The following is a 115,343-nucleotide window of genomic DNA, read 5'->3' as shown; positions in this document are numbered from 1 at the left end:
TTCACCTCATCCGGTTCCAGGGCGAACACCTCGGCATCGGACAAGTGCCCGATATAATGACTGGTCAGAGGAACAACAGCACCCAGAGGCGAAGAATTGCCTTCCTGTCCGCCATTCAGTATATAGTGCAGGGCTTGCCAGGACTTATCAATATCCAGCTTAGGCCCAATTTCGTGCAGGCTCACTTCTTCCGCACGGATCGACTGAAGTAATTCAGCAGGTACCGCCAGATAATTGCCGATCATCCCCATGAGATTGTCTCCTTCTTTCTTATGCCCTTGAAGCTATTCTACTACAATGGAAGGAAACAACCAAATGATGGATGAACTTTGCTAGATTTGAGCTTTTTTAAGCACTGCCCGGAAGCAGCTCAGGCCGCCCCACTGATCTGTCCGCACCGCATCTGCCGGAAGATTGAAGTCCGTCTCGCCCCAATACTGGAATCCGGCCTGCAGCAGAATCTCGTTCATCCGTGGCAGGTTGACAGTCGGATGGTCAAAGGTCAGCACCAGCAGACCTTCTCCGTTAAGCGTTCTATGGAATTCGCGGACTGCCAGCACCGCCTCCTGAACAGACAGATGCTCCAGCACCGAGATACAAAAAACTGTATCAAAGCTCTCATCCTCATAAGGCAGTGAGGTCAGATCAGCCTGGGCGAGATGCAGCCTGTTCACAGGTCCGGCCTCCACCTGGCGGGCTGCAGTTGCTCCGGCATCCTCGGTGATATTCTCCATTATCGCTTTATGCGACAGAATCCGGGCATCCTTATCGCAGGCATACACCTCAGCGCTATGCTCGGCAAGATAGAATTTGAGCGGGTGAGAGATTCCGCAGGCTGCGTCCAGTACCACATCATGCGGTGAGATGAAATGCGTACACCATTCGTATTCATACGGGCGGCTCCACCAGGCTTCCGGCAAATCATAAACCAGCTTGTCACGGCGTGCATCGGTATTCACAAAAAAACGGGAGACGTAAGGATGTGTCGGCATGGCCAGGACTCCTTTACTCGTGGGGATTTCGGTAGTGAGAGTATATTCACGAATCCCGGTTTCATGCTATAACCTCGCAGCAGCCTGACATGGGGATTATTTCGTAAGCTTCATAAAGTAGATTCCTATACCCAGATTATAAATGGCATGGGCAATAATCGATGAAATCAACGAATCCGTAAAATAGAACAATAAAGCAAATATCAGGCCATTAATGAATACTAATGCGTAAGCCAAATGTACCCCTTTATACTGTGGGATATGAATAACCCAAAATAAAAAAGTACTTATGACAATCACAACTCCATCAAGGAAAGAGCCATAACCTGTAAACAGTCCAATTAATACGCCCCTGAAGAAAAATTCTTCTACAATTCCTCCGCCCAGTGAGCTGACGGCAATGCCGCTTGGAGTTCTCATGATATTACGTATAATCTCCGTACCTTCCGACTGAGGAAGCACCGTTTTAGTTGTTATGATAAGACCGACTGAGATAAGCACTACAATCGTACCCACGAACAGACCCAGCAACGTAACTTCAAGAAAAGACATCCCACTGGGAACAAACAAGGACTGGATATAGGGAATGATTTCACCCCACCGGAAAATTGCAATGAGTGCTGCGCCTAAAACCAGAAATGGCACTAAACCTAACCCAATCTGGATCAGCCATTTATTATGTTGCCGAGTACTTAATTCACTCAATTTCTATTCCCCCCTTCCTTCAAACTGGTTGTTATAAAAGACATGAACCGCTTCAGCAAAAAATTCAGCCATATCATCAGGCAACAAAGCTCTTAAAATGTCCGATGGTTTGTTGGAGCCCCGATCTGAATGAAAAAGCTCGTTCATAGATACCGGAACAAGGGCTAATACTTCCTGTAACTCCCGCTGTACTTCTTGACTATCAGGACGCAGTCCGCTGTCAATGGATGTCTGAAAAAGAGACAATAACCTCCGGTTTAACCGATCGAATGCTATCTGTTGCTGTTTATTTTTGGGCATGATTTTATCTACCGTGGTTGCAGGGAAGTATTGTTGTAAAATCGTTCTTTGATCTTCTTCTAACCGGATCGCATTCATGAGCAACATCAGATCTTCATTGCTCAAATCGCCCGTTTCATTCATTACCTTCTTGATTCGGGCTATCATGTCCAAGGATTCGTTTATTATTTTTCGCTTATCAAGAAGCACAGCCTCCTGCATTTCCACCATTTCTCCAAAAGAATACACGGTCTCTTCAAGCATTTGTTTGATTTCGGTTAGCGGCCAGCCCATACTCTTAAGCAACTGTATGTTATAGAATTTCTTGAGATCATCTCTAGCATAAATTTTCTGATTGGCATCGTTTTTCTTTCCGGGAACAAGAAGCCCGATTTTCTCATAATGTCTTAGTGTCCTTATCGTCGTATTAACAGCGCTGGCGAATTTGCCCACCGTGAGCTCCATATAATCCCCCCATGTATTACCGTTTTAGATTTATAAGTACCGTGTTTTTTTATTATAAACTGTGACGTAACGTCCTACTCAATCCCTAATATTCAGGGTGGAAGGCTTCGCAAGCAAAACAGGCGCTATCCGTTAACGGACAGCACCTGCTCGGCGTAATCTATAGGACTTGTATCTATAAAATCTACTTATACATAATAGCTAAGCAGCTTCGCATCGACGCCGTGCCTGGCGATCAATCCGTCCAGCATCTTGGACCAGTCATGGTCTGAGGTGCAGCGTTCCGGCTGGGCTTCGAACCAGGCAACCGACCGCTTCACGCCTTCCGCGAACGGCAGGGTGGCCTGGAAGTCAGGCACCAGACGTTTGATCTTGCTGTTGTCGAATACACTGCTGACTGCCTGATCCCCGACCAGTCCGTCCGCCGTTCCCGCTGGAGTATTCGCAGCAATGAAGTCCGTAGACATGTGTACAACCTTCGGCTCACGGCCGGCTGCCTCCCCGATGGCGGCATAGATCTGATTCCAGTTCAGCACCTCATCCGAGGTAATATGAACCGCTTCTCCAATCGCTTCCTGGAGTCCCAGCAAACCAACGAAGCCTTTGGCAAAATCCGTATTATGGGTCAATGTCCATAGAGAGGTGCCATCGCCATGAATAACGAGCGGCTGTCCCTTGCGGATGCGTTCCACCAAGGACCATGGATGGCTCCAGCTGGTCAGCGCCGCCGGAATGGCTGTATCTCCGTAAGTATGCGAGGGACGGACAATCGTCACCGGGAAGCCGCTGCTCTGGTACGCTTCCATAAGCAGTTCCTCGGAAGCAATCTTGTCCCGGGAATACTGCCAGTAGGGATTCACCAGCGGAGTCTCTTCGGTAATCAGATAATTACGCTGGGGCTTCTGGTAAGCGGAAGCCGAGCTAATATAGATATACTGCCGCGTCTTGCCAGTGAACAGGTCAATATCTGTCTGCACATGCTCTGGCGTGAAGGCAATCCAGTCGACTACAACATCGAAGTCATACCCCTTCAGCGCTTCGGATGCCTGCTCCTTGTCACGGATATCACCGTGTATCACCTGTGCACCCTGCGGCACGAAGCTGCTGCGTTCTCCACGGTTGAACAGATACAGTTCTATTCCCCGTTCCACTGCCAGCCGGGAAACCGCCTGACTAATAAGCCCCGTTCCTCCGATAAATAGAACCTTCATCTGTATCCTCCCTCTCTCTTAACCGATAATTTCATCAATTCGTGTCAGTATATCCTCATTCAGCTCAATGCCGGAAGCCTTTACATTCTCCTCCACCTGCTCAGGGCGGCTCGCGCCCACCAAGGCACTGGATACATTAGACTGGCGCAGAATCCAGGCCAGTGCCAGGTTGCCTACAGAGATATCCAGTTCAGCGGCAACCTTGCCCAGCTCCTGAACCTTCGTAATCTTCTCCTCCGTAATTCCTTTACGCATCCAGTCGAGCCGGGCAGCCCGGCTGTCTGCCGGAATATCGGAGACCGAGCTGTATTTGCCGGTCAGCAGACCTTGAGCGAGCGGGGAGAATACGACTTGTCCGATTCCCTTGCGCAGCCCAAGCGGGATAATCTCCTTCTCGATATAACGTTCAAACATATTATAGACCGGCTGATTGACCACGATATGATCCAGCAGATACCGGTCGGCAACCGCAAAAGCTTCGGTCATCTGCGCCGCTGTCCATTCACTGACTCCCACATACATCACCTTGCCCTGACGGACCAGATCATCCAGTGCCCGCAGCGTCTCTTCGATCGGGGTCTCCGGATCATACCGGTGACAGTAGAGCAGATCCACATATTCAGCGCCCAGCCGCTTCAGGCTGGCATGGCATTGCTCGGTAATATGCTTACGGGACAGGCCCCGGTCATTGGGCCCGTCACCCATTACCCCGAATACCTTGGTCGCCAGGACATAGGATTCGCGCGGATAGCTGCTTAGGGTGGCTCCCAGCACCTTTTCCGCCGCCCCCTTCTCATAGACATTCGCGGTATCAAAAAAATTAATGCCCAGGGAGTAAGCGGTTTCAATGGCCTTAACGGCATTGTCCTGCTCTACATAACCTCCGTAGGTCAACCAGCTTCCCAGGCTGATCTCACTGACCTTAAGTCCGGTCCCACCTAATCTGCGGTATTTCATTAATCCCTTGCTCCTCTCTGAATCCGGCGGGTCCCGCCAACCGGTTGCTATATGCACCTATTCATTCTAGAACAATTTGGTAGAAATAGAAAGCGGAGCGGACGGCTCTACCGTTCCGCTCCACTTCTGCAGATAGATTCCAGATGAACATTCAGCACACGGATCACACGTTGTTTATTCATCCGGTCAGGCTCAAGCATGGCATGAAGAGCCAGGCCATCAATCAGGGCATATAGCCGCTCGGCTTCATCGCCCTTGTCCAGCCCCGGCTTGAAGAGCGCATGATGATCCAGATAGTCAATAATTTGGACAATCAGCGGATAGATCGCATCATTAAGCTCAGTAGCTCTCTCCCCGCCAGTCTTGAGATGGAAGGTAAATGCGAACCATACCTCCATCTCAGCCATGCTGCTGTCGTCCGTAGGAAGCAGCTCGAGCAGCACCTGCAAGATCTGCTCCCGTGGAGGAAGCTCCGACTGCATAATGTACACAATTCTCGCTGTTACGCGCTCCTTCACCAGATTCATAGCAAACTCCAGCAATTCCTGCTGGGTAGAGAAATAATGGCGCAGCGCACCCAAGGATACACCCGCCTCGGCAGCAATATTACGCACTGTAGCCCCTTTGATTCCCTGCCGGATAATGACCCGCCAGGTGGCTTCGGCAATATTCGATTTTCGTTCGGAATGATCTACAATTTTTGGCATGACCATATTGTAGCATACCGGAATTGATAAGCACAATTTAAATAATACGGTTGTATTATTTAAAATCCGCTGATATACTTCGACTAAGCTATACTTACTATCAACTATAACAAGGGGTGCGATATGAATCTGGTTGCATGGGCGATTGTTACCTGTGAGGTATTGTTCTGGGTGGTTATTCTTGCAGGCTTTACAGCGCGTTATATCTTCAAGCGGCCAACACTGGGGCTGATTTTGCTGGCGATGACTCCGGTCCTCGATATCCTTCTGTTGATGATCTCCGGCGTGGATTTGGCACAAGGTGCTACCGCTACGACAGCACATGCGCTTGCAGCTGTGTATATCTCCGTGTCCATTGTATTCGGTAAAAGCATGATCGCCTGGGCCGACGAACGCTTTCGCTACTATGTTACCAAGCAAGGAGCGAAGCCGGCCAAGCGTTACGGCATGGACCATGCCAAGCATTATTTTCAGGGCTGGGTGAAGCATTTGCTCTCTTTTGTGCTCGCTGCCGGTATTCTCTATGGTCTCATAATGTGGATTGACGACGCCGCCCGTACGGAAGCCCTGTTAAGTATCCTGACCGTATGGTCCGTGGTGGTCGGTATTGACCTGATCATCACTGTTACTTATTTCATCTGGCCCCGACAGGCCAAGCGTTCAAACTAAGCCGGCTAGACGCCGGCTCTTATATTTTTCACCGTCCGCTGTTCCAGTGAGAAATCCTTGTATATTCTATCCCCGCCATCGCCGGTAGGGGCTTGCGCTAACAATCCGACCTTGACCGTATCTCCCACCGGAAGGGTAAAGAAACGCATCATATCAAACTGTACGCCATCCGTCGAATAATGAAAAGCAAAAGCATTCCCGGACCTTGCGGCCTGCAGCCATACCTCATTGCCCTCAATATTGCAGCCATTCGCGTCATCCGAGGTCTGGTTCGTAACTACGCTGACCACCGCATGGGTATCGAAATCTGTCAGCTCAAAGCAGGCCTTCGCCCAGACCGACAGATCCTGCATCATCATAATGGAAGAAGAATCGTACGTGTCCCGGAAGTCATGACTCACCTTCACCCGCAGCACGAAATCCCCGGATACTTCAGTATAGAAGAACGGCGCATTAGTCAGATTCTCAGGCGTCAGCCCTTCTTCCGCAACTGCCCCGTTATTGCAGAAAAAATCGCTTTTTGCAGGCGCACTCATAATCACTGTATCTTCCTCAAACCGGATCGTCCCTTCATTCATCCACTGGTATGCTGCGAAATTAGTCTTGGTCATTTGGTAGTCCTCCTATTTTTGGATCTTTCCAATTTATTGTAAACGCATTCTTATACTATAGCAAAATGGCAAACCTGCCGGAAACCATATTTTAACAGACTCCAGAAAATGAGGTTGACTTAAACCATGGTTTAAGTCGTATCCTATAACTGTCGACACCTAAATAATCACTTGGAGGTCTCCAGATGAACTATTATTCCATTGGCGAAGCTTGAGGTGGCACCGCCGGCCGTAAATACAGATCTCGGCGGAACAGGGCTGCATGTACATGGCGAGCCGTTAGCTGCGTTCACGGACGGGATTTTCCAGGGACTCGCTGAGGGACTCCAAGAGATCGGATACGGCACTTCTGTGGACCGTCTGCGCATGTCACGGGACCAGATTGACGAATATGCAGCCCAAATGTATGAGGCGACGAAGAGCTTTATCGAATAAAAAAAGAATCGCACCAAAGAGACCATCTTAGGGTAGACGGTCTCTCTGTGTGCGTATACGTTATTTAGGGAAAGCCTGCTTACATCAGCTTCTTAATCTTTTCCACCGGTAACTCCAACGCTTTGGATACCTCTTCCGGGGTAAATCCGTGAAGCAGTAATTTACGGATAATCTCCGCCTGGCCTTGTTCTATTCCTTGCTCTATTCCTTGTTCTATTCCTTGTTCTATCCCTTTTTCTATTCCTTCAGCTATACCCTCTTCATATCCCCAACGCTTCCAGGCTGGCATGAGTTCCATAATCGCTTCACCCTCCTCCGGGTATTGTATCATTAATTCTTTTATGATCTCTTCATCCTGGGCCCGGTCCGGCTTGAAATATAAATCTGCCACTGACATCACAAGCGCCAGCCGACCTTGATCAAGTCGTGTCTTCAGCTTCATGAACATGCGCAGGAACTCCCGGCGCACTTCTCTTGCTTCTCTTGTAGTATACCCCATCTTGGCTAGTAACGCAGCAGCCACTGCATTGTCCGAATCAATAAATCTTCGCCAGTTCTGCTTACGCAATTCCACCTTTAGAAACTGGAAGCGCAAAATCTGGTGCTCAGGAATAACCATCTCCAAGGTGTCCTGCTCTTCTCTGATCTCATCTGAAGTGAAGATGGCAATCGGAATAATCAGCTTATGCTCTTTGCGGTAGCGCTCAAACAGACGGCTGAAATAGATAAACATCCGTTCATGAAACCGGTTATCCCGATACGACTGCGGCTCTAGATGAATTAGAATATAACCGTCCAGTCCTTTGTAGCGGATTTCCAGCAGCAGATCCAGCTCCCGCGCTTCCTCGCCAACAATATCAACCAGCAATTCCTGCATCAGAAACCGGGTTTCACTATAGTCCAGCATTGCATCAAGCTCAGGAAAAAACAACTCAATAAATTCCTGAAAGAACGTCTCTAGCAGCTTCTTAAAAGCCTCATCATGCGGTATGGGTATTTTAGTCGCCTCCTGTTATGTACAGCTTGTTTGTTGTGAGTATATTCCAATTAAATGGAATTCGGTATAATAAAACGCACATGCGTTCTTGTTTCGTCCGTTAAAAAAAGAGCAGCCCGATTAAATGGCTGCCCTTGTCTGATCAGAAGCATTAGCTTTATCTATCTAACCTACTCCTTATCCGCTTCAACAAGCTTATCCATGAGCCGGATGATCATCACTACAGCTTCAGCACGGGAAGCAGATTCCTTCGGTTTAAAGGCGCCGTTGCCTTTCCCAGAGACAATTCCCGCATTAGCGAAGGCATTAATTGGCTCTGCCGCCCAGCTTCCCGGGAGGTCAGAGAATAGTGCCGCCGTGCCGGGAACATAGCTCGTAAGACGCGCCAGCATAGTCACAGCTTCCGCACGGGTGATCTCCTGCTTAGGGTGGAAGGAACCATCGGCGTAGCCCTGAATGACTCCATGCTCTTGAAGCGCCGCAAGTGCCTTCGAAGCCCAATGCCCCTGCGTATCGGAGAATCCGTTCCCCTGTGAGCCGGTTAAGCCAAAGGCTTTTGTGAGCATTACAGCAAACTCAGCGCGTGTTACTTTGGCTTCAGGATGGAACGAACCATCTGCATAACCCGTTATCATCCCCATGCGGGCTGCGCGTTCAATGAACGAGGCACTCCACAGCGTGGAAGGCACATCCTTGAATGAAACAATAGCCGCTGTCTGGCCTTTTGCAACTATAGATTTAAGCGTATCTAAGTCCAATCCATCTTTAAGCACAGGCCTCGTTACGGTTGGCTTCATAGGACCGGCAGTTATAGCTGGTGTCGGTTTCGCTGTCGGTGTTGCTGTTGGTGACGATGTTGATGCTGGCGTTGCTGGCGTTGTTACCGCCGGCTTTGGTGTTGGCGTTGCTGCCGGTGTTACTCCCGTTTGTGGCGTTGGTGTTGGTGTTGCTGTCGGCGTTGGCGTTACCACCGGTGCCTTTCCTCCCTCAACCACGATGGGAATCGCAACGGTTAAGCCGCCGAAGGAAGCTGTAATCGTTACTCCATCCCCCGCTGCAACACCCGTAATGATCCCCTTGTCCGATACCGAGGCGACCCCAGGATCTGAGGTCGTCCAATGGACCTGATCTGTAACCACTGTACTTACTCCATTGTCATATACCGCTGTAATCACGGAAGCCGCTTGTTTGTTCACCTGCAAGGTGTGTGTACCAGGATCGGCGGCCAGCTTCAGTAGCTTAGGCAGCGTACCTTCTGTCTGAACAGTTACCGATAACTTCACCGGCGGCAGGTTGCCGTAATTCGCCTGGATGGTCGCCTCGCCCACTTCAACGGCATGAATGATGCCCTGGGCGTCTACTGTAGCTGACTGTTCATTAGAAGATGTCCATATGGCTTGGTTCGTGACATCGGCCGTGGAGTTATCGCTATAGGTAGCTGTAAGCACCGTTGCGTGCTTATCACCAACATTCAGCTTCAATTCGGCCGGGGCTACGGCCACGGAGGTTAGCGTCCGCTCATCTTTTTTCACAATCGTATAGTTGTCAATTAATTCTGCGCTTTGCGTAGTGCGGGCTTGGATTACGATCTTGTCATGGCTCACCTGAATGGCAGAATAGACCGGAACATCCTCGTCAAACATGAAATCCAGATACTCGTATTTGCTTCCATCGTAGAACTTCCAGCCAGACGCTCCGCCGTCCAGATAGACCGTTCCTTGCTCTCCGCTTGGCAGTGGCTTGCCTTTGCTCATCGGATAGGTCCGAGCATATACATGGTCATGGCCTTCCAGCACCAGATCGACCTTCAATTCTTCGAGAATAGGGGCAAAATAAGTCTGCGTGTATTCAATCAGATCGCCGCGTCCATCTTCGGTATGATAGGCAGGTTTGTGGAACATGACAACTTTCCATTTTTTGTTGCTGGTTAGTAGATCCTCCCGCAGCCACTCCGCTTGCTTGCCCATCGTGACTTCGTCTGCTTCTGAGTTCAGTACAATGAAATGCACCTCTCCTGAATCGAACGAATAGGCATACTCCTTCTGGAGCTCAGGTCCGTTAACAGGAAGCCCCAAGGCTTTGGCGAAAATGTACTTCCCTCCCCCTTTTACATCATGATTCCCCATGGCATACGCGGAAGGAACAGAGGAGGAATAGATCGACGAGGCTTGCCAGAACTGGCTCCATTCATTCAAAACCGCCCCGTCATCGACCATATCACCGCCATGCATAACGAACTGGGTACCCGGATAATTGGTGAACGCATTCTTGATCAATTGCTGATAGGTCTCCAGCCCATTGTCCCCTTTGGTATGCGAATCGGTTACAAATACAAAGGAAACAGGCTTGTCCGGCGCAGCCTCCACCGTCTTATAATTGTTCCAATCGCTCCAATGGCCATCGTAGCCAACTCTGTAATGATAGCCCGTACCCGGCTCAAGACCCGTGACTAATGCGTTATGAAACTTGATTTCGCCCATAGGTCCGCCTGCAACCTCAGGAATGACCTCCACCTCGGAGAGCGCACGCTGCATGGCTGCTTTTGCCGGAGCATTCGCCAGGTCACTATCCACCCAATCACTATCTTTCATATACTGGATGTAAGCTTCTTGAACGGTTGGCGCGCTCTGCCACCCTACACTCAGCATCGTCTTCATATCTTCGGTAACAAAGGTCTGCACATATTGCGGATCTTCCCCGCCAAATGGAGCTACAACATTCATACTGATACTCTCGCTTGTCCCGCCATCCTTGACAGCCTGCACGCTCCAGGTGCCAATGGCAAGGTTCGTCAGGGACGTATGGATCTCTCCCAAGGCATTGGTCAAGCCTATTCCTGTGCTAAGATCACTCTGCTCCACATCTGTGGATGAGATGTAACCCGCCTTGCTGCCATCCGGCAAATACACCTTGATGAATCCGGAGGCACTGCCTGCTGTGGCGAACATCCGCGCGTTTTTCTCAACATTAAGGAGCACTGCGGACGCTGAATCGGCTTTGGCATATACTTTGGACCCATCGGCGGTTACATGCACATAAGTCTGAGGACCGCTGGTATCGGTAAAATCAATCCCGGCTCCTTCCACCGGCGCTCCTGCGCGAGAGGTAACCGTGATGATATTCTGCGTGTTCAGGGCTGATCCCTTGATGCTGATCTTGTAAGGAAACCCGATCTTATAAGGAAGAGGGGAGGCTAAGGAAGGAACTGGCATTCCGCTTCCATACCCGAAACTGCCCTCCACCATGGTCATCTGCTTAGCTGTCTCTCCGCGCTCCATTTTCGCAGACCGGTTCACTTCAAAATCAATACTTGCCAGCGCATCCGCCTGATCCCCTTGCAGTCCCTCGGCACTGACTTCAACATAGCCGCCTGTATTATCGAGGGTCGTCTGCACATGGCTGAGGCCGGAGCGTGCAGTAATCACATTTGCCTGCAATGTCTCTGGATCGAACTTGATTCTGGCATGAAAGCTCTTGGCTTCGCCTACGTCCGTCGCCTTCAGCTTCAGCCGGTAGGTCTCATTACTAACAGCCTCCTCCGGGGCTTCCAAGATAAATCTGGCCCCATGCTCAATCTGAAAAGCATATTCGGCCGCTGCTGGATTGCCGGCCCTATCCTTCACTTCTGCGAGCACCTGATGATAACCTCCGGCCAGCGGAAGCTCCGGGTGATAGGTAATCTGCTGAAGATTCAGATCATAGGCATACGTTGACGATGCCACAGCCTGACCATCCACCGTTAACCGGATGGAATCCGGATCAATGCCCGACTTGGCATCCTTCGCTGATAGAATAAGATCAGAGACAGGAGCGCTCAAGGTTTGATTAGGAGCCGGTGCCGCCGGAGTTAACACAGGCACATCCATATCTTCATTAATGGGCTCATCATAGATCAGCCTGACGTCATCAATCCAAATGGAGCCTTTATTCTTTTTGCTCATTTGTCGTTCTTTCATCTGGAAGTAGAAGGCCAGGGTACCCGGCATGGTCAGGTCTGAACCTATATCCGCCTCAACATACTTCCACCCGCTCCAGTCTATCCCGGTCTCTTCACTCCTGATTTCATACGTTTTGGATTTGCCGGTGGAAGAAACGTAGAACTTGGAGGTAAGACCATGACCTTCCTGATTGGCATATACCCACATCCCGATTCTTTTAGGGGTTCGGTTAGTCAGCGCTAGCTGAGTTGCTGGCCCAACGGCAACCTGAGAGGGGTTATCGGTTATGCCAATGAAATCATAATCAATCCGCAAGGACTTCGCTCCGCTATGTACGTATTTCGGGTTCGACTCCAGCGCCAGACTGCCGCTATGAATGCGGGCACTATCAAAGGTTAAGTCCGCTAAGCTCACCTGTTCAAAATCCTCAACCTTCACGACCCCGCTGGTCTCCGCTGCCTCCCCAAAGGCAGTCGGTAACGGAGATAGAGCTGGGGTAAGGGTGGGAAGCAGAACCGTCATAGCCAAGATTCCGCTCCATACTTTCTTTACAAATGGATAATTACTCACGAACTTTCACGCTCCTTGTTGTCTGTTCTAGTAGTCAGCATAACGGCGTAATATGTTCGTAGAATCATCACAATGTAAGCATATTAAATTTTATTGTATTAGACAGCAACAGCAATCGCCTTCAGGGCCGGGGAGATCCATAGCTCGGCCCCCGTTGCCTGCTGAACCTCTTCTACAGTCAGACCCGGTGCGATTTCCATCAGCATCAGCCCTTGGTCCGGGATCACCTCAATGACCGCCATTTCAGTGACAATCGTATTTACGACATGCACCGCTGTCAGGGGCAGCTTGCAGGCTTTGACTATTTTCGGCTGCCCGTCCTTGCTTACATGATCCATAGCGATAATGACCCGCTTGGCCCCAACTACCAGATCCATAGCGCCGCCCATGCCCGGCACCTTTTTCCCCGGAATCATCCAGCTTGCCAGATTGCCCTGCTCATCGACTTCAAGCGCACCCAGCACGGTAATATCCACATGCCCTCCACGGATGATTGAGAAGGAGACCGCGCTGTCAAAATAGCAGGCGCCGGCCATCGTGGTCACGAAGCTGCCGCCAGAATCGATACAGTCGATGTTTTCCTCAGACTTCGCCGCCTTGGGGCCTACCCCGAGAATTCCGTTCTCCGCCTGTAGCATAATCTGGACATGATCAGGAATATAGTCTACTGCCAGGGTCGGCATCCCGATCCCCAGATTCACTACATCACCGTCTTTGAACTCCTGGGCGATTCTTCTCACAATAAATTCCCGGTTATTCATGCGTATTCCCCACCTTTACAATAGCATCAATCAAAATTCCAGGGACGTTGACATGATTGGGATCAATCTCCCCGAGCTTAACATAAGTATCTACCTCAGCTACTACATAATCCGCCGCCATCGCCATCACGAAATTGAAGTTCCGGGAAGAGCCGTCAATCACAAGATTCCCCGCCTCGTCCGCCTTATGGGCCCGGATCAGTGCCACATTTGCATGGAGAGGCAGCTCTAGCAGATACTCCCTCCCGTCGATATCAAGCTTTCTTTTGCCTTCCTCGACAATCGTTCCTACTCCTACAGGAGTTAACACACCGCCCAGCCCCGCTCCTCCGGCCCGGATTTTCTCAGCTAACGTGCCCTGCGGAAAAAGATTCACCTCGGCTTCCTTAGTCATTAGCAGTCTTCCGGTCTCTGGATTGGAGCCGATGTAGGAGGCATAGATGCGCTTGACCCGGCCGCTTTTAACCAGCTTATAGATCGATAATTCCGGGGTGCCGGTATCATTGGAAATTAGCGAGAGCTGACTGGCTGACTGCGTCTCGACAAGCGCACGCACCAGCTCTTCGGGGTGGCCTCCAGCCAGAAAACCGCCAACCATCACGGTATCTCCATCCTTCACCCTCTTCACGGCGTCTTCGGCGGAGATTAATTTGTTTATCATAGATTTCAGGCTCCTTGTTCATTATTTGGAGACAAGCTGGTTATTGGAGATAATCATGAATGACTTTCCCATAAGGCAGCGTTAGATCGGCAATAAAATGCTTTCCCCCGTGATACGTCTTCACCGGTAAATCGGCCACAGGGGCACTCACATGAGGAATCAGGCTTAAGCGGGCCGGCCCGGTCCAAGCGCCCTTTACGTGAACATCTTCAAGAGTGTAGGCAACCAGCTGCGCAATCTTAGGGGTCCCATCCACATCGGGAATCAGCTTCAGATTCACTTGGGTTTTGGCGATAGCTCTAGCAGTGTCCTCTGTATCCAGCAGGTTATGCTTATAAGGCATCGTTCCCACGGCCACCAGGACATCGTTATAGTGCAGCGTGCCGGTCAGCGTCTCTGTGCCTGCAACGGTCAGGCGGGGAGAGGCCCACTTTTTGGGGAACCCCCAGATTTCCCGTCCTCCCAGAATGGCAGGCGCATTATCCAGATACATCTGGGCTACAAAATTGCAGGGCTCCCCCTGAAAGGTACACGGAATCACGATCCCGCTCTCCTCATAGCTTCCCAGGCCCGACGAATCAGGCATCTTGATCCATTCATAAGACACGGTGTTACTGCCATCCGGCTGCAAGGGTTCCGGGACCGCCTGTCTGATCGCCGCAGGGTCGGATTCATAAGTGATGACCATAAATTCACGGTCAATGAAGCGGTAGGGCGGACGCCCGTAACCCGGACTAGCCGCAGGCATGGATTGCAGCGATAGCACCTCTTTTGCATTCATAATGATCTTAAACTCCCTTTCTGTCAGAATTGTGTTAATAACGTGCGTTCTCAACCAGCATGGCAATGCCCATCCCCGTTCCGATGCACAAGCTGGCTATACCGTAATGTTTAGAGCTTCGGACCATTTCATGGACCAGCGTAACGAGTACCCTGGCTCCGCTGGCCCCGACAGGATGTCCAATCGCTATCGCGCCGCCGTTAACATTCACCTTCTCCGGGTTAATCTCAAGCTCATGCAATACCGCGATGGCCTGTGCCGCAAAGGCTTCATTAATCTCGAACAAATCGATGGCCTCAAGAGGAATGTTCTGGTTCTTAAGCAGCGACTTAATGGCCCTTACCGGACCCATCCCCATATACGCAGGGTCTACGCCCACCAGTGAATACCCCCTAATATAAGCTAAAGGCTCTACCTCATGCTCCTTGCATTTGTCTTCCGACATGACCAGCACAGCAGCCGCTCCATCATTGATCCCCGAGGCATTCCCAGCAGTAACCGACCCGTTTTCCTTAAAAGCTGGCTTTAGATGAGCAAGCTTTTCTATGCTGACCTCTCCTCTTACATGCTCGTCCTCCGAGAACCATACGCTTTCCTTTCTAGTGGTGGTCATCACGGGCACAATCTGCTCGGCAAAAACCTGGTTCCGTTTAGCTTCGGCGGCCTTGATCTGGCTGTCATAAGCAAATTCATCTTGCTCCAATCGTGAAATATGATATTTCTCAGCAATGTTCTCGGCAGTAATACCCATATGATATTTATTGATCGGACAGGTCAGGCCGTCAGACACCACGGTATCTACCAGCTCGCTGTTCCCAAGTTTATAGCCGTTTCTTGCATTTCTCAGGACATAAGGGGCATTCGACATACTCTCCATCCCTCCGGCCATGAGGATACTCCCTTGTTCAGCCCGAATAGAGTTGTAAGCTAAAGCGACGGCATGAAGCCCAGAACCGCAAACGGTGTTAATAGTTGTTGCAGGGACTTCAATCGGGAAACCGGCTTGCAGCGCCGCCTGTCTGGCAGGATTCTGGCCCTCTCCCGCCTGAAGGACATTGCCCAGATAGATCTGCTCCACTAACGCAGGTTCTACATGGCTTTGCTGAAGGCAGGCCGTCATCACATTTGCTCCTAATTCTGTAGCACTAAGTGTCGAAAGTCCGTTGTTAAACGAACCAACTGCAGTCCGTAAGGGACTTACCAATGCAACTCTGTTCACAAAATTTCACATTCCTTTCTGATGGTATTGGACTTACATGCGGGTATTTATCACGATGTATGAGAGAGTATGCATTACGGCTTAGATCGGCTTAATCAGTTTGATTAGCTTGATCGACTCAGCCGCCTTGATCGCCTTCCTCCATCTGATTATTTGGTATTTATTTACATATTTAGTGTAAGTCTAAACGCAGGTTTCCTCAACGCTCAAAATTATACATAATTTTACATATGGATACCTCTAGGCCCTTGTACACTCCCCCAACGAAGTCATACTATCATTTCCTTTGATATTCTGGTTATTAATGGTTATTTCAGAAAAACGCATGAAAACATACCAAAAGAGTTCACATCCTTTGTAGCGGATTTCCAGCAGCAGATCCAGCTCCCGCGCTTCCTCGCCAACAATGTCCACGAGTAATTCCTGCATCAGAAACCGGGTCTCACTGTAGTCCAGCATGGAATCCAGCTCAGGAAAAACAACTCAATAAATTCCTGAAAGAACGTCTCCAGCAGCTTCTTAAAAGCCTCATCATGCGGTAAGGGTATTTTAGTCGCCTCCTGTTATATCCTGCTTGTCTCTTGTGAGTTTATTCCATTTTAGTGGAATTCGACATAACAAAAGGTACATACGTTCTTGTTTTATCTTCTCTGCAATGAGTTCAATCTAGACAGCAAAATCTCACATTCCCTTCTTATGGTATTGGATTTACGGCAAAACGCCTCCGCCAGTTTCACTGGTCATGGAGGCGTTATGTACAGTTCTATGTAACACTTCGGGTTATACCTACTATATAGCGAAACAATATTAACAATGCAGGAATGCTGTTCCAGAGCTATGGAAGAACACTCACAGATTATTGCGCAGTGTTAGCTACCTGCCCGTCCATCAGTATGATTATCCTGGCATTCCCTGCTTCATCATACAATGTCGAAAGCATCTGTATGTCCCTGAGCGCATCTCCGGTGAGCGAGTTCCATTCCTTAACTGCCCTTTCATACAACTGTCCTGATTCGGAGTTGTAGTAATAATCCATATATTTGTCATTCTCTATGGCAGCTTTCGTTCCATACAGCTCTTTAATCCTTGTCTTACTCATCCCTAATTCTGCTCCCCTAGCGGTCCGGTAGACCCCCTGCGGTTCTCCCGCCATCGCCATGGAGACGACCTTATTATCTCGATAGATTACACTCACTCCGAATTCATAAGAATACGAATTAGGCAGGCCTACCGTACCCTTCCCCAGCACCTTCTCTGCGGCCTTGCGGCTCATACCATAGCTAACCCTTTCCTTGCTATTATCTGCCTTGAAGATGGCCATGTCCTGTTTGGAGAATGTATCCGGCTCCATACTAACGGCTTCATTATTACCGCAGCCAGGCAGTGCAAACAGCAGAAGAATGACTGTCCAGACTGTATAAACTCTTTTGAAATTCAATATTTTTCCTCCTAAGGTTAATATCAAATAACACTACCACAAAATTCTTTATCAGGCTATACAACCATCCCTTAAACTCGAATATAGGCTGTCCAGACTTCAGAATGCATAAAGAAACCGTTCTTTATAAAATGGATGACGATGACTGGTATCTCCATTTTACCAATAGAACGATTTCTTCATGTGTTTCAAGAGTATCTATTCATAGTTAAGTGGACGAACTGACCTGTGGATAACCTACTTCAGTAGCATCAACGCTCAGAACACCCGCTTCTTATCCTTCTCCTCGATCAAAATCTGCACCGATTCCTTGAACCGGATCGCATGAATGATCTCCCGCTCGCGCAGGAACTTGAGGCTGTCCTGCAGATCCACATCGTCGGTCATGTCAATCAGCCACTGGTATGTAGCCCGGGCCTTCTCCTCTGCGGCGATGTCCTCATACAGGTCAGCGATCGGATCGCCTTTGGCCGCAATGTAGGCGGCTGTGAACGGAACACCGGCAGAGTTGTTGTAGAACAGCGCATGATCCCGCTGCGCATAGTTCGGGCCTAAGCCTGCGGCTTCCAGCTCCTGCACCGAGGCATCCTTGGTCAGCTTGTAGATCATTGTGGCAATCATTTCCAAATGGGCAAATTCCTCGGTGGAAATATCCGTTAGTACCCCAATTACCTTATCGGGTATAGCATACCGCTGGTTCATATAGCGCAGCGCCGCAGCCAGCTCGCCGTCCGCACCGCCGTATTGCTCCATCAGATACCGGGCCATCCGCACATCACATTTGCCGACACGCACCGGGTATTGCAGCTTTTTCTCATAGATCCACATTCGTGAACTTCCCCCTCCTTAAGGCTATTTCATTTCCGGCTTCATGTCTTAGACTTGCCAAGGCCAGGGACTCTCGATCCATTGCCATGGAGCCTTAGAATAGGCACGGCCGAAATTCTGCAGAGGTCCGTATAGCTCCTGGAACTGGTTCGCCAGCTTGGTGCGCTCATAGGTCAGCTGATTGAACTGCTCAATCGCCTTCACATCCTCCGGATGAGTATCCAGGAACAGATTCAGCTCGACGAGTGCAAAATCAAGGACCTGCAGCTGCTCCAGCATCTCGTAATAACGGGGCTCACAAGGATTAGCTTCCATAGCCTACTTCCCTCCTTTGAACTTGGACTCATAAGGGCTGTATAGCGATGGCCATAACGTTCCATGCTTAAGCGCCTCCGGCAGGGAGAACTGCGGCAGATTCGGGGGCTGAAACGTGACGAATTGATTCGGCGGCACAACATACGTCTTGAACGGCACCGGCGGACAAGGATCAAACGGTCCCCTGTACGGTGTCCATACACGATCCTGGGAGTTCAATGATCATTCCTCCTCTTAATTGTTGAGAGCATACCTTCATGCTTCCAGATCTTTGACAGTTACCTTCGTAACTAACTTATGACCGCTCCTGAAGGGAAAAGAACCCCTGCGCAAAAAAACAAGGTACATCAGCAGCCCTGTCATGGCTGCTTGATGTACCCTGTTGTAAAGGTAGCCGCTATTCCGGCGGCTCTTCAGCATACTCTCTCTTCCTCCGCGTCCTCTGTATCCTCTTCGGCTGCAGGCGGAGCTTTCCACTGGGTATTAACTTACCTCATTTAAAGCGCATCACATCACGGGTAAGAACACATCTCTCCTGCCTGCTCCTTATCAAGTACCAGCCGACGATAAAATTGACCTGATTGTGGTTCTGGACACACTCTTTCTCAGGGGATATTGTTGATGTTGTTTCAATATCTCTTGCATGGAGGAGTGTACGCAATGATTAGACAAGCAACCGCCGATGATTGGAAGGAAATATCCTCTTTACTTGACCTGTTGGGATATCCTAATACCGGCTCTTTTATTAAAGGCAATATAGAAAAGTTAATCGCTCATCCTGACGAAGAGCTAATGGTATATGAAGATGAGGGACGAGTTGTAGCTTGCATTTCGTTGCATTATATTCCCCAGCTAGCTCTTCCAGGGGACATTGCTTGCATTAGTTATCTTGTTGTTGATTCAACAACAAGAAGTACAGGCATTGGACGTGAAGTTGAAGAATACGCAAGCCAGGCAGCTAAAAAGAGAAACTGCGACAGAATCCAGGTACATTGCCATTCCCGGAGGGTTGACGCACATCGGTTCTATAATCGGCAAGGTTTCTCAGAGTCTCCAAAATACTTCACAAAGATGTTATAACAAAAGAGCGCGGAATAACTCCGCTTACTCTTTATCTTCTTCCCAACCTTCCGCATCCTCTTCAGGCTCTGGAGAAGGCTCGCGGTGGATGTTGATCCGGGTGATCCGCAGCCGGGTGGACTCCTCCACCTCGAAGGTGACATCGCCAACTACAACTTTCTTGCCCTTGGACGGATTGCCCTCCAGCTCCTTGAACAGCCAGCCGCCGATGGAATCCACCTCGTCATCCTCAATTACAACGCCCGTGAGATCGTTGACGTCTTCAATCAGCATCCGGCCCTCCACGGAGATGTAATCCCCGTTACGCTCCACGCTGGGACGTTCATCCTCGAACTCGTCATGCAGATCGCCGACGATCTCCTCCAGGATCTCTTCAGCGGTCAGCAGCCCCGCAGTTCCGCCGTACTCGTCGACTACCAGCGTCAACTGGGCCTTGTTCTTCTGCATCAGTCGCAGCGCATGGCTAATCTCCATCGATTCCGGTACATTCAGAATCGGCCGGACCAGGGAAGCCAGATCATTTTGCTGCTCAGGTGGGGCGAACAGCAGATCCGTGATATGGATGAAGCCGATAATCCGGTCCTTATCTTCTAAGGCCACCGGATAACGCGAATGCTTCGTTTCCGTAATGATCCGCATGTTCTCCTCCAGCGGAAGATTGCTGTATAGTACATCCATATCGGTACGCGGCAGCATCACCTCACGGGCAAGCAGGTCCGAGAATTCGAAGATGTTGTCCATCAGCTTCATTTCATCCTGATCGATCACCCCGCTCTTCGCGCTCTGATTCATCAGAATGCGGATTTCCTCCTCTGAATGGGCAGCCTCAGCTTCACTGGCCGGCTCTACGCCGAACAGTCTCAGCAGAGCGTTCGCTGACGCATTCAGCACCCAAATGAAGGGCAGAAACAGATTATAGAAGAACATCAGCGGAGCGGACAACAGCAGTGCCGAGCCTTCTGTTTTTTGGATAGCCAGCGATTTCGGTGCCAGTTCCCCCAGCACAATATGTAAGAAGGTAATAATGGAGAAGCCGACGATCACAGATACCGTAGAGATTAACGTTTGGTCAGTAACACCGATCTGGTACATCAGAGGCTCCACCAGGAGTTCCGAGATCGCCGGTTCCCCGACCCAGCCGAGTCCAAGAGAAGCAAGTGTAATCCCGAACTGGGTGGCTGAGAGATACGAATCCAGCCGCTTGTTGACCTTCAGCGCATATCCGGCCATTTTGTTGCCTTCGCTGACCAGCTGGGTCAGACGGGATTGTCTGACCTTGACCAGTGAGAATTCCGCCGCAACGAAGATACCATTTAATAATACGAGCACCAGAACGAGCAAAAGATTAAGCACTAATCTTCCTATGTCAAATTCCGTATGCACTATAATAACGCCCCATTTCTACAAGGTGATCGCTTTTCTGGTTTTGAAATCGACCCCGGGATAATACATATCGGCCACGAGCAGGTTAGGCCCGCAGCAGCCTGCGGCATCGCAGTAACAATTCACTTGCTGATTCAAGGGATGCTTAGTCTGCCACTCGGTGAAAATATCATCCAGCTTCGCGCTGCTGATATTGCCAAACGCGGATATATCGGCAAAGTCCGTTACAAAGACGTCGCCCGTGAACAGGTTCACATTAACCCGGTTTCTTCCGTCCGGATCATTACGCAGCGTTACATTCTTCTCGCTGCGCAGTCTGCTCAGCAGCTGCTGGTCTTCCTCCAGGAAGCTGCAGGCGAAGAACGGCAGCGTGCCGAACAGCATCCACATCTCCGGGTCACGATGATCCAGGAGGGAATGAATCGCAGTATTCATCTCCCGGAGCGACAGCACAGGCAGCTTCGAAGCGAAGCTGGAGGCGTACATCGGGTGTACCTCATGACGTCTTGCCCCCATGTCCCCAATCAGCCGGTGAATCTCGGGAAGCTTGGTGTGTGTACGGTAGTTGATCATCGACTCGGCAGAGATCAGCATTCCATCGCTGCTCAGCTGGCGGGAATTCTCCAGCATCGTGTCATACAGCCGATAGGCGGCCTCCTTCGAGACCGGGTGACCGCTGTTCGCGAAGCCCACCTCGTGGAAGTCATCGCCGTTCACATAGTTGAACGAGATATGCATAACGTCCAGGTAAGGGAGCAGCTGCTCATAACGGGAATATGGCATGGTCAGGTTCGAGTTGATCTGTGAACGGATACCCCGCTCCCGTGCATATTTCAGCAGCGGTACGATAGTATTCTCCACCGTTCCTGCACGGAACATCGGCTCCCCGCCCGTAATGCTGATGGTCTGCAGGTGCTCTACCTCCTCCAGACGCTTCAGCATCTGGGTCAAAGGCAGCAGCTCTCCCTCTTTCATCGTGAGACTATCGCCGACGGCGCAATGCTCGCAGCGCATATTGCACAGATTCGTGACCGTCATCTCTACACTGGTCAGTACATGCTGCCCGTATTCGCGGAGTGAAGTAATCGGGTCCCACGGATCATACTCCGGCGACAGCTCTTTTACAGGGATTATAGATGATGGCTCTAATATACTCATTTCTTAAGGCTCCTTTAATGCTTATTCCTTATTATTAACCCAAAACAAAAGAAAAAGAACGATAACTTAAGCTATATCATACCACGACTACTCAAAAAAACAGCAAGGCGGAGAATACAGCTCCGCAATTCCTGCAGATACCCTATTCTCTCCTCGCTGCGCAGAACACCTATCCGGTACTTTTCACTACAGGTTCTCCCCCGTCCGTCACATCCACAATGACTACAGAGAGGGCTTTGCTGAGATCACGTTCATAGGGGGTAACCGTTTCGCCTTCGGGTCCGTTCAGCACCCGGACAACAGGCCGATGCGGCGTGCTGGGATCAATCTTGACCACCACACCGCTCTCGCCGGAGCTGAGCTTCACCGTAAGTCCCAGCGGATAGATGGCCACACGGTCTCTGAATAACTCCAGCTGCTTTTGTTCGTACAGGGTTCCAGAGCCGACATACAGCGCTTCTACCGCCTGATGGGGCAGCATGGCTTTTTTGTAGATCCGGTTGGAGGTCATCGCATCATAGGAATCTGCTACGCCCAGCCATTTCGCATATTCATGGATCTGCGGACCCGTCAGGCCGCGCGGATAGCCGGAACCATCAATCCGTTCATGATGCTGCAGAGCACAGTGAGCCGCCAGCAGAGGAATATTCGGCTCTTCCTTGAGAATGCGGTATCCAATCTCGGTATGCGCCTGCATATGGCGGAATTCCTCCTCGCTGAGCATACCGGGCTTTTGTACAATTTTGACAGGAATCTGCGTCTTGCCGATATCATGCAGCAGCGCCCCAAGCCCGATGACCCGCAGCTCTTCTTTGCTGTAGCCATGGGCAATGCCGAGCACCAGCGTATACAGGCATACGTTCAGGGAATGGACGTACAGGTAATTATCAGCCGTGTGCATGTCAAGCAGCATGATCATCGGGTCCTCTTGCAGGGACATGTCGTCGAGGATGGAATCCATCACCTTGGAGAATTTCTTGTCCAGATGATAAAAGCCTTTGGTAATCCCCGAGGCGCCAGACATCTGCTGGAACTGGTTACGGATCACCTTGAGCGCCTGATTACGCGTCTCATCCTGCAGCATTCCGGGAATCACAATATCCTCCGTGAGTGAATCCTCAATATAGATATAGCCGATATCGATTCTGGCGAGCCGCTTGATCAAGGGATCGGTAAGCTCCACTCCGTCCGCGAGCAGAACCAGCCCTTCATCATTATATATTTTTTTACCCAGCTTCATTCCCGCCTGAAGCCGATTGACGGATACTAGACGCACCTTGGCTCACTCCTGCCTTTAACGGTAAAATTGCTTATCTGTGATGCCAGGCTGAGAATCAACGCATAATAAACAGCCAGAAGGCGGCTGCAAGTATGAAGCGGTAGATGGCAAAATGCGTCGGTCTGATCTTCTGGATCATTCTCATGAACAGAACCACCACCACATAGGCCACGATGAAGGAAATGATGAAGCCGATGACAAAATACCCGATGGTCTCACTCGTGAAATTCTTGTACGAATCCAATAGCTCATACCCCGAGGCCGCGCACATAATCGGAATCGCGATGAGGAAGGAGAAGTCGGCTGAAGCCTTGTAGCTCACCCCGCTCAGCATCCCCCCGGAAATTGTTGAGCCGGAGCGGGAGAACCCGGGCCAGAGGACGGAAATAATCTGGAACAGTCCGATCGAAAGTGCCTGCCCGTAAGACAGATCATCCAGGTCATGCGCCGTCACGCGGATCTTGCGTTTGTTGACCCATTCGGCAATGATCATCAGAATACCGCCTGCTACCAGTGCCCAGAGGACGGTGGATGCCCCGAAGAGGCTTTTGATAAAGTCCCTTGCAAAAAAAGCTACAGCGAGCGCAGGCACAATGCCCAGCAGCACATGAATCAGGTTCAGGCGGGCTGCCGGCATTACGCCCCCTCTGTCTCTGCGGCCGAAGCCGAGCAGATTCACAATCCGCTGACGGTAAACCAGCGCAATGGCCAGTATGGCCCCCAGCTGAATCACAATCTCATAAGTCTTCATAATCGAATCCTGCTCATTGAAGCCCAGAAGCTTAGTCGTTAAAATCATGTGTCCCGTCGAAGAAACCGGAATGAACTCCGTAATTCCTTCCACAATTGCCAGAATAATGGCTGTAATTGTATCCATATTACTCCTCCTGATCTAGTCAATGAAACCTGGTAATGCGTTAACTATCAATTTGATTAAACATGGTATGGATCATCAGGTGGATTGCCTCTCCCAGCGAACCGCTTCACACTCATCCAGACTCCCCGGCCGCTGCAGCTCCATCCGCAGCAGATCGCGCAGGAAATGAGGAAGCATAAATACCGCCTCCCGGCCGTTGGCTATACTCTCATAGCCTGTACGGAACGTAAACATATCCAGCGTGCCGACACTATATACCTTGGTATCCTCCAGCTGCTCCCCGCCGGCAAAAATCGCAATACCGTTATCATAAGGCATGACCCTAGGATCGTACAAGATTTTTAATCCGTCCACGGCCAAGGTGCCCAGTACTTCTCCCCGGAAGCCGTATCCATAGATGACCTTATTGCGGAACTCTGCCATCAGACTCTGTTCCAGTGCAGTGCGGATATCCTTGCCTGTCAGCTGTACAATACAGGGATTAATCGGAGAAGGACATAAGGCATGCAGCATGCCCGCGGTGATGTTGCCCTCCGGCAGCGGGCCAAGCAGCTGGCCTGTATTAACAAGCGAGATGGGGCTGCCTGTGAACTGGCGGACCGCCTGTGCCAGCAGGTTGCCAAAAGGAGATTCCCCCTGCAGGTCCAGCGAAAGCATGCGGTCGCTGATGGCAACCGTCTCCTCCAGGGCTTCACGCCCGCGCAGCAGATGGATCGCCGCCGCCGGAGCGACAAGCTCCTCCGTCAAGGCAGGATCGACTGCCGTGCAGACTCCTTCGGCCAGGTGAAACGATCCGCCTGGCTGCTCCCGCTCGAAGACCACCCGTCCGGCGTACCGGCCGAATTTGCCGGCGCCGCATACGGCTGTCCCGTTAATCATCTGCGGCTGCTCCAGCATATGGTGGGTGTGCCCGCCCAGAATGGCATGCACGCCTTCCAGCTTCTCTGCCAGCCTCTGGTCTGCGGGCAGCCCCAGGTGTGACAGAATGATCACGATATCCACCTGCGGGGCAAGCAGCTGAACCTGCTCGCGCAGTGCCTCTTCCGGGTCCAGCACATCCCAGCCGAGCAAGGAATAGAAGGAGGTGAACGCCGCCGTCGCACCAGTTATTCCAATCTTGATCCCGTCTTTCTCCAGAACCGCGCGGCGCTGCATCCAGTGCGGCGGCTCACCGGTGGCGGACTCCAGGAAATTGCAGCATACTACAGGACACTGGATGCCTGTGAATATGGCTGAGAGCATCTCCTTGGAGAAGGTGAGGCCTTCGTTATTACCGATGGTGACTGCATCGTATCCGGTCAAATTCATAATATCGATGTTGGCCTGTCCCATCGTGCCTTCCGTCTCTACGGCAGCGCGGTCCATATGATCTCCGATATCAAGCAGCAGCACCGGCTCCTCGCCCGCCGCTGCCTTCATCGCGGATATCACTGCCGCGAGCGGACTCATCATTTCAAAGTGGCTATGTATATCATTGGTATGAATAATGGTTAATCTTTGCGGCCCAGGCTTCATAAGCTGGCTTCCCTCCCACTTGTACAGCCGTTTATAAAGTAAGCGGCAGGCTTGTTCTGTTCTAGAGTTAGCATAACATTTTCAGACTCAATATGGTATATTGTAATCATTATAAGCTGTCCTAAGCTTAAGTCCAGAAAGGGTGAAGAACACATGCATATCTCTATCCGGCTGTTCGCCGGTCTGGCCGAAATTATCGGTTCCTCCACTCTGGTCTTCCACGCCCATGAGTCCCCTGTAACAGCTGGCCGGCTGAAGGAACTCCTCTCCGCCTCCTATCCCGATGCTGCGCCGCAGATCGGTGTATCCCTGGTAGCCGTTGATCAGGAATATGCGCCTGATGATACAGATATTACCGAAGGCTCAGAGGTAGCCTTCATTCCGCCCGTGTCCGGCGGTTAACCGGACCGTTCCCCTTCCGCGAATATGCACAGGAACACAACAGGTTAGGACCAGCGGGTTGCACAATCTGCAAGCTACAATCAGTACTCTTACACCATTGAATATTGCGGACTTTGTTGCTATGCTGTAAAAAATTGCTATAGTAAGGTGGCCTATTCATTGAGAGTACACGTGATGGATCTTAAACCGGGTGATCATCTGCAGATGGATACCTTCAGCTCTCGCGGGCTGCATGTACTCCCTAAGGGATCACGGCTGCAAATGGAGGAAATCGCCAAGCTGATACAGCACGGCGTTGATTATGTAGATATTGACACGGTACAGGAAGAACCCGCCCCTTCCAGCCGGACCTCAATTATCCAGGCCGCAACCAACAGCTTCGATACCATGATTGACGGCTTTGAGTCTCTATATATGGAAGCGCTCAGCAAAGGCAGCTTCAATCAGTCTGTAGTGGATGATATTCTTCAGCCGACCTTATCCTCGCTAGACAAACACAAGGATGTAGTAACCCTCCTGCTGTTGCTGGACCGGGAGGATAATTATACCTATAACCATTCCCTTCAGGTTGGCATGCTCTCGTATTATCTGGCTACGTGGCTTGGCTATTCTAAGTCAGAGTGTTACGAGATCGGCCGTGCGGGATACCTGATTGATATCGGCAAATGCCGCATCTCCCCCGCCATTCTGAACAAACCCGGCAAATTAACGCCTGATGAATACGAAGAGATCAAATTACATACGGTTTACGGTTACGAAATCATACAGAATTCCATGAACGATCCTTTCACAGCTCTGGTTGCCTTGCAGCATCATGAACGCGAGGACGGCTCCGGTTATCCCAAGCAGCTGACTAAGACAGACATTCACCCTTACGCCCAGATTGCAGCCGTTGCGGATATTTACAGCGCTATGACCACTCACCGGGTCTATCAGTCCAAGCAGGAGCTAATTTCCGTTTTGCGTGAGATCAACTCCCTTAGCTTCGGTAAGCTGAACGGCAAACCGGTTCAGGCCTTCATCAATCATCTGATGCCTAACTTCATCGGGAAGCGCGTCCTGCTGAACACCGGTGATATGGGTGTCATCGTGATGAACAACCCGCTGGATGTCTTCCGTCCGCTTGTGCAGAGCGAAGGCAGGTTCCTTGACCTGTCACGCGAACGCACAATTGCCGTCGTTGAGATTTACATGGAGTAGCGAGACTTCCTCTACGCAGGATAAATCCTTACATTTCACATAAATCAAGCAGCACCCCTGCGTTGGCGCAGAAGTGCTGCTTGAAGTTGAAGAACAACTGAAGCCTCCCCCGGCCGGGGGAGGCTATCATTTTATCGGATTAGTGTGAGCAGCAGCTCGCCGCTAGGCACTTCTGTCCCTGTGCTCTTAAGCACATCGAGGTATTGTGCCGAGTTGGTCACAATCACTGGTGTTGCAGTTACAAATCCGGCAGCACGGATGGCTTCAAGGTCAAATTCAAGCAATAGCTGACCCTTGACCACCTTGTCGCCTTCCTTCACTTTTTTGGTAAAATGCTGCCCCTTAAGCTTCACGGTATTAACACCGACATGAATCAGCAGCTCCGCACCGCTATCCGAAGTGATGCCGATGGCATGTCCTGTCGGGAATACAGTAGTTACGGTACCGTTCACAGGGCTGGTCAAGATGCCTGAAGAGGGCTCAATGACTATCCCCTTGCCCATGGCGCCGGAAGCAAAAGCTTCGTCAGGCAGGGTGTTGAGCGGCTGCAGCGTACCGGAGAGCGGGCTTACAACCAGTTCTTTATCAATCAGCGTCGGTGTAGTTATACCCGAGGTTCCGCCTGGATTAACCGATGCCGCAGCAACTGTCTCAGGCTCCTTATAGCCAAGTACTAACACCAGTACAGTGGACAGTACAAATGCTACCAGTATACCAATGACTACCCAGACAAATCCGGTGCCGAAATACGTCGGCAGGGCCAGCAGACCCGGCAGCGAGAAGGACAATGCTCTTGCGCCGCCTGTTGCAATAATTGCACCGCCGATAGCGCCGGAGATACAAGCGTAGATGAACGGTTTTTTGAGCTTCAGAGTGACTCCATAAATCGTGGGTTCAGTAATTCCGAAGACTGCTGATAGTGTAGAAGAACCGGCAAGCGCCTTAAGCTGCGGGTTCCGCGATTTCAGGAATACACCGAATACAGCCCCGGCCTGCGACAGAACGGCCGCACTGAGAATAGGCAGCATGGTATCCTGACCCAATGTAGCAATATTGCTGAGCATGATCGGGACGAAGCCCCAATGTACACCAAAGATTACGAATACTTGCCAGAACGCCCCGGCTATGGCTCCGGCCACAAGCGGACTTAGATTGTAGAGCCAAGTATAGCCGGAAGCGAGTCCGTCACTGATCAGCGAGCCTACCGGTCCGAAGGCCAGGAACGTAAGCGGAATAACAATGAGCAGCGCGAACATGGGAACAAGAATATTCCGCACCGACTCATGAATGAAGGAACGGAACCACCGTTCTACATACGACTGCACCCATACCGCCAGAATAATCGGGATCACGCTGGAGGAATAGTTGATGAGTACGATCTTGATCCCCAGGAAGTGCAGCGGGTCTGGTGAGCCTACGGCCGCAATGACTGCGGGATAGATCAAGGCTCCGGCTATGGCAATCGACACGAACTGATTCGCCTTGAATTTGCGCGCTGCTGTAACCGCCAGGAAGACAGGCAGGAAATAGAATACGCTGTCGGCCGCCGCATTAAGGATCATGTAAGTGCCGCTGGTGGCGCTAATCCACTCCAGGGACAGAATCAGAGCCAGCAAGCCTTTGAGGATCCCTGCCCCGGCCAGTGCACCCAGAATCGGCGAGAAAATGCTCGAAATGATGTCCACCGCTTTGCCCAGAACTCCGGTGCTTTCCGAGCTCTCGTCGCTGCCGATTTTCTCCGCATCCTGAAGCGAGGTTTCCTTCATAATCTGCTCGAAGACCTGGCTGACATTGTTGCCGATGACCACCTGGAACTGTCCGCTGTTCTCCACTACTGTAATGACTCCCGGCGTTTTCTCCAGCGCTGCTTTATTGGCTTTGCTGTTATCCTTCAGCTTGAATCTTAAGCGTGTGGCACAATGAAAGACGGAATTCACATTCCCTTCTCCGCCAACGAGTGTGATGATTTTTTTGGATAAGTCTTTATCGCTCATTTGAGTTTGCTCCTTTGAAAGTTCTGTATTTAAGCATCGTTGCAGAGACGAGTTGTGCCAGCTTTTCTATCTTTCCCCTCTGCAAACAAGAAAAACCTGAACTCAAGGCAAAAGAGGCGTCATTACACGCTTTTTTTGCCATCAGTTCAGGTTTTGCCTGCATGACCAGTTACACCCTGAAAGATGATATGAAAATATGAAATGTTGTAGTCCTGCGTATGTTATCTGTTATGTGTTACTCCAGATTATTGCGTTCTGTTACACGCTGAATGTGAATCGTCAGATAGACATATTCATCCTTACTGAGGCTCTGACCATGCGATTTCTCCAGATATTCATTGATCTTGCCTACACATTCGAAAGCCTTGACATAGGTAATTCTCACCTGGTTGTACAGGAACTCTTCCCCGCTATTATTGGTCTCCTTCTTCAGCACACGCATGGAAAAATACTGCAGATGGGTCAGGAACCGCGAGTAGTTAAGTGAGGTCTCGTCCAGCACCACCTTATAATGATAAGTAACGATATTCAGAATATTCTGAACGATCTCTGTCATCTTGATCGTCGATCTAACCTCCGTGCCATCCATTCTGGCATTGACCAGATGCAAGGCAATGAAGCCGGCTTCGTCCTCACCCAGCGAGAGGCCGGTGGTCTGTTCGATCATCTTCAAGGCATCCAGCCCGATCCCGAATTCCTTCTGGTAAAAGCGCTTGATCTCAAACAGCATCGCATTCTTCAGCTGAATCCCCTTCTCAAAACGCTCCAGCGCGAAATGGATATGATCCGTCAGCGTCAGATAGAGATTATCGTTCAGCTCCGTGTGCAGCACTCCACTCGCGTAGGTGACAATGCCGCTGGCCAGCTCCAGGTGAGCTACCGGAATATCATTCAGCAGTTCAGTCAGCCGGGCAGTGAATTCATTCTCATTCAGCAGAAAAATCTTATCCACCTTGGCAGGATCAACATAATCCCCCGCTACCTTATTGAAGGAAATCCCTCTGCCCATCACAATAACCTCCTTGCCCTTCTGGTTCTTGGTCAGGAGCACATTATTGTTCAGCACCTTCTCGATAATCATCTCTATTTCACCTCCTGCCGCATAGTTTGTACAAAAAAAGCCTAAGTTGATCCCAATATCATTCATAAAATGATACTCGCATCAGCTTAGGCATTGCCCGCGTTACCGGTCACAATCCTGTATTACTGCTATTGTAGCATAAATAAAAGCGATTTCAAGAACTTTATTTATAAAGATCTAAATATTCATATTAGGCTTGATTCGGTTTGAAACCGGATCTTGAGGGCCACGCTAATAGCAGACAGTAATACAAGGAGGAGATATGATGCTTGCGGTTCACCAGCGCCTTGCCGAGCTATATACCCTGAGTCTGAAGCGCCCGCTGGCTCCGGCGGAACAAGACGAGCTTCAGCACTGCCTGCATGTTAACACCGTCTACTGCTGGGAAATGGCGCGCCTCCATGTCGAAGCCCTGCTGGCAGCAGATACTTATGATACCCAGTGGCAACAAGAGATCAGCGCGCAGCTGCTGGAGGTCCGGGTAAGCGGGAAGCCGGGGAAACGGTCTTGATGGAAAGGGAGCTCAGCGCACCACCTATACTTTCCAGCACATAAAAACAGCAGCCCATCCCCCATATCGGGGCCAGGCTGCTGCATGTGCTTCTACATGTGCTTCTACAAGAAGCGGAACTGCGCTTCAATTAATCCGTTATAAATACCGTCATGCTTGGTCAGCTCGGCATGATTGCCTTCTTCCTTAATCTCGCCGTGATCCAGGACCACAATCTTATCGGCATGCCGGATGGTCGAGAGGCGATGAGCGACGATGAAGGAGGTCCGTCCCTGAAGCAGCAGCTTCAGCGCTTCCTGAATCTTGATCTCCGTCTCCGTATCGATACTGGCTGTCGCCTCATCCAGAATCAGAATACGCGGATCGGCCAGCAGCGCCCGGGCGAAGGACAGCAGCTGGCGCTGGCCCATGGACAGTGCACTTCCCCGCTCCTCTACCTCGGTATCATAACCCCCGGGCAGCTTGGTGATGAAATCATGAGCATCTACGGCCTTGGCGACCTCTTCGATCTCTTCGTCCGTGGCATCCAGCCGCCCGAAGCGGATGTTGTCGCGGATCGTTCCCGAGAAGATGAAGGTATCCTGCAAGACAATCCCGATCTGTTCGCGCAGACTCTGGAGCTTCACCTCGCGGATATCCTGTCCATCAATGGTAATGCCGCCGCTCTTGATATCATAGAACCGGCCAATCAGGTTGATGATTGTGCTTTTGCCGGAGCCGGTATGCCCTACGAGAGCAATCGATTGGCCTGCTTTGACATCCAGATTAATGCCTTTGAGTGCCGCACGGCCCTTCTCATATTCAAACACAACATTATTAAAGTGAATATCCCCTTGGATCTTGGGCAGCGTTGTCGCTCCTGGCTTATCCTGAACGGCAGGCTGCTCATCGAGATACTCGAAGATCCGCTCTGAGGAAGCCATCGCAACAAGCAGCTGATTGTACATCTGTCCCAGCCGGTTGATCGGGTCCCAGAAGTTGCTGACATAACTGCTGAAGGCCACCAGGAGACCGACCGTAAGCTCACCGGACTGGATCAGATAAGCCCCGAGCCAGAAGAGGACCATCGTCCCGAAGCCGCCGGTGATTTCAATGATCGGACCGAACGCCTGGTTCATCGCTGAAGCCTTGTTCCACGATTTGCGGCTGTCCATATTCATGGCATCGAAATAATACATGTTCTCTTCTTCCTGGGTGTAGGCCTGAGTAACGCGAATCCCCTGAATCGACTCATTCAGATGCGAGTTGATCCGAGAGTTCTTCATACGCACATCCTGCCAGGCGATGCGGATTCTCTGCCGCAGCTTGGTGGAGATCAGGAACATGATCGGTACGGTAACCATCACCGCCAGCCCCAGCTTCCAGTTGATCAGCAGCAGAATAATCATAATGCCCAGCAGCTGCACACAGTCAATCATTAGATTGACGACCCCGTTGGTGAACAAATCCTGCAGCGAGTTGATATCATTGGTCACCCGGACCAGGACGGATCCGGCCGGACGTTTATCGAAGAAGTTGAAGGACAGCTTCTGGATATGCCGGAACAGGTCCGATCGCAGGTCATAAATCACCCGCTGGCCGATCACATTCGTATATTTGATCCGGTATACGCCGGCAATCCATTGAATCAGATACAGAATGATTACACTAGCCGTTAACGTGTATAGCAGCGTCAAGCTGGTGTTTCCGTCTTTTGGAGCAATTGCTTTATCAATCGCCATACTGGTCAGGAACGGAACCGTCAGCTTGGTAATCGTACCCAGAATCATCATGATCGAGACCAGCGGCAGCATTTGCTTCGCATATGGCTTCATATAGCTGAATAAGCGGGTGAACTGCTTCCAGTCAAAAGCCTTGTCGATCACATCATCGTCTTTATAGATAAAGCGTTCTTCCAGCGTCTGTTCTTCTACCTTACTGTTATCCGTATCTTTTACACCGTCAGTGGTCTGCTTGGAGGTCTCAAGGTTCATGCCGGATCACCTGCCTCTCGCTTCTTATCCCTGGCTAAGTAATCGGCGTACTGAATCCGGTACACATCCTGGTATGGCCCTGGGACCGCAATCAATTCCTGATGGGTGCCCTGCTGTACCATTCTCCCTTCATTCATGACAATGATCTGATCGGCATGGCGCAGGGAGGAGATGCGGTGGGCAATAATCAAGGTGGTCCGTCCGCGCATAACCTCCTGGAAGCCGGCCTGAATCTCGTGCTCCGTCTCCATATCCACTGCACTGGTCGCATCATCCAGAATGAGAATCCGCGGATTCTTGAGCAGTGCGCGGGCGATGGCAATCCGCTGCTTTTGGCCGCCCGAGAGACCCATTCCCCGCTCCCCGACTACCGTATCGTAGCCTTCCGGCATCTCCATAATGAAGTCATGCGCCTTCGCCAGCTCAGCGGCACGGATGATCTCATCCATGCTGACATTCTTCAGTCCATAAGAGATATTATTGCGGATCGATGAGGAGAACAGGAATGTCTCCTGGAACACCGTCGATATTTGCGAACGCAGACTGCGGACCTGGAACTCGCGGATATCCACGCCATCGAGCTTGATACTGCCCTGATTCACATCATAGGCACGCATCATCAGTTGGGTAATCGTGGATTTACCGGACCCCGTTCCGCCAAGGAAGCCAATGACCGCACCAGGCTCGGCATGGAAATGAATATCCTTGACTGCTGGCATTTTGTTGCCGTAAGCGAAGGTGACATGATCGAACTCTACCTCACCCTTTACTTCTGCCGATACAAGCTCGCGGGCATTCTCTATATCCCGGACATCGATTGTCTGATTCAGCACTTCCAGCACACGTTCACCGGAGGCTTTCGACTGGGTATAGTTATTGATGTGGAACCCTAGTCCCCAGACAGGGCCAATGATGTACCAGATCAGGCTGAAGAACGCAACCAGCTCACCCAGCGACATCTGCTTATTGATAACCAGAGTACCGCCGACACCCAGCAGGATGGCGACACTGACCGAAGCCAGCAGCTCCATGAACGGGAAGAATTTACTCCACAGCTCGGCTGCAAAAATCTGATTATCTTTATAACGTTCATTACGGTGTGAGAACTTCTCAACTTCGTAAGCCTCTCTGGCAAACGATTTGACCGTTCTTACCCCGGTGACATTCTCCTGTACAGCCGTTGTCAGGGAACTTAACGCCAGGCGCATCTCCTGAAAGGCCGGATGAATCTTGGATTCAAACTTAAGCGCGACGACCGCCAGAAACGGCATAGTGATCAGAGTAACTAGCGTCAGCTGCCAATTGATGGTGAACATCATAATGGAGCCGAACAGAACCATGAAGAACACATTCAACAATTGGGCAAATCCGAAGCCGATGAACATGCGGATCGCTTCCAAATCCCCGGTCAGCCGGGACATCAGGTCACCTGTCTTCGCCGTATCATAATACCGGAAGGACAGAAATTGCAGCTTCTCATAGCAGGCATTACGCAGCCGGTAAGCCAGGAAATTCCCCAGCCGTCCGCCGAAAAATCCATGGGCAAACTGCAGGCACGCCTTGACAATAATGACAGCAAGCACACTGAGAGCGAGTACGGGCACCTCAGTAAACTTTAGGGGAACAATAACATCATCGATCAATCTCCTTAACAAATTGGGGGTAATAAGCCCCACTGCAGTTGCGGCCGCCAAACATACAATCGACAGAATCAGATAGTGTAGCTTCTCCCGATAAAAGCCCCGCAGTTGCCTGAGAACATCCATATCTCTCCTCCTTAAAGCTTTACGAAGTAAAGCTGGCTCCGTAAGCATAAACTTAGCTTTACGAAGTAACCTTCCTCGTAAGCATAAACTTAGCTTTACGAAGTAACCTTCCTCGTAAGCAAGAACTTGGTCTCTAAATATCGCACCGCAAGCTAGCTTTTTTAGCGCTTCCAATTTAGTGACTTTAAGCAGTTTATCATCCCTAATTTAATGCGGCAAAGGGGAGAAACCACCGTTTTCCCTCTTTTTTCGGAATAAACCGGGCTTAAGCAGGGGCTAAAGGACGCCCGTCGTTTTAAATGCTGCTATTTCCTCGCAAATACTGCTCAATTAAGAAATAGCAAGATTCAACTGTCTGAATTAGCTTTACAGCAATCTAATAATAGGGATTTTATGTATTTTTGTTGCGAAATGGCTTCTGAAGAGGACTGAGATTTCGCTAATCGAGAAAATCAGCAGTATTTACTTAGCAATCGGACTCAGATTCCTTTATTTCACAGACCGGCCCTGTTTTAACATCTCGAAAGACAATATAAGGGAAACTCAGTCCGTTTCAGCACCAATATGAGCTTTTTTGAAGATATAAGAGCTTCTCAGTCCACCTCATCCCTACTACAGAAAAAAACTCAAGCAGTCCTAATAGAACACAAAAATGCCCACAGAGCTTTGACCAACCTGCATCAAAGTTCTGTGGACACTCAGTACATATATCTTTGAATATTGGAGGAAGCTCCTGGTTACCCGATACTGCCTTCCATTTCAAACTTGATCAATCTGTTCATCTCGACCGCATATTCCATCGGCAGTTCTTTGGTGAACGGCTCGATGAAGCCCATGATAATCATCTGCGTGGCATCGGCTTCGGAGAGGCCGCGGCTCATGAGGTAGAATAGCTGCTCCTCAGACACCTTGGAGACCGTCGCTTCATGCTCAAGCACAATATTATCGTTCATGATCTCATTGTAAGGAATCGTATCCGAGGTGGACTCGTTATCCAGAATGAGCGTATCGCATTTGATATTGGATTTCGCGCCTTCTGCCTTGCGGCCGAAGGAAGCGAGTCCACGGTAAGTGACCTTGCCGCCGTGCTTACTGATCGACTTGGATACGATGGTTGAGGTAGTATCCGGTGCTAAGTGGATCATTTTGGCGCCTGCATCCTGATGCTGATTCTTGCCCGCTACCGCGATGGACAATACAGAGCCCTTGGCTCCACGGCCTTTAAGAACAACCGCTGGATATTTCATTGTCAGCTTGGAGCCAATGTTGCCGTCTACCCATTCCATGGTAGCATTCTCTTCGGCAACCGCACGTTTGGTAACCAGGTTATAGATGTTCGGTGCCCAGTTCTGAATTGTTGTATAACGGACACGGGCATTCTTCATGCAGAGAATCTCAACCACTGCACTATGCAGAGAGTTCGTGCTGTAGATCGGTGCAGTACAGCCTTCAACGTAATGCACGAAGCTGTCTTCGTCTGCCAGGATCAGAGTACGCTCGAATTGTCCCATATTCTCGGAGTTGATGCGGAAGTAGGCCTGCAAAGGAACTTCACACTTCACACCCTTAGGAACATAGATGAAGCTGCCCCCGGACCATACGGCACTGTTAAGTGCGGCGAACTTGTTGTCAGCAGGAGGAATGATCGTACCGAAGAACTTCTTGAACAGCTCCGGATGATCACGAAGCGCAGAATCTGTATCCGTGAAGATTACACCCTGATCTTCAAGGTTCTGCTGCATGCTGTGATAGACGACCTCGGATTCGTACTGTGCAGAGACACCGGCAAGGAACTTCTGCTCCGCTTCCGGAATCCCCAGCTTGTCGAAGGTCTCTTTGATCTCAGAAGGAACTTCCTCCCAAGTCTTGCCCTGCTTCTCTGAAGGTCTAACATAATATTGGATATCCTCGAAATCCAGATCATCCAGATTCCCGCCCCACTGCGGCATTGGCATCTTGCGGAACTGCTCCAGGGATTTCAGCCGGAATTCCAGCATCCATTCCGGTTCGTTTTTGATAGCGGAGATTTCCCGGACGATTTCTTCCGTGAGTCCTTTACCAGACTGAAATATCGACTTGTGCTCGTCACGGAATCCGTACTGGTATTCCTCCATATCAGGCGCTTTCTTAGCCATGGTGTCAGCCTCCTTGTGTAATGTTATTGATAAGCTTCTTACGTTTCTATGCCTTTGCGAAGCGCGTTCCAGGCCAGAGTGGCACATTTGATCCGCGCAGGAAATTTATTAACACCGGAGAGGGCCTCAATATCTTCGTAGTCTCCAAAATCGGCTGCCTCACCCTTCATTAGAGAGGAGAAGCTGTCGGCCATCTCAATCGCATGCGCTACTGTCTGGCCTTTGACCGCTTCCGTCATCATCGAAGCCGACGACATGCTGATCGAACAGCCTTCGCCGCTGAAACGGGCGTCTTGGACAACGCCATCCTCCACCTTAAGCTGAAGTGTAATACGGTCGCCGCAGGTAGGGTTATTGAGTTCGATCTTAAGTGCGTCGTCTTCAAATGAGCCGCGATTCCGGGGATTTTTGTAATGATCCATAATTACGCGTCTATATAAGTCATCCAAGTTCATAGCTGAAGTACTCCTTTGCCTTGATTAAGGCTTGAACCAGCGAATCTACATCCTGCTCTGTATTATACAGGTAGAAGCTTGCCCTTGCGGTGGAGCTGACCTCCAGCCAGCGCATGAGCGGCTGACAGCAATGATGCCCCGCGCGGACAGCCACGCCTTCCGCATCCAGCACGGTGGCTACATCATGCGGATGGACATCACCCAGGTTGAAGGTGACTACCCCCACCTGACGGTTACGGGGACCGTAGATCGTCAGATCGCTGATCTCCGACAGGCGCTGCTCCGCATAAGCAGCCAGCTGCATTTCGTGGCGGTGGATCTCATCCATCCCGACCTCCTGGAGGAAATCAATCGCTGCCCCTAATCCGACGGCACCCGCAATAATCGGTGTTCCACCTTCGAACTTCCACGGCAGCTCCTTCCAGGTAGACTCATACAGCCCGACATCATCGATCATCTCGCCGCCGAATTCGACCGGATCCATAGCTTCCAGCAGCGCCTTCTTGCCATAGAGAGCACCGATACCCGTAGGCGCAAGCATCTTGTGCCCGGACAAGGCGTAGAAATCACAATCCAGGTCCTGCACATCCACCTTCATATGAGGTGTGCTCTGTGCCCCGTCCACAACGATTACTGCACCGTTCCGGTGGGCAATCGCTGCAAGCTCTTTGATAGGATGGGTAACCCCCATGACATTGGATACATACGCTATGGCTACGATCTTCGTCTGAGCAGTAATCGTCTGCTCAGCATCCTCCAGCGTAATCGTCCCGTCCTTCTGCAGCGGAAGGAATTTCAGGGTGGCCCCGGTGTTCTTGGCCAGTTGCTGCCAGGGAATGAAATTGCTGTGATGCTCCATCTGGGTAATCACAATCTCATCCCCTTCCTTCAGGACGGAAGGACCGTAAGAGGAAGCTACAATGTTAAGCGCGGTCGTTGTCCCGCGTGTGAAGATGATTTCCTTCACGCTGCGGGCATTAATGAAGTTCTTGAGCTTCTCACGGGCGCCTTCATACGCATCGGTTGCCCGGCTCCCCAGGGTATGCACCCCGCGGTGTACGTTGGCATTATCCCATTCGTAGTAAGACTTGAGCGCCTCAATGACCTGGCGCGGCTTCTGTGAAGTGGCTGCACTGTCCAGGTAGACCAGAGGATGGCCGTTAATCTCTTGGTTCAGGATGGGAAACTGCTCCCGGATCTGACTGCTAATCATTGGCCTAACTTCCTTTCCACAAGAGATTGGAGCTGATTGCGCAGTCCCTCCAGTGGAATTTGCGACACAACAGGTGCAAGGAAGCCGTATATGATCAGTGTTTCTGCATCATGACGCGATAATCCCCGGGACATCAGGTAATAGACTTGCTCGTAATTGACCTGTCCTACAGAAGCGGCATGGCCTGCGGTAACATCATCTTCATCTATAAGCAAAATTGGGTTGGCGTCTCCGCGCGCTTTAGGGCTTAGCATCAGAACCTTCTCTGTCTGCTGTCCGTCAGCTCTGGTTGCGCCCTTCTCAATCTTCGTAATTCCGTTAATGATCGAGGTTGCTGAATCCCGCATAACAGCACGGGTAATCATATCACTCGGTGTATTCCGTCCGAAATGCTGCGCCTGTGTAGTGTAGCTCAGCTTCTGCGAGCCGGAGCCTACAGCAATTACCTTTGCATCTGAGCTTGAACCGTTGCCTTTAAGCACCGATTTGGTATCACTGGCTGTATCGCCATAGTTCATCTCACCGATGATCCATTCGATCGAACCGTCATTCTCCACAACGGCACGGCGGTAAGTAATATCTGTAGTATCCTGGCCGAGCTGATGCACCGTAGCGTATCTCACTGTAGCGCCAGCACCGACGAAGACTTCAACCGCTCCGTTATGCAGACCCGCTTCGGACTTATCCGATACATAGTTATCTACGTAAGTCACGGAACTATTCGAATCGGCTACAATCAGAATATGCGGTACAAAGGCAGCTTCAGCGTCATCCGTGAGCAGCACCGCCTGCAGCGGAGTCTCGAGGATGACATTCTTCGGAACGTAGAGGAATACCCCGCCGTTCCATAGTGCTGCATGCAATGCGGCGATGGAGTGCTCTTCAGGCAATACTGCCTTATGCAGATAACGCTGAACAAGGTCTCCATGCTCTCTGACTGCAGTCTGCAAATCGGTGAAAATAACCCCTTGCGCAGCCAGCTCCGGGGCTAGGCGGGCATATACAGCCCCTGAATTCCGTTGAATAATCAGGCTGCCTTCTTCTTGTCCTTCAATTAGCCCGGCAATAGAGGCTGGTGCCTCTTGAAGTGCCGCCAGCGACTGGCTTGGCTTGTATGCCCCATAGTTGTTGATATTCCAGCGGTCAATCCGCGTCTTCTCCAGCTTCGGCAGCTCAAGCTCAGCGGCAAGCTCCAGAGCCTTCAAGCGGCCGTCCTTCAGCCAGCCCGGTTCACCGCTGCTCTGCGACTGTGCGCTGAGCTGCTGGGCGTCCACGGGAAGAATGGTTTGCGTCGTCATAAGTGGTTTCCTCCTTCCAGCGTTTCTAAGCTTCTTGTCCTACAGTTTCGTCTTCGATGCCGAGCTCTTCCTTGATCCATTCATAACCTTCTGCTTCCAGTCTCTGTGCCAGCTCAGGACCGCCGGATTTGACAATCCGTCCCTGCATCATGACATGCACATAGTCAGGCTTGATGTAATTAAGCAAACGCTGATAGTGGGTAATAACCAGGAATGCGCGTTCCGGACTGCGCATAGAGTTCACACCGTCAGCAACTATTTTGAGTGCATCTATATCCAGGCCGGAGTCAATTTCGTCAAGGATGACGATCTTGGGGTCCAGCATCATCATCTGCAGAATCTCGTTACGCTTCTTCTCCCCGCCGGAGAAGCCCTCGTTCAGGTAACGGTGCAGGAACTCAGGATTCATATCCAGCTCCTTCATCTTGGTTTCCATCAGCCGGATGAAACGGATTAGAGAGATCTCACTGCCCTCTTCACGGCGGGAGTTAATCGCACTGCGCAGGAAGTCGGAGTTGGTCACTCCGCTGATTTCACTCGGATATTGCATCCCGAGGAACAATCCGGCACGGGCACGTTCGTCCACTGCCATCTCCAGGAGGTCTTCCCCTTCAAGTACAGCGGTGCCTTCTGTGACTTCATACTTAGGGTGTCCCATCAGCGCCGAAGCCAGCGTACTTTTACCCGTACCGTTCGGTCCCATCACGGCGTGAATTTCTCCGCCCTTCATCTGAAGATTGATTCCCTTCAGAATTTCTTTTCCTTCAATCGTCGCTTTCAGTCCCTCAATGACAAATTCTGCTGCCATAATAATTATTCCCTCCATTGATCGATTTGCGAAATCAGAAAGTTGTATTGTCACAGGTTAACCCTGATTACAAGCATTTAGATTTTTTATCACATTGTAATTATTATAAAGTGAATCAGGATGATTATCAATGATTCTCACTAATTTTATTACAAAGGTCCGGTTTTTACAAATGAATTCAGCTCTATTCTTACTTCTGGAGGCAAAGCTCTGGATTCTGGGCCGCTTTTGTCCCCGCCCAGTTCCAGCACAGTAACGATCCGCTCCAGCGGGTGAAGTCCAAGTGCCTTACACCGTTCCCGTTCATACACCCATTCCGGAATGTGGCGGCGTACCCGCCACGCTTCAGATTTGGCCAGAAGCTGAAAATTCTGAACGAGACAGCAGACTGCGGCATAATCCTCCTGCTGCTTATGAGGATCGGCTTCTTCTGTGGCTACAACCAGCAGCAACGGCATCAGGGCTTGCTCCTCTGCAGAGCTGAGTTGACGGGCAACCTCGCCGCCGGTTACGTAGACGAACCTCCACGGTTCCCTCAGGCCGTCATTCGGTGCCCAGACCGCTTCGTTCAGCAGCTTCTGTACGCTTTGTGGAGCAGGCAGAGTGGAATCTGCAAGCAAGCTGCCCTCCTCACCAATGATAGTCCAGCTTCGCTCAGCCGGCGTTCTTTTCCGCCCCTTCGGTGCCTTGTCAAAATAGCCGATTTCCAGAATTCCGGCAAACCGTTCTCCCTCACGCAAACCAATTTTTTTATATAAAGACTCGCTGAGAATTATGGGATCTGTGTACCACAGCATACCAAGTCCCTGCTCCCAGCCCAGCAGCTGAACGTTCTGCATGATGCTGCAGACCGCGGCATAATTCACATCCCGCTGCTGCTGCGTTTCAGCGGCTTCAGCAATGAAGAGGATGTGGGCCGGCGTATTCATTATTTGCTTCTTCAGAAGAACGGTCATTTTGGAAGGAAGGAGCTTGGCAAGAGTGCTTCCCTTAACCTTCGCGATCATACATTCTGCCAGTTCATCCCGGGACTCGGGGGTTCCGGCATAAAGACAGCGCCAGTGAGGTGTTCCCTCGGCCTCGTATAGACCGGCGGCTTCATTCAGCACAGATACAATAGTTTCCTGCTCAACTGGCATATCGCTGAATCTCCTAATCGTCCGCCGTTCTCTTATGGTTCCGGATACATTCTTCACTCTCATTCCTCCCCAAATATAGCTTTGGCATAAAAATAATTTACCAGTAAACTATATTTTCAAATATGGGGAATGTCAATCCATTATTTTAAACGATAAATCCGTTAAATAATTAGTTTACTAGTGAATAATAATGAACTAGAATGGATTTAGTAAATACAAGTTACAAGAAGGAGTGGCCTGGCCCCATGTATCCAGCCGAAGGACTTAAGCGCCTGCTGTATGACCGTTTTATCCATTTATCCCATTTATCAGAGGAATATATTGCCGCTGAAGAAAATACTTTGGCTGAACTCCTGCAGGAGCACGGGATTACGTTCTCATCAACCAGTCTAACCAGCATTCATGTCCTCGATTGTATCGGCAATAACGAACCGATTAACAGCACTGCAATCGCGGACAAAATGAAGCTGTCCAAGGCGAGCATCACCAAAATCAGCACCAAGCTCCTGCAGGATGGCTGCATCAAGCGAAGCCGGATGAACGACAACAAGAAAGAGGTATACTTCAGCCTTTCCCCTAAAGGCAGACAGCTCTTTGACATCCACGCCAAGATGCATGAGCACCTTGAACAGAAATTTCTCGAGAGCATGAACTCCTTCACCGAGCCGGAGCTGCAGGCTTCCCTGAAATTCGTCCAAACAATAATTGATCATAGTCCAAAATAACCACACTATCAAAAAAATAAAGCCTCCCGCGGGAGGCTTGCCTTCGTCTTCTTCATTCTGGACGCCTGCCTGGCAATCAGCCCAGGAAAGCGCGCAGCATCCACTGGTTCTTCTCCAGATCCGTGCGGATCTTGATGAACAGGTCTGCTGTCGGCTGGTCGCTGATTTCTTCTGCCAGCTCAATGCCTTCTGTCAGTTCTTCAGCCACTGTAGCGAAATCTTCGATCAGCGCCTGAACCATACCGCGGGCATCTTCTTTGCCTGTGGCTTCCTGAATGGTAGCCAGTTCCAGATATTCTTTCATAGTTGCTGCAGGGCTGCCTTTGATGCTCAGCAGGCGCTCAGCCACCTCATCCATTTTGAGTGTAATATCATCGTACAGCTCTTCGAACTTCACATGCAAGGCGAAGAACTGCTCACCCTTCACATACCAGTGATAGTTATGAACTTTCACATACAATACGTTCAAGTTGGCAACCTGACGGTTCAGTACCTGTTCCAATGAAGCAGTGTTCACTTTATTTGATGCTTTAGCCATGAGATGATCCCTTCCTTATCCACTTTAATTTAGCCGGCTGCTTGTCCATTATCCGGCCTTGCAGTTGTCTATTCTTCATTTACCCTTCTGCCTGGAGGGCGAAACAAGCTTGAACCCGGACATGCCCTCATCCCCGCCGCCAGATGCAAGCTTCTGTCCTACCCCGTAGGATGAACCAAGCAGTCGCTGGTTATGCTAAATAATACGGTTCAAAGACAGAATAAAGTCAGCCAAAGGACTGGGAAGTCCCTTGGCTGACTGCACATCGCTATGCGCCTTACATCATTAGCAGCAAGGCCTCTGCACCGGACATGCCTGGAACAATTCCCAGCTTCTCTGCTTCTATGGTTACAGACTCCAGCGGCGCGGCCAACAGCTGAGGAAGCGTGCGCACCCCGACAGCCCTTGCCGCAATAATCTGCCGGTCGCTCAGCACCTCGTTCAGCAGTCCTATATCCAGCGCCCCGCACATGATATATCCTTTGTCTGTACTGATGCTGAGCAGCGTAGTTTTGGGCAGCTTCACCTCAACACCTACCAGGACATGGTTGCCCACCATCATAGGCTCTAACGTTACCATTTGCAGCACCTCCTTCTTTTCACATTCACGTTGTAGGTTATGCTTCCGGCTCAGAGCGCGTGTGGACGATGGTCCTAGTTCATAGAGAAATTGAAGGGCCGGAAGTCCTTATTTCTATGCAAGAGGGTATATAATTTCCGCTTATTTAGTGGTATAGTTTATATACTAATTTAAATTAAAGAAATCGTGACTAACGATTACGCTGGGGGATTAATGGATAAGAAACTACAACACACCGACGGCAATTATCTATTCAATGTCGACATCCTGATTAATGCCCGTACGAACCCGCTTGCGCTGCAGTTCCTGCTTGAAATGTTGAATGCCAGCGACAAAGTCACGGATTTCAACATCAACTCCGGGCTGGAGCTTGGAAGAGCCATTGATCATCTGTTGAAGTCTGCAAAAATGGCTCTGAAGAATGACGCCTTCACACCTGCTCCGGTGAAATTGCCGGAGAAGCCGGCAGACCCTCCGGCAGACAAGCCTGCGGAGAAGCCAGCAGCCAAGAAGCCGGCGGCAGCACCGGTAGAAACTCCTGCTGATGTATTCGGCAAAATCAGGCAGTACATTCAGAATAACCAGCTGGTCCGGCTGCGTGCGAACCGGCACGGCAAGCAGGTGTCCATGCCTTGCCGTATTCTGAACTTTGACGAAACGGCGAATTCGCTGAGTGTATACCATGTGGACGAGAAGCAGGTCTACACCTTCAAGCTTAATGAAATCGATGAATTCCTGTAAGACAAAGAAGCACCTGCTCCAGGTTCCCTGGGGCGGGTGCTTCTTTGTCTTACAGTTATTGTCGAATACAATGCTCCAGCTGTACTTCACTTCTTGCGCGAGAAGGCCTCCAAGGCCAAGCAGAGCCAGCCCGCAATGAAGCATACGCCTCCCAGCGGAGTAATCGCTCCGAGAACTTTGATACCGGAAATACTTAGGATGTACAGGCTGCCCGAGAACAGGATCACCCCGGCAACCATCAGCCGCCCTGCCCAGCGCAGACGGACACTTTCGCCCCATTGCCCTGCGGTAAGCCCGATAAGTATCAAGGCCAGCGCATGGAACATATGATACTGGACACCCGTCTCGTACACCTGCAGATAGTGCTCACTGATTTTTGGCTTCAGGATATGCGATCCAAACGCGCCGATGGCAACAGACAGCATACCCAGCAAGGCTCCCCAGCCTATCAATCTTCGTTGCATGGATACACAACTCCTTCCCTGAGTTGAACTCCTCCTATCTTAACGTATCTGCTCCGCCTTTTGCCAGCCGCATCATTCAGAGCATATATGCCCTGAAGACTTGCATTTAGAGCGGTGTTATGATGAAGTGGTAGTAATAACCTATTATATCCCAAGGAGTGCAGCCCATGGATTATCATTCACCTCCCGAACAAGACACGAATCCGGATTATGTATACCAGGAGAACAAACGCGACTTTAAGCACTCCGGTCCCGGTATCGCTTCGTTCGTAATTGCTCTGCTCACACTGGTCTGCTATGCCATTACCTTAGTGTATGTAGGAGCGCAAGCGTCTTCTCTGATGAATGAGCATAATAAACTGATTGCCGATTCGGCAGAAACGATCATGTATCTGGGTCTGACCATGCTGATCCTTGTCGCAGTGAATATCATCGGGGCGGTTACCGGAATTATCGGTCTGACTCTGCGCAGACGGCGCAAGGTATTTGCTGTCATCGGCACCATCATCAATGCGGGCTTCCTGCTCCTGTTCATGCTTCTGCTATCCGTCGTTCTGGTGAATGCAGGAGCGTCCTAATAACCGTTCTACAGCAAACACAGCATATCCCCTCGAACCGGGACATGCTGTGTTTTGTTGTGAAGCCATATAGCAGTGCTGGACACTTAGATCTCGAACTCTTCGCTTGAGTCGGACAGTCCGCCATTCTGCACTCCAGAGCTGTTGGCTACGGCAAGCACGTATACCTTATATTTGGTGCCTTTCACTATTGGATTACCGTTAATGTCTTTCGCTGCAGCCGCTATCGAGAGATTGCTTCCGTTAGGGACTGCTGATCTATAGTATGAGGATTGCACGCCAAGGGCTTCTGTACTGCCGAAGCTCTGCTTGGAAGGGACGGCGAATACCCGGTATTCGGAGATATTCGACTCACGGGAGGATTTGGTGAAGTTAACCACAACTTTGCCGTTATCCATGCCGTAGGTCACATTCGTCACGGAGGTGACAGGTAGCTTAGCCGATAAGCTAATAGCTGCCGTTCCCTCCGACAATACGTTAGCTCCCTGGTAGCTGCCGTTTCTGACAGTCAAGACATATACTCTGTAGCTGATTTCCGGCTTGATGGCCGTGCCGCGGACGTCTTTGGCTGAGGCATCAAGCACCTGATTGGTGCTGTCCCCGGATGTACCTGCGGTAGTATAATTCCCCGCATTGTTCGCATCCGACAAGCTGAAGCTGTTGTAGTAGTTCGTTGGCACCACCAGAATCCGGTAATGGCTGATGTAGGATTCATCTCCGGCATGATTGAACGATACTCTCAGATCACGGCCGTCTCCATAATCGTTCACATCACTCACACTTAGATTCGATATGGCACTGAGGCCGGAGGTATTCACCAGCGTAATCGCCGGAGAAGCAGCAGATAGCACATTCGAGCCCGAATTGTTCCAGTTACCTGCCGCGAGCACATACACTTTGTAGCTGGTTCCATTCCTGATCAGGGATCCGCGCACATCTCTGCTGGAGGAGCTCAGAATCTGTTCGGTATACGTTCCTGATGTGTTTACCGCCGTATAATTGGCACTGGATACGTTATTTGCATCATTTAAGCTGAAGCTGCTGTAATAGTTCACAGGCACAACCAGAATGCGGTACTGACTGATATTGGTCTCGTCTGAAGCATGGTTAAAGGTAACCTTCAAATCCCGCCCGTCATTATAATCGTTCACATCGGTCACATTCAGGTTGGATACCCCTGCATTGGCGAGTGTAAAGGCCGTCGAAGCAGGTGACAGCACATTATTCGCTGCATTGCTGCTGTCAACCGCCAGTACATATATCCGGTAGCTGACACCCGTCTTGATCAGCGCTCCATCTGTATCTCTGGAGCCTGAGGTGAGGTTCATACTGATATTGTTGCCCGTCTTGTTGAGCTGCGTGTAATTGCTGCTGGAGACCGCATTAGCTCTGCCCAGATCAAACACCTGGGTATTCGACGCTTTGACTACGAAGATCCGGTAAGAGCTTATCTTGCTCTCATCGGCCAGCTTATTGAAGCTGACGGAGAGATCGCGGCCGTCCCCGTAATCACTGGTATCTGTTGCCTGGACGGTGCCCAGTGCCGGAACTGCCTTGTTCTGCAATGTAATAACGGCAGATGCACTGGAGAGGGCACTGGTATTATTGCCTTTGCCGACTGTTACTACATATACGCTATATCCCTGATTATTCTTAATCAGGTCACCATCGATCGTTCTGGCGGCAGCGTTCAGCTTCACAACAGGATTGGCTCCTGTTACCAGAGCAACGGAGTAGTTATTGGAACCTACTGCCAGTGCAGACGACAGGTTCAGTGAAGTACCAGTCTTGGCGACAAGCACGCGGTATTGATCCACCAGCGATTCGTCGGCCGCACGGTTGAAGCTGACCTGCAGATCCCGGCCGTCTCCATAATCGCCGATATCCTGGGCGGTTACCCCCGATACCGGAGCCGCATTCCCGCCTACCGGAACCGGAGTGGTGATCGTTACAATCTGCGCAGCCGGATTCCAGCCGACCTCGCGGCCGAGCGCTTCACTGACGAACCGGGTAGGCACCATTGTGCGGCCCTTCAGATTCTGGCCCGGCACATCCAGGCTGACTGCCTTATTGTTGATAGTTGCGATCTTGGAGCCAATCTTCAGTACAATCGTTGTATCATTCTGGGAAGCAGTTACTGTCTGTGTCTTCTGATTCCACTTGATGTCGGCATTGAAGGCTTCAAAGATAGCCCGCAGCGGTACCATGGTCCGTCCGTTCACCATTACCGGCGGCTGATCGGTGGACAAGGTCACTCCATCAATAATAACTCTGATGGGTTTGGCTGCTGCCTGGGCAGGGGCCTGAAACAACATCGGGAACACCAATAATCCTGCTACAATCGAAATCCATAACTTTTTCACAAGCTCACCCTCCCGGATAGGAAACATCTCTCATTTTTCTATCTCTTTGACGCAAGCTGGGCAGAAAAAGTTTCTCTCAAATCCGGTTACAAAAAAATAACTTTTGGAGCCGGTTCCAAAGACAGCAAAAAGACTGCAACAGGAGGGTACCTATGAGGTATTCCGCCATTGCAGTCCTGGTTCCGGGTACTCTGCCGAATCAGTCCGCTTTGGTCAGACTGGACAATACCCGCTGAATCACGACAGGATCTTTTCCGACTATTTTTTCCACATAAGTAAATACTACAGGTTCATCCATCTCAAGCCCTTCCGGCGCCTCCTCTGTACCTGCACCGAGTTCAAAGGCCGTCGGCCCTTCTTCTGTCACAATCTCCACGGAATGGGTATCTATCTGCCCGACATAAGTGCCTGAGCCTTGAATCTTCTCTGACTCTGCGGCTGCGGAAGGACTAGACTTAAGCACCGGACTGGCGAGAGGTACCGCCGCCGTCTGTACAGGGATGACCGAAGAGCCTGCTGAGGACGATTCTCCGGGGGCTTCCGCCGGGCTGTTCCCGCCACAAGCCGTCAAGGTGAGCATCAATGCAGCGATTGCTGTCATAGCGGGTAGCGTACGCTCTAGTCTCATGATGTATGCCTCCTCTGCTTAGTTGTGTGCTGCTTACCTTACCTAAAGATTACCCAGCAAGCCGGGTAGTGTAAACTTGCCGTTACGGGCTGGGCATCAGCCGTACGCACAGAAGCGCCGGACTAATACAATAGATGAAGAGCCTTATTCAGCATTTGAAGGAGTGGTATCCTTGAGAATCGATATCGGCTGCGGCCCCGGCAAAGAGTCCGGGTATCTGGGAATCGACCGCACACAGTACCCCGGGGTGGATATCGTCTGCGATATTTGCGAAGGAATCCCCCTGCCCGACAATACGGCCGAATTCGTAATGGCCAGCCGGGTCATGCCTTATGTGAACGATCTGTTTACAGCGATGTCAGAGATTTATAGAATAAGCACGCACCAAGCGGTTGTGTGTATTCTCTCACCCTATGCCCATAGCTTCCCGCATGCCTCCAATCCTATGTTTAAGCAAAAGTTCGATGAGTATACCCCCCGTTATTTCACCGGAAGTTTCTTCCAGCCCCATCAGAGCCCGCTGTGCCCGGAGATCCCGGATTATCCTGTGCCGCTGCCGCCGTTTGACTTCAGACTGCTGCGGATGGAGCTGTTCTATCAATATCCTTATGACGACAATCTGTATGATACGGAGGAGCTGGAGGTGCTGAAGACGCTGCAGTCCAATGTCATTCACGAAATTATGTACCACTTCGCCGTCATTAAGCGGGAGATTACCGATGAGGAACTGGAGGCGATGAGCCGGAAGGTACTGCCTGAACCACAGTCGCTGCTAGAACGCCGGCTTCGGCTGCAGAACAGGAAATATATGTTGTAAACTTTTGGGATGGACATACAAGATTGCTCAAAACTGGACATAGGCTAATACAACACAAGCAAGATCGCATATCGGCTTCCCGCAGGAGCCGGTCTGCTTTTTTTTTGAAAATAGAAGAATTTATTTGTTTCACATGATAACTTATCCTTCTATTTCTCGCTGAAACGGTACCGTCCTTTACAAGGACGGCAAAGCCGTTTCCACTTGCTGTCTGAGCTTCTATTCAAAAGGAGGTGAAAATTATTCCTCTAGTCGTTCGGTCTACGGTTAACGCAACTGGCGCCATCACTTTTACAGGCAACACACTTGGACTTAGCCGCTCTGATGTTGTCGGTGTACCGGGTACACAGGACAGTATCGGAGGCTTCTCTACGATCAATACTGCTTCTGTATTCGGCACTTACCCTGCCGGCACTACCAGTTTATATCAGAGCAACAGTTCAGCAGCAGTTCTAGTACTCCCTGCCGGAAGCACGGTTCTGTATGCCGAGCTGATCTGGGGCGGTTCCTATGTTAACGGCAACGTCAATCTCACTACGGCAATCAACAACCCTGTATCCTTTACTACACCGCTCGGGAACACGGTCAGCGTCACCCCCGATTCAGCCACAGCCAATTCGGTGGATCTGGGTGGCGGGGCACTCGCGTATGTCCGTTCCGCCAATGTCACCAGCACCATTCAAGCCTCCGGTGCCGGAACCTATGTCACTGGCGGTGTAGTCGGGACTATTGTTATTCCTGGTGATTCCACTGCCAACCATGCGGGCTGGACACTTGCCGTCATCTACCAGAATCCGTCGCTGCCCTTCCGCAACATGTCTCTGCGTGCAGGTGCGGTCCTTGTCCAAGCCTCCTCGGCGCCGGTGGTCACCACCATTACCGGCTTCGCCACACCAGTCACCGGTGCGCTGGGCGGACGTATCCAGTTCAGCGCCCAGGAAGGAGATGCCAACCGATCAGGCGACCAGGCGCTTTTCGGCCCTACCTCCGCCACCCAGGTCGCCCTGTCCGGGCCTAATAACTTTGCCAATAACTTCTTCGCCTCGCAGATTAACAATGATACCGGCAATCTGAATACGACCGGCACGTTCGGCACCCGCAACCAGACTAACGGCAGTCCGGGCTCCAACATTGTCGGGGGGCGGCAGGGCTGGGATATCACGAATGTGGATGTATCCGCGCGTCTGGTCAATAACCAGTCCTCCGCACTCCTGACCTTGACTACTTCAGGCGATGCTTATGTCGTTAACGCCAACGGGCTGCAAATTGACATCAATGCTCCCAAGATCTCCTTGGCCAAAAGCGCAAATGTCGCCGGTACCATCGTTGGCGATCTGGTCACCTACACCGTAACGGTCAACAATACCGGTACGGCAAGTGCAGCCAGTGTTGTATTGTCAGATACTTTACCGGCAGGTCTTACTTTTGTCGCAGGAAGCGTGGTGGTTGCCGGTGTTTCCAGGCCGACTTATGATATAACCTCCGGCATCCCGCTGGGATCACTGGCCCTTGGCACTTCTATAACGGTTACCTATCAAGCCAGGGTGACTTCCTTGCCGAATCCGCAGTTCGTCCCCAACACAGCCACCGCCGCCTTCACCTTCCAGAGTGTGGCCGGAGGCCCGATTGTGAGCGGAGTTATTCCATCCAATACACAATCGCTGCCGGTATATTCTCCGGTTCTCGGCATTGTCAAAAGCGCCAATACTTCCAACGCAACCGTCGGAGACCAGATTCTCTACACCCTGCAAATCTCCAATACCGGCAATATCGGCGCCACGACTACGCTCACAGATAACATTCCTGCCGGCAGCTCCTATATTCCGGGAAGCTTCACGGTAAACGGTACGCCCGTGGCGGGTAATCCTGCCGCCGGGATCGCCATCGGCACCATCGCAGCAGGAGGAAGCTCGACCGTCCAGTTCCGCGTGCTGGTGAACAGCCTGCCCTCTCCTCCGCAGCTCGTTGACCAGGCTACAGCCGCCTATACCTTCCTGGTTCCGGACGGGCGGACCGTGAACGGTACGGCAGCCTCCAATACGCTCACCATACCGGTTCGACTGCCGAATGTCGCACTTGTCAAAAGCGCCAGCTTCCCGGATGTCGCCGTAGGCGATACCCTGCAATATACGTCTGTGGTTACTAATAACGGAATTGTCGCCATCACGAATGTTGTGCTCTCTGATCCGATACCTGCAGGCAGCACTCTAGTGCCTGGAAGTGTGGTGGTGGCGGGAACCGCGCGGCCAGCCGCTGATCCGGCTTCGGGGATATCTGTCGGCACCATTGCGCCAGGGACCAGCGTAACAGTAACCTTCCAGGTGAGTGTCAACTCTGTGCCGGGAAGCGGCCAGCTCGCTAACCAGTCATCGGCCTCTTACAGCTCGGGGTCCTTCAACGCCATCACACAGTCCAACACAACCTTGACTCCCGTATACCAGCCCGTGATCGGTATTACCAAAAGCGCAAGCCCCGGCAGCGCCACGGTTGGGGGAAATGTGCTGTATACCCTGCAAGTCCAAAATACCGGCAATCTCGCAGCAACGGTAACCTTAACTGACACGATTCCTGCCGGGTCTGCCTTCGTCGCCGGAAGCGTCACAGTGAACGGCGTGGTCCGTCCATCAGATTCTCCCGTAAGCGGAATTCCGCTCGGGTCCGTAGCACCGGGAGCCGGCTTGACCGTAACCTTCCTCACCACTGTTCAATCCCTGCCGTCTCCGGCAACCTTGACGGACCAGGGCAGCAGCAGTTACACCTATCAGTTGCCCAGCGGACGCTCTCTGTCCGGCGGAAGTGTATCTAATACAGTGACTATTCCAGTCTCTGCCCCGAACATCACGATTCTCAAAAATGCCAATCTCACCTCTGTGGCTGTAGGCGAATATCTTACTTACACCGTCTCCGTATCCAACCCCAGCGGTGTAGCTGTTAACAATGTAGTGCTATCTGATCCGGCTCCGGCAGGCAGTGCCTTTGTAGCGGGGACTGTCACGGTGAACGGGACGGCCGTACCCTCTGCCAATCCAAATGCCGGGATTGCTCTCGGTACACTTGCTGCGGGCGCAACAAGCATCGTTGTCTTCCAGGTTAATGCGACCTCTATTCCAAGCCCGCCACAACTGAGCAACCGGGCCAGCGCCTCATTTACGGCCGGCTCATTCAGCGGAACGGCCCTATCCAATACAGTGTCTACCCCGGTCTTCATTCCAGTCATTGGACTTGTCAAAAGCGTAGGCCCTGCGCAGGCCTCTGTAGGCAGTCTGCTCTCCTTCTCCATCCTGGCCAGCAACACCGGCAATATCGCGGCCATGCTGAATCTGACTGATGCCCTGCCGCCGCAGACGGTATTCGAGACCAACAGCGTAAGTATAGGCGGGACGCCGCTGCCTGGGTATAGCCCATTAACGGGCATTCCGGTGGGGCCGCTTGCTCCCGGAGACAGCGTCGTAGTCAGCTTCCTTGTTACGGTTACTGCGCTCCCCCCGAACCAGCAGCTGCCCAATACCGCAGCGGCCTCCTACACGTTCACCCTGCCGGATGGGCGTCAGCTTGGCAGTAACACCGTGTCGAACACCCTTACCGTACCCGTCTCGGCACCAAATGTCAGTGTGGTCAAAAGCGTCAATGCCATTGATGCCGTCACCGGTGATATCCTCACCTTCACCTCCGTGCTGACGAATACCAGTATTGCCTCTGTCAGCAACATCATTCTCAGCGATCCCTTGCCAGAGAATGCAGCGTTCCTTCCCGGAACCGTAATTGTCGGCGGCGTCTCCCAGCCGTTGGCAGTTCCGTCCGCCGGCATCCCAATCGGCAGCCTGGGGCCTGGAGCCTCCGTTGCCGTCACATTCGAGGTGAGAATAACCATGCCGATTCCTTTACAGGTCAATAACCAGTCGACCGTCAGCTTCACCTCCGGGGTCTTCTCCGGCTCTTCATCGTCCAATGTTACCACCACACCGGTCACACAGCCGCAGATCTCGCTTGTCAAAAGCGCCAGTGACCTGAACGCCACAGTTGGCGATACGGTCATTTATACCGTTGTGGTCAGCAATACCGGTAACCTGGCCGCCAATGTTACCTTAACCGACAATATCCCGGCTGGTACTACCTTTGACCCTAACAGCGTCATTGTCGGCGGTTTTCCTCAGCCGGGGGCTGCACCGGATACCGGAATTACTGTCGGAACTGTCGCTCCCGGGGCAAGTGTACCGGTCAGCTTCACGGTCTTCATCGTGTCCCTGCCGTCCCCGCAGCAGCTGGTCAATCAGGCAGCTTCTACCTATACCTTCACACCGCCTGACGGCCGGCTGCTCAGCGGCAGCGCCGTCTCCAATACTGTAACCATCGCCGTCTCTGCCCCCAACCTGTCGGTGGTCAAGAGCACCGCTTCCACTTCAGTAGCAATCGGTGACACCATTGCCTATTCCGTCGATATCACGAATAACGGGGCAGACCCGGTAAACAATGTGATCCTCAGCGATCCAACACCGGATGGAGCCACTTTTGTGCCCGGCAGCGTGTCCGTGAACGGGGTTCCTTTCCCTAATGCCCATCCGGCATCAGGGATTCCAGTCAGTACGCTTGCCTCTGGTGCCTCAGCCGTTGTCTCTTACAGTGTCACCGTCGCCTCCGTACCCGCAGATGCCTCCATTGATAATGAGGCGAGTGTCACTTATACCTCAGGTGTCTTCGCCGGCTCAACCTTCTCCAACCCTGTGGCGGTCCCCGTCTTCCAGCCGGAGATCGCAGCAGCCAAAGCTGCAAATACCACCAATGCCACAGTCGGGGATACCGTGACCTACACCATCAACATCAGCAATACGGGCAACTATGGAGCCAGCCTGACGGTCACGGACAATATTCCGGCCGGTACTACCTTTGTGACCAACAGCGTTCTGATTAACGGCCAGCCTCTGCCGCAGGCCGATCCTTCCACCGGAATCGCCGCAGGTACCATCGCTCCGGGAGCGACTGTAGCTGTCACATTCTCGGTGGTCATCACTTCATTGCCATCGCCGCAGGTTCTGGTCAACCAGGGAACCGTGGCTTCCAGCTTCACCTTGCCGGACGGAAGAACCCTGGGAGGCTCTTCCCTCACGAATACCGTGACCCTGCCGGTCTCGAACCCGAACCTGGCTGTCGTCAAAACTACGGCAACCACCGCAACCAATATCGGAGACACCATCACGTATTCCGTAACCTTAACCAACAACGGTATTGCGACAGTCAATAATGTGGTATTCACGGATGCTCTGCCTGCCGGGACCGCCTTCGTTCCGGGCAGCGTGCTCGTGGATGGCGTGGCACGCCCTGCGGCTTCACCGGCTACGGGGGTGACCATAGGCAGTATCGCTCCCGGGGCTTCCGTCACAGTGGCCTTCAACGTGACGGTTACAGCACTGCCTCCTTCCGGGTTACTGAACAATCAGTCCTCAGCCAGCTTCACTTCCGGCGCCCTGTCCAGTGCGGCCTTCTCCAATATTGTGACCACTCCGGTATTCCAGCCGATCATCGCTGCAGCCAAGAGCTCCAGCGCTCAAAATGCAACGGTAGGCGACACCATTGTGTATACCGTCAATGTAAGCAATTCAGGCAACTATGCGGCCTCAGCCACGCTGACCGATACGATTCCGGCAGGTACAACTCTGGTTCCGAACAGTGTGCTGATTAACGGCTTTCCTTCTCCGGGTGCTGATCCTGCTACCGGAATCACCCTGGGCAGTATTGCAGCCGGCGCAGCGCTGACCGTAGTGTTCTCCGTAGTGATCGACACGCTGCCGGCCAGCCAGCAGCTTAGCAATCAGGCCATCCTCGCCTTCAACTATACGCTGCCGGATGGACGCGTCTTCAACCAGTCCGCCAGCTCGAACATCAATCTGATTCCGGTATCATCGCCGGATGTTCTTGTAGCCAAGAGCACTACTGTAATTGATGCAGTCCCGGGGGATACCGTTCCGTACAGTATTGCAGTCACCAATAACGGCATTGCACCGGTTAATAATGCCGTGCTGAGTGATCCCATTCCGGCCGGCTCTTCCTTTGTGGCCGGCAGCGTAGTCGTGGACGGCACTCCGCTGCCGGGGGGCAATCCGGCAAACGGGATTTCGCTCGGAACCATAGCTCCGGGAGCTACCGTTCTGGTTACCTTCAACATCCTGGTCAATACACTGCCCAATCCGGCCACACTAAGCAATCTGGCTTCCGTCAGTTTCACCTCCGGCGCATTCTCAGGTGCCTCTTATTCCAATACGCTGGTCACTCCGGTATTCCAGCCGGTTATCGGCATTCTGAAGGCTGCCGATACCACGAATGCGACGGTGGGAGATACCGTCACCTATTCACTCAGCGTCACCAATACAGGCAATCTTGCGGCTGTCGTCACCTTAACAGACTCCATCCCTGCAGGAGCTGTATTCATTCCGAACAGCGTACTGGTTAACGGCCAGCCCGTTCCCGGCGCTGATCCGACTACCGGAATCAACCTGGGTACAGTTCCAGCGGGCGCTACTGTTACCATGCTCGTCACCCTGCAGGTTACGCTGGCTTCCCTGCCTTCACCGCAGCAGCTGGTGAACCAGGCCGCCGCAGCCTTCACCTTCACGCCACCGGATGGCCGCTCGCTCTCCGGATCTGCCGTATCGAATACGCTGGTCATCCCCGTCTCTTCACCGGACGTAACCGCAGTTAAGAGCACTCCGGCTGTCGATGCGGTTGTCGGTGATATCATCACTTATACGATTGCCGTCACCAACAACGGCATTGTTCCCGTCAACAACGTGGTCCTCGTTGACCCGATCCCGGCCGGCAGCCAGTTCGTTGCAGGCAGCGTAACTGTAGACGGCACTCCGCGTCCCGGAGCAAATCCGGGCACCGGTATCCTGATCGGAACGATCGCACCGGGAGCAACCTCAACGGTAACCTTCCAGGTTCAGGTCATCGTCATATGACAGACGGCTCAGGGCTTCAGCCTGTCGTAAGTAATCAGTCCATGGTTCTATACAGCTCGGCAGAGGGCACGGACTCGGTTACCTATTCCAATACCGTCAATACGCTTGTCGTGGGTCCGGTATTATCGCTGCAAAAGCAAGCAGACCGTCAGATCGCCTCCCTGGGGGAGACACTCGTCTATACAGTGACCGCCAGGAACAGCGGCAATACCGGGGCGGTTGTCACCATCACGGATGTGCTTCCCCCGGGTGTCTCGTTCGTTGCCAATAGTGTGCTTAGAGACGGTGTCCCCCTTCCGGGGATCACTCCGTCTTCCGGCATTCCCCTTGGCATTCTCGCCCCCCATTCGGGGGTCAGCATCGCCTTCCAGGTCATTGTCATCTCGCTTCCGCCTTCACTCGCGCTGCATAACAGAGCGGTTGGCACGTATTCCTTCAATACACCTGAAGGCAGAGCGGTGAACGGGGAGATCCGCTCCAACCCTGTTAGTGTCTCCCTGCTGTCCTACCAGTTGTCTTCCCTGCTCTCAGCCAGCACCCCCACGACCTTCATTGGGGATGTCGTCACCTACACCCTTCAGCTCAGGAATGAAGGCACCCTGCCGCTGACCACAGTCATTGCTATGCTTCCCGTTCCGGAAGGCACCTCCTTCCTTCCCGGAAGTGTTATCGCTGGCGGGATTTATCAGCCTGAGGCCGACCCGGCTTCAGGCATCGGACTGGGTTCGCTCCCTGCAGGAGCAGCCTCCGAGGTCTCCTACCGTGTCCGGGTGACCTTGAATCCTCCAGGATCAGCGATTCTTGCGAACGCGCAGATCTCTTATCAGGCTAATGACAACCGAACCTCCACCACAAGCAATACGGTTCAGATTACGGTCATCCAGCCCGGATTATCGGTAAGGCTGAAGGTTGATCTCTACAGCGCAGCGCCCGGTGACAACTTACGGTACGAGTTCATTGTGAATAACAGCGGCAATCTGGCTGTGAACGCGCTGCTCACGGACGCCGTTCCGCCAGACGTACTGTTTGTCTGGGACAGCGTCCGTGTGGACGGGATTCCCCAGAAGGGCCTCCGCCCCGGGGACAGAATCCCGCTGGGCACTTTACGGGCAGGCGCTGTTGCTGTGGTTGATTTTCTCGTATCCATTCCGGGTGCCACCGATATCCGCCAGACTCCGGCTATTCAGAATCAGGGAGTGGTCCAGTATACATTCTCCCTGCCGGACGGGCGCAATGTCGGGCAGGTCTCCCGCTCAAATGCGGTGACCACGTTGCTGTTCACGCCCATCATTTCTATTCAGATTCAGGGTGAGCCGCCCGTTATTGAGCCTGGAGGCATCGCTGAATTCAACATTCAAGTGTCCAACAGCGGGAATTATCCGGCTGAAGTCTCAGTGATCCGGATTGTACCGCAGGGTACCGTCATTGATCCTGATATCGTTACGATAAGCGCCACTGTAATACCCGGTACACCGTACAGCGGAACAGTTGCTCTGGGAACGCTGCAAGCCGGGCAGACGGTCACACTCACTTATTTTGTCAAAATAAATACGGATTATATGGGCAAGGATCTTCAAGGCTCTGCGGCTGCCCTGTATGTGTTCACCATCGATGGACGACGGTACTCTGGCGAAGCCCGTTCCAACACCTACAAGTTGCTGATGGAAGAAATCAGTGAATAATACAGCTCACATATCCACCATCTCCCTGAATATACTTTAGTTACAACCTGCTGCATTTGTCTCAGTCTCAATAGTGACAATACCGAATAATACAGTCCATGGGAGGTGGTCATCCTTGTCCCAGCCGTCCGGTCCATACGCTTTTGTCGTCTCCAAAGAAGACTGGTCCCTTCACCGCAAAGGCCATCAGGATCAGGAGCGTCACCAGCAAAAGGTCAGAGAAGCCATCAAGGGCAATCTGCCCGATCTGGTTACTGAAGAGAACATTATTTTGTCGGGCGGCAAGCAGATTGTGAAGGTGCCGATCCGCAGTCTGGATGAATACCGGATTATCTATAATTTTCGCAAGCAGAAGCATGTCGGACAGGGAGACGGCGAGAGCCAGGTAGGCGATGTCCTCGGGCGTGATTCCCAGTCGGCCCAGCCGGGCAAAGGGGATAAAGCGGGCGATCAGCCGGGAGCGGATACCGTTGAGGCCGAGGTCGATCTCGAGGATCTGGAGGATATTCTGTTCCAGGACATGGAGCTGCCCCATCTGAAGCCGAAGGATAAGGAAGAGATTGAAGTCAAATCGATTGTCTTCAATGATATCCGCAAAAAGGGCATGATGTCGAACATCGACAAGAAACGAACGTTACTTGAGAATCTGCGGCGCAATGCCAGCAGCGGCAACCCTGGAATACACAGCATCAGCCCCGATGATCTGCGTTACAAGACCTGGGATGACATCACGGTCCCTCACTCGAATGCCGTGATTATTGCCATGATGGACACCTCGGGCTCGATGGGTACTTTTGAAAAATACTGCGCCCGCAGCTTCTTCTTCTGGATGACCCGCTTCCTGCGCCGCCAGTATGAGAAGGTGGATATCGTATTCTTGGCCCATCATACGGAAGCTAAGGAGGTCAGCGAGCATGACTTCTTCACCCGGGGCGAGAGCGGGGGGACGATCTGCTCCTCGGCGTACCAGAAAGCACTGGAGATTATCGACAGCCGCTATCCGCCTGCCCAATACAACATCTACCCCTTCCATTTCTCGGATGGCGACAACCTGACCTCCGACAATGAACGCTGTGTCAAGCTGATCGGCGAGCTGCTGAAGCGCAGCAATATGTTCGGCTACGGTGAGGTGAACCAGTACAACCGCAGCAGCACTCTGATGTCCGCCTACCGCCACCTGAAGCAGGAGCAGTTCATGCATTATGTAATTAAGGATAAGAAGGAAGTCTATCAGGCGCTGAAAGTTTTTTTCGGCAAAAAGGTTACTGAAGCTTAAGCAGCCTGACATTAGACTTGTCAGCCCGGGCCACCCCGGGCTATGCGCATTTTTGTTGTGAGTTCCCGCCCCGCCCTGCCGCTTCTTGCGGTGTGCGGGGTTTTTGTGCGGTTTTTTTGTGCTGGCTTGGAACTTGCGCCGCATAAGTCTGTTGACTATTATATCGTCAGCCGATATAATAACTATATCGGTTGACGATATAACGACAGATGGTATACCGTCAGATGCTATAACGCCGAAGGATACAAAGGAAATGACCTGGTCTGTGGAATGAGACCCAAAGATGCAAGATAAGGAAGGTGATAGCATTGTCCGGCAACAATGAATACGGGGCGCTGACCGAAGGCGTCTATTATATCCTCTTGTCCCTGCTCACCCCGATGCACGGCTACGGCATTATGCAGAATGTGAAGCTGCTGAGCAATCAGCGTGTAGAGCTGGGGGCAGGCACGTTATACGGAGCGTTAAGCACGCTGGTGGAACGGGGCTGGATCAAGCTGCTGGCCGGTGGAGAAGATTCACGCAAGAAGGAATATCAGATTACGGAGCTTGGCAAATCGATAGTCCAGAGTGAAATGACAAGGCTTGACGAGTTGCTCACAAATGGAAGAAAGCTACTGGGAGGCGAAGTGTAATGAGTCAGGTGGTACGCAAATTTTTCATGGATTTCGAGAAGGAAGAAGCGTGGCTGAATGAGATGTCTGCCAAGGGATGGGCACTGGTGGAGCATTCTTGGGCCCGTTATGTGTTCGAGGAGAGCGCCAAGGGGGAGTATATTTACCGGATTGAGCTGCTGGAGAAGGACCCTAAGGAGGCGGCAGGCTACTTGCTATTCATGGAGGAGACCGGGGCCGAGCGTGTGCCGTCCGGGCCTCCTACCAAGGCCAATCGTGCATTTATGAACCAGCGCTGGGTGTTCTTCAGAAGGAAGGCCTCGGAAGGCCCCTTCCAGATCTATACCGATGCGGATTCCAAAATCAAACACTATCAGCGAATCTATAAAGTCTATCTGTCCCTTGCGTTCCTTGAGCTGATCATCGGCTCCTTCAATATCATGCTGATTATGCTGAATACTTCCTCTAACATCTACAAAATCAACCTCATCGTGGGAGTGTCCGTTATCATTCTGGGCCTGTTCTTCGTGTGGCTCAGTTTGCCGGTCCGCCGCAAGATCGCGCGGCTGCAGCAGGAGAAGCTGATCCGAGAGTGAGGGGTTACTTGATGGCAGCTAACAAGTGGAATAGTGCTGCTTATTTCTTCAACTTCTTACGATTATAGGTAAACAAGTGGAAAAACAGCATCTGCTAGGGCCGGTTTTGCTCCGAGTGGGCGCTATGCAAACATTTAAGTGTTGTTTTTCCAACTCTTGCCGGAATATCGTAGATCCGTTCGATAACAAATGCCCAAGATCCACCTATACCCCCATTGCGGCAAGCAGAGCAGTTTTTCGCATACATTCGGCGAAGCGCCTACCCTGAGTAAATTGTGTTCGGTTTTTCGCATACACATACATCCGTACCTTACGCGCTCATGCACATCCTCCTCCACCTATGCCAAAATTAAAGGGCTATCCCAAGCAGTCATTTCATGACTTTGGGACAGCCCTCATTCCAATATTTCTTCGCTTCGTTAGACTGATGCCTGCTCCGCTTACTGCACCTTCTCGCGGTCCTTGCCCTTATCGGATTCCCCGGCGTTCTTGTTCGCGGCCTCGCGGTCCTGCATCATCTCGTCTACTGACTTCACCTTGAGGCGGGCGGCGCCTTCGTTGCCGGCATTTGTGGGGATCAGATCACCAGAAGCTAGGCGTTCCTTCGCTTCTGCAATGGCTGCGCTGTACTGTGGCAGCCACTGTTCTCCGGCCACCAGCATCTCGTCAACCATCTGCCAGATCTCCTTCGGATTGCAGACGGCACCGACCAGCGGGTCCATCATGAACGCCTGACGCAGCAGCTTGTCGTCACCATGCACTGCCGCCTCCACCGCCAGGCGCTGCACGGAGATACTCACGTTGCAGACTGCCGCCAAGCCGAGCGGCAGGTCGCCAACCAGCGGCATTGAGATGCCGTTGCGGTCCACATAGCCCGGCGCCTCAATAATAGCATCATCCGGCAAATTGGTGATCACGCCGTTATTCACCATATTGAAATGGCCTCTGTACACGCGTCCTGTCTCCAGTCCTTCAATAATGAACGAGCCATGCTCCTCGCCGCGCTTCTCCGGGATATACTCCATCGCCGGGTCCTTCATCCAGTTCGGAAAGTCTGTCTCGAACCAGTTGCGGCCTTCGGTACAGATCCGCAGGTAGCCGCCCGTCTCGCCGTTAATCCATACCCCCATATCGATCCAGTCCATGATCTCCTCGGGGCGCTTGCGGTACCACGGAACGTATTCGCTTAAATGGCCGTTCGACTCTGTACTGTAATAGCCGAAGCGGCGGAGCATATCAATCCGCACCTTCTCCGTGCGGCTGTAATCAGGATGTTGCTCGAAGGCTTCCAGAAGACCAGCTGTCAGATCCTTGCCTTCATGCTTCGCGGAGATATACCAGGTCTGGTGATTGATCCCGGCACAGATAATGTCCACCTGCGACTTCTCCAGACCATACACCTGGGCGATCTGCTGATGTCCATGCTGTACGCCATGGCAGAGCCCGATGGTCCGCACACCGCCGTATTTATTACAGGCCCAGGTCAGCATAGCCATCGGATTCGAGTAGTTCAGCAGCAATACATCCGGCGCAGCTGTCTCACGGATATCACGGCAGATCTCCAGCATCTCCGCAATCCCGCGCTGCCCGTACATAATCCCGCCTGCGCACAGCGTATCTCCAACACACTGATCCACGCCATACTTCAGCGGAATATCCACATCGGTAGCGAAGGCCTCAAGCCCCCCCATACGAATAGTACAAAATACGTACTTGGCTCCCCTGAGCGCTTCCCTGCGGTCCGTGGTGGAAGAGATAGTGATATCCAGACCATTCTCCTTAATATCCCGCTGGCACAGCTCGGTGACCATGTCCAGGTTATGGCTGTTTATATCCATGAAGGAAACTTCGATATTACGGAATTCCGGCACAGTCAGCAGATCGCGCAGCAGTCCGCGGGTGAAACCGATACTGCCTGCCCCGATAAAGGTTACTTTAAAAGACATAATAATCATCCTCCGGCAATGAATTATTGACTCCTGTCCATTGTAGCAAGGAGGCTGCCGGAAGCGTAACCAATATCATGACCATTTTGCAGATAACCTGTCAACAATCCTAACCTTATGTGCAGGAGGACAATCACGGCATGGACACCTAGCTATTCTTCACTCCAGTAATGGCGTTCGATAGAGTTGCGGTATTCGATAGGAGTACAGCCTGAATATTTCTTGAATAGCAGATGAAAATATTGCCTGCTGCTGATCCCCACATAGTCGGCAATCTCCGCTACCGGAATCTCGCCCTGTCCCAGCAGCATCCGGGCTTTCTCCATACGCAGCTGGTTCAGGTAGTCAGTCAGGGTCTGCCCTGTGTGCGTCCGGAAGATGCGGTGCAGATAGCCCGGGTGAACATTCACAGAGAGCGCGACTTCCTTAACCTGGAGGCTCCGGTCATAATTCTGATGCAGGAACTCGATGGCCCGCCGCACATAGAGCTGTGAGGGCTGCTGGCTGGCCGGAAGCGATTCCCCCCGCAGTCTGGCGAGCCGCAGCAGCAGCTCCACGAAGAGCAGATGCACCATACTACTCCCCTTCCGCCCGCGTTGATCCAGCTCCAGCACCAGCGCTTTTAGCACATGGAAAACCTCCTCCTGATCGGACAACACCAGACTGTCGAACGGATGCCGCAGCAGCTCTGCAAGCATTTCCTCCTCCCGGGCCAAGCTGCCAATGGAAGGAACTACGCCCTCATATTCGGTAAAAGCAAATTCCACATTCAGCATCCGGCAAGAGGAGCCCTCGTCCACGATCAACCGGTGCGGCACCTCCGCATCCAGCAGAATCATCTCTCCCCGCTTCAGCCGGAAAGGTGTGTAGCCACCAGCTTCACTCCGCACCTCCACTACACAGCTGCCTGAGATAAGATACATGATCTCCGTGGAGTTGTGATGATGGTAAGCCATCGTATAATTGCTCCATTGCTTGTAGTAGTAAGCCAGAAAGTGCGGGCTGTAATCCCTCTCCAGCAACGCCTGTTCAAATAGACTGCCATTCATCTCCGCTACGCCGCCCGCCTCCCCTCTGCCATTATCGATAGCACAAGTGTATCGCTTGATCGCAGGCAGGACAAGCAGCGGGTTGCCACTCCCCTGACCTATCCATTTTATCCCGGCGCAAAAAAACAAGAGCAGAAGGCCCGCGCCCTCTGCTCCCATTCATCATTCTCAGTGAATCTTTGTTAATATTCCATTCACCAGACTATACACCCCGCCGCCCTCTATCTCCTCGGGCTGTCCATTCAGCAGGTAGATGCCGGTCTCTTCATCAATTCCGTAATTCGGCAGCTCGCCGAGGGTACGGACCGCTGTCCGTAGATGCTCCTCCTCATCCCACTGCGTGAAATGGACGGATAGCAGCAGATCAGGAATCAGATTGAGGCCCTTGCGGTGTTTGAATTGTCTGCTCTCATTATCCTTGGCAGAAATTACGCAGCGCTCCGGGCTAATCAAGGCTCCTGCCGAGAATCCCGCAACCGGTATTCCAGACTCATAACGCTGCCGGATCACTTCAGCGATAGGGGTATCCACAATGAGGTCGGCATACAGATCCGTATCCCCGCCCCCGATGACGATCCCGCCGCAGGCCCGGAGGCACTCTATAGCAGTATTCACCTCAGTAGACTTCAGCGGCAGATAACAGAATTCGGCTATCCCTGCGTCAGCCAGCGGCTGCATACAAGCAGCCATATAGTCTGGCCAGTCTTCCCCTTCTTCAAACAACACAGCGACAGGTTCTGTGGCTGCTGTCATCGTGCTTACGAACCTCCGTGCCAGTCCACGGGTAAACGGCGGACCGCCGCCGTTCAGAAATAAATGCTTGTCCATGACATCACCTTCAGTATTCAAGATATCCTGCATCTAACCTCATCCATCTTATAGAAAAGCGCAGGTTCCCGCAATACGCTTCCTCACCCGCTCCCCCTCATCCTTGTATCCCTTCATCCCTGAAAAGAAATCATCGACTGCTTCAGCTGCTCCGCCAGCCCCTCCAGTCTGTGCGAAAGGGCGACCAGCTCCCTGCTGACCGTGAATTGCTGTGAGGACATGGACGCCACCTCTTCCGTAGAGGCACTGGTCTGCTGCACCACCGAGATCACACTCGCCATGGATTGTCCCAGCTGCTGCTGGTATTCGGTCAGCTCGGAGACCGCCGCCGAGGACTGGTTCAGAACTCCGCTGAACACCTCCATCTCGGCCCTTACACTCCCGAAGATGAGTGAGGATTCCCGGACCGAAGCCAGCTGGCTGTCAAACATCGGCGCAGCCTCATTCACAACCTTGACCGTATTCTCGATATGGCCGCTGATCTCCCCGGTAATCCGGGAGACGGAGGCAATCGACTCGCTGGATTGATTGGCCAGCTCTCTAATCTCATTGGCAATGACAATGAAGCCTCTCCCGGCGGCACCGGCGCGCACGGCTTCAATTGATGCGTTCAACGCCAGAATATTCGTCTGCTTATTCATCGCAATCATCGGAGAGAGGATGCTGCGGATCAGCACCGTGCTATCCCGCAGCATGGCTGAATTCTCCTGAATCAGATCCATCAGCTTCAGCACACCTTCGCTCTGCGAGACCAGCTTCTTCATCCGCTCCGCTCCCTGGTCGCTGACCTCCATGACCTTCCTTGCGGAAGCAGCCATAACTGCATTATTCTCTGCCACTTCGCTGGTCTTGCCGCCCATCAGCTCTACCTTGGCATTGCTGCTCTCTGCCTCGGCCGCCAGACTGGCGGCTCCCCCGGCGATTTCGCCAGTGGCGGTTGCGACCTCACTGGCCTGGCCGCTAATCGCACCGGAAGCGGCAACGAGCTGCGCGGAGGTCGCTAATACCTCCGCAGCCGAGCTGCTGCTCTGCCCGGCCATCCGGGAGATCTGCTCCATCATCCGGTTGAAGCTGTGGCCCAGCCGCCCGATCTCATCCTGGCCCTTGAAGCTGGTCCGCACCTGCAGATTGCCCCGCTCGCCCTCTTCCATCAGCCGGGCCAGCTTGCCAAGCGGACGGCCGATCAGCCGCACCAGGACATAGCCGATGACCAGACCAATTAGAGCGGCAGCCAAGACTACCAGCAAGGTAATATAGAGCAGCCGGTCGGCCGATCGGGTGAAATCACTTACCGGAGCGTACCCCAGCAGCGTCCAATCCGCCGTACTCAGCGGCTGGTAGACTACAAGCTGCGGGCTCCCCTGCTCCTCCTTCTTCTGCACTCCGGTCTGCTCCCCGGCCTTCAACTCTCCGGTATGTATGTAAGATGCCTGCCCGAGCAGCACATCGTCCGCGCTGTACGCAACCCGGCCCGAAGAATCGAGAATGCGGATCTCTCCGGCCAGCCCGATATGCAGGTTGGACAGCACATCTGTCAGCGCCTGGCCCTTCACCTCAATCAGCATGTAATACTCTGCCGCCGGATTCTGAATATTCCGCAGCAGACGGCCCATCGTCATAGCGGACTGGCTGTACGCGTCGAAGAAGCCTTTAGCCCGGACGGGGAACCAGACGGGATTGCCTTTAGCATTATCAATCTCCTTCATCCGGGCCAGGATGCCTTCATCACTGCGAACTCCGCTAATTCCCGTCGATTTGTAGGATTCGGCGTCGACCATACTTCTTGCGACCAGCCTGACACCAAGCAGCCGCTCATCCGATCCTCTGACGGAGTCCAGCTTGCGGCGTATCCGGTCCTCTGCGGCTGCCCGCGCAACCGTACCGGCGGTTGGAAGATTAACCGTCTCCATGTCAGCCTTTAGCGCCGGATCTACAGCGAATTGCCTGGAGAGCGCTTCATATTCAGCGAACAGGAAATCCAGCTTGTCCGCCGCCTGGACAATGGACTGTGAGGAGGCAGCTGCCACCTCATCGGTAATGATCCCTTTTGCCGCATAATAGGAGGTTAAGCCCAGAACTGAGGACAACAGGACAATCGTACAGAACAGAATTACGAATAACTTGACGCCAACCGAGCTGAAATTAATGAATCGCCGCCGCTGCATTACATTCTCCCCTTATCATCCAGATCACGATTTCTCCACGTAAGAAAGGTGCAGCCCCTAAGAACTGCTTCAAGGCCGCACCCGTTATTCGTACATACATTGACTAATTGTTATTTCCCTATCCCTTGCTGGCCCCAGCCGTCAGGCCGTCAACCAGCAGACGCTGCAGGAAGCCGAAGAGAATCATAATGGGTACAGAGATCAGCACGGCGCCCGCCGCGAACAGCGTGAAGTTGGAATTCTGCATCGTATTGACCATATCCCACATCCCCACGGCAACCGTCCAGTTCTCCTTGGTCCGCAGAATCAGCTTGGCGAAGATGAAATCGACCCACGGGCCGACAAACAGGGTCAGCGCTATATAGGTGATCATCGGACGGGATAACGGCAGAATAATCCGGGTAAAAATCCCAAAGTTGCTCGCCCCGTCGATCCGTGCCGCCTCATCCAGTGAACGCGGAATCGTGTCCAGGAAGCCCTTGGCGATCAGCGTTCCTCCGAGCGGCGCTCCGGCCGCATAGACGATAATCAGCGCCAGATGGGTATCCAGCAGATTGAACTCCTTCAACAGCAGATAGATGGCGATCATGCTCATGAAGCCCGGGAACATCCCGAGGATGAGCAGTGTGGACATGGTGGTCTTGCGGCTTTTGAACCGGAACCGGGATAAGGCATAGCTGGTTAACAGCGTCAGCACCAACCCGATCAGCATCGAGAACACCGCAATCTTGAGCGTGTTCGCATACCAGGTTCCAAACATATAGACCGGTGAGGTAAACAGCTCTTTATAGTGGGCAAGGGTGAATGTCTCGGGAATCAGCGTCTTACTGTACAGGGATTTACCCGGCCGGAACGATGCAAGCAGTATCCAGAGTGCCGGATAGATCGCAGCAACCGCCAGTGCAACAAGAACGATATAGCTTAAGCAGAGACGAATAAAATTCGCTGCCTTGCGTCCGATGATCATTGAATCATGTCCTCCTCTTGGAACGATTTGGTCCGGCGGTAATTGTACAGGGAGAACCCGGCAACAATGAGGAACAATATAATGCCGATAGCAGACGCCATATTATTCTTGTTCTGATCCAGCGTCAGCTTATACAGCCAGGTGACGAGCAGATCCGTCGAGCCGGCGTACTGGTAGTTCCCGTTCACCGGGTTCCCTCCTGTCAGCAGGAAGATTGCATTGAAATTGTTGATGTTCCCGGCGAACTGCATGATCAGCGTAGGCGCGGTGGAGAACAGAATCATCGGCAGGGTGACGATCCGGAATTTCTGATAATTGGTCGCACCGTCCACCTCAGCCGCTTCGTACATATCGCGGGGAATAGTGGTCAGCACCCCCATAATCAGCAGCATGGATACCGGGATACCCACCCACATGTTCACCACAATGACTGTAACCTTGGCCCAGAACGGATCTGTCAGCCAGGGCAATCCATTCAGCCCGAAAAAGCCGAGATACTGGTTGATCGGGCCGAACTGCCCGTTAAACAGGTTGCGCATCAAGAGGAGCGAGATCATCTGCGGAATGGCATAAGGAATGATCAGGAGCATTCTCCACATGCCCTTGAAGCGTATCCCTTTTTGGTTGATCAGCAGGGCAACAAGCATCCCGCCGAAATAAGTTGTTATTGTGGACAGAACCGCCCAGATGACGGTCCAGGTAAGTACGCCGTAAAAGGTATGGCTCCAGGTTTTCAGCACCAGCAGATTGCGGAAGGTCTCAAAGCCCACCCAATCCACCAGCTTGGCCGGAGGGATGTGATTCGGTGCGGCATAGTTGGTAAAAGCCAGCATGATCATAAAGAAGATCGGCATAATGGTGAAGAACAGAATTCCAAGCCCCGGGAGCAGCAGGAAGCTCTGGGCAAATTTATAATCCAGAATATAACGTACGGATTGTGTAAATGTATGCGATGGACGGCCGTTTTCGCGTTCTGCTCCGGTTTTATAGGCATCCCTAATATTCATGTACCAGACAATCAGGAATAACACAAAGAACAGCAGGGTAATCAGACTTTCAATCAGAATGACGATGGAATGGTCCCCGGGCACCATTTTGGCAATTCCCTTTACCTTTTCCAGACGGCTTGGAGATTCCCCGAGTGTGGTGATCCCCCAGAAGGCTCTTCCCAGATTGCTAATGAAATAGATAAGTGCCACAGCTTCTACAGCCATGAACATAAGCCCTTTGATGAATTGGCGGTTATATATTTGTCCCAATCCCATAAAAATGGCCGACAGTATTCCAGCTCTCGCTTTGTGTCGCTGCATTTCCCTTCCGTTCTCCTCTCCGTGCGGAATTCAAGGAAACTGCCCGCCGCAGGCTATGCGGCGGGCAACTCTAATTCCACGGTAAGCTGATGGTTGTGTAATTACTGGGCAGTGGCCCCGTTGTTCAGGTCCTTGATTTGTTCTACAGCTTTGTCCATCGCAGTCTTAGGATCTGTGTTGTTATCCCAGATTGCCGGAAGTGCTGCGTTCACCGGGCTCCAGACGTTCCCCATTTCAGGAATCGAAGGCATCGGCTGGGAGTTCTTGGCTTGCTCGGCAAAAGCGGATACGAACGGATCATCCGTAATCTGCGGGTCCTGCAGGGCTTCATTATTGGTCGGCACGGAACCGACCAGCTTGTTGAGCGTCAGCTGCGAGTCTTTGCCGGAAGCAAAGTGGGCATACAATTTAGCAGCATTCGGATATTGCGTATAGGCGTTGACGGTAAAGATCTTGATCCCGGAGAAGGTAATGGCGGTTTTGCCGTCAATGGTTGGAACCGGAGTGATTCCGAGGTTGTCGCCCAGCGCCTCTTTATATCCGGCAAGCTCCCATGGTCCTGTAATATCCATAGCTACATCGCCGCTGTTGAACAGACTGCGCTTGATGTCCGGGTTAATGTCACCGCTCTTAATCGGCAATACTTCCTTCAGCTTTGCAAATTCAGTCAGACCTTTGATCGCACCTTCATTATTCAGGCCGATATCGTCTTTGTCGGTACCGTCTTTGCCGAACAGGTAGCCTCCGGTAGTGGCGATGAACGGATAGTTGAAGTACATGTTGCCGACTTCCCACATAATGCCGTAACGGTTCTTAGCTTTATCCGTGAATGTTTTGCTGAAGGCAATGACGTCATCGAAGGATTTCGGAGCTTCTTTTATCAGAGACTTGTTGTAGAACAGCGCATAGGTCTCCGCCGCTCTTGGATAGCCGTACAGCTCACCTTCATAGGAGGAACCGACAATTGAAGCCTCAGTGTTCTCAGCCTTGGTCTGCTCTGCAAAGACATCATTCGGGAGCAGCAGGCTCGCACTTGCCGCCTTGCCGAGATTATCATGCGGAATGACGGTAACGTCTGCTGCCAGACCGGAAGGACCATCCTGGGTCAGCTTGCCAACTTGGTCAGGCGGTGCTACCTCTTCAATTTTGACCGGAACGTTATATTTGGCAGTGAATTGCTTAGACACTTCCTCGGCGAACTGTCTTTCTTCCTTACTCTCCCAGATCACAAGGGATGCGCCCTCTTCAGGGACGATCTCACCCGCTGCCGGAGCGTTGTCGCTGCCGCCCCCGGCATTATCCGTAGCCGCTGCATTATCCGAAGGAGCATTAGTCGCCGCTGCATTCCCCCCCGTATTGTTGTTGGAGCCGCATGCCGTAATTGATATTGCCATCGAGCACGCTGCGGTGAGAACCATAAGTTTTTTGAGATCCATTCCTTTTAACCCCTCCTGTGTGTGTATATTACTTGATTTGACGATGATGCTTCTTTTGCCTTGACGATGATGCCCCCTACTTTGCGCAAACGATTTCAGAGGATTCAAAAAAAATTCTGCTTTCTACCATTGCCTCTTCCGAATGCATCATGCCTTGTTTAGAAAGCGCTTCATTCCTGAATCCATAATACATCAGCTGGCTTGCAATTGTAAAAACGTTTGCACACAGTAAAATCACTAATTTTTCGCCATTTACCCTAAATAATAATATTATTACTCTTCTTATCGCACGATTTCTTTAAATAACTTTAATATACTTCATTTATAAATTTCGAATCTGCATTTTTTGTCGTATTTAGGCGAATAATGTTGTAAAAAAACTAAATATTATCAATTTACAGACTTTGGAAATCGGTTTCCCGTTGATATTTCTTTGTGCAACTGTTTGTACAAACCTCTTGAACCTCATTTTGTTCCGTGCTATAATCCAAACCATCATGAAACACCTCATTCTTCACCAATCTAAAGGCACTGTCCCTTCTCGGGTACAACCTCGGCGTAATCTAACCGGCGGTTGTGCCTCTTTGTTGTGTGCAGAATCGGGTGCGTAATCTAGCTAAACTAAATCTGGGAGGAATTATTATGTTATTAGAAGCCGTGTATCACCGTCCCCGTCTGAACTGGTCGTATGCCTACGATCACAACACCATCCACCTGCGGCTGCGGGCCAAGAAGGGTGATCTGACCGAGGTCTTCGCCTGGGCGGGTGATAAATATGCCTGGGATTCGACCAAGGAATTGATCCCGATGACCCTGTTCACTTCCGATGCGATGTTCGATTACTGGGAATGCGAATCGGTTCCGCTCTACCGCAGGCTGAAATACGGCTTCCTGCTGCAGCAGGGCCAGGAACGCATCTGGATGACTGAAAGTGATTTCCAGAAGGAGCGTCCCGCGAACCCTAACCGGCTGTTTGAATTCCCCTACATAAGCCGTGGTGATGTCTTCACGCCTCCGGCTTGGGTAAAGGACGCTGTCTTCTATCAGATTTTCCCCGAGCGCTTCGCAAATGGCGATCCCAGCCTGAGCCCTGCTAATGTAGAGCCTTGGGGCGGAACCCCCCGGCCGGATAATTTCTTCGGCGGAGACCTGCAAGGTGTCATAGACCATCTCGATCATCTGACAGAGCTGGGCATTACGGGCATATATTTCACGCCGGTCTTCACAGCCACCACCAATCACAAATACGACACGGAAGACTATATGCAGATTGACCCGCATTTCGGTGATGTGGACACGCTGAAAAGATTGGTCGATGCCTGTCATGAGCGCGGCATCCGCGTGCTGCTGGACGCGGTCTTCAACCATGCGGGCCGTACCTTCGCTCCGTTCGTGGATGTGCTGGAGAAGGGTGAGGATTCGGAGTATAAGAACTGGTTCCATATCCGGGAATATCCGCTCCAGGTCGTGAACAATATTCCGACCTACGATGCCTTCGCCTTCGAGCCGCTGATGCCGAAGCTGAACACAGAGCATCCTGAGGTGAAGGAATATTTGCTGAAGGTCGCAGAGTATTGGATTAAGGAGGTCGGCATCGACGGCTGGCGTCTGGATGTGGCCAACGAGGTGGATCACGAATTCTGGCGTGATTTCCGCAAAGTGGTGAAGCGTGCCAACCCCGAGGCTTACATTCTGGGCGAGATCTGGCATGAATCAGCCCCTTGGCTGGAAGGCGACAAATTCGATGCCGTCATGAACTACCCGTTCACGGATGCGGTGCTTGACTTCTTCGTCTACGGAACCCTGGATGCAGAAGGCTTCTCCCATTCGATCGGCAGACAGCTGTCCCGGTATCCGCTCCAGGCCAGCGAGGTTGCCTTCAATCTGCTCGACAGCCATGATACTGCGCGGCTGCTGACTGTGGCAGAGGGTGATAAGAATGTCATGAAGCTGGCTGCGCTGTTCCAGTTCACCTTCATGGGCACGCCCTGCATTTACTACGGGGACGAGATCGGAATGGATGGCGGGGGAGACCCGGATTGCCGAAAATGCATGGAGTGGGACCCGGAGCGGCAGGACCGCGATTTGTTCAACTTTTACCGTAAGCTGATTGAGATCCGCGGCAGCCACCGGGCGCTACGTACCGGACGCTTCACCTTCCTTGAAGCCGGAGCCGGAGGCAGTAAGCTGGCCTACGAGCGCAGTCTGGGCGATGATCTGATCATCGTGCTGATCAATACGGAGGAGACGGTGCAGACCTTCCGGCTGGATGTTCAGGAACGCAATTGGGAGAATCTCTGGACCGGCGAAGCGCTCCGCGCCGAACGCGGCAAGCTGTCACTGCGGCTGCCGGCATACGGCTTCGCCGTGCTTCAGGCAAACATGTCCTAAACTCTGCCCGCTTTCTTATAAGCTGATTCAGAACATTTTAGCGCAACCGTTTGTATATTGAAACAGAGCTACTACTTAGTACTGGACACAATAGAATCAATTCTGTTGTGTCCTTTGTATATTCAGTATTTATAGGGTCTGTTGAATTTTTTTAACTTGCTATTCTTCCGAAAAAGTAATGTTCAACTGCTTACTTTTTAAAGATTGATCAGCAACACCTTGCTCTCTTTGCACTAATTTTGCACAAAAACTCTTTACCAATTGCACTGATTTGCACGTACCTCTGCTCCACTTCCAAATTCATAATAGCTTAAGCCGTATCGCCGTGTGGTGCTCAGAACGTATAAGTCACGGGGATTGCGCCCTATGCGAGGTTCACTATTTACAATCAACCCCACTTCGATTAATATTACTGTGTAAAGCAAACGGTTCCATTAGGAGGTTTCTATGACAGTTACCATTAAGGACGTTGCCAAGAAAGCGGGAGTCTCTCCCTCCACGGTGTCCCGGGTGTTGTCAGGCCATCCCAGAATCAGCTTAGAAACTTCCCGTAAGGTCAAAGTGATTATGGAAGAAATGGGCTACACCCCGAATATGATGGCCAAAAGTCTGGTATCCAAGACCACTAACAGTATCTGCATCATTCTTCCGAAACCGGCTGAAGAGCTGTTCTCCAATTTGTTTTTTATGGAATTAATCCGCGGGATCGTCACTCAGTCCAGCCGTTCCGGCTATGATGTGCTGATCAGCTCCGGGGCGAACGAGAAGGAGGAGCTTGAAGCTGTCTCCCGTCTGCTTAAGGGACGCCGCGTGGACGGCGTTATTCTGCTGTATTCCCGTAAAGACGATGCGGTGATCGATTTTCTGCAGTCGGGCGGTTATCCCTTTGTCCTGGTTGGACGGAGCGACCGCTACGAGGATATTCTGTCAGTGGACAATGATAATATTATGGCCGCCTATGATGCGACGAATCATCTCATCTCCATGGGACATGAACGCATCGGCTTCGTCAGCGGCCCGCCGAACCTCATCGTTTCACGCGACCGGCTGGAGGGTTACCGCAAGGCCATGCAGGGTAAGGGTCTTACGATGAAGGATGAATGGATCGTTGAAGGCGAGTTCTTGCAGGACAGCGGCTATAGGGCGATGTCCTTCTTCATGAATCTTCCGAACCGTCCGACAGCGCTTGTCGCGGTGGATGATATGGTCTCCTTCGGGGTACTCCGCGGATTGAACGAGCTGAAGTACAAGGTCCCTGAGGATCTGGCGATTGTCAGCTTCAACAATATCCCGCTCTCCGAGCTGTCCAGTCCTCCGATCAGCAGTATTGATATCGGAATCTATCATCTTGGCTATACGGCCTCGCAGGTACTGATCCAGAACATCCAGAAGCCGGATAATCAGGATGGTTATACGAACCGTTTTGTCATTCCCCACCGTTTAATCGTACGGGAGTCCTCTATGCATGCTCCGGGAAACTAAGGCATGTACAAGAAAATGAATGAAGCAGACTTACGCTTCATTTATTTTTTGGAGCTTTGTACAAACGTTTGCGCTAACATATGGAGTGTATTCACTAATCATTTTAGGAGGTTCAATATGTCAGATATCAAAGCCTGCCTGTTCGATCTGGACGGCGTTCTCGTAGACACTGCCCGGTATCACTATATTGCTTGGAGGGAGCTGGCCGAGGAGCTTGGATTTGTCTTCACAGAGCAGGATAACGAGCGGCTCAAGGGAGTCAGCCGGGCGGCCTCGCTGGAAATCCTGCTGGAAATCGGCGGCATCTCGCTTGGCGAAAATGACAAAGCCAGACTGGCGGAACAGAAGAATAACCGCTATGTCGAGTATATCGCCAAGATGGACAGCTCGGAGATTCTCCCCGGCGCCCTGGACTTCCTGAAGGAATGCCGGACCGACGGCATCAAGGTTGCCCTCGGCTCAGCCAGTAAGAACGCGATGACCATCTTGAACAATACCGGCCTGACCCCATACTTCGATGCCATCATCGACGGCACACATACCAGCGCGGCCAAGCCGGACCCGGAGGTCTTCCTGCTGGGCGCGAAGGCTCTTGGCACCGCTCCCGTACAATGCGTCGTCTTCGAGGATGCCGCAGCCGGTATCCTGGCCGCTTCCCGTGCCGGTATGCGCAGCGTGGGCATCGGCTCCCCCGAGACACTCAGCGGAGCAACACTAGTTGTCCCTTCCCTACAGCAGCTTACTGTTGCCACGCTGAAGGAATCTTTTTCCACTGTGTGACGAATAGTAACAGAAGTAGGAACGTGAACCGTTCCGAGCCGTGAGCCCTCCCGCTCACGCTGCATCTAGCCCGCCGGACAGCCTTACTGCACTTTGTACAACTATATTGCCAATTTAGCTCCCATTCCTCCGCTCAGTTGTACTTTGTACAATTATGCAATCACTTTTAGGCTGATATGACCTTTTAGAGCAGATTTAGTTGTACAGACTACACTTATACGGCTTCAGTCCCTCTAATCGCGCCTATTAAATGCACAGAATACAACTACCTCAAAGTCTAAGCCTCTGAGCTTTGCAATGGGTGCGGAAAGCGGCATTTACTGTATGCACTTATCAATTTAATTCATCATCTCAGATCTACAGTCAGATCGGATGCTGCACTTGCATCTTCTACCCTACCCTCAGGAAAAGAACTGAGGGTAGTTATTAAACTTATGGGGATGAAGCTGCGGAGTGAAAGTTTGGAGCTGTAGGAGCGTTAGCGACCGCCTTTATAATCAGATTTCATCCGCTGAGAACCACTTCAATAAAGAAATCTGATTATAACAGCGGCCGGAAGTCCAAACCTTTCGCGCAGCGGCGATGCAGTCCCCATGATTTTAGTACGAAGTTCAGTTCTTTTCACATCCCCCCTTAAAGGAGCCATAACCATGAAACAATACTTAACAATCAACGAATGGTCCATTATCGAAGAGTCCTTTGATCCGCAGACCCAGGAAATATCCGAAAGCGTATTTAGTATCGGGAACGGATACATGGGCGGCAGAGCAAACTTCGAGGAGCAGTACAGCGGACCCAGCCTGCAAGGCAGTTACATGGCTGGCGTCTATTACCCTGACAAGACACGGGTCGGCTGGTGGAAGAACGGGTACCCGGAGTATTTTGCCAAAGTGCTGAACAGCACTAACTGGATCGGCATCAACATCGAGCTGGACGGGACGCCGCTGGATCTGGCCCACTGCACAGTCAGCGAATTCCGCCGGGTACTCAATATGAAGGAAGGCACACTCTCCCGCAGCTTCACCGCAACCACCCAGGACGGCAAAGAAGTTAAAGTGGAGAGCATTCGGATCGTCAGCATGGTCCGTCATGAGATCGGGGCGATCCGCTATTCGCTCACTCCGCTCAATTTCGCAGGGAATATTACCGTAACCCCCTACCTGGACGGCGATATCAAGAACAAGGACTCCAACTATGACGAGAAGTTCTGGAACGAGGTGGAGAAGAAGGCTGGACCAGAAGGCGGACATCTGACCCTGAAGACCAAAAAGCTCGATTTCCATGTCACCTCCGCCTTCGTCTTCGATATTCTGCTGAATGGTGAGCCGGTTGCGGCCGAAGCAGGAGTGCTGGAACAGGACAAATATGTGGGCAGTACAGTGAATGTTCCGGTACAATCCGGCGATCAGCTGGTTATTTATAAGTATGCTGCGAATGTCACCTCCCGCAATTACGGTCTGGGACAGCTCGTGGATGCCGCATCGGCTGCACTTCAGCGTGCGCGGGAGGCGGGGTTTGTGGCGCTTTTGACAGAACAGGCTGCGGCATGGGGCGACAAGTGGAAGGAAAGCGACATTATTATTGAGGGCGATGTGTCAGCGCAGCAGGCGATCCGGTTCAATATTTTCCAGCTGAATCAGACTTATACGGGCGAGGATGACCGGCTCAACATCGGACCGAAGGGCTTCACCGGGGAAAAATACGGCGGCAGCACCTACTGGGATACGGAAGCGTATTGTGTGCCGTTCTATCTCAGTACCGCCGACTCCGCGATTGCCCGCAATCTGCTGATCTACCGCTACAAGCATCTGGAGAAGGCCAAGGAGAATGCCCGCAAGCTCGGCTACCGTAAAGGCGCGCTCTACCCGATGGTCACGATGAACGGTGAGGAGTGCCACAACGAGTGGGAGATTACGTTCGAGGAGATTCACCGTAACGGCGCGATTGCCTATGCCATCTATAACTATGTGAATTATACCGGCGACAAGGCTTATCTGGGCCAATACGGCCTGGAGGTGCTGGTAGAGATTGCGCGCTTCTGGGAGGAGCGTGTGAACTATGTGGCGCATAAGGACAAATACGTCATGCTGGGCGTCACCGGCCCGAATGAATACGAGAATAACGTCAATAACAACTGGTACACGAACCGGATGGCCGCCTGGACGATGGAATACACGCTGGAGGCTCTGGCCTATTTGCAGGAGAATGAGGGTACGCGTTACGCCGAGCTGGCTGATAAGCTGGAGCTGCTGGAGAGCGAAACGGCCAAGTGGAATGAGATTATCGCCAAAATGTACTATCCGGCTGACGAGGAACGCGGCATCTTCCTCCAGCAGGACGGCTTCCTCGACAAGGAGATCATCCAGGTCAAGGATGTGCTGCCGGAGAACCTGCCGCTGAACCAGAAATGGTCATGGGACCGGATTCTGCGCTCTTGCTTCATCAAGCAGGCGGATGTGCTTCAGGGACTCTACTTCCTCGGCGACCGATATGATCTGGAGACTAAGAAGCGCAACTTCGACTTTTACGAGCCGATCACCGTTCACGAGTCCTCTCTCTCCCCTTGCATCCATGCCATACTGGCCTGTGAGCTGGGCTATAAGGAAAAGGCGTATGAGATGTACCTGCGGACCTCGCGTCTGGATCTCGACAATTACAATAACGATACGGAGGACGGCTGCCATACCACCAGCATGGCGGGCACGTGGATGTCGGTTGTTCACGGCTTCGGCGGACTTCGCGTGCTGAACGACCGGCTCGTCCTGAACCCGTCTAACCCGGGACACTGGACCTCCTATTCGTTCAAAATCATGTTCCGCGGCTCGCGGCTGAAGGTCACCGTGACCGATGCACAGGTTACCGTCAGCAACGAAACCGAGGTTCCAGCCTCCCTCACCATTCACGGCAAGGAGTATACAGTGAACGGACTGGGCACTGTCAGTGCCGGGGGTGCTTCCGTCACGGTGTAATTTGATCAGCCCCGAAGATATTTGGCTTCTTCGGGGCTTTTTTTCAATAAGAGCTCCACTAATTCTGCCAAATCATCAATGACAGCATCCGCTTCAGCCACTGTGACAAACGGATCATTCCGTTTCCAGACAGCCTTCATTCCTGCTTCGCGGCTCGCACGTATATCGTTATCCGGATGATCGCCAACAAAAATAGCATGCTCTGCGGCTACACCCAGCCGGGTCAATGTACGATGGAAAATAGCCGGATCTGGCTTGCGCAGTCCCTCCCATTCGGAGATAAGCACCTCATCGAATAAATGCCCGATGTTCAACGCCTTGAAATTATCGTATTGAAATTGGCCATAACCATTCGAGATTAACGCAATCTTCAGACCATGATTCTTGAGCTCAGTAAGCATAGCTAACAAATTCGGGTAACCTGTACAATGTTGCTGGAAGTTGTATAAGTAATCATCGAGCAGTGAGCTCCAGTCCAGCTTTGGAATAGAAAACTCTTGTATGAGCTGTTGATACACTTTGTCCTTCCACAGGTAACCGTGATTATCAAGCTCGATGAAGCGCTGGACAAACAGCTCATGATCAACGGTTTGAAGTTCCGGGTAGCGCCGGTATTGATCTTGGACAAACTTTAACAGAGAGGTGTCACGGTCCAGCAGTGTTCCATCCAAATCAAAAAGAACCGCTTGGATTATCAGTTCAATCACTTCCTTTTCTTATTACCTATTAAAATGAATATACCATAGAAGGAGCATCCCCCAATGAAAAGAACCTTTTGGAAAGAAGCCGTAGTCTACCAGATCTACCCGCGCAGTTTCCAGGACAGCAACGGAGACGGCATCGGTGATCTGCAAGGTATCGTCTCCCGGCTGGATTATCTGCAGAAGCTGGGCGTTACTGTCGTCTGGCTGTCGCCGGTCTACAAATCGCCGAACGATGACAATGGTTACGATATTAGCGATTACGAGGATATTATGGATGAGTTCGGCACGCTGCGGGACTGGGAGGAGCTGCTGGCCGGACTGCATGAACGCGGCATGAAGCTGATGATGGACCTCGTCATCAACCATTCCTCGGACGAGCACGCCTGGTTCGCGGAATCCCGCTCTTCGAAGGATAATCCCTACCGGGATTATTACATCTGGCGTCCCGGCGGACCGGACGGCGCGTTGCCGAACAACTGGAGCTCCATCTTCAGCGGACCGGCCTGGGAGCGGGATGAGGCGACCGGCGAATATTATCTCCACCTGTTCTCGCGCAAGCAGCCGGATCTGAACTGGGAGAACCCTCGGCTGCGGGAGGCACTCTACAAGATGATTGCCTTCTGGCTCGACAAGGGTGTGGACGGACTGCGGATGGATGTCATCAATCTGATCTCCAAGGTGGAAGGCCTGCCTTCGGTCGAACATGAGGATCTCGCACCCGGGGAGCTGGCGGGCGGCGGCGAATACTACATGAATGGTCCACGGGTCCACGAGTATCTGCAGGAGATGAACCGTGAGGTTCTCTCCAAATATGACGTAATGACCGTCGGGGAAACGCCGGGAGCAACGGTCGAGGATGCCATTCTCTACACAGACGAAGACCGCCATGAGCTGCAGATGGTGTTCCAGTTCGAGCATATGGACGTGGACTCCGGCCCAGGCGGGAAGTGGAATGTGGTGCCGTGGACGCTGAAGGGGCTACGGGATATTTTGCATAAATGGCAGGTGGGGCTTGCAGACAAGGGCTGGAACAGCCTCTATCTCAACAACCACGATCAGCCGCGGATGGTCTCCAGGTTCGGAGACGACGGCAAATACCGCGTGCAATCGGCCAAAATGCTGGCTACCCTGCTGCACACGCTCAAAGGCACACCTTACATCTATCAGGGCGAGGAAATCGGTATGACTAACGTAAAGTTTCCCACGCTTGAAGACTATAAGGACATTGAGATTCTCAATATGTACCGGGAAAAGGTGACCGAAGGCGGCGCAGACCACGACACCATTCTTCAGGCGATTCATACCAAAGGCCGCGACAATGCCCGCACGCCGATACAGTGGGACGCCTCCAGCAATGCCGGATTCACCACCGGAACCCCGTGGCTGAAGCTCAATCCGCGCTATACGGAGATCAATGTGGAGCAGGCGCTGGCTGATCCGGACTCCGTCTTTTACTATTATCAGCAGTTGATTCAGCTGCGTAAGCAGCATCTGATTATGGTCTATGGCGTTTATGAGCTGCTGCTGCCGGAGCATGAATATATCTATGCCTATACCCGCACCCTGGAAGGTGAAAAGTGGCTGATCCTGCTTAACTTCAGTGATGCACCACAGACTATAGAGCTTACGGAGGAGCTGAATGCCGTCACCGCAACGATCATCGGAAATTATTCAGAGGAGCCCGCTGCCATGGACCGCAGCACCCTCCGCCCTTACGAGGCCAGAGTTTGCCGGATCGGATAGCGTAACGAAGGCTGACAAATCCCTTCATCCATGGCATCATAGATGGACAGACTGCCGGACGAAACCTGTCACTAATGAGCAGAGAATAACAGGAACATATGTGCGGTAACATGCTAGAATGATTTCAGAAGGAGATGGGGAGCTTTGGAATGGCTGATCCGAATGAAGAACGCACTGGACTATATGGAGCTGAAAATGACTGAAACGCTGCGCATCGAGGATGTGGCTGAGGTAGCTTATGTCTCACCGTTCCACTTCCAGCGCATGTTCAGTATGCTGACCGGCTTCACCGTGGCCGACTATATCCGCAAACGCAGATTGACACTGGCCGCCCAGGAGCTGGCCGTATCCAAGGTTCGTGTGCTGGATGTGGCGCTGAAATACGGATATGAATCGCCGGAGTCCTTCGCCAAGGCGTTCCGCAAGGCGCATGGGATTACCCCTTCGGAAGCGCGTAAATCGGGCGTCCAGCTCAAAGCCTTCCCCCGCATCTCATTCCATCTATCATTGAAGGGAGATCAGGACATGGACTACAAAATCGTGGATAAACCAGCTTTTACTGTTATCGGCAAATCAATGGAGGTCACTACCCGTGACGGGGAGAATTTCCGCAGAATCCCGCAGTTCTGGGACGAATGCAATGAGGACGGCACTTCCGACAAGCTGATTGAGCTTAGCGCATCCCGTGAATGGCTTGGCATCTGCATGTGTATGGATATGGAGAAGGAAATGCTTACCTACTGGATCGGGGTGGAAGGAACAGCGGATACGGATGCACAGGGGTATGAGACGGCAGTCATTCCGGCCGCCAGCTGGGCGGTCTTCCGGTCAGAGGGCGCTTTACCGCATGCGATTCAAGGGGTTTGGCAGCGGATCTATCAGGAATGGTTCCCGGGAACCGGCTACGAGCATACCGGCGGACCTGAGATCGAGCTATACCCGCCCGGCGATACATCTGCTGAGGATTATGTGTGTGAAGTATGGATTCCGGTGATGAAGAAATAAGCTGCAAGGCTGGATGTGGTATCCGGGAACGGCTTCGCTGTCTAACATGGACGGTGGAGCTGTTTTTTTGTTTTGAGATTCTTCCCAAGCTTGGTATAATAAACAGATTATAGTTTTCTTAATCTAGTGTATTCTCATCCGAGATCGGTGAAGGAGATATTCATGTCTATCGTAAAAATCTTTTCAGACAGCACTTCCGATTTGCCGCAAGGCTGGAAGGACACCTATGATATCGGCATTGTGCCGTTATATGTAGTCTTTGAGAACGGTACCTTCAAGGACGGGGTCGAAATCACCCCTGAGGAGGTCTACCGCCGGGTCGCTGCGAGTGGTGCTCTGCCTAAGACCGCTGCGCCTTCCCCTGCTGATTTCATCGCCGCGTTCCAGCCAGTGATCAGCAGCGGCCATGATATTGTCTATATCAGTCTATCCTCTGCTCTATCTTCTACATATCAGAATGCACTGCTGGCAGCGGGTGAATTCCCGGAGGGCCGGGTGCATGTCGTAGATTCTGAGACCTTATGCGGCGGAATTGCGCTGCTGGTCATGAAGGCTGCCCGTGCCGCAGCCACAGGCGAGAGCGCTGCCAACATCGCAGCGATGATTACCGAAGCCCGTAACCGGGTGGAATCGGAATTCGTGGTCGATACGCTGGACTACTTATACATGGGCGGACGCTGCTCGGGAATGCAGAACTTCATCGGCAGCCTGCTGAAGATCCGTCCGGTTCTCCGGCTGGTGGACGGAGCCATTGTCCCTGTTGCCCGCATCCGCGGCAAAAAGGAGAAAGCGGTGGAGCAAATGCTTCAGCATGCGCTCGCGAATGCCGCCGATATGGACAAGGAGCTGCTCATTATTGCCCATACGCTGGCAGAAGAGGATGCCAAGATGCTGGAGACCGCGCTGCGCGCGCAGACCGGTGTCGAGGAAATAGCCGTCATTCATGCCGGCTGTGTCATCGGGAGTCACTGCGGACCTGCTACGGTAGGTCTGATGTATATGCGCTAGAGCGGGTGGAGCCAGTAGCAGGCATCAGGTCCGGTAGTGGCTGCCCCGATTGCATAGCTTGCTTCACCAAGACAGCACCACCATGCGGGTGAATGCTGTAAGAACTTAAGCTGACTGGACTGCTCACCATCGCGCCAGCACAATGTGATCGGTTTTTCGATTACATTTGGCTCACTTGCCTCACGATTGCGCAATGTGATCGGTTTTTCGATTACATTTTGGCCGATATACTATCCGCTGCTCCAATTGTGTTCGGTTTTTCGCGAACATTCCGCCTACTTGCTTCAAGCTAACAGCAGGTCCCCAAATGGAGACCTGCTGTTTTTTTGCTGGATACTATTATGTTGTCCTATCAGGATATAACGGTCTTAACAGCCCCTCAGCAGCATCGGCAACCAGCGTGTAGAATTCGGGGAATCCCTGGTGCTCGGCACTCTTGATTTCTTCAAAGGCACGGATAGATAGCCCTTGCGAAGCGACAGAGGTCAGGATATTCCCCAGCGTCCAACTCCGCACCACCACTTGTCCTACGCCGGAACGCTCCTCTTCAGGAAGCAGCTTGGCGAATGCAATTTCACTTTCTCTAAGCGTATCGTCAAAATAATTTCCGGTGGGATGCTGAAGCGTCTTGGTGGTCAGCCATGCCCTGGCGAACGGATGGAAATCGGTCAGCAGGAGCCGTCCATTTGCCTTCAGCCGTCTGCGGACCAAGGCAAACACCTCATTCAAGTCTGCGAAATAATGCAAAATCCCAAACTCCATCAGCACCACATCGAACGTTCCCAAGGCTTCTTCTTCGGGGATATTCATGACGTCTGCACAGAGGTAATTCAGCTTCACCCCCGCTGCCTCCGCCACTTCACAGGCGTATAAGCGGTTCTCTTCCGAGATATCCACGACGGTGACTTCTGCCCCCAGCAAGGCGAAGCAAATCGCCTTCCTGCCATGAGAGCCGAGCAGATTCAGCACCTTCAAGCCTGTCGGATCGCCTGTGTACTTAAGCCAATACCGCAGCGTATGTGCGGGATCTTGCTGCAGCTGCAATGCAAGCTCCTCAGGTGAACCATGATAGTGTGTCCAAGCCTGATACGCTTTTGTCTCCCACGCCGCCTTATTCGTACGTGACATCTGCTCTTGCATGTTACTCCCCCTTATAAGAAGAATTTGGAAATTATACTCTCTGATTTTACTATAATCTGCTTATAATGCAACAAGCAAAACGCCTGCGCCAAATAAATTCTTACATATGAACCAAGAAGTCTGAGAGAAGATGGCCGTTGCCAGCAAGCAAATGGAAAAACGTAGCTTATTTCGCCGGATTCAGCGGATCATGGACCAACAAGTGGAAAAACAGCAACTAAAATTGATGATTTTACCTTTTAGGCTGAATTGGGCTAAATTAAGTGCTGATTTTCCAACTGCTATCCCAGTAAGAGCCTATCGAAGATAAGCAAGTGGAGAAAATCCAATTGTTTACGCTGCCCATGCGTCAGAGTGGAAATAACAGACAGAAATAACCCGCTCCCACTGTATCTTGGGGAACGGGTTGTCTGGCTCGATAGTTGAGTATACAGTTGAGTGACTCGATTGACAAGAACACAAGTGAACTTCCGCCCCTCCCACCGGCCCCGGCTAAGCCTCAGGAGAGTATTCAGGCTCCAGTTCTTCCTTCATAAAAGGCAGCATGAACCGGAAGATCGATCCCCGGTCCTCCTCGCTCTCCACAAAGATCGTTCCGCCCATCAGCTCCACGAGCTGCTTACAGATGGCAAGTCCCAATCCTGTCCCGCCGTATTTGCGGTTAATAGACGGATGTAGCTGGGAGAAGGACTGGAAGAGCAGATTCAGCTTGCTGTCGGCAATGCCTACGCCGGTATCGCGGACCGAGAACTCCAGGAGATATTCCGGTGAGGCGGGCAACGGGATGTTCTTGACTGACAAAGTGACACTGCCCCGCTCGGTGAATTTCAGCGCGTTGCCGACCAGATTGACGATAATCTGGCGCAGCCGGCTTGGATCGGTCGTGACGATGTCCGGCACACTCGTATCTGCCCACCAGCGCAACGAGAGCTTCTTCTCCTCCGCCTTCGGAGTGAACAAATCGATGACGCCCTCCAGCATCTCCCGCAGATCGAAGCGTTCGGATTGCAGCGGCATCTTGCCGGCCTCCATCTTGCTGAAATCGAGGATGTCATTAAGAATCTGCAGCAGACTGTAGCTGCTGCTGCGCAGAATCTCGGCGTAGCTGCGCTGTTCCTCCCCAAGCTCGGTCTCCAGCAGCAGGTCGGCCATGCCGATCATTCCGTTCATCGGCGTGCGGATCTCATGACTCATCATCGCCAGGAAATCCGACTTGGCCTGTGCAGCCCGCTCTGCTGATTCCTTGGCGCGGAGAACCTCCCGTTCGTTCGTAATATCGCTGAAGGAAATAACCACACCGCAGATCCTCCCCCGGTCCAGCAGCGGAGCGATCCGGTAATTCACGAAGAAGCTGGTTCCATCCTTGCGCCAGAAGACTTCATCCGCCATGCTGCGGGTAACTCCGTCTTGCAGGGTAAGCATAATGGGGCACTCCAGCAGGGAATGGCGGGGCGCACCTCCATGCAGAGAATGGATCATCTCCATCATTGGCAGCCCGGTCAGCTCTGACGGCTTGTAACCCAGCATCTCTGCCCCTTCACGGTTAATGAAGATGGTCCGGCCGAGGTTGTCCAGGCCGAAAATTCCGGCCGAGACAGAGTTCAGAATGAGGCTAAGCCGTTTGTCCTCAGCCATCTCGAAGATGAATTCAGCCACCGGCAGCTCATCGTCATCCTTCGTGGCGGCCACTTCATCCGCATACACAGAATATTCTTCTCCTGCCTGCACATTCCGCTCATCGTCTGCAGCATTGCTGCTGCTCATGCTCACCCAGCTATGCAGCAGACTGGAAAATGGCCGGTTCCCGGGATCATGGAGGATAGCGAACACACCAGCAATGCCTTCGTCAGTGTGAAGCGGCACATAGCGTACCGTAACATCTGCATGCTCGTCCTTTCCGGCACCAGTAGTTTCAGCACTAGCGCTTATTATACTTCCAGCACCTGCACTCACCGCATCCTCAACCACGCCAGTCCCTCTCGCCGTCTCTTCGTTTCCTTCCGCAGCATCCAAGGCCAGCCCGAAGCTTGATGTAATCCCGGCCAGGGCAGATGCGAAATGAACCTCGCCGGGCAGATGCATCCGGCATTCGTTCAGTCTGCCTGCCTCCTCGGCACTTAACATCCGGTTGCTGTCCCTGTATCGCCCCTGCCTGTCCAGCACAATGATGAAGTCTGGATGATGATCAAACAACGCTCTATACGTACTTTCGCCTGATAGCGCGTTGTCCAGAATAGTAGCCCAGTCCTTAAGCATAGCCCACCTCCTCCGCTCTTGCTTCAACTATGCTATAGTTAGCGTCCGAAGACTGCAGAAACGCTCTGATTATGTAGAACTCTCTGAATTAGTTCCTATTATAGCAAAAAAAACGTATGCGGTCGCCAGAAAAACATTGCACTAGCCAGTCTGTACAACGGCAAAAACAGTGCAAGTCCTTCAGAAGGACCGCACTGTCTGCTGCATTTCTAAGAGTGGACCGGCTACGATTCCGGCAGCCTCAGCTTACATCCTGATGCTCGATATTTCGGATCGAGAAGTAGGCAACCGCCACCCCGGCCAGGGCCAGGCTAACCGAGATCCCAAGCAGATCACCCATGCGGAAGCTTCCGTTCCCGAAGCCGGAGGAGATCAGCATCACGATCAGGACGGCGGAGACAATCGTAGCCGGCACCGATTTGCGGCGCATCCCGAAGTATAGCGGAATCAGTCCGATACCGGCTGCGTAGAGCGCATCCATTCCGGCTTGCATAGAGTAGGTAATAACCAGATCCATTGTCAGCGTTCCCTGAATGAGGTCAGGCAGGAAATAACCAACACCTGCAAGAATACCGCTGATCACTATATTAGACAACCAAATAGTAAGGAAGGTGAATAGAAAGACAATAATCAGCTTGGCCGCCATGAGCATTTTACGCGGTACCGGATACATGAACAGCACTGTGATTGTATTATTCTTATACTCGTCGATGACCAGCTTGCTGATCAGTACAGAGGCGAAGATGATATAGATTGCTTTTACAAAAACAGATACCCCTTGAAATAAATCGCCATACGTCGCGAAGTCTCCTTCATCTATACCCGTAAAAGCAATAAGAATCATGAAGCCCAGAATGGCCAAATTTGCAATCAGCACACCTTTAAGAAAAGTGAATTTACTCTTGCGCAGCTCCAGACGGATTAACTTAAGCATGGTTGTTGCCCCCCATCAGTTCCACAAAATGATCCTCCAGCGAATGATGCTTCTTGCTCATACTCTCCAGCTCCACCTCTGCTGCGGACAGGGCCCGGCTCAGCTCCAGCTGCGGGATATCTTCGTATACACGAATGGTCCGTGGGTCAAGCACCTTGTAATTGCGGAGGCCCAGCTTCCCCTCCAGGACGAAGACGGCCTTCGTACACTCGCTAGTCACCAGCTCGATATACTGGGTTTGCTGGCTCCGGATCGTATCCATTGCCACCTGCTCCACCAGTACCCCTTCACGGATTACGCCGATTGTGTCGGCAATCTGTTCGATTTCGCCCAGAATGTGGCTGGAGATCAGCAGCGTCATGCCATAATCACGGCTTAGCATACGGAACACCTCGCGAAGTTCCTTGATTCCAAGCGGGTCCAGCCCGTTAATCGGTTCATCGAGGATCAGTAGCTCCGGCTTGGTCATGACCGCTCTGGCAATGCCCAGCCGCTGCTTCATCCCGAGGGAGAAATTCTTCACCGGTTTGCTGTCCACCGCTCTCAGCTTCACTAATTCGAGCGCTTCCTCTATCGCGTTGGCATCATAAAAGCCCATATACTCTCCATGCAGCGCCAGATTCTCGCGGGCACTCAGCTTGTCGTAGAACACCGGGTATTCAATAATGCTGCCCATGCGCTTCAGCATGTCGTAAGAGCGGTGGGTCATCTTCTCCCCGGCAAATTCAATCTCGCCCGCCGTCGGCTTCACCAGATTTGTGATCATTTTCATCACCGTTGTTTTGCCCGCGCCGTTCGGTCCCAGGAATCCGTAAATTTCACCCCGCTTAATCTCCATATTCACACTACTCACAATTTCCTTATCCTCATAGACCTTGGTCAGATCCCATGTCTGGAGTATCGTTGTCATTTTCCGTTATCCCCTTTAGCCTCGTCTTGTTCTTCCTGGTATTTATTCTACAGGGCGGAATTTGCTTTTTTCTTACTGAAATCTTACTTAATTCTTAAGAAGCTTCAGAAGGACTGTCTGGGAAAAGAGAGCGTAAATGCCGTACGCACATTCGGCTGGCTGCTCAGGGAAATAGTGCCGTTCATCTGCTCGGTCAGCCGCTTCGTAATCGTCAGCCCCAGGCCGCTGCCCTGATAGTCGCGGTTGCGCGAATCCTCCAGGGTGTACAGCCGCTCGAACACCTTATCCTCGTGGCCTTCGGCGATGCCCTTGCCCCGGTCCCACACTTCTATGCAGACCCGTCCGGCGTCCGGGTACAGCTTCAGCCCCAGCACTCCCCCTGCATTACCGTAGGTAATCGCATTGGAGAGCAGGTTCGTCAGTATCCGGTCCAGCGCCTCATCATTGCCCATGATATGAAGCGGCTCTTCCGGAATCTCAATCTGCACATCCGTGCCGCTCTCACTAAGCAGATCATAGAAGGCCAGAATATTCCGGCGGCAGACCTCGCCCAGCTCTACCCGCGAGAGCGGGATATCCCGGTCCCCCGACTCCAGCTTCGCCAGATCGAAGAACCGGTTCATCAGCGCAATGACCTCGCCGGCCTTGGTATGAATCGTCCGCAGCATACGTTCCTGCTCTTCTTTGGATACCGTCTCATCATGCAGCAGCGTCTCAATATAGCCCAGCACTACCGTCAGCGGCGTCTTCAGATCATGCGACACATTCGCCAGCATTCCGCGCATAGATTGCTCCAGCTTGCTCCGCTTGGCCGCTCCCTGATGGTTAACATCCAGCAGACGGTTCAGATCGGTCAGCAGCTGCTGCATCTGCGGACTGCTGCTCATTAGCAGCAGCCGCTCATGCGATCCGCCTTCTATGATGCTCTCCAGCTTATGATGAATGTAGTCCAACTGGCGGGCATGCTGCCGTGAATTCAGGAACTGCAGCGTAGAGACCACAAGCAACAGGACAAGCAGAACCAGCAACAGAATGATCACAGCAGCATATCCCCCAGCTTGTAGCCGATCCCCCACAGCGTCTTGATATACTCCGGACGGGAGGGATCTTCCTCGATTTTCTCGCGCAATCTGCGCATATGTACATTAATTACGTTCTCATCGCCATAATAATCCTCTTCCCAGACTTGGCTGTAGATCTGCGCCTTGGTGAATACCCGGCCCGGACTGCTCACGAACAGCTTCAGGATGTGGAACTCCTTGGCGGTCAGCTTCAGCTCTTGCCCGTTCTTGCGTACGGAGAAATTATCCAGATCCACGGTCAGTCCCCGCAGCTCGATAACCTTCGGCTTCTCTGCCTGCGACTCCCCGCTGCCCTGCGCTCCGCTCCCGACAACAGCCTGGCTTCCAGATGCAGCATACCCCGCCCGGCGGATCGCCGCCTTCACCCGGGCTGCCAGCTCAATCATCGAGAACGGCTTCGTAATATAATCATCCGCGCCGAAGCCCAGCCCCAGCGCCTTGTCCACATCGCTGTCCTTCGCCGACATAATCAGTACCGGCACAAGACTGCCGCTGCGGATAATCTGCAGCACATCCGTGCCGCTGCGCTTCGGCAGCATCAGATCCAGCAATACCAGATCGTAAGTAAGACCGCCCAGGAACTTGCTCACTGCCATGTCCCCGTCATATGCGATCTCCACCTCATAGCCCTCTTTGGTCAGATAAGAATGGACCATTTCGCTGATCGCTTCATCATCCTCGATCAGCAGCACCCTCTGTTGCATAGTGAACCTCCTGTAATTAACTCTGTCTACCATCTATTTGAAATTATACCCTCTGTCCGTGCCGGATTCTATATAGATTGAAAATGAACTGAAAGGGTGCTGTTCTCCGTATACATTCTCTGAACCTGACAGGCCGTGGTCCAGTTCCTCCTATTATAATGAATGATATAATCTCTTATTCAATCTGACAGACAAGGTGGTATGATCATGGCAGCCAAAACCAACAAGCAGCTCATTCTTGAATTCGAATCCTTCATCCCCTATATTCAATCGCTGGACAGCATGGAAGATGCAGACTGGGAGGCTCCGCTGGAGGCCGGAAAATGGTCCCTGCAGGATGTCCTTTGCCACATCATACTGTGGGACAAATACTTTTATGAGGAGGCCCTGGTCAAAATCCAAGAAGGCCTGCCGCTGACAGCTGCGCATCTGGACTTCAATGTATTCAATGCCAATGCGGTTCTATACGCCAGGACAGTAACCCGGCAGGAAGCCATCCAGCAATTCGTGCTGTACCGGACCAAGATTACCGGGCTTGCGGCCTCATTAAGCGATACGGCCCTTGAACAGAATCATCGGGATGGTGACGGCAAGAAATTCAGCATACGCAAGTATCTGAGAGATTTCATCTCCCACGACAAGCATCACAAGAAGCAGATAGAGAAATATGCAGCATCAGTTGCAGTCTCTAAATCATAAAACTGCGGCCCCGTCTGTCCACTGAAATCTGGATAGATGGAGCCGCAGCTTTTTATCATTCTTTTGGATATAAACGATGCTTAATCCTGATTCCTAATCACAATATCGAACTTCTCATGATTCGGATGCATGAATAATTTATTGTAAGGGTCCGTATTCAAAAGATTCACATTCTCCTGCCCGAGCAGACTGGTCAGATGACCGGCAAATGTGGTTTTGCCCGATGCCATAAAATGCGGCCAGGGAACCGGCTGTCCTTCCAGCAAAATCCCGGCAACAATGGCCCATATCCCGCTATCTGTCTATTGCCCGGCAACATACCTTTCCACTTGAAGAGAAGCCAGCAGCAACGGCGCTACACCCATTGGTACATCGGATACAACAGCTTCGGAAATGTAGTAATCGTAGGAGCCGTTGCGGTCTTTGCTGAGCCCTGCCCCGTGGCAGATCTTGTGCAGATGAACGCCTTGTTCGTCTTCGGTAACCAGATGCTTAAGGATTCCCTCGTAGCCTTTTAACATCGCTGCCTTGAAGGAAGGCTCCAGATAACGCAGCCGCAGAGCTTTGGCCATTGCATAGACGAACATGCAGGAGCCTGTCGCTTCGAGGTAGTTGCCTTTGCGTCCCGCCTGATCCAGCACCTGATACCAGAGGCCGCTCTCCTGATCCTGCACCTCAACCAGCGCACCGCACATCCGCTGAAAAATCCCCATTACCGTTCCCCGCTGCGGATGGGTCAGCGGGAAATGCTCCAGGCAGTCCACGGCGGCCATCGCGTACCAGCCCATCGCCCGGCTCCAGAAATGAGCCGACAATCCGGTGGAGGAATCCGCCCACTCCTGCTCCCCGGATTCATCCCAGCCGTGATAGAACAGGCCGGTACGCGGATCACGGGTTCTGCGCTCAATCAGCAGCAGCTGACGGGCCGCTTCATCGATCAGCTCCGGACGCCCGAAGACTGCCCCGTATTCGGCCAGGAACGGCGAAGCCATGTATAACCCGTCCAGCCACATCTGGAAGGGATATATTTTCTTATGCCAGAAGCCGCCTTCGGAGGTCCGGGGCTGTCCGATTAGCTGCGCTGCCAGCAGATGGGCGGCTTCCGCGTAGCGCTGCTCACCCGTCTGAGCGTACAGCCAGAACAGATTCTTGCCCTGATTGATCTGATCCAGGTTATATTCCTCCAGCGTGTAGGAGCGGATGCTTCCGTCCTCCCCGATGAAGCTGTCCATATGCCGCTGCATGAAGGAGAGGTACTCAGGCTCGCCATGCTGCACCCCGGCCCGGGCCACTGACATCAGCAGCATACCGGGCACATACGCCCAGCGCTCCATTACATATTCGTGCTCCCCTTGTTCATTGCATTGACCGATGAATGTATCCGCGATTCTGCGGGATAAGCCTGTGCTTACTGCTTCTGATATAGACATCTCTATTCCTCCTGTCATTTGCGTTACTGTAACCCTACTCCTGCGGACCGGCAAGCTGCTTAAGCAGCCAGGCATACGCCGGTTCCCCGTGAATCTCATGGCCCCCTGTGAAAAAATCCGCCGCAAGCTGCCCGCCATGGCCCTCTGCGGCATAGATTTGCTCCAGCCGCTCCAGAGCCTCCCTCACGCCGGCGGGACCAAACAGATGATCCGCGTCTCCCGCCTCCAGGAACAGCCCGCGTGGTGCAATCAGGCCCAGCAGATCCGGCATCTCCGCTTCCAGCAGAATGCCCGGAATATAATTGTCCAGACAATGATGCCGGGTGAGAATGCTGGCTTGGAACGTATTGGCATAGCCGCTAACAACCGCACTGTTGATCCGTTCATCCAGTGCAGCCGTGAAGCCCGCCACCAGCCCGCCGCCGGAGATGCCCATAATGCCGATCCGTTCCCCGTCAACCTCTTTCCGCTCCTGCAGATAATCCAGCGTCCTCATCGTCTCATAGATACGGCAGCCTGCCATCGTCTGCCCTGCCATCAGCAGCGCCGAGGACAGGCGGAAGCAGGAATTACGTCCAGGCTCGCCGCTGGCCAGATCCTCAGCCAGACGCCTGTCTCCGAATCCGAGTACCTCGGGAGCCGCAACGACGAAGCCCTGCTTCACCAGGGAGACGGCAAAATCCTTATGCAGTCCCGGGTCCCCCGTCCGCTCCGACCCGTCCGGGTTCAAGCCGGTAATCTCGCGGCTGCCGTAGCCATGCCCGTGAATAGCCAGCACAGCCGGGCAGGGAGAGCCTGCCGGCACCTCCGGGATCAGGAGATACAGGGCCATTCTAAGTCCTTCATAAGTGGTAATCTCTATACGTTCGCGGATGTATCCGCTGCAGACCGTCCGCTCCAGCTGTACCGGTTCAAGCGCCGCCCGCTGAGCGGGAAATCCGCCCAGCCGCTCTATGAACCTCGCGGCAAGGGATGCCCGCCATTCCGCAAAGGGGATGTCCTTGCGGAAGGCAGAACTCCGAGGTACAGAAGCCGTCAATTGATTGATGTATTGTTCCAGTGATTCCATCTTGGAGATCCTCCAATCTTGAATTCCCGGGTCCGGGTATACCACAGTCCAAGCGATTAATAGCCCTCGGGATGCCAACCATCCAGCACAGACAGAATCCGGTACTGCGCGGCTTCCTCCGCAGTTAACTGGCGTGACCACGCTACCCGGCCCTCGGGGCAAGCGCCCGGGCCGCTGCTGCCATACTCTTCATAGCGGCTGGTCTGCTCCCTGTCCGGCTGCCCCCAGTTATGCCAGCCTTCGCCGGTCACTGAACCGTCCATCACCGTGCGGATGAAGGCGACATGCGCGTAAGGGCGCCAAGGGCGTCCAAGATAGCACTCGCTTACCCCTTCGCCGCCGGTAATCCGGCAATCCAGGAACACATAACCGAAGGCGGCTCCCTCCGGCGTTGAAGCCGCTGTGATATACCCTCTGGAACGCTTGTTATGGAGATGGCAGCGGTCAAACAACGCGGTCGCCGGACCAAAAATATAATCCACATCCCCTTCAATGTAGCAATCATCATAATATTGCCGTCCCGGCCCGGTATACAGGGTATCCTGGTCACCTAACAGACGTACACGCCGGAACACAGCCTGCCCGGCATCGACGAACGCCGCGACCGCCTGTCCTGTTCCCGGGCCGGAAGTGTTGCGGATGGTCAGATTCTCGGCAGTGAAGTCTTCTGCGAACACGTTCAGCGTCCCGGTGCGGAAGGTACGCAGCGGTTCACCGTCCGCGCCGAGCGTATGGGCATTATCATTCCACGAGATAATGGTAGAATGCTGGTCCTCTCCCAGCAGCAGGATGGGCGGGGCTTCGCGGGCGATCGTAACCTTTTCCTCATAGATCCCGAGCTTAATCCGTATGGTTACGGCTTGTGTCTCCCCCGGCGGGATGGAATCCAGCGCCTCCTGCAGACTACTGTATCCTTCTCCGGCATTCTTCGAGACTATAATTAACATGGATGGCTCCTTTCACAGCAACCTGAATATATTCTATAATAACTCTAACAGCTTCCAGGAGAAGAGGAGATGTATGAACAGCGTATCTGGCCCTAATCCCAAATATCATCTTGAAGACGGACGCTTCAGCATCCAGCATATGAAGCGTAAAGGCATCACTGCGATGCCGCGTCCCCACAGCCATGAATGGACTGAGCTGTATTACCTGACGGATGGGGAGCGTGTATATTTTGTGGACGACCGGGTGGTTACGGTTCACAAAGGCGAGCTGATTCTGATTCCCGGCCGCGAGCTCCATTCCACGGCAAGCTCCGAGAAGGCCGAATTCGAGCGTATTCTGATCAATTATGACCCGCTGCTGCTGCCCCCGGTGCTGAGGGACGAGCAGCAATGGTTTCAGAGCCACCGCTACCGCTTGTTCAGGCTAACCCTGCGCGAGCAGAATGAAGCGGAGTCCCTGCTGAACCGCATGCTGGAGGAATCCCGCATCCGGCGGCCCTTGTACGAAGTCAGTGTCACCGCTCTATTGACCGAGCTGATGGTTCTGCTCCAGCGTTCAGAGAGTACGGCCCAGGCCGGCGGGACCCGCCATCCGCTGCACCATTTGGTAAACGAGGTTGCCACCTATATCCGCGCCCATTACCGGGAAGCGCTTACGCTGGAAGAGACCGCCAAGGACTTTTTCATCAGCCCCTCTTATTTGAGCCGGGTATTTCATCGCCTGACCGGCTTTCATTTCCGGGAATATATCGTCCATATCAGGGTCCGCGAGGCCCAGCGCCTGCTGGCCGGTACCCCCGCCAGAATTCAGGAGATCGCTGGAGCAGTCGGCTTCGAGCATCTGTCCCATTTCAATAAAACTTTCAAAAAATCAACCGGTCTGACCCCGCTCCAGTACCGCAAGGAAGCGGGGTCACAGCCTGCACCGGAGTCCTAAGGTTAAAGCTCGGTGATGGCTAGGTCTCCTGAACGGACAAGCTCCACATCACTGCACTTATGCATCTGTACCTGCGGCTCCTCCTGCGTCTGCAGCCTGATCCGGTCCAGCTTCAGCCCTGCTGCATGGCGCAGGATGATACCCCGCCTGCTTATGGCGCTGAAGTTCTCCACCGTAAGCGCAGCAAGCGGCATTTCCGGTAACCCGTTCACCAGCAGCGCGGTTGCCGCCCCGTGGCAGGCCATATTCCGCAGCGTGATGTTACGGAACTGCGGAGTCTCCTCCGTGACCGGAACCTCCTGCTCGTCATAACCCTCAGACCCCTCAACCCCGGCATAGAACAGGTGGAAGGATACCGCTTCATGGACGATGCCTGACATCTGTATATTTTCGATCAGGATATCCTCCACGACGCCGCCTCTTCCCCGGGTACTCTTGAAGCGCAGCCCGATGTCCGTACCCATGAACACGCAGTCGTTCACCCGGACCGCTTGCACACCGCCTGACATTTCACTGCCGATCACTACCCCGCCATGTCCGTGATAGACCGTACAATGGCGGATCGTAATGTACCGGCAGGCTCTTCCTGCCTGGCGGCCTTCCTCATCCTTGCCGGATTTCAGGCAGATGGCATCGTCGCCTACATCGAACCTGCAATGCTCCACCAGCGCATGTGTACATGACTCCAGATCCAGCCCGTCCCCGTTCTGGGAATACCACGGATTACGGACCTGAATATGTCTGATTGTAACCTGCTCACAGCCCATGGGATGCAGACACCAGGCAGGAGAATTCTGAAAGGTCGGCCCCTCCAGCAGCACTCTCTGGCAATTCCGCAGGCTCAGCAGCGCAGGACGCAGATACGCACGGCCAGGGAGATAGGCTTCCATTGCTGTCTCGCCGTTTTCCTTCAGCTGCAGAACATAAGCTTCTCCCGCAAGCGCTTCCTTGGAAGGCCACCATATCTCACCCTGTTCATCCAAGGCCCCCCCGGAGGCAAGCAGGCTATTCCATTCCAGTTCCGTCCGCTTGAAGCGTTTCACCGGACGCCAGGCCTCGCCGCTGCCATCGAAGATGCCTTCACCGGTTATGGCTACATCGATCAGATTCTCCCCGTCCAGCGGAGCCTGGCAACGCCATCCGACAGTCCCTTCGTAATGGGAGAACAGCAGCGGATACAGATTGTAGTCGGGTTCAAAGCATACCAGCGCCCCCCGCTCGGCACACAGATTGATCCGGCTGTGCAGCGTCAGCGGCCCGGTGCGCCAGATTCCCGGCGGGATGATCACCGTTCCTCCTCCTGCGGCAGCGCAGGCATCCAGGGTATCCTGTATAGCAGACGTACACAGCAGCCCTTCAGCTTCTGCCCCATAGTCTGTAATACGGAAAGTCCGCTGCGGAATCTGCGGCAGCTCCGGGATTGGATAAGCTGCGGAATCATGTATTGTTTTCATCGTATTCCTCCTTCAGTGTCTATTCAAGCTCTTCATAGCTGAACCAGCCGTAATCCGCAACATTGCTGCTCTGCGCTCCACCCGCACTGGCATACATTCCGATATAGGCCCCTGTAAAACCTCCGGCCCAATCCGTACTCAGCACCCGGCCGTCAGCCCGTTCATGCAGTGCGGTCCAGGTGTCAGAATCTGCGGCTCTATAATAAAAGCTATAATCTTGCCCCCTGGCTTCTACCTTAAGCTGTACCGTATCCTGCGCATACGGCGCAGAGGCCAGCAATTGCTCAGCTCCTCTGCTGCGGACGGTCAGCTTCAGCAGCTGCCCTCCGTCCTGTACCACCCGTTCATACCGGAAGTGGTTGTCCCCATTCTGGATCAGGGCCAGTCCGGCGCTCTCGCCTGCGGCCTCCGGCTGGAAGCGCATTGCCGCTGCGGCTCTGAAGCTGAGATGCTGCTGCCGTCTTCCGATATAAGCCGGATTGCCGGTCTCCGCCAGCACCTCCGGCTTCAGCCGCAGCCGCAGATGCCCCGGATGCTCGCTGAGGCTCCAGAATTCACCGCGCGGCGTGCGCAGGAAGTTCCAGACGGGGTTAAGCTCCCCGGCAGCAAAATCATCCCGCACCGGCAACAGCGGCCACTGCGTCACCGGCAGATCCGGCGCTGGCCCCTCCAGCTCAAGGACGCCCTTGCCGGGATTCACTACCGGCCATTCGTCCTCCCACTTGACCGGAGTCAGGAAGGTCTCCCGGCCCAGGTTGCGGTAATATCCCCCGCAGGTCCGGGAGGCCAGACAGAGCATCCACCACTCCCCGTGCTGCGTCTCCACAAGCTCCCCGTGGCCCGTATTCACGATGGGGTACTCCCTGCCGAGATGGCGGTGGGTCAGAATCGGGTTGGCCCGGCATCCCTCATAGGGCCCCGTCACGTTCTGGCTTCTGGCAACCGTTACTGCATGGGTATGGCCGGTGCCTCCCTCGGCGATCAGCAGATAATACCATCCTCCGATGGAATACAGATGCGGCCCTTCCTGGGCATGTGCAGTCTTCAGCGCACCTTGCCAGAGGCTGTGCTTCGGACCGGTGAGTCTGCCCTGCGCCAGATCAATCTCCTGCAGCCAGATATCCATATGCTTCGGATAATCCTGGCCTTCGGGAGGAACCCGGTTACCGGTATAATAGACCTTGCCGTCCTCATCGAAGAACAGGGAAGGATCAATGCCGGGCGCATCCTCCAGCCAGACAGGGTCGGACCAGTCCCCCGCCGGATCAGCGGAGGTTACATAGAAATTATGAGGTTCCTTGTGATTATCAACAAACGTCGTGATCATATAAAAGAGGCCCTGATGGTACCGGAGGGTCGGCGCCCAAATCCCCCTCGACGGAAGAATCCCGTCCAGATTAAGCTGGGACGGACGGTCCAGCACATGGCCCAGCTGGCGCCAGTGGACAAGGTCTCTGCTGTGAAAGACCGGAACCCCGGGATAGAATTCAAAGCTTGAAGTGACCAGATAATAGTCTTCACCTACACGGATAGCCGAAGGATCAGGGTAGAAGCCCGGCAGCACCGGATTACGGAATGTTCTCAAATTCGGAAGTCCTCCTTCACGCGGGCGATAGGTACGAATAATTAATCAACGATATGTAAGCATAACCAATTATAGTTCGTATAAGTTTAATTTTCTTGCGCTTTCTATGTTCTTTTTCCTATTTTTTATACTTTCTTGTCCTGGAAACAGAAACAGCGGCAGCAGGGGACGGATAACGTCTCTTACTGTCGCTGCACTATGGAGTAGAATTCACTCTCGTTATTTTAATCAAACGTCTTAGCATATTCTCTTAACTGTTCAGGATCACTTGTGTGATTCAGCCTTACTTCCTTACATAGAGCGAATAGGTCTCTGGTGCGGCAAAATTTAATTTCTGCGCCAATCGGATGGAGGCAATATTGTGAAGGTCACAGTCCCATCTTGGTGTGATCTGACGTTCTAAGCACTCCAGGATAAAAGCTTCGGCAACACACCACGCCACGCCTCTTCCCCTATACAAAGGATTTGTCACAATATCAATCTCCGCATACTGTTCGGACGAGAATATAGAGACACACTCTCCAGCAATTACTTCGAGTTCCGTAACAAAGAAACCGAAGCCCTTGTCCGCAAAACGCTCCACTAGTCCCCAATATTTCCGGATGTACGCCGCATCGAACTCTCTATCCCCCTCAAGCGATTCCTCATTTATCCTGTTCAGCCGGAAGCCCTCCTGCATACCCGCTCTTCCCGATTGCAGGTAACGCTGCTCATTGAATGTAAAAGAATACCTCTGCAGCCTCTGCAGCTTCGCCCCTAAAAGCTCATTGATTCTGCGATCCCACCCCTCAGAGGATGAAAATAACGTAAATCTCTGATCTAGCCTCTCTCTATGCTTGAATTCGTGCAGCAGCCTGGATGCAAAATCATCATTCGTTTCATCCCCCACCACTGTATAAATGCCTGAAGAAATACCGATCAGCGCCGAAGACTTATCGATGATGATGTCCCCGTCAATGTAACGATCTAATACCGAATACGCAAATGTGGGATAACTCTTACCTTGGCTCTCATCCATAATATTTCTTGCGGCGATGACAGAAGCATCTATTTTCATTACAATTCAATCCTTTCTACAGCGAAAAACTATTTAGTCCATATCAAATTAGATAAATAACTAATTACATACTAATGTAATATGTTAAATTATACAATTGTTATTAATTATATGCGGTGCAGCTTACGATACCGGGAGGGCGTTAATCCCAGCTTCGCCGTGAACACCCGGCTTAGGTAGAAGCCGTTCTCGTAACCGCAATGCTGGGCGATCCCTTCAATGGGCAGTCTGGAATCCTCCAAAAGCTGGCAGGCCCGTCTAAGCCGGAGTCCGGTTACGAAGTCTGACGGGGCCGTCCCATAGGCCGCACGGAAACGCCGCGTTAATTGTACTGGAGTAATATCAAGGGTAGCGGCCAACTCCTGCAGGGTCATAGGTGTACAAGCGTGCTCCAGCAGCCATTGCTTAGCCTGCTGCATCAGCGGGCCCGGACTTGTCTCTTCAGAGCGCAGCTCCTCGGATGCACTGCTGCGCTCGATTTCAAGCAGCCTCCAGAGATCCTCCAGCATATGCTTCATCCGGCTATACCCCGGCTCCTCCTGAATCCCTCTTCCGATACTCCGCATATAGCGGTAGGTAGATCTTAGGCGCTCCACGTCCCTGACTGTCCAACTGCCTCCAAGCGTTGCAGCGTCCTCCGGTGCCCCCTCTTCCTCCCATTCGAATTGTATGAAATGAAAAGTCAACGGACTAAGCGTTCTCCGGTAAAAAGTTGTCCCCGGCGGACATACAATGATGTCCCCGAATCCGCCCTCCCCTTCGTGGTCCCCGAAGCGATAAGCGAAATGTCCCTGCTCAACCGCAAATAACGTCCACACAGGATAGGTGTCGTGCTCCAGCAGGAACTGTTTTTTCTGCTCCCAATAGATATAGGCTGCCGGACGAACCGACCAATTCATGCGCATGTCTGACTCCCCTCCGATTGCATTATTCAGCGAAATAAAGTATATAAATCAAGAAATTAAATGCATGTCATTTGATTAATGATTATCCTATCATGAAACTACGGATATATTAACATACACCAAAGGAGAGGTTCAACAATGCGTAGTGAAACGGTCAACACGGATGTAACGGTGGTAGGCGGAGGACTGGCAGGGGTATGCGCGGCGATTGCGGCAGCCCGGCTGGGCCAGCGTGTGGCGCTGATTAATAACCGTCCGGTGCTCGGCGGCAACTCCAGCAGCGAGGTGCGGGTATGGGTCTGCGGCGCAACCTCACACGGTATCCACCGGTATGCACGTGAAACGGGGATCATGGGCGAGCTGTTTGTGGAGAACCAGTACCGCAACAAAGACGGCAATTCGTATCTCTGGGATATGGTTGTGCTTGAAGCAGTTAAGGCCGAACCGAACATTCAGCTGTTTCTGAACACGGATGTACATGAGGCCGATGCTTCCGAGGATGGCAGCGGCCAGCGGAGCATCCGGTCCGTGACGGGCTGGATGATGGGGTCGGAGCGGAGAATTACTTTTGAGAGCGCGGTCTTTCTGGACTGTACAGGGGATGGCCTGGTAGGCTTCCTGGCAGGTGCAGAGTACCGGCTGGGCCGTGAAGCACGCGAAGAATATAATGAGGAATGGGCACCACTGGTTGCCGATGATATTACGCTCGGCAGCACACTGCTCTTCTATACCAAGGACGCAGGCCATCCGGTCAAATATATCGCTCCGGCCATGGCAAAGGATATTACACAAACCGCTATCGCCGAGCGCCGTATCATCCGCAGCGGCGACAACGGCTGCGCCTACTGGTGGATCGAATTCGGCGGCGAGCAGGACACCGTTCATGACAATGAGGCCATCCGCGACGAGCTGTGGTCTGTGATCTACGGGATCTGGGATTATATTAAGAACTCCGGCAAATTCGACGCGGACAACATGACGCTGGAATGGGTCGGTTCGACTCCGGGCAAGCGGGAGTACCGCCGGTTCATTGGCGATTATGTCCTGAATCAGAATGATATCCTGACTCAGCATGAATTCCCGGACCGCGTGGCATTTGGCGGCTGGTCCATTGACCTGCATCCGCCGCAGGGAGTGTACGCTACAGAGTCTGGCTCGAAGCATATGTATTCGGACGGCAGCTATCACATCCCGTTCCGTTCGCTGTATTCGGTGAACGTCAGCAATATGCTGATGGCCGGCCGCGACATCAGCGCTTCGCATGTCGCGTTCGGCACGACCCGCGTCATGGCTACCTGCGCGGTCATCGGCGAAGCCGCCGGTATCGGCGCGGCACTCTGCGCTGCCAAGGGAATATCGCCGCGCGAACTGCATGCGGCCCACCTGAATGAGCTGCAGCAGACGATGCTGCGCCAGGACGCTTCCGTCCTCGGGCTATGCAACGAGGATGAAGCAGATCTGGCGCTGAAGGCTGCGCTCAGCGCCTCCAGCGAGCGGAGCCGGCTCGCTGTAGAGGATTCTGCGTTCAGCGTAACGCTTACCGATAACATCGGCATCACTGTTCCGGTTGATCCTGAGCTGGACGGGATTGAGCTGCTGATCGATGCGGCCGAAGCCGCAGAGCTGACGGTCGAGCTATGGGAGACCGGTCGGCCCCAGAATTATATTCCCCATACGTTAATCCAGTCTGTATCAGCTCCCGTCCAGGCCGGACCCGCCCAGTGGGTGAAGCTCCCGCTGCAATGGAAGCCGGAGTCACCGCGCAACGCCTTCCTGGTCGTCAAGGCCAATGCTGCGCTGTCCTTGCATATGGCAGATGAGCCAGCTTCGGGAATGCTTGCATACGGGCATAGCGAGACCCCCGCTGCCTCAAGGGACTTCGGCGAGAATCCGCCCGCACAGCCGGTAGTGCAATGGGACAAAAAGAAATATGACCACAAGGCTCCCTGCCTCCGTCTGTCCGGGACAACGAGCGCCTTCGCCGCAGACAAAGCCACCGACGGCTACCTGCGTCCGTACGGCGGGCCGCATCTGTGGTCCTCGGACCGGATGGCCTCCGGTAAGCCGGAGTGGCTGGAGCTGGCCTGGAACGCGCCGGTAACTCTGCGCGACGTTCACGTTACCTTCAATGACGATGTCAACGAGGACTTGATCAACCTGCATCATCATGTTACGCCTTACGAAATCCTGCCAACGCTCGTTAAGGAGTATCGTATTGAAGCTTACATCGACGGTAATTGGAGTGCAGTTGCCGGGGAACGTGACAACCACAAGCGCAAGCGGGTACACATGCTGAACGAAGCTGTGACAGCCGACCGCCTGCGGGTCGTGGTCCTGGAGACCAACGGCAGTGAGTATGCGGAGATAATTGAGGTGCGGGTGTATAGTTAAGTAGACTTCAAATTGCAATAAGATGGGGTGTTGAGCAGGGCCTAACTACGGTTAGGCCCTTGTTTGGCTTATACGGGACTTTTGCCGGGAGGCGCGGATTACTGCTCCGTCCACTGCTCAAAGAGATTGTATAATTCATCCAGGCGTTCCTCGTCTTCGGCCGCGAACATTAGCAGATGGCCCCCGTTATTGTTCATAATCACAATCAATTCACCCGGCCGGCCAAAAAAACGTACGCCCGTGTACAAATCCGAATCTGCTTGGCGGGATGGAAAGTTCTGCTCAATTCGCTCCGCAGTAGCCTCATCGATGTCCCAATATTCTTCGCTGCTATTCTCCATCGCCAGCACTGCCTGCAAATGGGCCATAGCCAGCAAAAATTCCTTAACAGACGAACGCAGGCGCTCCCATTCCTCTCCGCTGCGCACATAGACGGGAGGATTATCGAGCTTCATATCCGCTGCACGGATTCCCCACACGCAGGCTTCTTGATTTTCGGTATAAAAGATGCTGTAGTCTTCTTCCATATAACGCGGAAATTGGTGAGGCTGAACCAGAAAATCCTGTGTCGCATTCAATGCAGAGTGGGCCCCAAGCTCCGTATAATACGCCCGCAACACCTGCGGAATATGCCCGTAGCGTTCCAGCCACGGTGTTAACGATTCATTATCAAATCCGCACGGTTCTGTAATATGGAACAGGTCCCGAATCGCTGTAAAATCGGTCATTACTTATCTCTCCCGTTCGTCGATATCCAAGTATTAATTAATGTAATCTTAACATAATTTATTGTGAAAAAAAGCCTGATCCTCTGGCGTAAATGCTCAAGGATCAGGCTTTTTGCAGTTTATGTTAACGCTTCATATAAAGCAATAAGCGCCAAGGACTGTCCGTATGCCATAGGTCTGAGAGCGATCTTCTTGTAATGCTCCTTATCCATCCCCATACCGGTTCCGGCCGATACATTCAGCACGGTTCCATCTCCGCTAATATTTTGACATACCGACTGAATGGCCTTGTCTGCCGCAGCCTGATAAGAGGAATCCAGAATACCGGCTTTGATGCCTTTTATAATCCCTGCGGCAATTGCGGCTGACCCGGATACCTCTTCATAGCTGGACGGGTCCTGCAGGACGGTATGCCAGAGACCGGAAGCTGCCTGGAGGGATACCAGGGCATTGACCTGAGCGGTATACGTATCAATCAGAAACCGCCGGAACCCCGGGCTAATCGAATCCTGGCAGGCTTCCAGGTAATCGGTGATCCCATACGTGAACCAGGAATTGCCGCGGCACCAGAAGATACTGCCGAAATTATCATTGCGTTCGAAGCTCCAGCCGTGGAAGAACAGACCGGTATGTTTGTCGAACAAATACTTGATATGCAGCAGAATCTGGTGTTCAGCCTCATGCCCCCAGTCCGGCCGGTTAAACTTGCGCCCTGCCTGGTTCAGAAACAGCACCGCCATAAAGAGCGTATCAATCCATAGCTGTCCATTATGCAGGTGAATGCCATCCCGGTTGCCAATTGCAGTGACCGTGTGCTGAAAGCCGCCTTCTTTGGTTTTGGGCAACTCATGGATGAGCCAATCTGCATGCTCCCGGCATAGCTCTTCCAGTTCGCTGGAAGGCTCAAGCTGATCCAGGAGCAGCACCAGAGGCAGATAAGGAGCTGTTGTATTAATGTTTTTGGAAGGCAGGCCCGCCTCCAGATTACGGGAAACCCAATTCCGGAAAAATTCCATATAGCGCGTATCGCCATAATGCTTTTGCAGCTTGTAAAGACCATAAAGACCTACGCCCTGAGGCCAATCCCATTCTTCAATGCCGAAATCGCGCTGCACAATCCCTACTCTGGTATCGGCTTGAACCACGGTTTTATCCTTTTCATAGTCGCTGCCGCCCAGGTTCATAAGCCTGTCTACGACCAGCCCGATTTTTTGAAGCAAACTTTCATTTGTCATCGATTCATCAGCTCCTTATCATTTCATAAGTTCCGGTTAAATGGTCCGCAGATGCCACTGATCGTTAATTTCTTTAATTAATGACAGATCGCATTTGGGTGTCCGGTCATAGGCCAACAGGCCGTTAATCTCCTGCTCCACATCCGTTAACTGCGTATAACAATAGCCATAAATAATCTTGGAAGCGTATATTGCCTTCATGATTCTTCCGTATTCCAGAACAAGGTCCTCTGCAGATTGTGCGCTGGTATATCCCCAGCCGTCGTCAGCGCCAGCCTTATAGCTTATACCACCGAATTCAGTTAACAAGATCGGCTCGCCCCGATGCTCATATCCGTCTGCATATACACTCCGGGCCGATGGCTTGGAAGCAAGCATGGTATCTTTTGTCGAAAGAATCCGCTTGAACTCTTCATACTTATCGGGCTCATCTGCTCTGCCATGCTGATAATTGTGTACCGCACAAATGTCCGTCAGCGTCATTTCCCATCCGTCATTCGATATGACTAACCGGGTATCATCCAATGAATGAATCAGACTGTACATGGCTACGCTGTGATATTGCTGCTGCTTATCCGATTTCACCAGCGGAATCCCCCAGCTCTCGTTAAGCGGAACCCAGGCCACAATAGAGGGATGATTGAAGTCACGGTCAATAATCTCAATCCATTCTTTGGTTAACCGGGCTACAGCATCATTATTGTAAGAGGCGTTCGCCGCACATTCTCCCCATACCAGGAACCCAATCCGGTCAGCCCAGTATAAAAACCGCGGGTCCTCGACCTTCTGATGCTTCCGGCAACCGTTGAACCCTAGTTCTTTGGCTAATTCGATATCCTTCTTCAGATGGTCATCCGTTGGCGCTGTAAGCAATCCTTCCTGCCAATATCCTTGGTCCAGTACAAGCTTCTGGTAATAAGGTTTGTTATTCAGATAGACCATACCATTCTCTGTATGAACCTTCCGCATGCCGAAATACGATTCAATAGAGTCTACCTCAACCCCGTGATCGTACAGCTTCATTTCCACATCAAACAAATTAGGAGCCTCCGGGCTCCATGTCCAGCCAGCCCGGTGAAAGTTTGTGCGGAATATTTTCAGACCGAATAGATCTACCATTCTGCTTGTTATAGGCTGTAGCAATCGTATTCGGTCCTGAGTAACAGATACTCCGCCAAAAGAAATATGGATATCCAAATCTAATTCTTCTGATCCATGTCCTTCCGATTTAACCTCTATCCCAATACTTCCTTGATCCAAATCTGGCGTAAACTTCACCTGCTGAATATGAACAGGATTTACCACCTCCAGCCATACGGTCTGCCAAATCCCTGTTGTACGGGTATACCAGATGCTTTCGGGCTGCTCTAACCAGAACTGTTTGCCCCGGGGAATAGTCTCGTCTGTTGATGGGTCCTCCACATGAACCGTTACCTGTTCTTCCTGTCCAGTTAAGGCATGCGTAATGTCAAAAGAAAATGAAGTGTGTCCGCCCTCATGCATCCCGATATATTGACCATTCACATACACCCAAGCTCTATAATCTACCGCTCCAAAATGTAATATCACCCGCTTTTTATACCAGTCCGGATCGAGTGTGAAATTGCGCTTATACCAGACATAGTCATGAAACGTGGTATCGTGTATTCCGCTGGCAGGGGTCTGAAAGGCAAAGGGAACCTGAATGGTCTGGCTGAAATTCTCACCTGGATCAAACCATCGTTGCGCGGCTCCCACATTCCTGTCATCAAATTCAAATTGCCAGCTTCCATTCAAATTAAGCCATGCGTCTCTGACGAACTGCGGACGCGGATATTCCATCCTGTGTGTCATTTAGCTTCAGCTCCCATCTTAGTAGTCCGCAACAATAAAAGTTAACTTTTTGTGGTTTAGATAGTAAATCTTCCTCGCGGGCAAGCAAATACTATCATGATGAAAGCGTTCTTTCAAGGTTATATCAACGTTATTCCTCATTTTCAACTTTGTGGTATACTAAATAAAATTACCGCTTGACTATATCTATCATTGTAAACTAAAAAGTTAACAATCGGAGGTACATATGTTCTTAGAACTCGACGATCATGGTATTTCTGTTCTAAAAGCACTGGCATCGGACACAAGAGCTTCGATTCTTAGACTATTGTTACATACGCCGCTAACTGTCAGTGAGCTGGCCGCCAAACTCAACTTAAGCAAAGCTATCGTGTCACGCCATATCCGGTTACTGGAGGACGCCAAGATCATCAAGCTCCAGGACAACCTGGAAGCTACCGATGGCAGAAAGAAGAATTTCATTGTTGCTGTCGATCATATTGCCCTCAACTTCCCGCAAAAGCTCCATCTTCCTTTTAAAGTCATTACTAATGAAATCAAGCTGGGATACTATTCTAATTTCTCAGTCACCCCCACCTGCGGATTAGCCAGCCAGGCAAAAATTATCGGAAAGTTAGACGATCAACGGACCTTCGTCTCCAATGACCGGATCGAGGCTTCCTTACTTTGGTTCGCGGAGGGCTTCGTCGAATATATCATTCCGAATGAGTTCAACCACAATTTCACTGCAGAGTTATTAGAGTTATCCTTAGAGCTCTCATCAGAGTTTCCTGAATCCAACAATAATTGGCCGAGCGATATTGCTTTTTATATCAACGATGTATTCTTAGGCACCTGGACGGCACCGGGGAACTTCTCAGATGTGCGCGGGAAAATAACACCGGCCTGGTGGAATAACGAGCTCAGCCAGTACGGCCTGTTGAAGCATTTAAGAGTCACCAAAAAGGATACTGGAATAGACGGTCAAAAAATATCATCGGTCTCCCTCGCTGAGCTTAAGATCGAAGAGTCCCCTTTCATCAAGCTGAGGATTGGGATTGACGGAAATTCTACTAACAAAGGCGGCCTTACCATCTTCGGGGAGCACTTTGGAAATTATCCGCAGAATATTCTGCTTAAACTGTTCTATACGGAAGCAGAGTAAACCCAACTGGAGGTGCCAGCCATGCAATGGGAAGAGGTTCGTAAGATTTATCCTAATCAATATGTTAAGCTGCAAATCCTTGCGTCGCATACCGAAGGCAACATCAAGTTTGTGGATGAAGTTGTACTCATTCGTGCCATTCAGGACCCACAAGAAGCGACAAAAGAATTGCTTCAAGCTAAGGATGGCGTGATTGTGTCACATACCGCAAATGATGAATTGAAGGTAGAGATTCGTACTCTTCGTGAATTGCGGGGATTCGTACAGCATTAAAATTGATTATGTTGATGGGCTGTTACAACGTCCCTAACCTTGATTTATGAAGGACAAGCTCTGATCATAGACAAACTTGTCATCGATACTGGGGCGTCTCACACCCTGTTATCTGCTGATGCTGTTGCAGATATTGGTGTTTACTTTGAGACTGGAGATGAACTCATAACCTCGTTTGGGACTGGTGGGGAAGAAAGCTGCTTCCGCAAAACTTTTGATTCAATTCACTTAGGCAGCCTTCATATTGAGAATTATAAACTGGATGTTGGGTCGCTTCATGAGAAGCTAGCGATCAATGGGCTACTTGGGTTAGATCTACTGATGAAGGCTAATATTGTACTGGATTTGGCTGAGCTTGTTATGTGTTCGGCAAAAGAAAAAGATTAGGTTGAGTGCCTAATCTTTTTCTTTTGCCTTATTTTCCTTTACTTAAATTCATTGCAATAGACCATCTTTCAATTGGGATAAAACACTTTCATCATTTATTTCGTTCGTTCCAAGTTCTCCACGAAATGCTTTAGTTAGTATCGTCTGTGTTATTAATTCAAGTGACTCCTGGCTATCTAATAGCTGTTCCAATTCCTTCTCTTTTGAAATCAAATTTCCTATGATGCGCTGAATTTCAATACCTTCCTCACGAGGAGGCAATGGAAAGACAATGCTACTCACGGATACTGAACTAACATTGCCTTGATTAACAGCTCCTGTCTCAAAACTAAAAAACAATTCTCTAAAAACAGGAGATTGCAGATAGTAATAAAAGTAATCACTTAAATCAAGGGGGGTCAATGCCAAAATTCTTTGATTTAGTAGTAATGTGTCATTCACTGTTTCAACTCTGACAGCATAACCATAATCTCGCTTATATTTAGTTCCCGTTAGGGATAATAAAATATCCCCCTCATTAACTTTGAATTTATTAAGTAAGTCATTATCATAATCATTTGGTAAAAAAACCGGATTCTTATTTAGATTCAAAACATTTTTGTGCAAATTACCCATTCTAACAACTTGAATTCCAACATCACTAAAATGTTCGCTTTTAAATGCATACCCAGATTTAGAGTCAGCAATGTCTTTAAGATGTACCCACTTCCATCCTGAGGGCAATTGATGGGGCGGAAGTATTTCTTCAACCTTGCCGCTAGATTTCTTCAGTTTTTTCTTTAGTCGTTGTTCGAAAACTTCAGCGGATTCAATTTCAAGGTTCGCTTCTCTCCATTTAGCAGTCAATTCACCACGAAAAGCTTTATCCAAAATTGCCGCTCGGCGAAGTTCAAAGGTTTCTTTGGCTTCTTCGATTAGTTGTTTGGCTTGATTGATTTTATTCAGGAATCTTTCAATTTTGTCCGCAATTCGTTTTTGCTCATCAATTGGAGGAAGAGGAAACGCTATAGACTCAATCATCTTTCCACTAATGTTAGGTTGAGCGCCTCCGTAAGCCATTTTTAGTATATCCTCTGATGATTTTAATACAAAACAATTCTTATAAGCTCTATATAATACGCGTTCATCTATCTCTTTTATATTTCCAACTCGCTGGTTTTGCAATGCGACTTCGTCAGAATTATAAATTCCTGTTTTCCCTGTAGTAGCTCCTGACATTGCTAAAAGCATGTCGCCTCTTCTAATTAGGAACTTTTCATCTAAGAATGTGTATGGAACTTTCACTGCTTCTTCTGATGTAGTATTATTACCTTTAATATTTGATATTCTAATAACAGGTATTCCTTCGTTGCAATAATCAGTGCTCTTAAATGCAAAACCATTAATTAATTGTGCAACTAACCCAAATCTTACCCAAACCCAATTCTCTGGTATTGGATACGGCTGCTCCTCCACAGGCACCAACGCCTCCTGCAGTAACTCCTCTGCTGTCTTCACTTTATTCTTACTCATACGTTGTACTCTCCACGCGCTTCCGCAACCTGAAGCAGCTCTTGACGTTCTTCAGCAGCATACTCCGGCTTGTTCTCCACCGCTTTTAGTTCAGCGACAACCTCAAGAAGAAGTGTCATGGCTTCATCCAGCTTAGCAATCGCCAGTTCCGCCGAATCAATCGGATCGGGCAGATTATCATAAGCAGACAATGACTCATCCGCGATCAGTCCAATATCCAAACTATCGTCCTTCTTACGGATATCCTCGCGAGTAAACACGTTAAATCTATCGTCTTGCATGCTACTCCGATCCACAGCCGTATACGCCTCCACAAACGCATCAAAATGTGCTGAGGTTAGTGGAGTGCGTTTTCCAAAGCTTGGCATATTCGTCCGCAGGTCATACACCCATACATCCTTGGTGCTATCCTTATCTGTCTTCTCACGGCTGAAGAACAAAACGTTCGTCTTTACCCCCTGAGCATAGAAAATCCCCGTAGGCAGGCGTAGAATGGTATGCAGATTACACTTGTCCATTAAGTCTGCACGAATTTTCGCTCCTACTCCACCTTCAAACAAAACGTTATCAGGAATAACTACCGCTGCACGGGCTTTTCCGTTGGCTTTTAGCGCCCGATAAATATGCTGCATGAAGTTCAACTGCTTATTGGAAGTAGTAAAAGTTAAGTCGTCACGCGTAAGTCCTTCTCCGCCTTGCTTGGTGCCAAAGGGTGGATTGGTCAATATCACATCGTAATTCTTCAAGCCTTTACCCAAATCGGAAAGAGTATCTCCCAGCATAATATCCCCATGCAGATCATGAAGCATTGCATTCATCATCGCTAGGCGATGGGTATCCTTAACTAGTTCCACCCCAGTGAAAGCTTCATTTCTTTGAAACTCGGCTTCTTTTTGGCTCAACTCAAAATAATCATCCGTCTTGCTCCGAATGTGACTATCTGCTGCAATCATAAATCCAAACGTTCCTGCGGCAGGGTCATTACAGCGTTCTCCTGGCTGTGGATCAACCAGCTTCACGATGACATCAATCAATGGACGCGGGGTAAAATACTGCCCTGCTCCCGACTTGGTTTCGCTCGCATTCTTCTCAAGCAGTCCTTCATACAGATCCCCAAGCCCTTCTTCCTTAGCGGAATACCAGTCGAGCAGATCAATGGAGCGCACGATTTTCTCCAGATTCTTCGGTTCATCGATGTTGGAGCTGGCATTCATATAGATCTGCTTAATGATCTCGTTGCCTTCCTTACCAAGATCAAGCAGTAACTGACGATAATGATTCGTTAATTCCAGCCCATGCCGCTCCTGCAGCGAATCCCAGCGATATGGTTCAGGCAGAATGCCCTCATTATTCGTTTCCTTCATCATTTTAAGAAACAGCAGATAAGTCAGTTCCGTAACATATTGGTGATACGTGATGCCATCATCACGCAGTACATTACACAGGTTCCATAGCTTTTGTACAATTTCCTGATTTCTCATGGATTAAGCTTGCTCCTTTTGTCTGGTTGGATATAGCGCAACATTTATTGTAGCAACAATCTCGTCCAATTGACCATCAAAAATTTTATTCAACTGCTTATAACCGCCCTTACTGCGGAAAGGTTCCACATCGAATGCTTTTTCGGGATTCGGGTCCAGCACAGATTCTTGCAATAACTGCTTCTCAATCCGCTTCAACCAATCCTTCTGCACCTTCGGCCATACCCGCATCTCATAGATCTTCTTCATGGCATTCTCGATCCGTTCTTCATGGCTGAGGAGCGGGTCACCTAACGCCTGCTGGCGGATAAAGCTGATGATGTCTGCGGCGACGTCCTGCTGCTTCACATCACGCCATGCGGTTTGCAGGTTTTTCTCGGTAAAGCCCTTCTGATCCAGTGCCACCCGAAGCTTCCGCAATTCTTCACGGGTCAGATCATTCGGGCGGGTACAGATGATGTTGAGTGCCGGAATCAGATTCAGGTTTTCACGGATAAAACCGTTGAATCCTTCCAAATAGTCCTCAGGTTTGTTGGCTGTCCCATAGCCGCGTGTTACTTCTATCAACTTATCCTCATGCTCTGAGATGAACTGGCGGTTATGCCTCCCTCTATTCTCTTCAATGAACTGAAGCAATTGTGGTTTGCTTAATAAAGCTTCGCTAACCTGCTCTGCACTTGCTTTCTTTACCTCATCAATGAACTCATCAATACTCTGTCCATCGGACAGCGCTATGAAATCCTCATGATCCTGAGGTGTCCATCCCTGCTTCTTCCGCTGCATCTTGGCCACAATCTCTTCCTGATGTGACTTAATGTGGTGTTCACTCTTCATCTGCTTCAGCTCATCGACCAGAAAATCCAGGCTGACATGGGGTCTCGTCACAACGGGCTTCATATCTGTATAGGGCTTAAGTGACTCATAGATTCCTACAGCATCATAGATTGTAAAATGATCCTTATCAATCTCATCACAGCGGCGGGTGGCCCGTCCCAGCATTTGTTCATACAGAATACGGGAGCGGACACGCCTTAGGAAAACTACATGGGAGATACTCGGGATGTCAATTCCCGTTGTAAGCAAATCTACAGTGACCACGATATTTGGCCGCCGTTCATTTTTGAAGAGCTTAATGGCATGCAGTGGATCTTTGATCGATCCTGTAATTTTTAGAATCGCTCCATCATCTACTGGGCCGTAGACCTTCTCCAATTCTTGCTTGAAGATCCGAACCACCATATCCGCATGATCATCCGTTGCCGCGAAGATTAAGGTCTTCCCATCCGCTTCAGGATCGATATATTCAGTGAGTGCCTCCAGCACCACACGATTGAAACTCTCCGTAATCACCGTCTTGTTGAACTGGGTTACTTCGAGATTGACCTCGTCTTCCAGCATTTCCTTCTCCACGGTTCCCAGGTCCACATTATACACAGATACTTCCTCACCAATCTGCCACTTGATGCCGTTCTTCTTCAGTTCTGTTTCAAACTGGATGGGTGGTTCATGGTCGATAAGATAACCGTCAATTACAGCTTCACGGTAGGAGTAGTTAAAGATCGCTTTGTCAAAAATCTCAACCGTATGGAGCGCTGGAGTAGCCGTTAGCCCGATTCGCACCGCATCAAAATAATCCAGTACCTTCCGGTACTTGCTCACATAGTCGGCATGATCCCGAAATTCCAGTTCGATCTCTGTCATTTCCTTATCAAGCGTATAACCACGGTGGGCTTCATCCACGATGATGCAATCATACTGATCTACAGAAGGAATGCCTTTATCATCTTCGCTATAAAAAAGCCGCTTCACCATACCCTGAACGGTAGCAATCTGTACCTTCGTCTCCACATTAGGTTTCTTGTCGTCCAGCGTCTGAAGCTCAAAAATCTCAGTGAACGAGTGATAGCTCTCCAGCTTGGAATCCTTAAACGCTGCCTCGGCCTGACGGCCTAATGCTGAACGGTCCACGAGAAACAATATTCTTTTGAAACGATTATGTTTGATTAGACGATAAATTAGGCCGATGGCCATTCTCGTCTTGCCTGTGCCTGTCGCCATGGCTACCAGAATTCTGCGTTGTCCTGCTTCTATCGCATGTTCCACAGACAAAATCGCATCCTCTTGATACTCACGCAGATGCAGATAATCCAGTGATTCATCACGGAGATCCTTTGTAGCCTGATCGATGTCCTGCTGTAAAAGAGCCTTCAACCCTTCTGGTGAGTACCAGGTTTGCAGCACTCTGGTATGGTTCGTAGGCTTGCGTGCATCCAGAAACCAGATTCCAGATTTGTGTTCAAGCTGTTTTAAATAGGGTCGCCCATTTGTTGAAAACAAGAACGGAACCTGATAATTCCCCCAGGGTCCATGAATGATTTCTTCACCATGCTTAATCACATAGGAGGCATACTTCTTTGCCTGTTCAATGTCGGCTTGAACATCCTTGCTCTGGCGTTTGGCCTCGATAATACCGATCAGTTCTATTCCATAGAAAAGAGCATAATCCGCAAAACCATTTTTTAAAGGCCATTCTGCTATAGCCAGATATCTCCCTTTTTCAGGACGGGTCCCTGCGCTAAAACGCAATTGTATTGTATCTGCTTCCCAGCCTGCCTGCCGCAGCTTCTCATCGATGATCATTCTTGTCTCAGCTTCAGTCAGTTGGAGGGCACTGCCGAGCTTCCTGGCCTTCGAATGACGTTTCTGTTTCTCTTCCTGAGTCTTGGAATCCTGAAGTTCGGTCAGCCGCAGGAGCTCTTGTTCCAGTTGCTGCACTTTGGCGTCGTAGGAAGCAGACAACTGCTCGAGCTGCTCTTCATTGTATACAGTGTCATCTGCCTCTGCCGGCTCCACATACTCTGGCGCTGTAAAGTCCCATTCCCCATAGACCTGCATAAACCAGACGGCTAGACGAAAAGCAAAATGCACAAGTGCCTTGGCCTCTTCGGTTGTACCATAATTGCCCTGATGTGCAGCTTTGTTGCCTTGTTTACGGATAGCGTGCAGCATATCCAGCAACTCTTCCGTAAGCAAATCTTCACGGCTCAGAAAGTTCAAACGATCTATCTGATTCAGACCCTCAGCCTGTCTCATTTCTTCAAGAGCACAGATGAATTTCGTCATCGTCTCTCCAAACATACGGAGCTTCATTAAGGATGTATTGGGATCGGTATACATATTCCGTTCAGCCATTTCGGCCAGATTAGACAGAATATTCCAATGGTTCGACAAGAAAGTGAAATTGCTATTGTTCATATCATTCACCTCTGGATGTTTTATTCGTAAAATGTAAAATGATTCATAGGAAAATATTCCTAAGTTCATAATAACATGTCTAAATACAAGGGGAATATAAAAAAAATAAGGACTCAAATTGAGTCCCCCACACTTGTTTCATCTATACGTCTTAGCCAGGCATCGAAAAAACTTCTGCTGAGGTTCTCCACCCAATGATTGCATAATAGACAATTATGCTTTCAAGGAAAATCTTACGTAGACCTTAAAGACTTGGTCCAGTTAATTGAAGAAAACTTTGGATTCAACGTTACACTGCAAAGAAAAGAAGATCATCCCAATTTTACAGAAGACCAAAAGAAGAGAATGAGTACCGTCATTTTTAAAGATGAGGACGTTCTTTCACAGCTTCACAAGGCCAAAAATGACCGTGAGAATGGAATTTCCACATATAGCAACAGCGAAGAGGCGTTTGCCCAATTACTGAAAGAGGTTCAGAATGAACAATGACCGCTACAATGTTCTGTGGACCACATATGCACGGGTAGCTCTTGCCCGTATGGGGAAGCTCAAAGTAAATTCAGCAAACGTTTTTAAGTTTGTAACTTTGCTAATTCTGGACTATCTGAAGAATAGCCTAACCTCTCAGCCTATTCGCTGTGGTTAGGCTATTTTTTGTACAATAACTCTTCTATTCCCTCATGCAGCGCGCATGCCCATCATACTCCTTCCCCTCCCCCCATATACATAGGAAGAACGGTTCACAAGCTGGAAGGAGAGATGGATGCATGCCCGGTGATGATGAGATTAAAGCGCTGGAGCGGTCGATTGCCGAGATTACGGAGATTGCTTCCGGGTTCGGACTCGATTTCTATCCGATGCGTTATGAGATATGTCCGGCGGATATTATTTATACCTTCGGTGCGTACGGGATGCCTACCCGGTTCGGGCACTGGAGCTTTGGCAAGACTTTTCATAAAATGAAGGCTCAATACGATTTCGGCCTGAGCAAAATTTATGAGCTGGTCATCAACTCTAATCCGTGCTACGCCTTTCTGCTGGACGGCAACTCTCTGGTGCAGAATAAGCTGATTGTTGCGCATGTGCTGGCGCACTGCGATTTTTTCAAAAATAATATGCGCTTCTCCATGTCCAACCGGGATATGGTCGAGAGCATGTCCGCCACCGCCGACCGCATCAATGATTATTCCGTCACTTATGGCACAGACACTGTAGAGAGCTTCATTGATTCAGTGCTGGCGATCCAGGAGCATATCGACCCCAGTCTGATCCAGCCGCGCAAGCTGGGCAAGACTCATCTGCTCGAAGCCAAAATGAAAGAACGCAAGGACTCCCCGCCCGGCGGATCTGGTCCGCCTAATGCCTACAGCGAACTGTGGGATCTGGAGAAGAGCGATGCTGCTGTGCAGGAGCCGGAGACTGCCGGTAGGCGTGCTTTTCCCCCGGAGCCGGAAAAAGATATCGTCTGGTTCATCCAGCAATACTCTACCGCTCTGGAGGACTGGCAGCGCGACATCATGACGATGCTCCGTGACGAGATGCTCTATTTCTGGCCGCAGATGGAGACCAAGATCATGAACGAAGGCTGGGCTTCCTACTGGCATCAGCGGATCATGCGCGAGCTGGACCTGACCGCCGAAGAGACTGTCGAATACGCCAAGCTGAATTCATCGGTGGTGCAGCCTTCCCGCCAGAGCCTGAATCCGTACTACCTGGGGCTGAAGATCTTCGAGGACATCGAACGCCGCTGGGACCGGGACAAAATGTTCGAGGTGCGCGAGCTGGATTCCGACCTCTCCTTCATCCGAAGCTATCTCTCCAAGGAACTGGTGAACGACCTGGACCTCTACG

Annotated in this window: 98 protein-coding genes and 1 pseudogene (1 of these 99 running past the window's edge); 31 read left to right on the top strand and 68 right to left on the bottom strand. The window is 51.7% G+C overall.

Translation table 11 applies throughout. The features are described from left to right. The 7 genes from MKZ07_RS00495 to MKZ07_RS00465 all read right to left on the bottom strand — a co-directional run. Positions 1–251: the 5' portion of a DUF1877 family protein gene (locus MKZ07_RS00495; protein ID WP_036692861.1), read on the bottom strand. Its footprint begins 214 nt before the window's first position; the window shows 251 of its 465 coding nt (coding positions 1–251); its start codon is at positions 249–251; the stop codon falls past the left edge of the window. Between the two features lie 81 nt (positions 252–332). Next, the gene (locus MKZ07_RS00490) at positions 333–992 is read right to left on the bottom strand and encodes a class I SAM-dependent methyltransferase (RefSeq protein ID WP_036692859.1); all 660 of its coding nucleotides are present in this window, start codon (positions 990–992) and stop codon (positions 333–335) included. 96 nt (positions 993–1,088) lie between these two features. Beyond that, positions 1,089–1,697, bottom strand: a complete 609-nt coding sequence (locus MKZ07_RS00485; RefSeq protein WP_036692857.1) for a CPBP family intramembrane glutamic endopeptidase — start codon at positions 1,695–1,697, stop codon at positions 1,089–1,091. A gap of 3 nt (positions 1,698–1,700) precedes the next feature. Further along, complete coding sequence (locus tag MKZ07_RS00480; RefSeq protein WP_036692855.1) at positions 1,701–2,441, bottom strand: MerR family transcriptional regulator; 741 nt, start codon at positions 2,439–2,441, stop codon at positions 1,701–1,703. 188 nt (positions 2,442–2,629) lie between these two features. Further along, positions 2,630–3,652, bottom strand: coding sequence for an SDR family oxidoreductase (locus MKZ07_RS00475; protein WP_036692853.1), 1,023 nt, complete (start codon positions 3,650–3,652; stop codon positions 2,630–2,632). An 18-nt stretch (positions 3,653–3,670) separates the two neighbouring features. Next, entirely contained in the window at positions 3,671–4,609 is a 939-nt protein-coding gene (locus MKZ07_RS00470; RefSeq protein WP_036692849.1) for an aldo/keto reductase family protein, read from the bottom strand. A gap of 107 nt (positions 4,610–4,716) precedes the next feature. Then, positions 4,717–5,316, bottom strand: coding sequence for a TetR/AcrR family transcriptional regulator (locus MKZ07_RS00465; protein WP_036692942.1), 600 nt, complete (start codon positions 5,314–5,316; stop codon positions 4,717–4,719). A 123-nt stretch (positions 5,317–5,439) separates the two neighbouring features. Between MKZ07_RS00465 and MKZ07_RS00460 the strand changes: the two genes are divergently transcribed. Then, on the top strand, positions 5,440–5,985 hold the full coding sequence (locus MKZ07_RS00460) for a hypothetical protein (protein WP_036692848.1): 546 nt from the start codon (positions 5,440–5,442) through the stop codon (positions 5,983–5,985). A gap of 5 nt (positions 5,986–5,990) precedes the next feature. Here the strand turns inward: MKZ07_RS00460 and MKZ07_RS00455 are convergent, their stop codons facing one another. Then, a complete protein-coding gene (locus MKZ07_RS00455) occupies positions 5,991–6,596 on the bottom strand; it encodes a DUF1349 domain-containing protein (RefSeq protein ID WP_036692846.1) in 606 nt (201 codons plus the stop codon). 210 nt (positions 6,597–6,806) lie between these two features. Between MKZ07_RS00455 and MKZ07_RS00450 the strand changes: the two are divergent. After that, positions 6,807–7,031, top strand: a pseudogene (locus MKZ07_RS00450) (short-chain dehydrogenase); the annotation flags it as partial. A gap of 79 nt (positions 7,032–7,110) precedes the next feature. Here the strand turns inward: MKZ07_RS00450 and MKZ07_RS00445 are convergent. The 11 genes from MKZ07_RS00445 to MKZ07_RS00395 form a co-directional block, all read right to left on the bottom strand. Then, complete coding sequence (locus MKZ07_RS00445; protein ID WP_256706354.1) at positions 7,111–8,022, bottom strand: Rpn family recombination-promoting nuclease/putative transposase; 912 nt, start codon at positions 8,020–8,022, stop codon at positions 7,111–7,113. A gap of 176 nt (positions 8,023–8,198) precedes the next feature. After that, entirely contained in the window at positions 8,199–12,536 is a 4,338-nt protein-coding gene (locus MKZ07_RS00440; protein ID WP_341023970.1) for an S-layer homology domain-containing protein, read from the bottom strand. A 98-nt stretch (positions 12,537–12,634) separates the two neighbouring features. After that, entirely contained in the window at positions 12,635–13,297 is a 663-nt protein-coding gene (locus MKZ07_RS00435) for a 3-oxoacid CoA-transferase subunit B (RefSeq protein WP_036692836.1), read from the bottom strand. Continuing rightward, positions 13,290–13,958 carry a CoA transferase subunit A gene (locus tag MKZ07_RS00430; RefSeq protein WP_036692833.1) on the bottom strand — a complete coding sequence of 223 codons (669 nt, stop codon included), beginning with the start codon at positions 13,956–13,958 and terminating at the stop codon, positions 13,290–13,292. The genes MKZ07_RS00435 and MKZ07_RS00430 overlap by 8 nt, the downstream gene beginning before the upstream one ends. 40 nt (positions 13,959–13,998) lie before the next feature. Continuing rightward, complete coding sequence (locus MKZ07_RS00425; RefSeq protein ID WP_036692830.1) at positions 13,999–14,739, bottom strand: acetoacetate decarboxylase; 741 nt, start codon at positions 14,737–14,739, stop codon at positions 13,999–14,001. 34 nt (positions 14,740–14,773) lie between these two features. Next, a complete protein-coding gene (locus MKZ07_RS00420) occupies positions 14,774–15,958 on the bottom strand; it encodes an acetyl-CoA C-acetyltransferase (protein ID WP_036692828.1) in 1,185 nt (394 codons plus the stop codon). 240 nt (positions 15,959–16,198) lie between these two features. After that, entirely contained in the window at positions 16,199–16,417 is a 219-nt protein-coding gene (locus MKZ07_RS00415; protein WP_036692827.1) for a hypothetical protein, read from the bottom strand. A 397-nt stretch (positions 16,418–16,814) separates the two neighbouring features. Then, positions 16,815–17,396 (bottom strand): hypothetical protein, encoded by a 582-nt coding sequence (locus MKZ07_RS00410; RefSeq protein WP_036692825.1) that lies wholly within the window; start codon positions 17,394–17,396, stop codon positions 16,815–16,817. 258 nt (positions 17,397–17,654) lie between these two features. Then, complete coding sequence (locus MKZ07_RS00405) at positions 17,655–18,224, bottom strand: manganese catalase family protein (protein ID WP_036692823.1); 570 nt, start codon at positions 18,222–18,224, stop codon at positions 17,655–17,657. 48 nt (positions 18,225–18,272) lie between these two features. Then, on the bottom strand, positions 18,273–18,539 hold the full coding sequence (locus MKZ07_RS00400) for a spore coat protein CotJB (RefSeq protein WP_036692822.1): 267 nt from the start codon (positions 18,537–18,539) through the stop codon (positions 18,273–18,275). 3 nt (positions 18,540–18,542) lie between these two features. Then, positions 18,543–18,758: a spore coat associated protein CotJA gene (locus MKZ07_RS00395; RefSeq protein WP_036692819.1), complete on the bottom strand. Its 216-nt coding sequence runs from the start codon at positions 18,756–18,758 to the stop codon at positions 18,543–18,545. A gap of 441 nt (positions 18,759–19,199) precedes the next feature. Between MKZ07_RS00395 and MKZ07_RS00390 the strand changes: the two genes are divergently transcribed. After that, the gene (locus tag MKZ07_RS00390; RefSeq protein WP_036692940.1) at positions 19,200–19,619 is read left to right on the top strand and encodes a GNAT family N-acetyltransferase; all 420 of its coding nucleotides are present in this window, start codon (positions 19,200–19,202) and stop codon (positions 19,617–19,619) included. A gap of 24 nt (positions 19,620–19,643) precedes the next feature. Here MKZ07_RS00390 and MKZ07_RS00385 read toward each other — a convergent pair whose 3' ends face one another. The 5 genes from MKZ07_RS00385 to MKZ07_RS00365 all read right to left on the bottom strand — a co-directional run bounded on the left by MKZ07_RS00385 (position 19,644) and on the right by MKZ07_RS00365 (position 25,831). After that, positions 19,644–21,002 (bottom strand): hemolysin family protein, encoded by a 1,359-nt coding sequence (locus MKZ07_RS00385; RefSeq protein WP_036692817.1) that lies wholly within the window; start codon positions 21,000–21,002, stop codon positions 19,644–19,646. Positions 21,003–21,020: 18 nt separating this feature from the next. After that, on the bottom strand, positions 21,021–22,160 hold the full coding sequence (yfkAB, locus tag MKZ07_RS00380) for a radical SAM/CxCxxxxC motif protein YfkAB (RefSeq protein ID WP_036692815.1): 1,140 nt from the start codon (positions 22,158–22,160) through the stop codon (positions 21,021–21,023). A gap of 169 nt (positions 22,161–22,329) precedes the next feature. Further along, positions 22,330–23,436 (bottom strand): HD-GYP domain-containing protein, encoded by a 1,107-nt coding sequence (locus MKZ07_RS00375; RefSeq protein WP_036692813.1) that lies wholly within the window; start codon positions 23,434–23,436, stop codon positions 22,330–22,332. A 58-nt stretch (positions 23,437–23,494) separates the two neighbouring features. After that, positions 23,495–24,316, bottom strand: coding sequence for an undecaprenyl-diphosphate phosphatase (locus tag MKZ07_RS00370; RefSeq protein ID WP_036692810.1), 822 nt, complete (start codon positions 24,314–24,316; stop codon positions 23,495–23,497). Between the two features lie 75 nt (positions 24,317–24,391). Next, complete coding sequence (locus tag MKZ07_RS00365; RefSeq protein WP_036692809.1) at positions 24,392–25,831, bottom strand: bifunctional metallophosphatase/5'-nucleotidase; 1,440 nt, start codon at positions 25,829–25,831, stop codon at positions 24,392–24,394. A gap of 153 nt (positions 25,832–25,984) precedes the next feature. On the opposite strand from MKZ07_RS00365, the gene MKZ07_RS00360 reads away from it, so the two are divergent. Further along, positions 25,985–26,233 carry a MoaD/ThiS family protein gene (locus MKZ07_RS00360; protein WP_036692939.1) on the top strand — a complete coding sequence of 83 codons (249 nt, stop codon included), beginning with the start codon at positions 25,985–25,987 and terminating at the stop codon, positions 26,231–26,233. Positions 26,234–26,392: 159 nt separating this feature from the next. Beyond that, complete coding sequence (locus tag MKZ07_RS00355; protein WP_036692808.1) at positions 26,393–27,433, top strand: HD-GYP domain-containing protein; 1,041 nt, start codon at positions 26,393–26,395, stop codon at positions 27,431–27,433. A 131-nt stretch (positions 27,434–27,564) separates the two neighbouring features. On the opposite strand, the gene MKZ07_RS00350 is transcribed toward MKZ07_RS00355, so the two are convergent. The 3 genes from MKZ07_RS00350 to licT form a co-directional block, all read right to left on the bottom strand. Then, positions 27,565–29,427: a beta-glucoside-specific PTS transporter subunit IIABC gene (locus MKZ07_RS00350; protein ID WP_036692806.1), complete on the bottom strand. Its 1,863-nt coding sequence runs from the start codon at positions 29,425–29,427 to the stop codon at positions 27,565–27,567. Continuing rightward, a complete protein-coding gene (locus tag MKZ07_RS00345) occupies positions 29,417–29,590 on the bottom strand; it encodes a hypothetical protein (protein ID WP_156949556.1) in 174 nt (57 codons plus the stop codon). The genes MKZ07_RS00350 and MKZ07_RS00345 overlap by 11 nt, the downstream gene beginning before the upstream one ends. 72 nt (positions 29,591–29,662) lie before the next feature. After that, positions 29,663–30,508 carry a BglG family transcription antiterminator LicT gene (gene licT / locus MKZ07_RS00340; RefSeq protein WP_036692805.1) on the bottom strand — a complete coding sequence of 282 codons (846 nt, stop codon included), beginning with the start codon at positions 30,506–30,508 and terminating at the stop codon, positions 29,663–29,665. Between the two features lie 262 nt (positions 30,509–30,770). Here licT and MKZ07_RS00335 point away from each other — a divergent pair, with 262 nt between their 5' ends. Then, complete coding sequence (locus MKZ07_RS00335) at positions 30,771–31,019, top strand: DUF7667 family protein (RefSeq protein ID WP_235218366.1); 249 nt, start codon at positions 30,771–30,773, stop codon at positions 31,017–31,019. A 104-nt stretch (positions 31,020–31,123) separates the two neighbouring features. On the opposite strand, the gene MKZ07_RS00330 is transcribed toward MKZ07_RS00335, so the two are convergent. From MKZ07_RS00330 to MKZ07_RS00295, 8 genes are all read right to left on the bottom strand, one after another. Further along, positions 31,124–32,992 carry an ABC transporter ATP-binding protein gene (locus MKZ07_RS00330; protein WP_036692802.1) on the bottom strand — a complete coding sequence of 623 codons (1,869 nt, stop codon included), beginning with the start codon at positions 32,990–32,992 and terminating at the stop codon, positions 31,124–31,126. After that, positions 32,989–34,758: an ABC transporter ATP-binding protein gene (locus tag MKZ07_RS00325; protein WP_341023957.1), complete on the bottom strand. Its 1,770-nt coding sequence runs from the start codon at positions 34,756–34,758 to the stop codon at positions 32,989–32,991. Before MKZ07_RS00325 ends, MKZ07_RS00330 begins: the two co-directional genes overlap by 4 nt. A 737-nt stretch (positions 34,759–35,495) precedes the next feature. Next, positions 35,496–36,893: a Fe-S cluster assembly protein SufB gene (gene sufB / locus MKZ07_RS00320; RefSeq protein ID WP_036692799.1), complete on the bottom strand. Its 1,398-nt coding sequence runs from the start codon at positions 36,891–36,893 to the stop codon at positions 35,496–35,498. A gap of 38 nt (positions 36,894–36,931) precedes the next feature. Then, a complete protein-coding gene (gene sufU / locus MKZ07_RS00315) occupies positions 36,932–37,348 on the bottom strand; it encodes a Fe-S cluster assembly sulfur transfer protein SufU (RefSeq protein WP_341023955.1) in 417 nt (138 codons plus the stop codon). Beyond that, positions 37,335–38,561: a cysteine desulfurase gene (locus tag MKZ07_RS00310; RefSeq protein WP_076155073.1), complete on the bottom strand. Its 1,227-nt coding sequence runs from the start codon at positions 38,559–38,561 to the stop codon at positions 37,335–37,337. The genes sufU and MKZ07_RS00310 overlap by 14 nt, the downstream gene beginning before the upstream one ends. Beyond that, a complete protein-coding gene (sufD, locus tag MKZ07_RS00305) occupies positions 38,558–39,859 on the bottom strand; it encodes a Fe-S cluster assembly protein SufD (RefSeq protein ID WP_036692793.1) in 1,302 nt (433 codons plus the stop codon). The genes MKZ07_RS00310 and sufD overlap by 4 nt, the downstream gene beginning before the upstream one ends. 25 nt (positions 39,860–39,884) lie before the next feature. Beyond that, positions 39,885–40,667: a Fe-S cluster assembly ATPase SufC gene (sufC, locus tag MKZ07_RS00300; RefSeq protein WP_341023953.1), complete on the bottom strand. Its 783-nt coding sequence runs from the start codon at positions 40,665–40,667 to the stop codon at positions 39,885–39,887. 149 nt (positions 40,668–40,816) lie between these two features. Further along, positions 40,817–41,863, bottom strand: coding sequence for a nitroreductase family protein (locus tag MKZ07_RS00295; protein ID WP_341023952.1), 1,047 nt, complete (start codon positions 41,861–41,863; stop codon positions 40,817–40,819). A 188-nt stretch (positions 41,864–42,051) separates the two neighbouring features. Here MKZ07_RS00295 and MKZ07_RS00290 point away from each other — a divergent pair, with 188 nt between their 5' ends. Beyond that, positions 42,052–42,531, top strand: a complete 480-nt coding sequence (locus MKZ07_RS00290) for a MarR family transcriptional regulator (RefSeq protein WP_036692786.1) — start codon at positions 42,052–42,054, stop codon at positions 42,529–42,531. 76 nt (positions 42,532–42,607) lie between these two features. On the opposite strand, the gene MKZ07_RS00285 is transcribed toward MKZ07_RS00290, so the two are convergent. After that, positions 42,608–43,069, bottom strand: coding sequence for a Dps family protein (locus MKZ07_RS00285; RefSeq protein WP_036692784.1), 462 nt, complete (start codon positions 43,067–43,069; stop codon positions 42,608–42,610). A 277-nt stretch (positions 43,070–43,346) separates the two neighbouring features. Continuing rightward, complete coding sequence (locus tag MKZ07_RS00280; RefSeq protein WP_036692781.1) at positions 43,347–43,649, bottom strand: YunC family protein; 303 nt, start codon at positions 43,647–43,649, stop codon at positions 43,347–43,349. A gap of 213 nt (positions 43,650–43,862) precedes the next feature. Between MKZ07_RS00280 and MKZ07_RS00275 the strand changes: the two genes are divergently transcribed. Next, complete coding sequence (locus MKZ07_RS00275) at positions 43,863–44,390, top strand: hypothetical protein (RefSeq protein ID WP_036692779.1); 528 nt, start codon at positions 43,863–43,865, stop codon at positions 44,388–44,390. Between the two features lie 86 nt (positions 44,391–44,476). Here the strand turns inward: MKZ07_RS00275 and MKZ07_RS00270 are convergent, their stop codons facing one another. Continuing rightward, positions 44,477–44,854: a DUF423 domain-containing protein gene (locus MKZ07_RS00270; protein ID WP_036692776.1), complete on the bottom strand. Its 378-nt coding sequence runs from the start codon at positions 44,852–44,854 to the stop codon at positions 44,477–44,479. 167 nt (positions 44,855–45,021) lie between these two features. Here MKZ07_RS00270 and MKZ07_RS00265 point away from each other — a divergent pair, with 167 nt between their 5' ends. Then, positions 45,022–45,432, top strand: a complete 411-nt coding sequence (locus MKZ07_RS00265; RefSeq protein WP_036692773.1) for a hypothetical protein — start codon at positions 45,022–45,024, stop codon at positions 45,430–45,432. An 86-nt stretch (positions 45,433–45,518) separates the two neighbouring features. Here the strand turns inward: MKZ07_RS00265 and MKZ07_RS00260 are convergent, their stop codons facing one another. Both MKZ07_RS00260 and MKZ07_RS00255 read right to left on the bottom strand, forming a co-directional pair. Next, a complete protein-coding gene (locus tag MKZ07_RS00260; RefSeq protein WP_341023951.1) occupies positions 45,519–47,795 on the bottom strand; it encodes a copper amine oxidase N-terminal domain-containing protein in 2,277 nt (758 codons plus the stop codon). 199 nt (positions 47,796–47,994) lie between these two features. After that, positions 47,995–48,423 carry a hypothetical protein gene (locus MKZ07_RS00255; protein WP_051493281.1) on the bottom strand — a complete coding sequence of 143 codons (429 nt, stop codon included), beginning with the start codon at positions 48,421–48,423 and terminating at the stop codon, positions 47,995–47,997. 172 nt (positions 48,424–48,595) lie between these two features. Here MKZ07_RS00255 and MKZ07_RS00250 point away from each other — a divergent pair, with 172 nt between their 5' ends. The 6 genes from MKZ07_RS00250 to MKZ07_RS00225 all read left to right on the top strand — a co-directional run bounded on the left by MKZ07_RS00250 (position 48,596) and on the right by MKZ07_RS00225 (position 60,361). Then, positions 48,596–49,240, top strand: a complete 645-nt coding sequence (locus MKZ07_RS00250; RefSeq protein ID WP_076155084.1) for a methyltransferase domain-containing protein — start codon at positions 48,596–48,598, stop codon at positions 49,238–49,240. Positions 49,241–49,473: 233 nt separating this feature from the next. Continuing rightward, positions 49,474–56,193 carry a DUF7507 domain-containing protein gene (locus tag MKZ07_RS00245; protein WP_341023948.1) on the top strand — a complete coding sequence of 2,240 codons (6,720 nt, stop codon included), beginning with the start codon at positions 49,474–49,476 and terminating at the stop codon, positions 56,191–56,193. Next, positions 56,190–57,875 (top strand): DUF11 domain-containing protein, encoded by a 1,686-nt coding sequence (locus tag MKZ07_RS00240; RefSeq protein WP_036692772.1) that lies wholly within the window; start codon positions 56,190–56,192, stop codon positions 57,873–57,875. The genes MKZ07_RS00245 and MKZ07_RS00240 overlap by 4 nt, the downstream gene beginning before the upstream one ends. A gap of 115 nt (positions 57,876–57,990) precedes the next feature. After that, on the top strand, positions 57,991–59,151 hold the full coding sequence (gene yhbH, locus MKZ07_RS00235) for a sporulation protein YhbH (protein WP_036692770.1): 1,161 nt from the start codon (positions 57,991–57,993) through the stop codon (positions 59,149–59,151). 299 nt (positions 59,152–59,450) lie between these two features. Further along, complete coding sequence (locus tag MKZ07_RS00230) at positions 59,451–59,786, top strand: PadR family transcriptional regulator (RefSeq protein ID WP_445670260.1); 336 nt, start codon at positions 59,451–59,453, stop codon at positions 59,784–59,786. Next, positions 59,786–60,361 (top strand): DUF2812 domain-containing protein, encoded by a 576-nt coding sequence (locus tag MKZ07_RS00225; RefSeq protein WP_036692764.1) that lies wholly within the window; start codon positions 59,786–59,788, stop codon positions 60,359–60,361. The genes MKZ07_RS00230 and MKZ07_RS00225 overlap by 1 nt, the downstream gene beginning before the upstream one ends. Positions 60,362–60,801: 440 nt before the next feature. On the opposite strand, the gene MKZ07_RS00220 is transcribed toward MKZ07_RS00225, so the two are convergent. From MKZ07_RS00220 to MKZ07_RS00190, 7 genes are all read right to left on the bottom strand, one after another. Further along, positions 60,802–62,307, bottom strand: coding sequence for an alpha-glucosidase/alpha-galactosidase (locus MKZ07_RS00220; RefSeq protein WP_036692763.1), 1,506 nt, complete (start codon positions 62,305–62,307; stop codon positions 60,802–60,804). A gap of 152 nt (positions 62,308–62,459) precedes the next feature. Next, complete coding sequence (locus tag MKZ07_RS00215) at positions 62,460–63,356, bottom strand: AraC family transcriptional regulator (protein WP_036692930.1); 897 nt, start codon at positions 63,354–63,356, stop codon at positions 62,460–62,462. Between the two features lie 168 nt (positions 63,357–63,524). Then, on the bottom strand, positions 63,525–64,217 hold the full coding sequence (locus MKZ07_RS00210; RefSeq protein ID WP_051493279.1) for a Type 1 glutamine amidotransferase-like domain-containing protein: 693 nt from the start codon (positions 64,215–64,217) through the stop codon (positions 63,525–63,527). An 80-nt stretch (positions 64,218–64,297) separates the two neighbouring features. Then, on the bottom strand, positions 64,298–66,349 hold the full coding sequence (locus MKZ07_RS00205) for a methyl-accepting chemotaxis protein (protein WP_341023939.1): 2,052 nt from the start codon (positions 66,347–66,349) through the stop codon (positions 64,298–64,300). Between the two features lie 118 nt (positions 66,350–66,467). Next, a complete protein-coding gene (locus MKZ07_RS00200) occupies positions 66,468–67,316 on the bottom strand; it encodes a sugar ABC transporter permease (protein WP_036692759.1) in 849 nt (282 codons plus the stop codon). After that, complete coding sequence (locus MKZ07_RS00195; RefSeq protein ID WP_036692757.1) at positions 67,313–68,626, bottom strand: sugar ABC transporter permease; 1,314 nt, start codon at positions 68,624–68,626, stop codon at positions 67,313–67,315. The genes MKZ07_RS00200 and MKZ07_RS00195 overlap by 4 nt, the downstream gene beginning before the upstream one ends. Positions 68,627–68,727: 101 nt before the next feature. Next, positions 68,728–70,062, bottom strand: coding sequence for a sugar ABC transporter substrate-binding protein (locus tag MKZ07_RS00190; RefSeq protein WP_341023937.1), 1,335 nt, complete (start codon positions 70,060–70,062; stop codon positions 68,728–68,730). A 642-nt stretch (positions 70,063–70,704) separates the two neighbouring features. Between MKZ07_RS00190 and MKZ07_RS00185 the strand changes: the two genes are divergently transcribed. The 4 genes from MKZ07_RS00185 to MKZ07_RS00170 all read left to right on the top strand — a co-directional run bounded on the left by MKZ07_RS00185 (position 70,705) and on the right by MKZ07_RS00170 (position 77,684). Next, positions 70,705–72,453: an alpha-glycosidase gene (locus MKZ07_RS00185; RefSeq protein ID WP_341023936.1), complete on the top strand. Its 1,749-nt coding sequence runs from the start codon at positions 70,705–70,707 to the stop codon at positions 72,451–72,453. A 447-nt stretch (positions 72,454–72,900) separates the two neighbouring features. After that, positions 72,901–73,935, top strand: coding sequence for a LacI family DNA-binding transcriptional regulator (locus MKZ07_RS00180; RefSeq protein ID WP_036692751.1), 1,035 nt, complete (start codon positions 72,901–72,903; stop codon positions 73,933–73,935). 117 nt (positions 73,936–74,052) lie between these two features. After that, positions 74,053–74,715 (top strand): beta-phosphoglucomutase, encoded by a 663-nt coding sequence (gene pgmB / locus MKZ07_RS00175; RefSeq protein WP_341023933.1) that lies wholly within the window; start codon positions 74,053–74,055, stop codon positions 74,713–74,715. Positions 74,716–75,365: 650 nt separating this feature from the next. Further along, complete coding sequence (locus tag MKZ07_RS00170; protein ID WP_036692747.1) at positions 75,366–77,684, top strand: glycoside hydrolase family 65 protein; 2,319 nt, start codon at positions 75,366–75,368, stop codon at positions 77,682–77,684. Between the two features lie 5 nt (positions 77,685–77,689). Here MKZ07_RS00170 and MKZ07_RS00165 read toward each other — a convergent pair whose 3' ends face one another. Further along, positions 77,690–78,382, bottom strand: coding sequence for an HAD family hydrolase (locus tag MKZ07_RS00165; RefSeq protein ID WP_084648843.1), 693 nt, complete (start codon positions 78,380–78,382; stop codon positions 77,690–77,692). A 63-nt stretch (positions 78,383–78,445) separates the two neighbouring features. Between MKZ07_RS00165 and MKZ07_RS00160 the strand changes: the two genes are divergently transcribed. The 3 genes from MKZ07_RS00160 (at position 78,446) to MKZ07_RS00150 (ending at position 82,144) form a co-directional block, all read left to right on the top strand. Then, a complete protein-coding gene (locus MKZ07_RS00160; protein ID WP_341023931.1) occupies positions 78,446–80,131 on the top strand; it encodes a glycoside hydrolase family 13 protein in 1,686 nt (561 codons plus the stop codon). Positions 80,132–80,275: 144 nt separating this feature from the next. Next, complete coding sequence (locus MKZ07_RS00155; protein ID WP_341023930.1) at positions 80,276–81,136, top strand: AraC family transcriptional regulator; 861 nt, start codon at positions 80,276–80,278, stop codon at positions 81,134–81,136. Positions 81,137–81,298: 162 nt separating this feature from the next. Then, on the top strand, positions 81,299–82,144 hold the full coding sequence (locus MKZ07_RS00150; RefSeq protein ID WP_036692743.1) for a DegV family protein: 846 nt from the start codon (positions 81,299–81,301) through the stop codon (positions 82,142–82,144). 339 nt (positions 82,145–82,483) lie between these two features. On the opposite strand, the gene MKZ07_RS00145 is transcribed toward MKZ07_RS00150, so the two are convergent. Further along, complete coding sequence (locus tag MKZ07_RS00145; protein ID WP_036692741.1) at positions 82,484–83,284, bottom strand: class I SAM-dependent methyltransferase; 801 nt, start codon at positions 83,282–83,284, stop codon at positions 82,484–82,486. A 130-nt stretch (positions 83,285–83,414) separates the two neighbouring features. Here MKZ07_RS00145 and MKZ07_RS00140 point away from each other — a divergent pair, with 130 nt between their 5' ends. Next, positions 83,415–83,594, top strand: a complete 180-nt coding sequence (locus MKZ07_RS00140; RefSeq protein ID WP_036692737.1) for a hypothetical protein — start codon at positions 83,415–83,417, stop codon at positions 83,592–83,594. 182 nt (positions 83,595–83,776) lie between these two features. On the opposite strand, the gene MKZ07_RS00135 is transcribed toward MKZ07_RS00140, so the two are convergent. The 5 genes from MKZ07_RS00135 to MKZ07_RS00115 all read right to left on the bottom strand — a co-directional run bounded on the left by MKZ07_RS00135 (position 83,777) and on the right by MKZ07_RS00115 (position 89,170). Beyond that, positions 83,777–85,540 (bottom strand): PAS domain-containing sensor histidine kinase, encoded by a 1,764-nt coding sequence (locus MKZ07_RS00135; protein ID WP_341023926.1) that lies wholly within the window; start codon positions 85,538–85,540, stop codon positions 83,777–83,779. Positions 85,541–85,781: 241 nt separating this feature from the next. Then, positions 85,782–86,474 carry an ABC transporter permease gene (locus MKZ07_RS00130; RefSeq protein ID WP_341023924.1) on the bottom strand — a complete coding sequence of 231 codons (693 nt, stop codon included), beginning with the start codon at positions 86,472–86,474 and terminating at the stop codon, positions 85,782–85,784. After that, positions 86,467–87,384, bottom strand: a complete 918-nt coding sequence (locus MKZ07_RS00125; protein ID WP_036692731.1) for an ABC transporter ATP-binding protein — start codon at positions 87,382–87,384, stop codon at positions 86,467–86,469. The genes MKZ07_RS00130 and MKZ07_RS00125 overlap by 8 nt, the downstream gene beginning before the upstream one ends. Positions 87,385–87,488: 104 nt before the next feature. Continuing rightward, the gene (locus MKZ07_RS00120; protein ID WP_036692728.1) at positions 87,489–88,424 is read right to left on the bottom strand and encodes a sensor histidine kinase; all 936 of its coding nucleotides are present in this window, start codon (positions 88,422–88,424) and stop codon (positions 87,489–87,491) included. Continuing rightward, complete coding sequence (locus tag MKZ07_RS00115; RefSeq protein ID WP_036692726.1) at positions 88,421–89,170, bottom strand: response regulator transcription factor; 750 nt, start codon at positions 89,168–89,170, stop codon at positions 88,421–88,423. The genes MKZ07_RS00120 and MKZ07_RS00115 overlap by 4 nt, the downstream gene beginning before the upstream one ends. A gap of 207 nt (positions 89,171–89,377) precedes the next feature. Between MKZ07_RS00115 and MKZ07_RS00110 the strand changes: the two genes are divergently transcribed. After that, entirely contained in the window at positions 89,378–89,869 is a 492-nt protein-coding gene (locus MKZ07_RS00110; RefSeq protein ID WP_036692725.1) for a DinB family protein, read from the top strand. Between the two features lie 80 nt (positions 89,870–89,949). On the opposite strand, the gene MKZ07_RS00105 is transcribed toward MKZ07_RS00110, so the two are convergent. The 4 genes from MKZ07_RS00105 to MKZ07_RS00090 form a co-directional block, all read right to left on the bottom strand. Beyond that, positions 89,950–90,099: a hypothetical protein gene (locus tag MKZ07_RS00105; protein WP_200869186.1), complete on the bottom strand. Its 150-nt coding sequence runs from the start codon at positions 90,097–90,099 to the stop codon at positions 89,950–89,952. 72 nt (positions 90,100–90,171) lie between these two features. Next, on the bottom strand, positions 90,172–91,299 hold the full coding sequence (locus MKZ07_RS00100) for a glycoside hydrolase family 88/105 protein (RefSeq protein ID WP_341023919.1): 1,128 nt from the start codon (positions 91,297–91,299) through the stop codon (positions 90,172–90,174). A 34-nt stretch (positions 91,300–91,333) separates the two neighbouring features. Next, on the bottom strand, positions 91,334–92,368 hold the full coding sequence (locus MKZ07_RS00095; RefSeq protein ID WP_341023917.1) for a dienelactone hydrolase family protein: 1,035 nt from the start codon (positions 92,366–92,368) through the stop codon (positions 91,334–91,336). A gap of 56 nt (positions 92,369–92,424) precedes the next feature. Then, positions 92,425–93,315: a pectinesterase family protein gene (locus MKZ07_RS00090; RefSeq protein WP_341023915.1), complete on the bottom strand. Its 891-nt coding sequence runs from the start codon at positions 93,313–93,315 to the stop codon at positions 92,425–92,427. A gap of 73 nt (positions 93,316–93,388) precedes the next feature. On the opposite strand from MKZ07_RS00090, the gene MKZ07_RS00085 reads away from it, so the two are divergent. Continuing rightward, a complete protein-coding gene (locus MKZ07_RS00085) occupies positions 93,389–94,252 on the top strand; it encodes an AraC family transcriptional regulator (protein ID WP_036692713.1) in 864 nt (287 codons plus the stop codon). 2 nt (positions 94,253–94,254) lie between these two features. On the opposite strand, the gene MKZ07_RS00080 is transcribed toward MKZ07_RS00085, so the two are convergent. From MKZ07_RS00080 to MKZ07_RS00065, 4 genes are all read right to left on the bottom strand, one after another. Continuing rightward, positions 94,255–95,706, bottom strand: coding sequence for a glycoside hydrolase family 28 protein (locus MKZ07_RS00080; RefSeq protein WP_341023913.1), 1,452 nt, complete (start codon positions 95,704–95,706; stop codon positions 94,255–94,257). 19 nt (positions 95,707–95,725) lie between these two features. After that, a complete protein-coding gene (locus tag MKZ07_RS00075) occupies positions 95,726–97,291 on the bottom strand; it encodes a glycoside hydrolase family 43 protein (protein ID WP_036692711.1) in 1,566 nt (521 codons plus the stop codon). Positions 97,292–97,574: 283 nt separating this feature from the next. After that, positions 97,575–98,348: a GNAT family N-acetyltransferase gene (locus MKZ07_RS00070; protein ID WP_051493276.1), complete on the bottom strand. Its 774-nt coding sequence runs from the start codon at positions 98,346–98,348 to the stop codon at positions 97,575–97,577. Between the two features lie 107 nt (positions 98,349–98,455). Further along, entirely contained in the window at positions 98,456–99,253 is a 798-nt protein-coding gene (locus MKZ07_RS00065) for an AraC family transcriptional regulator (protein ID WP_051493275.1), read from the bottom strand. A 138-nt stretch (positions 99,254–99,391) separates the two neighbouring features. On the opposite strand from MKZ07_RS00065, the gene MKZ07_RS00060 reads away from it, so the two are divergent. After that, positions 99,392–101,644, top strand: a complete 2,253-nt coding sequence (locus MKZ07_RS00060; RefSeq protein WP_341023910.1) for an FAD-dependent oxidoreductase — start codon at positions 99,392–99,394, stop codon at positions 101,642–101,644. Between the two features lie 98 nt (positions 101,645–101,742). Here the strand turns inward: MKZ07_RS00060 and MKZ07_RS00055 are convergent, their stop codons facing one another. From MKZ07_RS00055 to MKZ07_RS00045, 3 genes are all read right to left on the bottom strand, one after another. Further along, a complete protein-coding gene (locus MKZ07_RS00055) occupies positions 101,743–102,372 on the bottom strand; it encodes a hypothetical protein (RefSeq protein WP_341023908.1) in 630 nt (209 codons plus the stop codon). 119 nt (positions 102,373–102,491) lie between these two features. Beyond that, complete coding sequence (locus MKZ07_RS00050) at positions 102,492–103,607, bottom strand: glycoside hydrolase family 88/105 protein (protein ID WP_341023906.1); 1,116 nt, start codon at positions 103,605–103,607, stop codon at positions 102,492–102,494. 36 nt (positions 103,608–103,643) lie between these two features. Next, entirely contained in the window at positions 103,644–105,440 is a 1,797-nt protein-coding gene (locus MKZ07_RS00045; RefSeq protein ID WP_341023904.1) for a glycoside hydrolase family 2 protein, read from the bottom strand. Between the two features lie 226 nt (positions 105,441–105,666). On the opposite strand from MKZ07_RS00045, the gene MKZ07_RS00040 reads away from it, so the two are divergent. The 3 genes from MKZ07_RS00040 to MKZ07_RS00030 are packed head-to-tail and all read left to right on the top strand — an operon-like array spanning position 105,667 to position 107,244. Further along, positions 105,667–106,584 carry an ArsR/SmtB family transcription factor gene (locus MKZ07_RS00040; protein ID WP_341023902.1) on the top strand — a complete coding sequence of 306 codons (918 nt, stop codon included), beginning with the start codon at positions 105,667–105,669 and terminating at the stop codon, positions 106,582–106,584. Between the two features lie 21 nt (positions 106,585–106,605). Next, positions 106,606–106,857: a hypothetical protein gene (locus MKZ07_RS00035; protein WP_341023899.1), complete on the top strand. Its 252-nt coding sequence runs from the start codon at positions 106,606–106,608 to the stop codon at positions 106,855–106,857. 39 nt (positions 106,858–106,896) lie between these two features. Next, positions 106,897–107,244, top strand: a complete 348-nt coding sequence (locus tag MKZ07_RS00030) for a retropepsin-like aspartic protease (protein ID WP_341023898.1) — start codon at positions 106,897–106,899, stop codon at positions 107,242–107,244. 48 nt (positions 107,245–107,292) lie between these two features. On the opposite strand, the gene MKZ07_RS00025 is transcribed toward MKZ07_RS00030, so the two are convergent. From MKZ07_RS00025 to hsdR, 3 genes are read right to left on the bottom strand one after another with little or no spacing between them, the layout of a single operon-like run. Beyond that, positions 107,293–108,756 (bottom strand): restriction endonuclease subunit S, encoded by a 1,464-nt coding sequence (locus MKZ07_RS00025; RefSeq protein ID WP_341023896.1) that lies wholly within the window; start codon positions 108,754–108,756, stop codon positions 107,293–107,295. After that, positions 108,753–110,237: a class I SAM-dependent DNA methyltransferase gene (locus MKZ07_RS00020; RefSeq protein WP_341023893.1), complete on the bottom strand. Its 1,485-nt coding sequence runs from the start codon at positions 110,235–110,237 to the stop codon at positions 108,753–108,755. The genes MKZ07_RS00025 and MKZ07_RS00020 overlap by 4 nt, the downstream gene beginning before the upstream one ends. A gap of 3 nt (positions 110,238–110,240) precedes the next feature. Beyond that, positions 110,241–113,492: a type I restriction-modification system endonuclease gene (gene hsdR / locus MKZ07_RS00015; RefSeq protein WP_341023891.1), complete on the bottom strand. Its 3,252-nt coding sequence runs from the start codon at positions 113,490–113,492 to the stop codon at positions 110,241–110,243. A gap of 198 nt (positions 113,493–113,690) precedes the next feature. Here hsdR and MKZ07_RS00010 point away from each other — a divergent pair, with 198 nt between their 5' ends. Then, positions 113,691–113,981 (top strand): hypothetical protein, encoded by a 291-nt coding sequence (locus MKZ07_RS00010; RefSeq protein ID WP_156949751.1) that lies wholly within the window; start codon positions 113,691–113,693, stop codon positions 113,979–113,981. 278 nt (positions 113,982–114,259) lie between these two features. Beyond that, the coding region (locus tag MKZ07_RS00005; RefSeq protein ID WP_341023888.1) for a SpoVR family protein at positions 114,260–115,343 on the top strand (1,084 nt) is incomplete at its 3' end.

This window comes from Paenibacillus sp. FSL P4-0338, from assembly GCF_038002365.1.
Taxonomy (GTDB): Bacteria; Bacillota; Bacilli; order Paenibacillales; family Paenibacillaceae; genus Paenibacillus_AQ.
The sequence above is the reverse complement of the archived record's forward strand: the minus strand, read 5'-3'. Positions and strand labels throughout refer to the sequence as shown.

Bases quoted from the DNA above. Each gene is read 5' to 3' on its own strand.
- MKZ07_RS00045 (WP_341023904.1), bottom strand. From the start codon at position 105,440: ATGACACACAGGATGGAATATCCGCGTCCGCAGTTCGTCAGAGACGCA.
- MKZ07_RS00090 (WP_341023915.1), bottom strand. From the start codon at position 93,315: ATGTTAATTATAGTCTCGAAGAATGCCGGAGAAGGATACAGTAGTCTG.
- MKZ07_RS00455 (WP_036692846.1), bottom strand. From the start codon at position 6,596: ATGACCAAGACTAATTTCGCAGCATACCAGTGGATGAATGAAGGGACG.
- MKZ07_RS00405 (WP_036692823.1), bottom strand. From the start codon at position 18,224: ATGTGGATCTATGAGAAAAAGCTGCAATACCCGGTGCGTGTCGGCAAA.
- MKZ07_RS00285 (WP_036692784.1), bottom strand. From the start codon at position 43,069: ATGGCTAAAGCATCAAATAAAGTGAACACTGCTTCATTGGAACAGGTA.
- MKZ07_RS00350 (WP_036692806.1), bottom strand. From the start codon at position 29,427: ATGAGCGATAAAGACTTATCCAAAAAAATCATCACACTCGTTGGCGGA.
- MKZ07_RS00150 (WP_036692743.1), top strand. From the start codon at position 81,299: ATGTCTATCGTAAAAATCTTTTCAGACAGCACTTCCGATTTGCCGCAA.
- MKZ07_RS00400 (WP_036692822.1), bottom strand. From the start codon at position 18,539: ATGGAAGCTAATCCTTGTGAGCCCCGTTATTACGAGATGCTGGAGCAG.
- MKZ07_RS00040 (WP_341023902.1), top strand. From the start codon at position 105,667: ATGTTCTTAGAACTCGACGATCATGGTATTTCTGTTCTAAAAGCACTG.
- sufD (WP_036692793.1), bottom strand. From the start codon at position 39,859: ATGACGACGCAAACCATTCTTCCCGTGGACGCCCAGCAGCTCAGCGCA.
- MKZ07_RS00115 (WP_036692726.1), bottom strand. From the start codon at position 89,170: ATGCAACAGAGGGTGCTGCTGATCGAGGATGATGAAGCGATCAGCGAA.
- MKZ07_RS00070 (WP_051493276.1), bottom strand. From the start codon at position 98,348: ATGAAAATAGATGCTTCTGTCATCGCCGCAAGAAATATTATGGATGAG.
- MKZ07_RS00185 (WP_341023936.1), top strand. From the start codon at position 70,705: ATGTTATTAGAAGCCGTGTATCACCGTCCCCGTCTGAACTGGTCGTAT.
- MKZ07_RS00255 (WP_051493281.1), bottom strand. From the start codon at position 48,423: ATGAGACTAGAGCGTACGCTACCCGCTATGACAGCAATCGCTGCATTG.
- MKZ07_RS00330 (WP_036692802.1), bottom strand. From the start codon at position 32,992: ATGAACCTTGAGACCTCCAAGCAGACCACTGACGGTGTAAAAGATACG.
- MKZ07_RS00425 (WP_036692830.1), bottom strand. From the start codon at position 14,739: ATGAATGCAAAAGAGGTGCTATCGCTGCAATCCATGCCTGCGGCTAGT.
- MKZ07_RS00480 (WP_036692855.1), bottom strand. From the start codon at position 2,441: ATGGAGCTCACGGTGGGCAAATTCGCCAGCGCTGTTAATACGACGATA.
- MKZ07_RS00085 (WP_036692713.1), top strand. From the start codon at position 93,389: ATGAACAGCGTATCTGGCCCTAATCCCAAATATCATCTTGAAGACGGA.
- hsdR (WP_341023891.1), bottom strand. From the start codon at position 113,492: ATGAACAATAGCAATTTCACTTTCTTGTCGAACCATTGGAATATTCTG.
- MKZ07_RS00430 (WP_036692833.1), bottom strand. From the start codon at position 13,958: ATGATAAACAAATTAATCTCCGCCGAAGACGCCGTGAAGAGGGTGAAG.
- MKZ07_RS00125 (WP_036692731.1), bottom strand. From the start codon at position 87,384: ATGACAACGATACTCCAGACATGGGATCTGACCAAGGTCTATGAGGAT.
- MKZ07_RS00200 (WP_036692759.1), bottom strand. From the start codon at position 67,316: ATGATCATCGGACGCAAGGCAGCGAATTTTATTCGTCTCTGCTTAAGC.
- MKZ07_RS00065 (WP_051493275.1), bottom strand. From the start codon at position 99,253: ATGCGCATGAATTGGTCGGTTCGTCCGGCAGCCTATATCTATTGGGAG.
- MKZ07_RS00415 (WP_036692827.1), bottom strand. From the start codon at position 16,417: ATGCTGGACTACAGTGAGACCCGGTTTCTGATGCAGGAATTACTCGTG.
- MKZ07_RS00220 (WP_036692763.1), bottom strand. From the start codon at position 62,307: ATGTCTTTTAAAGTAACCTTTATCGGGGCAGGCAGTATCGGTTTCACC.
- MKZ07_RS00190 (WP_341023937.1), bottom strand. From the start codon at position 70,062: ATGGATCTCAAAAAACTTATGGTTCTCACCGCAGCGTGCTCGATGGCA.
- MKZ07_RS00370 (WP_036692810.1), bottom strand. From the start codon at position 24,316: ATGGATACAATTACAGCCATTATTCTGGCAATTGTGGAAGGAATTACG.
- MKZ07_RS00280 (WP_036692781.1), bottom strand. From the start codon at position 43,649: ATGGTAACGTTAGAGCCTATGATGGTGGGCAACCATGTCCTGGTAGGT.
- MKZ07_RS00195 (WP_036692757.1), bottom strand. From the start codon at position 68,626: ATGCAGCGACACAAAGCGAGAGCTGGAATACTGTCGGCCATTTTTATG.
- MKZ07_RS00140 (WP_036692737.1), top strand. From the start codon at position 83,415: ATGGCCGTTGCCAGCAAGCAAATGGAAAAACGTAGCTTATTTCGCCGG.
- MKZ07_RS00435 (WP_036692836.1), bottom strand. From the start codon at position 13,297: ATGAATAACCGGGAATTTATTGTGAGAAGAATCGCCCAGGAGTTCAAA.
- MKZ07_RS00490 (WP_036692859.1), bottom strand. From the start codon at position 992: ATGCCGACACATCCTTACGTCTCCCGTTTTTTTGTGAATACCGATGCA.
- pgmB (WP_341023933.1), top strand. From the start codon at position 74,053: ATGTCAGATATCAAAGCCTGCCTGTTCGATCTGGACGGCGTTCTCGTA.
- sufB (WP_036692799.1), bottom strand. From the start codon at position 36,893: ATGGCTAAGAAAGCGCCTGATATGGAGGAATACCAGTACGGATTCCGT.
- MKZ07_RS00290 (WP_036692786.1), top strand. From the start codon at position 42,052: ATGTATCCAGCCGAAGGACTTAAGCGCCTGCTGTATGACCGTTTTATC.
- MKZ07_RS00160 (WP_341023931.1), top strand. From the start codon at position 78,446: ATGAAAAGAACCTTTTGGAAAGAAGCCGTAGTCTACCAGATCTACCCG.
- MKZ07_RS00310 (WP_076155073.1), bottom strand. From the start codon at position 38,561: ATGATTAGCAGTCAGATCCGGGAGCAGTTTCCCATCCTGAACCAAGAG.
- MKZ07_RS00390 (WP_036692940.1), top strand. From the start codon at position 19,200: ATGATTAGACAAGCAACCGCCGATGATTGGAAGGAAATATCCTCTTTA.
- MKZ07_RS00360 (WP_036692939.1), top strand. From the start codon at position 25,985: ATGCATATCTCTATCCGGCTGTTCGCCGGTCTGGCCGAAATTATCGGT.
- MKZ07_RS00205 (WP_341023939.1), bottom strand. From the start codon at position 66,349: ATGCAGCGGCGGCGATTCATTAATTTCAGCTCGGTTGGCGTCAAGTTA.
- MKZ07_RS00215 (WP_036692930.1), bottom strand. From the start codon at position 63,356: ATGAATGGCAGTCTATTTGAACAGGCGTTGCTGGAGAGGGATTACAGC.
- MKZ07_RS00325 (WP_341023957.1), bottom strand. From the start codon at position 34,758: ATGGATGTTCTCAGGCAACTGCGGGGCTTTTATCGGGAGAAGCTACAC.
- MKZ07_RS00470 (WP_036692849.1), bottom strand. From the start codon at position 4,609: ATGAAATACCGCAGATTAGGTGGGACCGGACTTAAGGTCAGTGAGATC.
- MKZ07_RS00170 (WP_036692747.1), top strand. From the start codon at position 75,366: ATGAAACAATACTTAACAATCAACGAATGGTCCATTATCGAAGAGTCC.
- MKZ07_RS00210 (WP_051493279.1), bottom strand. From the start codon at position 64,217: ATGCAGGATATCTTGAATACTGAAGGTGATGTCATGGACAAGCATTTA.
- MKZ07_RS00465 (WP_036692942.1), bottom strand. From the start codon at position 5,316: ATGCCAAAAATTGTAGATCATTCCGAACGAAAATCGAATATTGCCGAA.
- yfkAB (WP_036692815.1), bottom strand. From the start codon at position 22,160: ATGAGTATATTAGAGCCATCATCTATAATCCCTGTAAAAGAGCTGTCG.
- MKZ07_RS00145 (WP_036692741.1), bottom strand. From the start codon at position 83,284: ATGCAAGAGCAGATGTCACGTACGAATAAGGCGGCGTGGGAGACAAAA.
- sufC (WP_341023953.1), bottom strand. From the start codon at position 40,667: ATGGCAGCAGAATTTGTCATTGAGGGACTGAAAGCGACGATTGAAGGA.
- MKZ07_RS00020 (WP_341023893.1), bottom strand. From the start codon at position 110,237: ATGAGAAATCAGGAAATTGTACAAAAGCTATGGAACCTGTGTAATGTA.
- sufU (WP_341023955.1), bottom strand. From the start codon at position 37,348: ATGAACTTGGATGACTTATATAGACGCGTAATTATGGATCATTACAAA.
- MKZ07_RS00130 (WP_341023924.1), bottom strand. From the start codon at position 86,474: ATGCTTAAGTTAATCCGTCTGGAGCTGCGCAAGAGTAAATTCACTTTT.
- MKZ07_RS00265 (WP_036692773.1), top strand. From the start codon at position 45,022: ATGGATTATCATTCACCTCCCGAACAAGACACGAATCCGGATTATGTA.
- MKZ07_RS00460 (WP_036692848.1), top strand. From the start codon at position 5,440: ATGAATCTGGTTGCATGGGCGATTGTTACCTGTGAGGTATTGTTCTGG.
- MKZ07_RS00240 (WP_036692772.1), top strand. From the start codon at position 56,190: ATGACAGACGGCTCAGGGCTTCAGCCTGTCGTAAGTAATCAGTCCATG.
- MKZ07_RS00225 (WP_036692764.1), top strand. From the start codon at position 59,786: ATGAGTCAGGTGGTACGCAAATTTTTCATGGATTTCGAGAAGGAAGAA.
- MKZ07_RS00050 (WP_341023906.1), bottom strand. From the start codon at position 103,607: ATGACAAATGAAAGTTTGCTTCAAAAAATCGGGCTGGTCGTAGACAGG.
- MKZ07_RS00100 (WP_341023919.1), bottom strand. From the start codon at position 91,299: ATGTCTATATCAGAAGCAGTAAGCACAGGCTTATCCCGCAGAATCGCG.
- MKZ07_RS00105 (WP_200869186.1), bottom strand. From the start codon at position 90,099: ATGGCATCGGGCAAAACCACATTTGCCGGTCATCTGACCAGTCTGCTC.
- MKZ07_RS00475 (WP_036692853.1), bottom strand. From the start codon at position 3,652: ATGAAGGTTCTATTTATCGGAGGAACGGGGCTTATTAGTCAGGCGGTT.
- MKZ07_RS00055 (WP_341023908.1), bottom strand. From the start codon at position 102,372: ATGACCGATTTTACAGCGATTCGGGACCTGTTCCATATTACAGAACCG.
- MKZ07_RS00270 (WP_036692776.1), bottom strand. From the start codon at position 44,854: ATGCAACGAAGATTGATAGGCTGGGGAGCCTTGCTGGGTATGCTGTCT.
- MKZ07_RS00095 (WP_341023917.1), bottom strand. From the start codon at position 92,368: ATGGAATCACTGGAACAATACATCAATCAATTGACGGCTTCTGTACCT.
- MKZ07_RS00080 (WP_341023913.1), bottom strand. From the start codon at position 95,706: ATGAAAACAATACATGATTCCGCAGCTTATCCAATCCCGGAGCTGCCG.
- MKZ07_RS00135 (WP_341023926.1), bottom strand. From the start codon at position 85,540: ATGCTTAAGGACTGGGCTACTATTCTGGACAACGCGCTATCAGGCGAA.
- MKZ07_RS00335 (WP_235218366.1), top strand. From the start codon at position 30,771: ATGATGCTTGCGGTTCACCAGCGCCTTGCCGAGCTATATACCCTGAGT.
- MKZ07_RS00345 (WP_156949556.1), bottom strand. From the start codon at position 29,590: ATGCAGGCAAAACCTGAACTGATGGCAAAAAAAGCGTGTAATGACGCC.
- MKZ07_RS00060 (WP_341023910.1), top strand. From the start codon at position 99,392: ATGCGTAGTGAAACGGTCAACACGGATGTAACGGTGGTAGGCGGAGGA.
- MKZ07_RS00365 (WP_036692809.1), bottom strand. From the start codon at position 25,831: ATGAAGCCTGGGCCGCAAAGATTAACCATTATTCATACCAATGATATA.
- MKZ07_RS00180 (WP_036692751.1), top strand. From the start codon at position 72,901: ATGACAGTTACCATTAAGGACGTTGCCAAGAAAGCGGGAGTCTCTCCC.
- MKZ07_RS00025 (WP_341023896.1), bottom strand. From the start codon at position 108,756: ATGAGTAAGAATAAAGTGAAGACAGCAGAGGAGTTACTGCAGGAGGCG.
- MKZ07_RS00035 (WP_341023899.1), top strand. From the start codon at position 106,606: ATGCAATGGGAAGAGGTTCGTAAGATTTATCCTAATCAATATGTTAAG.
- MKZ07_RS00275 (WP_036692779.1), top strand. From the start codon at position 43,863: ATGGATAAGAAACTACAACACACCGACGGCAATTATCTATTCAATGTC.
- licT (WP_036692805.1), bottom strand. From the start codon at position 30,508: ATGATTATCGAGAAGGTGCTGAACAATAATGTGCTCCTGACCAAGAAC.
- MKZ07_RS00110 (WP_036692725.1), top strand. From the start codon at position 89,378: ATGGCAGCCAAAACCAACAAGCAGCTCATTCTTGAATTCGAATCCTTC.